General features: G+C 67.7%; 112 protein-coding genes and 2 riboswitches (1 of these 114 running past the window's edge). Of the genes, 57 read left to right on the top strand and 55 right to left on the bottom strand.

Annotation, left to right across the window (positions count from 1 at the left end):
• Nucleotides 1-276 precede the first annotated feature (276 nt).
• Complete coding sequence (locus AC3ANX_RS09590; protein WP_488336770.1) at nucleotides 277-3,393, top strand: TRCF domain-containing protein; 3,117 nt, start codon at nucleotides 277-279, stop codon at nucleotides 3,391-3,393.
• Between the two features lie 45 nt (nucleotides 3,394-3,438).
• Here AC3ANX_RS09590 and AC3ANX_RS09585 read toward each other — a convergent pair whose 3' ends face one another.
• Nucleotides 3,439-3,705 carry a hypothetical protein gene (locus AC3ANX_RS09585; RefSeq protein WP_488336769.1) on the bottom strand — a complete coding sequence of 89 codons (267 nt, stop codon included), beginning with the start codon at nucleotides 3,703-3,705 and terminating at the stop codon, nucleotides 3,439-3,441.
• Nucleotides 3,706-3,839: 134 nt separating this feature from the next.
• Here AC3ANX_RS09585 and AC3ANX_RS09580 point away from each other — a divergent pair, with 134 nt between their 5' ends.
• The 5 genes from AC3ANX_RS09580 (at nucleotide 3,840) to AC3ANX_RS09560 (ending at nucleotide 9,288) form a co-directional block, all read left to right on the top strand.
• Complete coding sequence (locus AC3ANX_RS09580; protein WP_488336768.1) at nucleotides 3,840-4,253, top strand: hypothetical protein; 414 nt, start codon at nucleotides 3,840-3,842, stop codon at nucleotides 4,251-4,253.
• Between the two features lie 14 nt (nucleotides 4,254-4,267).
• Nucleotides 4,268-5,302 carry an extracellular catalytic domain type 1 short-chain-length polyhydroxyalkanoate depolymerase gene (locus AC3ANX_RS09575; protein WP_488336767.1) on the top strand — a complete coding sequence of 345 codons (1,035 nt, stop codon included), beginning with the start codon at nucleotides 4,268-4,270 and terminating at the stop codon, nucleotides 5,300-5,302.
• Between the two features lie 74 nt (nucleotides 5,303-5,376).
• Nucleotides 5,377-6,414: an ATP-dependent DNA ligase gene (locus AC3ANX_RS09570; protein ID WP_488336766.1), complete on the top strand. Its 1,038-nt coding sequence runs from the start codon at nucleotides 5,377-5,379 to the stop codon at nucleotides 6,412-6,414.
• Nucleotides 6,415-6,504: 90 nt separating this feature from the next.
• The gene (locus AC3ANX_RS09565) at nucleotides 6,505-7,398 is read left to right on the top strand and encodes an SDR family oxidoreductase (protein ID WP_488336765.1); all 894 of its coding nucleotides are present in this window, start codon (nucleotides 6,505-6,507) and stop codon (nucleotides 7,396-7,398) included.
• A gap of 99 nt (nucleotides 7,399-7,497) precedes the next feature.
• A complete protein-coding gene (locus AC3ANX_RS09560; RefSeq protein WP_488336764.1) occupies nucleotides 7,498-9,288 on the top strand; it encodes a glycoside hydrolase family 15 protein in 1,791 nt (596 codons plus the stop codon).
• On the opposite strand, the gene AC3ANX_RS09555 is transcribed toward AC3ANX_RS09560, so the two are convergent.
• On the bottom strand, nucleotides 9,285-9,746 hold the full coding sequence (locus tag AC3ANX_RS09555; RefSeq protein WP_488336763.1) for a DUF1465 family protein: 462 nt from the start codon (nucleotides 9,744-9,746) through the stop codon (nucleotides 9,285-9,287). The genes AC3ANX_RS09560 and AC3ANX_RS09555 overlap by 4 nt on opposite strands.
• 91 nt (nucleotides 9,747-9,837) lie before the next feature.
• Nucleotides 9,838-10,035, bottom strand: a complete 198-nt coding sequence (locus tag AC3ANX_RS09550; protein WP_488336762.1) for a YdcH family protein — start codon at nucleotides 10,033-10,035, stop codon at nucleotides 9,838-9,840.
• 177 nt (nucleotides 10,036-10,212) lie between these two features.
• Here AC3ANX_RS09550 and AC3ANX_RS09545 point away from each other — a divergent pair, with 177 nt between their 5' ends.
• On the top strand, nucleotides 10,213-10,368 hold the full coding sequence (locus AC3ANX_RS09545; protein ID WP_488336761.1) for a YdcH family protein: 156 nt from the start codon (nucleotides 10,213-10,215) through the stop codon (nucleotides 10,366-10,368).
• A gap of 49 nt (nucleotides 10,369-10,417) precedes the next feature.
• On the opposite strand, the gene AC3ANX_RS09540 is transcribed toward AC3ANX_RS09545, so the two are convergent.
• The 4 genes from AC3ANX_RS09540 to AC3ANX_RS09525 form a co-directional block, all read right to left on the bottom strand.
• Nucleotides 10,418-10,792 carry a PilZ domain-containing protein gene (locus tag AC3ANX_RS09540; RefSeq protein ID WP_488336760.1) on the bottom strand — a complete coding sequence of 125 codons (375 nt, stop codon included), beginning with the start codon at nucleotides 10,790-10,792 and terminating at the stop codon, nucleotides 10,418-10,420.
• A gap of 80 nt (nucleotides 10,793-10,872) precedes the next feature.
• Nucleotides 10,873-11,238 (bottom strand): RNA polymerase-binding protein DksA, encoded by a 366-nt coding sequence (gene dksA / locus AC3ANX_RS09535; RefSeq protein WP_488336759.1) that lies wholly within the window; start codon nucleotides 11,236-11,238, stop codon nucleotides 10,873-10,875.
• 638 nt (nucleotides 11,239-11,876) lie between these two features.
• Nucleotides 11,877-12,440, bottom strand: coding sequence for a hypothetical protein (locus tag AC3ANX_RS09530; protein WP_488336758.1), 564 nt, complete (start codon nucleotides 12,438-12,440; stop codon nucleotides 11,877-11,879).
• A 333-nt stretch (nucleotides 12,441-12,773) separates the two neighbouring features.
• Nucleotides 12,774-13,214 carry a host attachment family protein gene (locus AC3ANX_RS09525; RefSeq protein WP_488336757.1) on the bottom strand — a complete coding sequence of 147 codons (441 nt, stop codon included), beginning with the start codon at nucleotides 13,212-13,214 and terminating at the stop codon, nucleotides 12,774-12,776.
• 89 nt (nucleotides 13,215-13,303) lie between these two features.
• Between AC3ANX_RS09525 and serS the strand changes: the two genes are divergently transcribed.
• From serS to AC3ANX_RS09510, 3 genes are read left to right on the top strand one after another with little or no spacing between them, the layout of a single operon-like run.
• On the top strand, nucleotides 13,304-14,575 hold the full coding sequence (gene serS, locus AC3ANX_RS09520; protein ID WP_488336756.1) for a serine--tRNA ligase: 1,272 nt from the start codon (nucleotides 13,304-13,306) through the stop codon (nucleotides 14,573-14,575).
• Nucleotides 14,576-14,600: 25 nt separating this feature from the next.
• On the top strand, nucleotides 14,601-15,365 hold the full coding sequence (surE, locus tag AC3ANX_RS09515; RefSeq protein ID WP_488336755.1) for a 5'/3'-nucleotidase SurE: 765 nt from the start codon (nucleotides 14,601-14,603) through the stop codon (nucleotides 15,363-15,365).
• 9 nt (nucleotides 15,366-15,374) lie between these two features.
• The gene (locus AC3ANX_RS09510; RefSeq protein ID WP_488336754.1) at nucleotides 15,375-16,517 is read left to right on the top strand and encodes a peptidoglycan DD-metalloendopeptidase family protein; all 1,143 of its coding nucleotides are present in this window, start codon (nucleotides 15,375-15,377) and stop codon (nucleotides 16,515-16,517) included.
• 8 nt (nucleotides 16,518-16,525) lie between these two features.
• Here AC3ANX_RS09510 and AC3ANX_RS09505 read toward each other — a convergent pair whose 3' ends face one another.
• Nucleotides 16,526-17,017, bottom strand: a complete 492-nt coding sequence (locus tag AC3ANX_RS09505; protein WP_488336753.1) for a flavin reductase family protein — start codon at nucleotides 17,015-17,017, stop codon at nucleotides 16,526-16,528.
• Between the two features lie 136 nt (nucleotides 17,018-17,153).
• Between AC3ANX_RS09505 and AC3ANX_RS09500 the strand changes: the two genes are divergently transcribed.
• The 11 genes from AC3ANX_RS09500 (at nucleotide 17,154) to AC3ANX_RS09450 (ending at nucleotide 25,638) form a co-directional block, all read left to right on the top strand.
• On the top strand, nucleotides 17,154-17,849 hold the full coding sequence (locus AC3ANX_RS09500; RefSeq protein ID WP_488336752.1) for an endonuclease/exonuclease/phosphatase family protein: 696 nt from the start codon (nucleotides 17,154-17,156) through the stop codon (nucleotides 17,847-17,849).
• Nucleotides 17,850-17,897: 48 nt separating this feature from the next.
• A complete protein-coding gene (locus tag AC3ANX_RS09495) occupies nucleotides 17,898-18,239 on the top strand; it encodes a lipopolysaccharide assembly protein LapA domain-containing protein (RefSeq protein WP_488336751.1) in 342 nt (113 codons plus the stop codon).
• The gene (pyrF, locus tag AC3ANX_RS09490) at nucleotides 18,236-18,910 is read left to right on the top strand and encodes an orotidine-5'-phosphate decarboxylase (protein WP_488336750.1); all 675 of its coding nucleotides are present in this window, start codon (nucleotides 18,236-18,238) and stop codon (nucleotides 18,908-18,910) included. Before AC3ANX_RS09495 ends, pyrF begins: the two co-directional genes overlap by 4 nt.
• 177 nt (nucleotides 18,911-19,087) lie before the next feature.
• Nucleotides 19,088-19,582, top strand: coding sequence for a GNAT family N-acetyltransferase (locus AC3ANX_RS09485; protein WP_488336749.1), 495 nt, complete (start codon nucleotides 19,088-19,090; stop codon nucleotides 19,580-19,582).
• A gap of 50 nt (nucleotides 19,583-19,632) precedes the next feature.
• On the top strand, nucleotides 19,633-20,271 hold the full coding sequence (locus AC3ANX_RS09480; RefSeq protein ID WP_488336919.1) for a phosphoribosylanthranilate isomerase: 639 nt from the start codon (nucleotides 19,633-19,635) through the stop codon (nucleotides 20,269-20,271).
• A gap of 131 nt (nucleotides 20,272-20,402) precedes the next feature.
• Nucleotides 20,403-21,632, top strand: coding sequence for a tryptophan synthase subunit beta (gene trpB / locus AC3ANX_RS09475; RefSeq protein WP_488336918.1), 1,230 nt, complete (start codon nucleotides 20,403-20,405; stop codon nucleotides 21,630-21,632).
• A 132-nt stretch (nucleotides 21,633-21,764) separates the two neighbouring features.
• A complete protein-coding gene (locus AC3ANX_RS09470) occupies nucleotides 21,765-21,956 on the top strand; it encodes a hypothetical protein (RefSeq protein ID WP_488336748.1) in 192 nt (63 codons plus the stop codon).
• 175 nt (nucleotides 21,957-22,131) lie between these two features.
• Complete coding sequence (trpA, locus tag AC3ANX_RS09465) at nucleotides 22,132-22,947, top strand: tryptophan synthase subunit alpha (RefSeq protein ID WP_488336747.1); 816 nt, start codon at nucleotides 22,132-22,134, stop codon at nucleotides 22,945-22,947.
• Nucleotides 22,944-23,801, top strand: coding sequence for an acetyl-CoA carboxylase, carboxyltransferase subunit beta (accD, locus tag AC3ANX_RS09460; protein ID WP_488336746.1), 858 nt, complete (start codon nucleotides 22,944-22,946; stop codon nucleotides 23,799-23,801). Before trpA ends, accD begins: the two co-directional genes overlap by 4 nt.
• A 13-nt stretch (nucleotides 23,802-23,814) precedes the next feature.
• On the top strand, nucleotides 23,815-25,149 hold the full coding sequence (locus AC3ANX_RS09455) for a bifunctional folylpolyglutamate synthase/dihydrofolate synthase (RefSeq protein WP_488336745.1): 1,335 nt from the start codon (nucleotides 23,815-23,817) through the stop codon (nucleotides 25,147-25,149).
• Between the two features lie 60 nt (nucleotides 25,150-25,209).
• On the top strand, nucleotides 25,210-25,638 hold the full coding sequence (locus AC3ANX_RS09450) for a DUF6628 family protein (protein WP_488336744.1): 429 nt from the start codon (nucleotides 25,210-25,212) through the stop codon (nucleotides 25,636-25,638).
• A 7-nt stretch (nucleotides 25,639-25,645) separates the two neighbouring features.
• Here AC3ANX_RS09450 and AC3ANX_RS09445 read toward each other — a convergent pair whose 3' ends face one another.
• The 3 genes from AC3ANX_RS09445 to AC3ANX_RS09435 form a co-directional block, all read right to left on the bottom strand.
• On the bottom strand, nucleotides 25,646-25,825 hold the full coding sequence (locus AC3ANX_RS09445; RefSeq protein WP_488336743.1) for a hypothetical protein: 180 nt from the start codon (nucleotides 25,823-25,825) through the stop codon (nucleotides 25,646-25,648).
• Nucleotides 25,822-27,504 (bottom strand): AmpG family muropeptide MFS transporter, encoded by a 1,683-nt coding sequence (locus AC3ANX_RS09440; RefSeq protein ID WP_488336742.1) that lies wholly within the window; start codon nucleotides 27,502-27,504, stop codon nucleotides 25,822-25,824. Before AC3ANX_RS09440 ends, AC3ANX_RS09445 begins: the two co-directional genes overlap by 4 nt.
• A gap of 81 nt (nucleotides 27,505-27,585) precedes the next feature.
• Entirely contained in the window at nucleotides 27,586-28,017 is a 432-nt protein-coding gene (locus AC3ANX_RS09435) for a response regulator (protein WP_488336741.1), read from the bottom strand.
• 140 nt (nucleotides 28,018-28,157) lie between these two features.
• Here AC3ANX_RS09435 and AC3ANX_RS09430 point away from each other — a divergent pair, with 140 nt between their 5' ends.
• From AC3ANX_RS09430 to AC3ANX_RS09420, 3 genes are read left to right on the top strand one after another with little or no spacing between them, the layout of a single operon-like run.
• A complete protein-coding gene (locus AC3ANX_RS09430; RefSeq protein WP_488336740.1) occupies nucleotides 28,158-29,438 on the top strand; it encodes a pseudouridine synthase in 1,281 nt (426 codons plus the stop codon).
• Entirely contained in the window at nucleotides 29,438-29,974 is a 537-nt protein-coding gene (gene rsmD, locus AC3ANX_RS09425; protein WP_488336739.1) for a 16S rRNA (guanine(966)-N(2))-methyltransferase RsmD, read from the top strand. The genes AC3ANX_RS09430 and rsmD overlap by 1 nt, the downstream gene beginning before the upstream one ends.
• A 16-nt stretch (nucleotides 29,975-29,990) precedes the next feature.
• Nucleotides 29,991-30,392, top strand: a complete 402-nt coding sequence (locus tag AC3ANX_RS09420) for a hypothetical protein (RefSeq protein ID WP_488336738.1) — start codon at nucleotides 29,991-29,993, stop codon at nucleotides 30,390-30,392.
• Here AC3ANX_RS09420 and AC3ANX_RS09415 read toward each other — a convergent pair.
• Complete coding sequence (locus AC3ANX_RS09415) at nucleotides 30,389-31,651, bottom strand: MFS transporter (protein WP_488336737.1); 1,263 nt, start codon at nucleotides 31,649-31,651, stop codon at nucleotides 30,389-30,391. The genes AC3ANX_RS09420 and AC3ANX_RS09415 overlap by 4 nt on opposite strands.
• 138 nt (nucleotides 31,652-31,789) lie before the next feature.
• Here AC3ANX_RS09415 and AC3ANX_RS09410 point away from each other — a divergent pair, with 138 nt between their 5' ends.
• The 4 genes from AC3ANX_RS09410 (at nucleotide 31,790) to trmFO (ending at nucleotide 35,081) form a co-directional block, all read left to right on the top strand.
• Nucleotides 31,790-32,329 carry a GbsR/MarR family transcriptional regulator gene (locus tag AC3ANX_RS09410; protein WP_488336736.1) on the top strand — a complete coding sequence of 180 codons (540 nt, stop codon included), beginning with the start codon at nucleotides 31,790-31,792 and terminating at the stop codon, nucleotides 32,327-32,329.
• A gap of 138 nt (nucleotides 32,330-32,467) precedes the next feature.
• Nucleotides 32,468-33,238, top strand: a complete 771-nt coding sequence (locus tag AC3ANX_RS09405; RefSeq protein WP_488336735.1) for a fatty acid desaturase — start codon at nucleotides 32,468-32,470, stop codon at nucleotides 33,236-33,238.
• Nucleotides 33,239-33,309: 71 nt separating this feature from the next.
• Complete coding sequence (locus AC3ANX_RS09400; protein ID WP_488336734.1) at nucleotides 33,310-33,768, top strand: hypothetical protein; 459 nt, start codon at nucleotides 33,310-33,312, stop codon at nucleotides 33,766-33,768.
• Nucleotides 33,765-35,081, top strand: coding sequence for a methylenetetrahydrofolate--tRNA-(uracil(54)-C(5))-methyltransferase (FADH(2)-oxidizing) TrmFO (gene trmFO / locus AC3ANX_RS09395; protein ID WP_488336733.1), 1,317 nt, complete (start codon nucleotides 33,765-33,767; stop codon nucleotides 35,079-35,081). Before AC3ANX_RS09400 ends, trmFO begins: the two co-directional genes overlap by 4 nt.
• A 5-nt stretch (nucleotides 35,082-35,086) precedes the next feature.
• On the opposite strand, the gene AC3ANX_RS09390 is transcribed toward trmFO, so the two are convergent.
• The 3 genes from AC3ANX_RS09390 to AC3ANX_RS09380 all read right to left on the bottom strand — a co-directional run bounded on the left by AC3ANX_RS09390 (nucleotide 35,087) and on the right by AC3ANX_RS09380 (nucleotide 36,741).
• Complete coding sequence (locus tag AC3ANX_RS09390) at nucleotides 35,087-35,473, bottom strand: hypothetical protein (protein ID WP_488336732.1); 387 nt, start codon at nucleotides 35,471-35,473, stop codon at nucleotides 35,087-35,089.
• Between the two features lie 68 nt (nucleotides 35,474-35,541).
• Nucleotides 35,542-36,024, bottom strand: a complete 483-nt coding sequence (locus AC3ANX_RS09385) for an EF-hand domain-containing protein (protein WP_488336731.1) — start codon at nucleotides 36,022-36,024, stop codon at nucleotides 35,542-35,544.
• Nucleotides 36,025-36,078: 54 nt separating this feature from the next.
• Entirely contained in the window at nucleotides 36,079-36,741 is a 663-nt protein-coding gene (locus AC3ANX_RS09380; protein ID WP_488336730.1) for a squalene/phytoene synthase family protein, read from the bottom strand.
• A 128-nt stretch (nucleotides 36,742-36,869) separates the two neighbouring features.
• On the opposite strand from AC3ANX_RS09380, the gene AC3ANX_RS09375 reads away from it, so the two are divergent.
• The 3 genes from AC3ANX_RS09375 (at nucleotide 36,870) to AC3ANX_RS09365 (ending at nucleotide 40,185) form a co-directional block, all read left to right on the top strand.
• A complete protein-coding gene (locus AC3ANX_RS09375; RefSeq protein WP_488336729.1) occupies nucleotides 36,870-38,837 on the top strand; it encodes a TadE/TadG family type IV pilus assembly protein in 1,968 nt (655 codons plus the stop codon).
• Nucleotides 38,837-39,457, top strand: coding sequence for a TadE/TadG family type IV pilus assembly protein (locus tag AC3ANX_RS09370; protein WP_488336728.1), 621 nt, complete (start codon nucleotides 38,837-38,839; stop codon nucleotides 39,455-39,457). Before AC3ANX_RS09375 ends, AC3ANX_RS09370 begins: the two co-directional genes overlap by 1 nt.
• A gap of 71 nt (nucleotides 39,458-39,528) precedes the next feature.
• Nucleotides 39,529-40,185 (top strand): TadE/TadG family type IV pilus assembly protein, encoded by a 657-nt coding sequence (locus AC3ANX_RS09365; RefSeq protein ID WP_488336727.1) that lies wholly within the window; start codon nucleotides 39,529-39,531, stop codon nucleotides 40,183-40,185.
• Nucleotides 40,186-40,234: 49 nt separating this feature from the next.
• On the opposite strand, the gene AC3ANX_RS09360 is transcribed toward AC3ANX_RS09365, so the two are convergent.
• Both AC3ANX_RS09360 and pdhA read right to left on the bottom strand, forming a co-directional pair.
• Complete coding sequence (locus tag AC3ANX_RS09360; protein WP_488336726.1) at nucleotides 40,235-41,659, bottom strand: pyruvate dehydrogenase complex E1 component subunit beta; 1,425 nt, start codon at nucleotides 41,657-41,659, stop codon at nucleotides 40,235-40,237.
• Between the two features lies 1 nt (nucleotide 41,660).
• Nucleotides 41,661-42,707: a pyruvate dehydrogenase (acetyl-transferring) E1 component subunit alpha gene (pdhA, locus tag AC3ANX_RS09355; RefSeq protein ID WP_488336725.1), complete on the bottom strand. Its 1,047-nt coding sequence runs from the start codon at nucleotides 42,705-42,707 to the stop codon at nucleotides 41,661-41,663.
• 225 nt (nucleotides 42,708-42,932) lie between these two features.
• On the opposite strand from pdhA, the gene AC3ANX_RS09350 reads away from it, so the two are divergent.
• The 3 genes from AC3ANX_RS09350 (at nucleotide 42,933) to AC3ANX_RS09340 (ending at nucleotide 46,625) form a co-directional block, all read left to right on the top strand.
• Nucleotides 42,933-44,234, top strand: a complete 1,302-nt coding sequence (locus tag AC3ANX_RS09350; protein WP_488336724.1) for an MFS transporter — start codon at nucleotides 42,933-42,935, stop codon at nucleotides 44,232-44,234.
• Complete coding sequence (gene cysK, locus AC3ANX_RS09345; protein WP_488336723.1) at nucleotides 44,231-45,151, top strand: cysteine synthase A; 921 nt, start codon at nucleotides 44,231-44,233, stop codon at nucleotides 45,149-45,151. Before AC3ANX_RS09350 ends, cysK begins: the two co-directional genes overlap by 4 nt.
• A 166-nt stretch (nucleotides 45,152-45,317) precedes the next feature.
• On the top strand, nucleotides 45,318-46,625 hold the full coding sequence (locus tag AC3ANX_RS09340; protein WP_488336722.1) for a cell wall hydrolase: 1,308 nt from the start codon (nucleotides 45,318-45,320) through the stop codon (nucleotides 46,623-46,625).
• Nucleotides 46,626-46,635: 10 nt separating this feature from the next.
• On the opposite strand, the gene AC3ANX_RS09335 is transcribed toward AC3ANX_RS09340, so the two are convergent.
• Both AC3ANX_RS09335 and hisI read right to left on the bottom strand, forming a co-directional pair.
• Nucleotides 46,636-47,139, bottom strand: a complete 504-nt coding sequence (locus AC3ANX_RS09335) for a hypothetical protein (protein ID WP_488336721.1) — start codon at nucleotides 47,137-47,139, stop codon at nucleotides 46,636-46,638.
• On the bottom strand, nucleotides 47,136-47,498 hold the full coding sequence (gene hisI, locus AC3ANX_RS09330; RefSeq protein WP_488336720.1) for a phosphoribosyl-AMP cyclohydrolase: 363 nt from the start codon (nucleotides 47,496-47,498) through the stop codon (nucleotides 47,136-47,138). The genes AC3ANX_RS09335 and hisI overlap by 4 nt, the downstream gene beginning before the upstream one ends.
• A 243-nt stretch (nucleotides 47,499-47,741) precedes the next feature.
• Here hisI and purF point away from each other — a divergent pair, with 243 nt between their 5' ends.
• Both purF and AC3ANX_RS09320 read left to right on the top strand, forming a co-directional pair.
• A complete protein-coding gene (purF, locus tag AC3ANX_RS09325; RefSeq protein WP_488336719.1) occupies nucleotides 47,742-49,208 on the top strand; it encodes an amidophosphoribosyltransferase in 1,467 nt (488 codons plus the stop codon).
• 58 nt (nucleotides 49,209-49,266) lie between these two features.
• The gene (locus AC3ANX_RS09320; protein WP_488336718.1) at nucleotides 49,267-49,980 is read left to right on the top strand and encodes an SDR family NAD(P)-dependent oxidoreductase; all 714 of its coding nucleotides are present in this window, start codon (nucleotides 49,267-49,269) and stop codon (nucleotides 49,978-49,980) included.
• 103 nt (nucleotides 49,981-50,083) lie between these two features.
• Here the strand turns inward: AC3ANX_RS09320 and AC3ANX_RS09315 are convergent, their stop codons facing one another.
• The 9 genes from AC3ANX_RS09315 to AC3ANX_RS09275 form a co-directional block, all read right to left on the bottom strand.
• The gene (locus AC3ANX_RS09315) at nucleotides 50,084-51,358 is read right to left on the bottom strand and encodes a class I SAM-dependent methyltransferase (RefSeq protein WP_488336717.1); all 1,275 of its coding nucleotides are present in this window, start codon (nucleotides 51,356-51,358) and stop codon (nucleotides 50,084-50,086) included.
• A gap of 42 nt (nucleotides 51,359-51,400) precedes the next feature.
• The gene (locus tag AC3ANX_RS09310; RefSeq protein WP_488336716.1) at nucleotides 51,401-52,771 is read right to left on the bottom strand and encodes a cryptochrome/photolyase family protein; all 1,371 of its coding nucleotides are present in this window, start codon (nucleotides 52,769-52,771) and stop codon (nucleotides 51,401-51,403) included.
• Nucleotides 52,772-52,778: 7 nt separating this feature from the next.
• Nucleotides 52,779-53,462, bottom strand: coding sequence for a tetratricopeptide repeat protein (locus AC3ANX_RS09305; protein ID WP_488336715.1), 684 nt, complete (start codon nucleotides 53,460-53,462; stop codon nucleotides 52,779-52,781).
• Complete coding sequence (locus AC3ANX_RS09300; RefSeq protein ID WP_488336714.1) at nucleotides 53,423-53,827, bottom strand: cytochrome c-type biogenesis protein; 405 nt, start codon at nucleotides 53,825-53,827, stop codon at nucleotides 53,423-53,425. The genes AC3ANX_RS09305 and AC3ANX_RS09300 overlap by 40 nt, the downstream gene beginning before the upstream one ends.
• Nucleotides 53,824-54,348, bottom strand: a complete 525-nt coding sequence (locus tag AC3ANX_RS09295) for a redoxin family protein (RefSeq protein WP_488336713.1) — start codon at nucleotides 54,346-54,348, stop codon at nucleotides 53,824-53,826. Before AC3ANX_RS09295 ends, AC3ANX_RS09300 begins: the two co-directional genes overlap by 4 nt.
• Nucleotides 54,339-56,300, bottom strand: coding sequence for a heme lyase CcmF/NrfE family subunit (locus AC3ANX_RS09290; protein ID WP_488336712.1), 1,962 nt, complete (start codon nucleotides 56,298-56,300; stop codon nucleotides 54,339-54,341). Before AC3ANX_RS09290 ends, AC3ANX_RS09295 begins: the two co-directional genes overlap by 10 nt.
• A 43-nt stretch (nucleotides 56,301-56,343) precedes the next feature.
• Entirely contained in the window at nucleotides 56,344-56,778 is a 435-nt protein-coding gene (gene ccmE / locus AC3ANX_RS09285) for a cytochrome c maturation protein CcmE (RefSeq protein ID WP_488336711.1), read from the bottom strand.
• A 114-nt stretch (nucleotides 56,779-56,892) separates the two neighbouring features.
• A complete protein-coding gene (gene ccmC / locus AC3ANX_RS09280) occupies nucleotides 56,893-57,615 on the bottom strand; it encodes a heme ABC transporter permease CcmC (protein WP_488336710.1) in 723 nt (240 codons plus the stop codon).
• Nucleotides 57,616-57,662: 47 nt separating this feature from the next.
• On the bottom strand, nucleotides 57,663-58,013 hold the full coding sequence (locus AC3ANX_RS09275) for a VOC family protein (RefSeq protein ID WP_488336709.1): 351 nt from the start codon (nucleotides 58,011-58,013) through the stop codon (nucleotides 57,663-57,665).
• A 51-nt stretch (nucleotides 58,014-58,064) separates the two neighbouring features.
• Here AC3ANX_RS09275 and AC3ANX_RS09270 point away from each other — a divergent pair, with 51 nt between their 5' ends.
• On the top strand, nucleotides 58,065-59,135 hold the full coding sequence (locus tag AC3ANX_RS09270; RefSeq protein ID WP_488336708.1) for a PA0069 family radical SAM protein: 1,071 nt from the start codon (nucleotides 58,065-58,067) through the stop codon (nucleotides 59,133-59,135).
• A gap of 47 nt (nucleotides 59,136-59,182) precedes the next feature.
• On the opposite strand, the gene dnaE is transcribed toward AC3ANX_RS09270, so the two are convergent.
• From dnaE to AC3ANX_RS09240, 6 genes are all read right to left on the bottom strand, one after another.
• Nucleotides 59,183-62,677, bottom strand: a complete 3,495-nt coding sequence (gene dnaE / locus AC3ANX_RS09265; RefSeq protein WP_488336707.1) for a DNA polymerase III subunit alpha — start codon at nucleotides 62,675-62,677, stop codon at nucleotides 59,183-59,185.
• A 217-nt stretch (nucleotides 62,678-62,894) separates the two neighbouring features.
• A complete protein-coding gene (locus AC3ANX_RS09260; protein ID WP_488336706.1) occupies nucleotides 62,895-63,374 on the bottom strand; it encodes a glutathione peroxidase in 480 nt (159 codons plus the stop codon).
• The gene (locus tag AC3ANX_RS09255) at nucleotides 63,371-63,976 is read right to left on the bottom strand and encodes a GNAT family N-acetyltransferase (RefSeq protein WP_488336705.1); all 606 of its coding nucleotides are present in this window, start codon (nucleotides 63,974-63,976) and stop codon (nucleotides 63,371-63,373) included. Before AC3ANX_RS09255 ends, AC3ANX_RS09260 begins: the two co-directional genes overlap by 4 nt.
• Complete coding sequence (locus tag AC3ANX_RS09250; protein ID WP_488336704.1) at nucleotides 63,973-64,647, bottom strand: ABC transporter ATP-binding protein; 675 nt, start codon at nucleotides 64,645-64,647, stop codon at nucleotides 63,973-63,975. Before AC3ANX_RS09250 ends, AC3ANX_RS09255 begins: the two co-directional genes overlap by 4 nt.
• Complete coding sequence (locus AC3ANX_RS09245; protein WP_488336703.1) at nucleotides 64,640-65,890, bottom strand: lipoprotein-releasing ABC transporter permease subunit; 1,251 nt, start codon at nucleotides 65,888-65,890, stop codon at nucleotides 64,640-64,642. The genes AC3ANX_RS09250 and AC3ANX_RS09245 overlap by 8 nt, the downstream gene beginning before the upstream one ends.
• A 544-nt stretch (nucleotides 65,891-66,434) precedes the next feature.
• Complete coding sequence (locus tag AC3ANX_RS09240) at nucleotides 66,435-68,888, bottom strand: TonB-dependent receptor (protein ID WP_488336702.1); 2,454 nt, start codon at nucleotides 68,886-68,888, stop codon at nucleotides 66,435-66,437.
• Nucleotides 68,889-69,149: 261 nt separating this feature from the next.
• Between AC3ANX_RS09240 and AC3ANX_RS09235 the strand changes: the two genes are divergently transcribed.
• Together AC3ANX_RS09235 and AC3ANX_RS09230 are read left to right on the top strand one after the other, a co-directional pair.
• Nucleotides 69,150-69,626 (top strand): Hsp20 family protein, encoded by a 477-nt coding sequence (locus tag AC3ANX_RS09235; protein ID WP_488336701.1) that lies wholly within the window; start codon nucleotides 69,150-69,152, stop codon nucleotides 69,624-69,626.
• A gap of 132 nt (nucleotides 69,627-69,758) precedes the next feature.
• The gene (locus AC3ANX_RS09230) at nucleotides 69,759-71,144 is read left to right on the top strand and encodes an RNB domain-containing ribonuclease (RefSeq protein ID WP_488336700.1); all 1,386 of its coding nucleotides are present in this window, start codon (nucleotides 69,759-69,761) and stop codon (nucleotides 71,142-71,144) included.
• A 3-nt stretch (nucleotides 71,145-71,147) separates the two neighbouring features.
• On the opposite strand, the gene AC3ANX_RS09225 is transcribed toward AC3ANX_RS09230, so the two are convergent.
• Nucleotides 71,148-71,609 carry an SRPBCC family protein gene (locus AC3ANX_RS09225; protein WP_488336699.1) on the bottom strand — a complete coding sequence of 154 codons (462 nt, stop codon included), beginning with the start codon at nucleotides 71,607-71,609 and terminating at the stop codon, nucleotides 71,148-71,150.
• 78 nt (nucleotides 71,610-71,687) lie between these two features.
• On the opposite strand from AC3ANX_RS09225, the gene AC3ANX_RS09220 reads away from it, so the two are divergent.
• Entirely contained in the window at nucleotides 71,688-72,155 is a 468-nt protein-coding gene (locus tag AC3ANX_RS09220; protein WP_488336698.1) for a DUF3429 family protein, read from the top strand.
• Nucleotides 72,156-72,161: 6 nt separating this feature from the next.
• A complete protein-coding gene (locus AC3ANX_RS09215) occupies nucleotides 72,162-72,644 on the top strand; it encodes a metallophosphoesterase family protein (RefSeq protein WP_488336697.1) in 483 nt (160 codons plus the stop codon).
• Between the two features lie 9 nt (nucleotides 72,645-72,653).
• On the opposite strand, the gene AC3ANX_RS09210 is transcribed toward AC3ANX_RS09215, so the two are convergent.
• Complete coding sequence (locus AC3ANX_RS09210; RefSeq protein WP_488336696.1) at nucleotides 72,654-72,959, bottom strand: hypothetical protein; 306 nt, start codon at nucleotides 72,957-72,959, stop codon at nucleotides 72,654-72,656.
• Between the two features lie 65 nt (nucleotides 72,960-73,024).
• The gene (locus AC3ANX_RS09205; protein ID WP_488336695.1) at nucleotides 73,025-73,615 is read right to left on the bottom strand and encodes a DUF4142 domain-containing protein; all 591 of its coding nucleotides are present in this window, start codon (nucleotides 73,613-73,615) and stop codon (nucleotides 73,025-73,027) included.
• Between the two features lie 168 nt (nucleotides 73,616-73,783).
• Between AC3ANX_RS09205 and AC3ANX_RS09200 the strand changes: the two genes are divergently transcribed.
• Both AC3ANX_RS09200 and AC3ANX_RS09195 read left to right on the top strand, forming a co-directional pair.
• On the top strand, nucleotides 73,784-74,200 hold the full coding sequence (locus AC3ANX_RS09200) for a DUF3597 family protein (protein WP_488336694.1): 417 nt from the start codon (nucleotides 73,784-73,786) through the stop codon (nucleotides 74,198-74,200).
• Between the two features lie 82 nt (nucleotides 74,201-74,282).
• Nucleotides 74,283-75,095 carry an N-formylglutamate amidohydrolase gene (locus tag AC3ANX_RS09195; RefSeq protein ID WP_488336693.1) on the top strand — a complete coding sequence of 271 codons (813 nt, stop codon included), beginning with the start codon at nucleotides 74,283-74,285 and terminating at the stop codon, nucleotides 75,093-75,095.
• Between the two features lie 5 nt (nucleotides 75,096-75,100).
• Here the strand turns inward: AC3ANX_RS09195 and uvsE are convergent, their stop codons facing one another.
• A complete protein-coding gene (gene uvsE, locus AC3ANX_RS09190; protein WP_488336692.1) occupies nucleotides 75,101-76,240 on the bottom strand; it encodes a UV DNA damage repair endonuclease UvsE in 1,140 nt (379 codons plus the stop codon).
• Nucleotides 76,237-76,848 carry a YbhB/YbcL family Raf kinase inhibitor-like protein gene (locus AC3ANX_RS09185; RefSeq protein WP_488336691.1) on the bottom strand — a complete coding sequence of 204 codons (612 nt, stop codon included), beginning with the start codon at nucleotides 76,846-76,848 and terminating at the stop codon, nucleotides 76,237-76,239. The genes uvsE and AC3ANX_RS09185 overlap by 4 nt, the downstream gene beginning before the upstream one ends.
• An 87-nt stretch (nucleotides 76,849-76,935) precedes the next feature.
• On the opposite strand from AC3ANX_RS09185, the gene tcuC reads away from it, so the two are divergent.
• The 4 genes from tcuC (at nucleotide 76,936) to AC3ANX_RS09165 (ending at nucleotide 80,363) form a co-directional block, all read left to right on the top strand.
• Nucleotides 76,936-78,210, top strand: a complete 1,275-nt coding sequence (gene tcuC / locus AC3ANX_RS09180) for a tricarballylate/proton symporter TcuC (RefSeq protein WP_488336690.1) — start codon at nucleotides 76,936-76,938, stop codon at nucleotides 78,208-78,210.
• A gap of 98 nt (nucleotides 78,211-78,308) precedes the next feature.
• A complete protein-coding gene (locus AC3ANX_RS09175; protein WP_488336689.1) occupies nucleotides 78,309-79,157 on the top strand; it encodes a hypothetical protein in 849 nt (282 codons plus the stop codon).
• Entirely contained in the window at nucleotides 79,154-79,483 is a 330-nt protein-coding gene (locus AC3ANX_RS09170) for a hypothetical protein (RefSeq protein WP_488336688.1), read from the top strand. Before AC3ANX_RS09175 ends, AC3ANX_RS09170 begins: the two co-directional genes overlap by 4 nt.
• Before the next feature lie 91 nt (nucleotides 79,484-79,574).
• Nucleotides 79,575-80,363, top strand: a complete 789-nt coding sequence (locus AC3ANX_RS09165) for a FadR/GntR family transcriptional regulator (protein ID WP_488336687.1) — start codon at nucleotides 79,575-79,577, stop codon at nucleotides 80,361-80,363.
• Nucleotides 80,364-80,367: 4 nt separating this feature from the next.
• Here AC3ANX_RS09165 and cobU read toward each other — a convergent pair whose 3' ends face one another.
• The 10 genes from cobU to AC3ANX_RS09115 all read right to left on the bottom strand — a co-directional run bounded on the left by cobU (nucleotide 80,368) and on the right by AC3ANX_RS09115 (nucleotide 89,035).
• Nucleotides 80,368-80,874, bottom strand: a complete 507-nt coding sequence (gene cobU / locus AC3ANX_RS09160; protein WP_488336686.1) for a bifunctional adenosylcobinamide kinase/adenosylcobinamide-phosphate guanylyltransferase — start codon at nucleotides 80,872-80,874, stop codon at nucleotides 80,368-80,370.
• Nucleotides 80,871-82,334, bottom strand: a complete 1,464-nt coding sequence (locus tag AC3ANX_RS09155) for a cobyric acid synthase (RefSeq protein WP_488336685.1) — start codon at nucleotides 82,332-82,334, stop codon at nucleotides 80,871-80,873. The genes cobU and AC3ANX_RS09155 overlap by 4 nt, the downstream gene beginning before the upstream one ends.
• Entirely contained in the window at nucleotides 82,322-83,260 is a 939-nt protein-coding gene (cbiB, locus tag AC3ANX_RS09150) for an adenosylcobinamide-phosphate synthase CbiB (RefSeq protein WP_488336684.1), read from the bottom strand. Before cbiB ends, AC3ANX_RS09155 begins: the two co-directional genes overlap by 13 nt.
• Entirely contained in the window at nucleotides 83,253-84,230 is a 978-nt protein-coding gene (cobD, locus tag AC3ANX_RS09145) for a threonine-phosphate decarboxylase CobD (protein ID WP_488336683.1), read from the bottom strand. The genes cbiB and cobD overlap by 8 nt, the downstream gene beginning before the upstream one ends.
• Complete coding sequence (locus AC3ANX_RS09140; RefSeq protein WP_488336682.1) at nucleotides 84,227-84,928, bottom strand: adenosylcobinamide-GDP ribazoletransferase; 702 nt, start codon at nucleotides 84,926-84,928, stop codon at nucleotides 84,227-84,229. The genes cobD and AC3ANX_RS09140 overlap by 4 nt, the downstream gene beginning before the upstream one ends.
• A complete protein-coding gene (locus tag AC3ANX_RS09135; protein ID WP_488336681.1) occupies nucleotides 84,925-85,494 on the bottom strand; it encodes a histidine phosphatase family protein in 570 nt (189 codons plus the stop codon). Before AC3ANX_RS09135 ends, AC3ANX_RS09140 begins: the two co-directional genes overlap by 4 nt.
• Complete coding sequence (gene cobT / locus AC3ANX_RS09130; RefSeq protein ID WP_488336680.1) at nucleotides 85,495-86,505, bottom strand: nicotinate-nucleotide--dimethylbenzimidazole phosphoribosyltransferase; 1,011 nt, start codon at nucleotides 86,503-86,505, stop codon at nucleotides 85,495-85,497.
• Nucleotides 86,502-86,906 carry a DUF1636 domain-containing protein gene (locus tag AC3ANX_RS09125; RefSeq protein ID WP_488336679.1) on the bottom strand — a complete coding sequence of 135 codons (405 nt, stop codon included), beginning with the start codon at nucleotides 86,904-86,906 and terminating at the stop codon, nucleotides 86,502-86,504. The genes cobT and AC3ANX_RS09125 overlap by 4 nt, the downstream gene beginning before the upstream one ends.
• Before the next feature lie 156 nt (nucleotides 86,907-87,062).
• Nucleotides 87,063-87,252: riboswitch (cobalamin riboswitch) on the bottom strand.
• A gap of 20 nt (nucleotides 87,253-87,272) precedes the next feature.
• Nucleotides 87,273-88,049 carry an ABC transporter ATP-binding protein gene (locus AC3ANX_RS09120; RefSeq protein ID WP_488336678.1) on the bottom strand — a complete coding sequence of 259 codons (777 nt, stop codon included), beginning with the start codon at nucleotides 88,047-88,049 and terminating at the stop codon, nucleotides 87,273-87,275.
• Nucleotides 88,043-89,035, bottom strand: a complete 993-nt coding sequence (locus AC3ANX_RS09115) for a FecCD family ABC transporter permease (RefSeq protein ID WP_488336677.1) — start codon at nucleotides 89,033-89,035, stop codon at nucleotides 88,043-88,045. Before AC3ANX_RS09115 ends, AC3ANX_RS09120 begins: the two co-directional genes overlap by 7 nt.
• Nucleotides 89,036-89,091: 56 nt before the next feature.
• On the opposite strand from AC3ANX_RS09115, the gene AC3ANX_RS09110 reads away from it, so the two are divergent.
• Nucleotides 89,092-89,916, top strand: a complete 825-nt coding sequence (locus AC3ANX_RS09110) for an ABC transporter substrate-binding protein (protein ID WP_488336676.1) — start codon at nucleotides 89,092-89,094, stop codon at nucleotides 89,914-89,916.
• Nucleotides 89,917-89,948: 32 nt separating this feature from the next.
• Here AC3ANX_RS09110 and cobO read toward each other — a convergent pair whose 3' ends face one another.
• From cobO to AC3ANX_RS09095, 3 genes are all read right to left on the bottom strand, one after another.
• Nucleotides 89,949-90,563 (bottom strand): cob(I)yrinic acid a,c-diamide adenosyltransferase, encoded by a 615-nt coding sequence (gene cobO, locus AC3ANX_RS09105; protein ID WP_488336675.1) that lies wholly within the window; start codon nucleotides 90,561-90,563, stop codon nucleotides 89,949-89,951.
• Entirely contained in the window at nucleotides 90,563-92,452 is a 1,890-nt protein-coding gene (locus AC3ANX_RS09100; RefSeq protein ID WP_488336917.1) for a TonB-dependent receptor plug domain-containing protein, read from the bottom strand. Before AC3ANX_RS09100 ends, cobO begins: the two co-directional genes overlap by 1 nt.
• Nucleotides 92,453-92,642: 190 nt before the next feature.
• A riboswitch (cobalamin riboswitch) is annotated at nucleotides 92,643-92,854 on the bottom strand.
• 72 nt (nucleotides 92,855-92,926) lie between these two features.
• The gene (locus AC3ANX_RS09095) at nucleotides 92,927-94,447 is read right to left on the bottom strand and encodes a DUF4403 family protein (protein WP_488336674.1); all 1,521 of its coding nucleotides are present in this window, start codon (nucleotides 94,445-94,447) and stop codon (nucleotides 92,927-92,929) included.
• 115 nt (nucleotides 94,448-94,562) lie between these two features.
• Here AC3ANX_RS09095 and AC3ANX_RS09090 point away from each other — a divergent pair, with 115 nt between their 5' ends.
• Genes AC3ANX_RS09090 through AC3ANX_RS09075 form a run of 4 tightly spaced genes read left to right on the top strand, consistent with a single transcriptional unit; the run spans nucleotide 94,563 to nucleotide 98,187 of the window.
• Nucleotides 94,563-94,985, top strand: coding sequence for a hypothetical protein (locus AC3ANX_RS09090; RefSeq protein WP_488336673.1), 423 nt, complete (start codon nucleotides 94,563-94,565; stop codon nucleotides 94,983-94,985).
• Nucleotides 94,982-96,433, top strand: coding sequence for a PepSY-associated TM helix domain-containing protein (locus AC3ANX_RS09085; RefSeq protein ID WP_488336672.1), 1,452 nt, complete (start codon nucleotides 94,982-94,984; stop codon nucleotides 96,431-96,433). Before AC3ANX_RS09090 ends, AC3ANX_RS09085 begins: the two co-directional genes overlap by 4 nt.
• Entirely contained in the window at nucleotides 96,412-96,759 is a 348-nt protein-coding gene (locus tag AC3ANX_RS09080; protein WP_488336671.1) for a DUF3325 family protein, read from the top strand. The genes AC3ANX_RS09085 and AC3ANX_RS09080 overlap by 22 nt, the downstream gene beginning before the upstream one ends.
• A 60-nt stretch (nucleotides 96,760-96,819) precedes the next feature.
• Nucleotides 96,820-98,187, top strand: a complete 1,368-nt coding sequence (locus tag AC3ANX_RS09075) for an L-serine ammonia-lyase (protein WP_488336670.1) — start codon at nucleotides 96,820-96,822, stop codon at nucleotides 98,185-98,187.
• Between the two features lie 370 nt (nucleotides 98,188-98,557).
• Here AC3ANX_RS09075 and AC3ANX_RS09070 read toward each other — a convergent pair whose 3' ends face one another.
• Together AC3ANX_RS09070 and AC3ANX_RS09065 are read right to left on the bottom strand one after the other, a co-directional pair.
• A complete protein-coding gene (locus AC3ANX_RS09070; RefSeq protein WP_488336669.1) occupies nucleotides 98,558-101,599 on the bottom strand; it encodes a glycoside hydrolase family 2 protein in 3,042 nt (1,013 codons plus the stop codon).
• Between the two features lie 26 nt (nucleotides 101,600-101,625).
• Complete coding sequence (locus AC3ANX_RS09065) at nucleotides 101,626-104,793, bottom strand: TonB-dependent receptor (protein WP_488336668.1); 3,168 nt, start codon at nucleotides 104,791-104,793, stop codon at nucleotides 101,626-101,628.
• A gap of 412 nt (nucleotides 104,794-105,205) precedes the next feature.
• On the opposite strand from AC3ANX_RS09065, the gene AC3ANX_RS09060 reads away from it, so the two are divergent.
• Entirely contained in the window at nucleotides 105,206-105,388 is a 183-nt protein-coding gene (locus AC3ANX_RS09060) for a CsbD family protein (RefSeq protein WP_488336667.1), read from the top strand.
• A gap of 107 nt (nucleotides 105,389-105,495) precedes the next feature.
• Here AC3ANX_RS09060 and AC3ANX_RS09055 read toward each other — a convergent pair whose 3' ends face one another.
• Nucleotides 105,496-107,394 (bottom strand): YhjD/YihY/BrkB family envelope integrity protein, encoded by a 1,899-nt coding sequence (locus tag AC3ANX_RS09055; RefSeq protein ID WP_488336666.1) that lies wholly within the window; start codon nucleotides 107,392-107,394, stop codon nucleotides 105,496-105,498.
• A gap of 152 nt (nucleotides 107,395-107,546) precedes the next feature.
• Between AC3ANX_RS09055 and AC3ANX_RS09050 the strand changes: the two genes are divergently transcribed.
• The 4 genes from AC3ANX_RS09050 to AC3ANX_RS09035 form a co-directional block, all read left to right on the top strand.
• The gene (locus AC3ANX_RS09050) at nucleotides 107,547-108,128 is read left to right on the top strand and encodes an ANTAR domain-containing response regulator (protein WP_488336665.1); all 582 of its coding nucleotides are present in this window, start codon (nucleotides 107,547-107,549) and stop codon (nucleotides 108,126-108,128) included.
• Nucleotides 108,125-109,330: a CmpA/NrtA family ABC transporter substrate-binding protein gene (locus tag AC3ANX_RS09045; protein ID WP_488336664.1), complete on the top strand. Its 1,206-nt coding sequence runs from the start codon at nucleotides 108,125-108,127 to the stop codon at nucleotides 109,328-109,330. Before AC3ANX_RS09050 ends, AC3ANX_RS09045 begins: the two co-directional genes overlap by 4 nt.
• 212 nt (nucleotides 109,331-109,542) lie before the next feature.
• A complete protein-coding gene (locus tag AC3ANX_RS09040; protein ID WP_488336663.1) occupies nucleotides 109,543-110,787 on the top strand; it encodes a nitrate/nitrite transporter in 1,245 nt (414 codons plus the stop codon).
• A 27-nt stretch (nucleotides 110,788-110,814) separates the two neighbouring features.
• Nucleotides 110,815-111,007, top strand: the start of a protein-coding gene (locus AC3ANX_RS09035; protein WP_488336662.1) for an alginate export family protein. The gene runs 1,016 nt beyond the window's last position; the window shows 193 of its 1,209 coding nt (coding positions 1-193); it begins with the start codon at nucleotides 110,815-110,817; its stop codon lies beyond the right edge, outside the window.

The raw sequence follows: 111,007 nt of genomic DNA, 5'->3' as shown, positions 1-111,007 counted from the left end.
ACCGGAGGACTGCGGCCCGCAGAGTGTTTCCCCTCCTCAGCCCGAACGTCGATCCTATCGGCGGAACGAGGCCGGTCAACTACGCCGAATCCCGGAGGACGGCGCGTCGTGCCGTTCGGAGCGATGGCGCAAAATCGCGGTGCGGTGCGTTGAGGCTTGCCGGCGCGCATACCCGCGCTTCGCACCCGTGAAAGGACGCACCCTGATCTACCACGCCGACCCGATCGCCTCGCCAGCGAAGCGCCCGATCACCGCCGTCTCCGTGCGGGTGCCAGCATGAACCTCGCTCATGTCGCGCTGCACGTCGCGCGTGACCTTGCCGAACAGGATGTCGTCGTGCTTGCCGATGACGAGCAGCAAGCCGAAGCGCTTGCCGCCGCGCTGGACGCGCTGCTGCCGGCCGGCCGCGTCATTTTCCTGCCCTCGAGCGACGCGTTGCCCGGTGACGTCGCGCCGCCCTCGCCCGCCAACACCGGGCGGCGTGTCGCCGCGTTGCGTGGCCTGCGCGCCGCACAGCAGAACGCCAAGCGGAACCATCTTGCGCTGGTGCTGAGCGGCGAAGCGGCGGCGCGGCGCTATCCGACGCCCGAGGCGTTCGACGGCGCCCCGCCCAGCCTGCATCCCGGCGATCCGATCGACATTGGCGCTTTCGCGCAGCAGCTCGAGGCGCTCGGCTATGTTGCCGACGATCGCGCCAACGAGCCCGGAGAAATCGCGATTCGCGGCGAGGTGATCGACATCTACCCTGCCGACGCCGGCCGACCTGCGCGCATCGAGATCGCCGAGGGCGCGATTGTCGCGATCCGCTCGTTCGACACCGCTACGCAGCGCAGCGTCGATGATCTCGATCATCTCGAAATCGGCCGCGCCGCCGAGCCGGCGATCGGTACGGCGGTGCCGATCCTCGCGCATCTTGCGCCCGGCATTCTCCTGCTGTCCGGACAGGCCGATCCGCGCCGACGCCGCTTTCTCCAACTCGCCGCCGACGGCGCGGGCCGCACCGGCGGCGTGCTCGACGCGACCGACGACGAAAGCTGGAGCGCCGCCACCGAGGAGTGGCGGGTGGAGCCGATCGCCGACACGTTCGAACCGGTGCCGCGTTTCGCCGAACACCGCGCGCCGCTCGCTGCGCTGGCCCGTTTCGTCAAGCCGTTGCTTGACGACGGACGCACGCTGATCCTCGCCGGCAGCCGCCGCGATCTGCGCTTTCTGCGCGCGAAGGTGGCACGGCGCCTCAAGATCGAGATTGGCGAGGCGGACGGTTACGCTGAGCTGGAAACGCTTAACGGCACGGCGGCGGCGATCGAGATGCCGGTCGATACCGGCTTCGTGGAGGACGCGCGCGTGCTCATCGCGGCTGGGGATCTGCTCGGCAGCCGCGCGGCGATCGGTGACGCACCCGCCGCCGCCGCGCCGGCATGGGCGGGTGGTGGTGCCGACGTCCGCGTCGGCGATGTGGTCGTGCATGAGGATCACGGCATGGCGCGCGTCGCAGGGCTCGAACCCGTACCGGAGGCGGAGGGCGCCGACGGCGAACGAATCGCGCTCGAATATGCCGGCGGCGCGCGGCGGCTGGTCGCGACCGACGATGCCGACCGGATCTGGCGCTACGGCGCGGATGCCGATGCGGTTACGCTCGACAAACTGGACGGCACGTCCTGGACCAAGCGCCGCGCTGCGATCGATGCCGCCATCGCGGAGAGCGCACGCGGGCTGACCGCGCTGGCGGAAGCGCGCGCCAAGCTCTCCGCCCCCGTCATCGAACCCGATGCCGCTGCCTACGAACGCTTCGTCAGCGGCTTCCCGTTCAACGAGACCGCCGATCAGGCGCGGGCGATCGGCGCGGTGCGAAGCGACCTTGCCAGCGGCAAACCGATGGACCGGCTCGTCGTCGGCGACGTCGGTTACGGCAAGACCGAGGTCGCGCTCCGCGCCGCCGCGCTTGCCGCGCTTGCTGGCTATCAGGTGGTCGTGGCCGCGCCGACTACGGTCCTGGTGCGCCAGCATCTCGAGAGCTTCCGCCGCCGCTTCGAGGCATCGGGCATTACGGTGGAAGGCCTGTCGCGCCTGTCGAGCGCGGCGGAGAAGAAGGCGGTAAAAGCGGGGCTCGCCGACGGATCGGTGGACATCGTGATCGGCACCGGCGCGGTGATGGCGAAGGGCGTCAAGTACGCGAAGCTCGGCCTTGTCGTGATCGACGAGGAACAGCGGTTCGGTGCCGCCGACAAGGCGCGGCTGCGCGGGTCGGGCGAAACGCACCTGCTCACGCTGAGCGCGACGCCGATCCCGCGCACCTTGCAGGCGGCACTGGTCGGGCTACAGCAGATGTCCACGATCACGACGCCGCCCGCACGCCGCCAGCCGATCCGCACCAGCCTTGACCAGTATGACGACGGCCGCATCCGCACCGCCTTGCTGCGCGAGAAGGGGCGTGGCGGGCAGAGCTTCGTGGTCGTGCCGCGCATCGAGGACATGGCGGAGGTGGCGGAGAAGCTGCGCCGCATCGCTCCCGACTTGGCGCTGGTCGAAGCGCACGGCAAGATGCCTGCGGCCGAGATCGACGAGGTGATGGTCGGCTTCGCGGAAGGGCGGGGCGACATCCTGCTCGCCACCAACATCATCGAGGCCGGGCTCGACGTGCCGCGCGCCAATACGATGATCGTGTGGCGCGCCGATCGGTTCGGGCTGGCGCAGCTTCACCAGTTGCGCGGCCGCGTCGGGCGCGGCAACCGGCGCGGACAGGTGATCCTGCTCACCAGCGCGGAGGAGGAGATCGGCGCGCGCACGCTGAAGCGGCTGCGCACGCTCGCCACGTTCGACCGGCTCGGCGCGGGATTCGAGATCAGCGCGCAGGATCTCGACATGCGCGGCGCGGGCGATCTGCTCGGCGACGATCAGGCGGGGCACATGAAGCTGATCGGCACCGATCTGTATCAGTATCTCGTCGGTGCCGCGCTGCGCGCTGCGCGGGGTGAGACGGTAGAGCGCTGGTCGCCCGAGTTGCATCTCGGGTCTGGCGGCGCGCTGCCGGAAGACTGGATCCCGGAAGCGGACGTGCGGCTGTCGCTCTATATGCGGCTGGCGCGGATCGAGGACGAGACTGCGCTGGACGCATTCGAGGAGGAGTTGCTCGATCGCTTCGGCCCGCTGCCCGACCCTGCCGAGCGGCTGATCGAACATGCCCGCATCCGCATGGCCGCGCACCGGCTGAACATCGCGCGGATCGACGCGGGTGCGGCCGCGATCGCGCTGACGCCGCGTCGCGACTTCACCGCCGATGCCGCCGCGCGGGGGCTGGAGGAAAAGAACGGCCGGTTGCTGCTGCACGAAGCAACCGACGAGGCCACACGCAGTCAGGTCGTGCAGGCGCTGCTCGACGATCTCGCCGGCTGATGTGTTGGCGGCTGGCGATGCCCGTGTGGGATCGCCAGCCGGATCTCACTTGGCCTTGGCGTGCATGCCGCGCTTCTTCTCGCGCCTCGGCTTGGCGGGTGCGGGACTGCGGCGTGCGAACAGCAGGGCGGCGAACGTCGCGCCGATGCCAAGCGCCACCGCAGCGCCGAGGCGGAGGATCGTGGCACCGCCCGTTGCTGCCGGCGCAGTCTGCTTGGCGATGGCGGGCAGTTGCGGCTTGGCGACGTGCGGCGGTTCCACGATCGGATAAGGCGAACGATTGGCGGCGGGAACAGGCGGCTCGTGTGACATCGTAACTCCTTGGGTTTGCGAAAGCCGATAACGCTGGCCGGGCGGGATCGCTCCTCAGGCAGATCGGCCGACCGCGCTTGTAAACGCGGGAGCGGCATCCATATACCATCCATGTGGATGGTAAGGAAGTTGTGGTGACGGAAGATCGGGACCTGAAACCGAAGGGCGATAGCGAGAAAATCACGATCAACCTCGGCTATGTCGATCTCGGCCATGTCGATCTGCTCGTGCGCGACGGCTTCTATTCGAACCGCACCGACTTCATCCGCACCGCGATCCGCAACCAGCTCGAGCGACATCGTGATGCGACCGCCAAATCGGTCGTGCGCAAACAGCTCGATCTCGGCATCAGCCATTTCTCGCGCCAGCAGCTCGAAGCGGTGCGCGACGCGGACGAAGCGCTCGACATTCGCGTTCTCGGGCTGGCGACGATCGCGCCAGACGTCACGCCAGACCTCGCCCGCGCCGCGATCGCCTCGCTCACCGTGCTCGGCACGCTCCACGCCGGCGCGGCGGTGAAGGCCGCGCTCGCCGATCGTATTCGATGATGAAGGATAGCAAGATGACACCACAGGCGACGATGGCGGAGGCGCTGCGACTCACCCGCTCAGGCAAGGTGCTTGAGGCGACGGCGATGCTGCGCGGCGGGTTCGGCGCGGGCGCCACAATGCCCGATGCGGCGGCGCGGCCGGTAATCGATCTCAGCCCGCAAAGCGTCTCGTTCGGCGCTGGTCAGCCGGCCCCATCCGCCCCCTCACCCCGGTTCCAGGAGCACAGCTACCGCGGCGGCACGGGCACGATGCGCTACCGGCTGTATCGCCCGGAGCAGGCACGCGCGGGCATGCCGCTGGTGGTAATGCTGCACGGCTGCACGCAGTCGCCCGAGGATTTCGCGCGCGGCACCGGTATGAACCGGCTCGCCGACGAACTTGGCTTCCTCGTCGTTTATCCGCAGCAGAGCCAGCAGGCCAACCCGCAGAAATGCTGGAACTGGTTCAACCCCGGCGACCAGCGTCGCGACGCAGGCGAGCCCGCGATGATCGCCGGAATCACCCGTCACGTCATCGCCGAACATGCGATCGACCCGGCGCGCGTGTTCGTCGCCGGGCTTTCCGCCGGGGGAGCGGCGGCGGCGATCATGGCGGCGGCTTACCCTGAGCTGTATGCGGCAGTCGGCATCCACTCGGGGCTGGCGTGCGGGGCCGCGCGCGACCTGCCGAGCGCGCTCGCGGCGATGAAGCGCGGTGGCGGCGCTGGGAATGGGACGGCCACGTTCGTGCCGGTCATCACCTTCCACGGCGATCGCGACGCCACCGTCAACGCGGTCAACAGCCGCGACATCGTCGCATCCGCGTCCAGGGCGGCGGGCGTGCCGCTGGAGGTGCGGGCCGAAACCGGGCGGAGCAGGTCGGGACGCGCCTTCACTCGCCAGCTCAGCGTCGCGCCGAACGGTGCGGTGCTGATCGAACAATGGACGATCCAGGGCTTCGGCCACGCCTGGTCGGGCGGCGACCCGGCCGGTTCCTATGCCGATCCGAGCGGTCCCGAAGCGTCACGCGAGATGATGCGGTTCTTCCTCGCCGAACGCGCGGTCTAGCCGCGATCGGTGGAACGCGGGCGGCGTGTGCCGGGTTGTCGATGGATGACCGATCATAGGCAGGCCACGCGCAGATGACCGCATCGCATCCCCTCGCCGCGACGCGGCCGATGGAGGCGAAGCTGGTCGCATCTCTGCCGGACGAACCCGGCTGGCAGTTCGAGCCCAAGTGGGACGGCTTTCGCGCGATCGCATCTCGCCATGGCGACGCGATCGACATCCTGTCGAAGTCGGGCAAGTCGCTCGCCCGCTATTTCCCTGAGATCGTGGCGTTGCTCGCCGGCATCGCCGCGGAGCGCTTCGTGCTCGACGGCGAACTGATCCTGCCGGTGGAGGACACGCTCTCTTTCGATGCGTTGCAGGCGCGGCTGCATCCGGCGGAGAGCCGCATCCGTAAACTCTCTACCGAGACGCCCGCGCAACTCATGCTGTTCGACTGCCTCGCCCTCGATGGCGATGCGCTGATCGACCGGCCCCTCGCCGAACGCCGCCGCGCGCTGGCGCAATTTCATGCCGAGCACGGCTCCCCGGCGTTGTTGCTCAGCCCCGTGACCACCTCGCGCATGGCTGCGCAAGCGTGGCTGGAACAGACCGGCGGCGCGCTTGACGGTGTGATCGCCAAGCGGCTGGACGAGCCGTACCGCCCGGACGAGCGCGCCATGCTCAAGGTCAAGCAGCACCGCACGGCGGATTGCGTGGTCGGTGGCTTCCGTCGCGATAGCACGGGCGAACGGGTCGCGTCGCTGCTGCTCGGCCTGTATGACGATGCCGGCAAGCTCAACCACGTCGGCTTCACCTCCGCGCTCGCCGACGAAGACCGGCTCGCGCTCACCGAACGGCTCGAGGCGCTGATCGCCCCGCCCGGCTTCACCGGCAAGGCACCGGGCGGGCCGAGCCGCTGGACGCGCGGCAAGGAAAGCCCATGGTTTCCGCTTCGCCCCCAACTGGTGGTCGAAGTCCGCTTCGATCAGGTCAGCGGCGCACGCTTCCGCCACGGCACCGCGCTGCTGCGCTGGCGGCCCGACAAGGCTCCCGAGCAATGCCGGATGGAGCAACTCGACTTCGCGCTGCGCCCGTCGGAGCTCGCCGATCTTGCCCCGAGCGGACGGTAGGATTCCCGCGCGGCGCGTCGTCAAACGCGCGCGGCGCGGGAACCGCAGCCGCGCTCAACCGCTGAGGCCGTGTCTCATCAAGGAGTTACCATGAGCGACCGTCTGACCATGCAGGACCCCCGCCAGCAATATCCGCAGCCGCCCTTCCCGCGCCAGCCGCAGCCGGTGCCCGGCCTCGCCAGCAAGATGGAGCCGACGCCCGACCATGGCGAGACGAGCTACACCGGCTCGGGCAGGCTGAAAGGGCGCAAGGCGCTCGTCACCGGCGGCGACAGCGGCATCGGCCGCGCGGTCGCGATCGCCTATGCGCGCGAGGGCGCAGACGTGGCGATCGCCTATCTGCCCTCCGAACAGCCCGATGCGGACGAGGTCGTCAAGCTGATCGAGGCGGAGGGCCGCACCGCCGTCGCTCTGCCCGGCGACGTCACCGACGAGGCGTGGTGCCGCGATCTCGTCGCGCAGGCGGTCGACAAGCTCGGCGGGCTCGACATTCTCGTCATCAACGCCGGCCACCAGCAGAACCGGGAGGATATCTCCAAGGTCACGTCGAAGGACTTCGACACGACCATGAAGACCAACCTCTATGCGATGCACTGGATCGCGCAAGCCGCGGTGCCGCATCTGCCGGCGGGCGCGGCGGTCGTCACCACCGCGTCGATCCAGGCGTATGAGCCCTCGGCGATCCTCCTCGACTATGCCACCACCAAGGCCGGCATCGTCGCCTACACCAAGGCGCTCGCCAAGCAGTTGCTGGAAAAGGGCATCCGCGCCAACGTCGTCGCGCCGGGGCCGTTCTGGACCGCGCTGCAATCGTCGGGCGGGCAGCCGCCTGAGGCGGTCGAGAAGTTCGGTTCCGAAAGCCAGTATGGCCGCCCCGGCCAGCCGGTCGAGATCGCGCCGGTGTATGTGCTGCTCGCCAGCCAGGAAGGCAGCTTCATCAACGGCGAGGTCTATGGCGTGACCGGCGGCGCCGGCATCGCCTGATTCCCTTGCGACGGCGCGCACCCCGCGCGCCGTCGTCCCCTCTCCCGCCCGCTGACAGGACGATTTTTGACTTCATCTCCGCGGCAGCGATGCAGCGCCTTGCGTGATACCGACGGTTATCTCCCGCTCGAAGAATATGGCGCGCTCGGCGATGGGCGCGCGGTCGCGCTGAGCGGCGCGGATGGTTCGATCGACTGGTGGTGCGTGCCGAACATGGATACGGCGCCGTTGTTCGATCGCATCCTCTCCGCCGAGGATGGCGGCCGCTTCATCGTCGCGCCAGTCCTTCCCTTCACGGTCGAGCGGCAATACCGGCAGGACAGCAACGTGCTGGAGACGGTGTTCACGGTCGCCGGCGGCCGCGCGCGGCTGACCGAATCACTCAACAGCAGCGCCGCCGGTCGGTTGCCCTGGGCGGAACTGGCGCGGCGGATCGAGGGGCTGGAGGGTGAGGTCGCGTTCCGCATCGAGCTTCGGCTCGGCCGGCGCGCGGATACGGCGAGCCCCTATCTGATGCAGCTTGGGCCGCATGACGTGTTTCGCGTCGGCGGCGTGATGGGGTTGCTGCTGCATTCCGACACCGTGAAGATCGAGCAGGCCGGTGACGAGGCGATCCTCGCCACCGTGACGCTGCGCGCGGGCGAGCGCGCCACGGTTGCGATCGTCGCGGGCGAGGACGAGCCGCTGGTGGTTCCGGCAATCGCCGATATCGACCGGCGGATCGACACCTCCGACGCGGCGTGGCGCGACTGGGCGTCGCTGCTCACGCTCGACGACGCTGGCCGCGACACCGTGGTGCGCAGCGCGCTCGCGCTCAAGCTGCTGCTCTATTCGCCGACCGGCGCGATCGCGGCGGCGGCCACCAGCAGCCTGCCCGAACGGATCGGCGGCATCAAGAACTGGGATTATCGCTACGCCTGGATCCGCGATGCAGGGTATTCGATCAAGGCGTTCCTGCGCATCGGCGCGTTTCCTGAGGCAAAGGCCGGGTTGACGTGGCTGCTCCACCGGCTCGGCAGCGGCGTGCCGCGCGTGTGCTACACGCTGGACGGTGAGCCGGTGCCCGCGCCCGAGCGGGTCGACCTGCCCGGTTATCGCGGCTCGGCCCCGGTGGTGATCGGCAATCTGGCGGGCGCGCAACACCAGCACGGCATTTATGGCGACATTTTCGAGACGGCGGGCTGCTTCGTCGCTGCGGGCCATCTGCTCGATCCGGTCAGCGCGGAAACGCTGTCGCACCTTGCCGACGAATGCGCCGATCGCTGGCGGTTGCGCGACGCCGGCATCTGGGAACTGCCCGATCCGCAGCATTATACCATGTCCAAGATCAGTTGCTGGCAGGCGTTGCAGCGCGCGGTGGAACTGGTCGATGCGGGGCAATTACCCACCACCTGCCGCGAACGCTGGCTGCGCGAGCGCGACCGGATCGCCGCATGGATCGGCGAACATGGCTGGTGCGAGGCACGCGGCGCGTACCTGCTCCACCCGGGCAGCGATCGGCTCGACGCGAGCATCGCGCTCGCCGCACGCTTCCGCTTCGACGGCGCCGACCGGCTGCTGCGGACGCTCGACGCGATCGACGCGGAGCTTGGCCATGGCGCATTCCACTACCGTTTTTCGGGCGCAGCCGAACAGGAGGGCTGTTTCCTCGCCTGCACCTTCTGGATGGCGGAGGCGCGCGCGACGCTGGGCCAGCACGACCGGGCAGCGGAAATGCTCGCACGCGCGCTGACCGCGCTCGACGCCAACGGCTGCGGCACCTATCCCGAGATGATCGACGCGGACAGCGGCGCGTACCTCGGCAACCTGCCGCAAGGGCTGACCCACCTCGCGATCATCGACGCGATCGCAACGCTCAACGACGAGACCGCGCGTGCTGCTGAGCTTTAGAAGGCCATCGCCAGCCGTTCGAGCATCGACCGCGCCGGGCTTTGCGCCACCGGTCCGCCTGCTTGCGCCTCGTCGAGCAAACCGACGCGGCGGTACAGTTCGGCGCTCGACGCGATCAGCGTCTGTGCGCGCAGCGGCAGATCGGCCACGGCCGTGGCCTCGCTGATCGGTGCTGGCCCGAGCCGTCGTGAGGGATCGAGCGCATCGCGCGGCGCCATCTCGCCCGCCCCGACCGCACGCTGGGTGAGCAGCCAAGCGATGACATGCATGAGCCGCGTCGTCACTTTCAGCGATTCGCAACTGAACGCCACCCGCGCGAGCGGCGGCAGCGACTCGCGGTCGGCGCGGCCGCCTTCGTCGAAATAGCTGCGCGCCTCGTCCGCCAACACCATCGCATCGACGTACAGAACGTCGATCAGGCGGCGGTGAATCCGCGATTCGGTCGGCATTCCCCTCATGGCAATATCATGACACACGCCGCCGCCAGCGAGAATCGGATTCGCCCCGCCCGCCCGCGCGCAACCGTCCCAAAGCGGATCGCTTTGCCGCTCATGCGATGATATCGGGGATCAGTTGATCCTCGAGCATCGCGATCTCGTCACGCAGCCGCAGTTTGCGTTTCTTGAGGCGCGCGAGCTGCATCTGATCGGGCGTGCCCGCACTGACGAGCGCGAAGATCGCGGCGTCGAGATCGCGATGCTCGATCTTCAGCATTTCCAGCCGCTTGGCGATCTGCGCTCCGTCCATCCGTCCCCCGCTAATCCGCTTGGTCTAGCAAATTGCGGGGACGACGCGAGCGGCAAAACACCGGTCGTCGCGAATTATCGCTCAACGCGTCGAATCAGGTACGGCTGGGTGCAGACTTTTTCATGGCGTCGTGCTTTGTTGGCTTCCCCGCCACAAATGGGAAAGGAAACATTCTCAATGCAGCACGCGCACTACACGGCCCTTGAGGCCAAGCACGCCGTCCTCGAAGAGAAGATCAACGCCGAGTCGCATCGGCCCGCGCCTGATAGCGCATTGTTGGCCGCGCTCAAGAAGCAAAAGCTTCGCGTTAAGGAAGAGATGACGATTCTTTAGCGTTTGGCGCGCCCGGGCAGCATCCGCTGTCCGGGCGATTGTCCTTGGGCTAACCGCGCGGCGTGTATTTGGCCGGCGTCACGACTTTCGGTTTCGCACCGGTTCCGACCGGCTTGCGCGCGAGCAGCGGATCGATCTGGCGGTCGAAGGCGATGCCGACCCGCCCCGCCGCCGACCAGGCGACGCGACCCTGCACGATCCCGACACCCCGCAGATCGCATTCGACCGCGGTATCTTCCTCCAGTCCCTGCCGATACTCCGCCATCATGCCACCCGCCGACAGATTGCGCACGCGCACCGTCGTCACGGTCGTACCGACGCGCAGTTCGGACATGAGGAAAAGGCTGTCGCGCGCAGTCTCGCGATCGGACGCATCGCTGTCGTCCGCTGCGCTGCGTAGGGGATCGTTGGAGAACTGGTCCATCGCTGTCGCCGAAAAGGAATGCCCGGCGCTCGCGATAGCGGCGTAATGGTATCGAACTGCTTAATTGCTTAAGCCGATCTTCAATCCTCGCGCGACACTTTCTCGTGGCGCTCGTGGCGTTCCTGCGCCTCGACCGTCATGGTCGCGATCGGCCGAGCCTCGAGCCGGCCGAGCGAGATCGGTTCGCCCGACACTTCGCAATAGCCATATTCGCCTTCCTCGATCCGGCGCAGGGCCGCATCGATCTTGGAGATCAGCTTGCGCTGCCGGTCGCGCGTGCGCAGCTCGATCGACCAGTCGGTCTCGCTCGATGCACGGTCGGTCAGATCCGCCTCGCGCAGCGAATCGATCTGAAGCTGCGAGAGCGTGCCCGCCGATTCGCGCAGGATCGCCTCCTTCCACGCCAGCAGCTTGTCCCGGAAATAGGCCTGCTGGCGAGGGTTCATGAAGGGCTCGTCGGCGCTCGGCCGATAGCCGTCACCGTCACCAACGCTCGCTGGAGGAGCTTCGAACTTCGCGGTTTCATCTACTCGATTCAAGACCAGTCGCCATCCAATCGCTGCCAGTCGTGCGGCGCGTCTAGCGCTCTCGTTTACGCCCGGCCTATCCCGTGATGGCGGGCCTATAGCCATGCCTTCCGCACACCACAAGCAACCCCAGGCGTGCCGTGCATGCGACGGTGCGAGAAATACACCGGCCTCCGCCGTTAACTCAACCGGCGCGCAACCGGTCAATTTACCATCAAGCTGTACCGTCCCGATACGTTAACCATATTTCGCGGCCCCGAACGCTGTGGAATCTGCCGTTATGCCGCAGTAACTGGGTTAACGCGCTTGAACTTAACTGTTTGTTCGGCACTTTGAGCAAAGAGCGGCTGACCCGCGGTATTGTACAGATCCGGCAGCTGAACCTGTCGGCAACGAAAGAGCTAGATCATGTCGGTGCGGATGGCCTTGGCTAAACTGTGTGCCTGCGCATGTGGCGGCGCGATCGTCGGCGGAGGTGCCGTTCACGTCGCCGAAGCATCGAAGACGCGGCACGCTTATGTTCAGAAGACGAAGCGCGTCGTCCGTCGGACAGTGACTCATCCCGCCGGCCGGGTTCGCCGCATCGTGACGCAGACCCGTGCCGTCTGCCCGCCGGCCGTCGTCACCATGACGAGCCAGGGCGCACCGATCCCGCTGCCTCCGGCCGACGTGCCGGCGATGGGCGGCGGCGGTGGCAGCGGCGGACTGGCCGTGATCGGCGGCGGCTTCGGCGGCTTTGGCGGCGGCTTTTCGGGCGGCGGTTTCTTCGGCGGCGGTGGCGGCAGCTCGGGCGGCGCGATCGTGATCTCCTCGACGTCGAGCGGCGGGTCGACCTCGACCAGTGGCGGCTCGACCTCCACGGGCGGATCTTCGACCGGCGGCTCGTCCACGGGCGGCTCGTCGACCTCGACCGGCGGATCTTCGACGGGTGGATCTTCCACATCGACCGGCGGTTCCTCGACGTCGACCGGTGGTTCCTCCACCTCGACGGGCGGTTCGTCCACGTCGACCGGCGGCTCGTCCACATCGACCAGCACGGGCGGCTCCTCGACCTCGACCAGCACCGGCGGATCGTCGTCGTCGACCTCGGGCTCCACGTCGACCTCGACCTCGGGTTCCACCTCGACATCCGGGTCGACCTCGACATCGAGTGCTTCGAGCGGGTCGAGCAGCTATGCGTCCAGCAGCCACGGCTTCCCATCGAGCAACGGCGGGCATGGCGGCTGGGGCGGTCACGGTGGTGGCGGCTGGCACGGCGGTGGCGGCGATCACGGCGGTCACCCTGCCCCGGTGCCCGCCCCGCCGATGGTGCTGCTGTTCGGCGCGGCGGCGGCGGCGCTGGTCGCGCGCAAGCGCTTCGCCAAGAAGCCTGCCACCGAAGCCTGATCCGGTACAAACAATCGAAAAAGCCCGCCGCGATCGGCATCGCGGCGGGCGTTTCCGTCGTCGTAGGTTCAGGCGGCCTTGATCGCCGCCTCGATGTCCGGGATCGGGTGGCCGGTCAGATCCTTGCCGATCTCACCCTTCAGCCGCGACGTCACTTCCGCATGATAGTGCGGCCGCAACGCGCCGAGCGTGCGCGGCGGCGCGACGATGATGAGCGATTCGAAGTCGTTGGAGAGCGCCTTGTCACGCAGCATCAACGCAGCGTCGGCGGCGAAGCGTTCCTCCGCCTGCTTGTGAAAATCGGGCTCGTCCATTGTGGCCTGCCCGGCCATCGGGCCGCTCGGCGCCTTGCCGGCGGGGCCGGTCTTCTGATCCTGATCGCTTGCATCCGCCTGTTCGCGCGCCTGTTCCACGACGAGATTGGGGTACGCGTCGTCGCCCTCGTTGCGCAGCCACAGCAGCTTGCGCCCGTCGAGCACGAGTACCGCGGCATCATGGGGGATATGCATGGTCGCTCTCCGTCTGGTTAGGGATGGTCAACGCATGCGGCGCGCGGTGGGTTGCGCGCGGATCAGCGGCTCGCCATAGCCTGCCGCTTATGCACGACATTCGCCTGATCCGCGACGATCCCGCCGCCTTCGACGCCGCCCTCGCCCGCCGCGGCCTGCCGCCGGCATCGGCCGACCTGCTCGCGCTCGACGAGAAGCGCCGCGCGCTCATCACCGAAGCGCAAACGGTGCAGGCGCGCCGCAACGAAGCGTCCAAGGCGATCGGCGCGGCGAAAGCGCGGCGCGACGACCCGACTGATCTGCTCGCCGAGGTTGCCGCGCTGAAGGAGCGGATGCCGGCGATCGCGGCTGAGGAGAAAACCGCGAACGAAGTGCTCACCGCCACACTTGCCGCAATTCCCAACCTGCCGCTCGCCGACGTGCCGTTCGGCCGCGACGAGGACGACAATGCGCTGGTCGCGACGCACGGCGTCCAGCCGGAGTTCGCGTTCACGCCCAAGGAGCATGACGCGATCGGCCCCGCGCTGGGGCTGGATTTCGAAACCGGCGCGGCGATGTCCGGCGCACGCTTCACGCTGGTGCGCGGCGCGGCGGCGCGGCTACATCGCGCGCTCGGCCAGTTCATGCTCGACACGCTGGCGGGCGAGCATGGCTATGAGGAAGTCGCGCCACCGCTGATGGTGCGCGACGAAGCGCTGTTCGGCACGGGCCAGTTGCCGAAGTTCGCCGAGGATCTGTTCAGGACCACCGACGGCCGCTGGCTGATCCCGACCGCCGAGGTGAGCCTCACCAACATCGTCGCCAATAAGATCCTCGCCGAAGCCGAGTTGCCGTTGCGCTTCACCGCGCTGACCGCGTGCTTCCGCTCCGAGGCGGGTGCGGCCGGTCGCGACACGCGTGGTTTCATCCGCCAGCACCAGTTCGAGAAGGTCGAGATGGTCTCGATCGTCGCGCCGGAGAAATCCGAAGACGAGCATGAGCGGATGACCGCCTGCGCCGAGGGCATTCTCACCGCGCTCGGTCTGTCGTTCCGCCGCATGAAATTGTGCACCGGCGACATGGGCTTCACCGCCGCGCGGACGTTCGACCTTGAAGTGTGGTTGCCGGGGCAATCGCGCTACCGCGAGATCTCAAGCTGCTCGACCTGCGCCGATTTCCAGGCACGTCGCATGAACGCGCGCTATCGGCCCGCCGACGAGAAGGGCACGCGTTTCGTGCACACGCTCAACGGCTCCGGGCTGGCGGTCGGCCGCACGCTGGTCGCGGTGCTGGAGAATTATCAGCAGGAGGACGGTTCGGTCGCGGTGCCGGAGGTTCTGAAGCCGTATCTCAAGGGCCTCGACCGGCTGGAGCCGAAGTGACCTCGCCCGGTACGGCGAGGGCCTGATGCGCATTCTCCTTTCCAACGATGACGGCATTCACGCGCCCGGCCTCGCAGTGCTCGAGACACTCGCGCGAACGCTGTCCGACGATGTCACGGTCGTCGCGCCGATCACCGAGCAATCGGGCAAGGGCCGCTCGCTCACGCTGACCGAGCCGGTGCGGCTCCGCCAGTTTGGGGAGAAGCGCTGGGCCGTCACCGGCACGCCGACCGACGCGGTGATGATCGCACTCGCCGAGGTGATGAAGGACGCAAAGCCCGACCTCATCCTCTCCGGCGTCAATCGCGGCGCGAACCTCGGCGAGGACGTCAGCTATTCGGGCACGGTCGCCGCCGCGATGGAAGGTGCGCACGCCGGCATCCGCTCGATCGCGCTCAGCCAGCGCTATGCCGGGCGCGGCATGGGTGACGCGGTGACGTTCGAGGCGGCCGAGGCGTGGGGCGAGCGCGTGCTGCGCACGTTGATCGACACGCCTGCGGTGCCGGGCATGCTCATCAACGTCAATTTTCCGCCGGTTGCCGCCGACGCGGTGCAGGGCGTGCGCGTCGTCTCGCAGGGTTTGCGCGATTATGGGCGGCTGCAACTCGACCGGCGCACCGATCCGCGCGGCTACGACTATTATTGGCTGCTGCTCGGACAGGTGCCGCACACCCCGGCGGCGGCGACCGATCTCGAGGCGATCGAGCAGGGCTACATCACCGTCACGCCGCTGCATCTCGACCTGACACATCGCCCGTCGCTCGTTATGCTTAGCGAAAAGTTCCTATAAGGGTGGGTAATGGGGGTTTTTCGAGGTCTTGCCGCGCGCAACATGGTGCCACTGGTCGTTCTGGTGCCGGCGCTGGCCGCATGCATTCCGCAAGTCGGCGGGCCTGATCCCGACACCTCACGCTACCGCCCCCGCCAGCAGGCACCGAGCCGCCGCGACGCACCGCCGCCGCCCTATCCCGCGCGCGACGAACCACGCTACGAGCCGCACCGCATCGACGAGGGCGTCGCCGCCCTCCCCGCGCCGCCGCCGGCGTGGCAGGCGCGCCCTGTCGCCGCCGATGGGCGGCGGATCGACGCGACCAGCTACGTCGTGCGGCCGGGAGATACGCTGCGCGCGGTAGGTGATAAGACCGGCGCGGGTTCGGAGGCGATCGCACGCGCCAACGGGCTGACCGCGCCGTTCGTGATCCGCGCCGGGCAGCGGCTGAGCATCCCCGCCGGCCGCTATCATCTGGTCCGCTCGGGCGAGACGGGCATCGCCATCGCGCGCGCCTACGGCGTCGACTGGTCGCGCATCGTCACCGCCAACGGTTTGAGCGAACCCTATACGCTGCGCGTCGGCATGCGTGTGCTGATCCCGGATGCAGCGCCGGGCGTGAGCAGCGCGGCCGAACGTGCCGCCGCCTTCCGCCTCGACGTCGACGATATCGTCACCGGCAGCGAGCCGGCGCTCGCGAGCAACCAGCGCCCCGCGCGCCCGTCCAGCTCGCCGCGCCGTGTGCTCGGTTCGACCGAGGCGGTCGCCTCCCCCGGACGGTTGCGCGGTGCGTTCGGCTGGCCCGTGCAGATGCACGGCCGCATCGTCGCCCGCTTCGGCCCGAGCGGCGCCAGCGGCGAGCGGTTCAACGGCATCAAGATCGCGGTGCCGACCGGCACGCCCGTCCTCGCCGCTGCGGACGGTGTGGTCGCTTATGCGGGCAGCGAGGTGCCGACGCTGGGCGGGCTCGTCATCATCAAGCATGGCGACGGCTGGACGACGGTCTATGGTCATGCCAGCCAGTTGCTCGTCCAGCGTGGCCAGTCCGTCAAACGCGGGCAGACGATCGCGCTCTCGGGCGACTCGGGCCTTGCCGATCGGCCCGAGCTGCACTTCGAGATGCGCAAGGGCCGCGCGCCGGTCGATCCGATGGCGCAACTCCCGCCATTATAATCGAAGGGTCAGCCCAGCAGCGAGAACGCGCCGTAATTGCCCTGGAAGAACAGGAGCGGCGCGCCGGGCTCCTCCACCTCCAGCGCCACGACGCGGCCAAGCACGATGAAGTGATCGCCCGCCTCGTGCACGGCGTCGAGGTTGCAGTCGATCCACGCGACCACGCCGTCGAGGATCGGCGAGCCGTTTGCCGAATGGCGGTGCGACACGCCGGCGAATTTGTCGGCGCCGCGTTTGGCGAACTGGCGGCACAGCGCCTCCTGATCGGCCGCCAGCACGTTGACGCAGAATTTCCCGACGGCGGCGATGCGCGGCCAGCTCGACGAGCCGCGATCGGGAAAGAACGCGACCAAAGGCGGTTCGAGCGACACCGACGTGAACGAGCCTACCACCATCCCGGTCGGCGCCCCGTCCGCCTCGACTGCGGTCACGACGCAGACGCCGGTCGGATAGTGACCGAGCACCCGGCGGAAGGTGGCGTTATCGAAACTCGTGCTCACCGCGTCGACTCCCTGGCTGCGTGCGGTCCCGCATGCGCATGCTGCTTGCGCCGATCAATCCCTTTCGCAGAGCCGGGGCGGATATCGTTGCGATCACGGCACCAATTCGCATCGCGGAGCGTTGGCGCCAGCGAACATGATTAAAGTCGCCAGCTACAACATGCACAAGGGCGTCGGGCTCGACCGGCAGCGCGACCCGCGCCGTATCCTCGACGTGCTGTGTGAGATCGATGCGGACATCATCGCGCTTCAGGAGTGCGATCGCCGCTACGGCACGAAGACGCGCGTCATCCCGCAACATCTGCTCGAGGAGCATGGCGGCTGGCAGGCGGTGCCGTTCGGTCGCAACACCGCGAGCATGGGCTGGCATGGCAATGCGATCCTCGTCCGCAAGACCGCGCAGGTGCTGGATCACGAAACGATCCACCTCCCCGCGCTGGAACCGCGCGGCGCGGTCTCGGCCGATCTGCGCGTCGGCGATCAGGCGATCCGCGTGGTGGGCATGCATCTGGACCTGTCGGGGCTGTGGCGCAGGCGGCAGGCGCACACCATCATCGCGCACGTCGAATCGAGCACGCGCAAGATGCCGGCAGTGCTGATGGGCGATCTCAACGAATGGACGCCGAACGGCGGTTGCCTGCGCGATTTCTGCGCGCGCTATCCCAGTGCGCCGACCGGCCCCAGCTTCCACGCGCGCCGCCCGATCGGGCGGCTGGACCGGATCATGGCATCGCGCGATCTGCATGTGGTGGAATGCGGCGTGCATTGCAGCGCGACCGCGCGGCGCGCCTCGGACCATCTGCCGATCTGGGCGGTGCTGGAGCCGGCCTGACCGCACGCCACTGGCAATGGCCGGCAAAGCGGTCTAATCGTTACGGCCATGCAGTTCCTCAAGACCTTGTTCTGGTGCCTCCTCGCGTTCGTCGCGGCGATGTTCACGCGCAACAACTGGACGACGGTGCCGGTCAACCTGTGGGGGGGGCTGATCGCGGAGATCAACCTGCCGCTGCTGCTGCTCATCACCTTCCTGTGCGGGCTGCTGCCGATGTTCGCCTTCCACCATGCCGCGCGCTGGCGGCTACGCAGCCGGCTCGCCACGTCCGAGCGCACGATCGCGACGCTGCGCGAGGTGATCGCCCCTGCGCCGGTGATCGCGACGCCGGTGCTTACCGAGAGCGTGCCGGTCGCGATCCACGCCGAAGCGCCGGAGACGCGCCCGTGACCAACCGCATTTTCGTCGCGCTCGACACCCCCGACATGGCGCGCGCCAAGGGCATCGCGCAGCGCGTGCGCCACCATGTCGGCGGCATCAAGCTCGGGCTTGAGTTCTTCATGGCGAACGGCCGCCACGGCGTGATGGAGATGCACGATCTCGGCCTGCCGATCTTCCTCGATCTCAAGCTGCACGACATTCCCAACACTGTCGCCAAGGCGATCCAGGCGCTGCGCGGGCTCGATCCGGCGATCCTGACCGTGCATGCGGCGGGCGGTCGCGCGATGCTGGAGGATGCCAAGGCGGCCGCCCCGCTCGGCACCAAGGTCGTCGCGGTGACGACGCTGACCAGCCTCGACGCGGGCGATCTGCGCTCGATCGGCTGCCCGGATGCCCCCGCCAAGCAGGTGCTGCGGCTGACCGAACTGGCGTGCGAGGCAGGCGTGGACGGCGTGGTCTGCTCGGGCGAGGAGGTCGCGGCGGCGCACAAGCTGTGGCCGAAGGGTTTCTTCGTCGTTCCCGGCGTGCGCCCAGCCAACGGCGAGGTCGGCGACCAGAAGCGCGTCGTCACCCCGCGCGCCGCGCTCGATGCGGGCGCGTCGATCCTGGTGATCGGCCGACCGATCACCGCGGCGAGCGACCCCGATGCGGCGGCCCGGGCGATCGGCGCAACACTCTGACGCGCCGGCCAAGATGCAGCAAAGCTGCATCGCGGCTCAAGGCGCGTCCGGCCGGCGCCGCCACAGCGGCGACCGACGGCGCGGGCTTTGCCCGCGACGCGCGCCGGCACACAGATCACCCGGGCGCTCCCGGTCGAACACCCACACGTTCAATAAACCAACAACAGGCCGCACCGCATGATCCGCCCCGCCACCTCCGCCGATCTGCCCGGCCTGCATCCGGTGATCGAACGCGCCTATCGCGGCAATGAAGCGCGCGCCGGCTGGACGCATGAGGCCGACCTGCTCGACGGGACGCGGACCGATCTCGACGCGCTCGCCGCGATCCTCGCCGATCCGACGACGCGACTGCTCGTCGCGCTGGATGGCGATGTGCCGATCGGCTGCGTTCAGGTCAGCGATCACGGCGGCGGCACTGCTTATCTCGGCCTGTTGTGCATCGAGCCGCGCTTGCAGGCGGCCGGGCTTGGCCGGCGCCTGATCGCCGCTGCGGAGGACTATGCGCGCGACACATATGCCGCGCACACGATCGAGATGACGGTGATCGAGAAGCGCGCCGAACTGATCGCCTATTACGAGCGGCGCGGCTATGTCCGCACCGGCGAACGGCGCGACTTCCCGATTGCGGTCGAGCCGCCGCTGTTCATGACGGTGCTGGCGAAGGCGCTCTGAACGCGCGCGCCGGGATGGACAGCGCCGCCCAACTCGGCGAAGGGCAGGCGATGCGCACCACCGCCAAGATCTGCGGCCTCTCCACGCCCGACACGCTCGACGCCGCGATCAAAGGTGGTGCGAGCCATGTCGGTTTCGTGTTCTTCGCGCCCTCGCCCCGCAACCTGACGCGCGATCTCGCCGCTCAGCTCGCCGCGCGCGTGCCGGCGCAGGTGTCGCGCGTCGGTGTGTTCGTCGATCCAGACGACGCGCTGCTCGATGCGGTGATCGACGCGGGGCGGCTCGACGTGCTGCAACTCCACAAAACCGCGCCCGCGCGCGCCGCCGCGATCCGCGCGCGGACCGGTCGCGAGATCTGGGCCGCCGTCGCGGTGCGCACCCGCGCCGATCTCGCCGCCGCCGCCGGCTATGCGGGCGCGGCCGATCGCATCCTGTATGACGCCAAGACGCCGCCGGGTGCGGCGCTGCCGGGGGGCATGGGGCTGCGCTTCGACTGGGGGCTGCTCGACGGCTTTGCGCATCCCTTGCCGTGGGCGCTGTCGGGCGGGCTCGATCCCGCCAACGTGCGCGAGGCGATCACGCGGACGGGCGCGCCGTTGGTCGACGTGTCGTCAGGCGTGGAGAGCGCACCGGGCGTGAAGGACGCGGGCAAGATCGCCGCGTTTCTCGAAGCTGTCCGAGCCGCATGACCGTCGCCCCGGCGCAGGCCGGGGCCGCCGCGTTTTCGGGCAACCGGCTGGCCAAGACGTGCAGCGGCCCCGGCCTGCGCCGGGGTGACGGGGGCGTGACAGCGCGCACCGGCCGCTTTAAGGCCGTTCGCATGAACGCGCCCAACTCCTTCCGCACCCAGCCCGACGACCACGGCCACTTCGGTGCTTTCGGCGGCCGCTACGTCGCCGAGACGCTGATGCCGCTGATCCTCGAACTCGACACCGCCTATCGCGCCGCGAAGGCCGATCCGGCGTTTCAGGCGCAGTTCGACGATCTGCTCGAACATTATGTCGGCCGCCCCTCACCACTCTATTTCGCCGAGCGGCTGACCGAGGCGCTGCGTGAAAGCGCGCCCGAGGGGAACGGCGCGCAAGTCTGGTTCAAGCGCGACGAACTCAACCACACCGGCGCGCACAAGATCAACAATTGCATCGGCCAGATCCTGCTGGCGATGCGAATGGGCAAGACGCGCATCATCGCCGAGACGGGCGCGGGCCAGCACGGCGTCGCCACCGCGACGGTGTGCGCGCGCTTCGGGCTGCCGTGCGTGATCTACATGGGCGCGAAGGATATCGAGCGGCAGGCGCCCAACGTGTTCCGCATGAAACTGCTCGGCGCGGAGGTGCGTGCGGTGACGAGCGGCTCGGCCTCGCTGAAGGATGCGATGAACGAGGGGCTGCGCGACTGGGTCGCGAATGTCCACGACACCTTCTATATCATCGGCACTGCCGCCGGCCCGCATCCCTATCCCGAACTGGTCCGCGATTTTCAAAGCGTGATCGGCAAGGAAGCGCGCGCGCAGATGCTGTCGCGTATCGACCGCCTGCCCGACCTGCTGGTGGCGGCGATCGGCGGCGGATCGAACGCGATCGGGCTGTTCCACCCGTTCCTCGACGATGGCGATGTGATGATGCTCGGCGTGGAAGCGGCCGGGCGCGGGCTGGACAAGGAACACGCGGCCTCGCTGGCCGGCGGTGCGCCCGGCATCCTCCACGGCAACAAGACCTATCTGTTGCAGGACGAGGACGGCCAGATCACCGAGGCGCATTCGATCTCGGCCGGGCTGGACTATCCCGGCATCGGGCCGGAACATAGCTGGCTCCATTCGATCGGCCGCGTCGAATATACCGCGATCACCGATACCGAGGCGCTCGACGCGTTCCAGCTTCTGTGCCGGACCGAGGGCATCATCCCCGCGCTCGAACCGAGCCACGCGATCGCGGCGGTGGCGAAGCGCGCGCGCGAGATGCCGCGCGACAGCATCATCCTCGCCAATCTGTGCGGGCGCGGCGACAAGGACATCTTCACCGTGGCCGACGCGCTCGGCGTGGCGATCTGAGCCGAACGCGCGCCGAACCGTGCCGAAAGGTTAACCCGGTCGCAGGATAACCAGCTATAATGCATGACGAAGCCGTTGGTTCCCGTGCGGGACCGATAGGCGACATCAGCAGGATCGAGCGTGGGTGGCGGCATGAAATATCTGGGTTGGGTGGTGGTCGCGTGCTTCGCGCTGACGGCGGCTGCGGCGGTGACGCTGGTGGCGCGCAGGTTCGGCGCGCCCGATCAGCTGTGTTCGTTCCTCGTCGCGCTGATCGGTGCGGTTGCGACCTGCTACGGCCCGCGCCTGCTCGAAACGCTGACGACGCAGGCCGAGGCGCGCTAACCTCTCCACCCGTCACCCAGCGCAAGCTGGGGTCTCTATGGGGCGGGTGTCACGCTTGCAAACAGCGAGACTCCAGCTTGCGCTGGGGTGACGGTGAAGCAGCGGATCAACGCGCGCCATCAAACTGCGCGTCGCCAGCTTGCACTCGCGCAAGGTTCGTGGTGAAGCGCGCGGCATGATTCCGCGTATCACTCCGCTTGCCGGTGCCTTTGCGAAGGGCCGCCCCGCGCTTGTCGCGTTCGTCACCGCCGGCGATCCGTCGCCCGCCGCCACGCCTGCTATTCTCGACGCGATTGTCGCAGGCGGCGCGGACGTGATCGAACTTGGCATGCCGTTCACCGATCCGATGGCGGATGGCCCTGCGATCCAGGCCGCCAATCTCCGCAGCTTCGCCGCTGGCACGAAAACGGCGGACGTGCTCGCTATCGCCCGCAGCTTCCGCGCGCGCCATCCGGACGTGCCGCTGGTGCTGATGGGCTATGCCAATCCGATGACGGTGCGTGGGCCCGACTGGTTCGCGCAAGCCGCCGCCGATGCAGGCGTGAGCGGCGTGATCTGCGTCGACATCCCGCCCGAGGAAGATGCCGAACTCGGCCCCGCCCTGCGCGCGGCGGGTATCGACCTGATCCGCCTCGCCACTCCCACCACCGATGCCGCACGGCTGCCGCAGGTGCTCGATGGCGCGAGCGGGTTCCTCTACTACGTCTCGGTCGCCGGCATCACCGGCAAGCAGCAGGCCGCGCAGGGCTCGATCGAAGACGCCGTCGCGCGGTTGAAGGCGTCGACCGATCTGCCGGTCGCGGTCGGTTTCGGCATCCGCACCCCCGAACAGGCCGCCGCCGTGGCGCGCGTCGCCGATGGCGTGGTGGTCGGCTCGGCGATCGTCGAACTGGTCGGGCAGTATGGCGCCGATGCACCTGGGCCGGTCCGCACCTATATCGCCTCCCTCGCCGCCGCCGTCGCGTCGGCCCGTCAGGAAATCGCCGCATGAGCTGGCTCAGCAACGTCCGTAACGCCCTCTCGCTCGTCGTTCCGAAGAAGGAGGACACGAGCACCGACAACCTGTGGCACAAGTGCAAGGGCTGCGGGCAGATGGTGTTCGTCAAGGAGCTGGAGGAGAACCTCCACGTCTGCCCGCATTGCGATTTCCACGAGCGGATCGGGCCGGCGCTGCGCTTCGAATATACGCTCGATCCGGGCTATACGATGCTGCCGATGCCCAAGGTGCCGGAAGACCCGCTCAAGTTCCGCGACACCAAACGCTATAGCGATCGCATCAAGGCGGCGCGCGCCGCGACCGAGGAAACCGATGCGCTCGCCACCGCCAAGGGCAAGATCGAGGGGCTGAAGGTCGTGGTCGGCGTGCAGGATTTCGCCTTCATGGGCGGGTCGATGGGGCTCGCGGTTGGCGAGGCGTTCATCCGCGGCGTCGAGGCGGCGATCGCGGAGAAGTGCCCGTACATCATCTTCACCGCGGCCGGCGGCGCGCGCATGCAGGAGGGCATTCTCAGCCTGATGCAGATGCCGCGTTCGACCGTGGCGATCCAGATGCTGCATGACGCCGGCCTGCCCTATATCGCGGTGCTGACGGATCCGACCACCGGCGGCGTGACGGCGAGCTATGCGATGCTGGGCGACGTGCAGATCGCCGAGCCGGGTGCGCTGATCGGCTTCGCGGGCCAGCGCGTGATCGAACAGACCATCCGCGAGAAGCTGCCCGAGGGGTTCCAGCGCGCGGAATATCTGCTCGAACACGGCATGCTCGACATGGTCAAACATCGCAAGGACATGCGCGCCGCGCTGGCGAGCGTGGTCGATTTCCTCGGTGCCAGGGCTGCGGCGTAACCCGGACGAGGTCATGTCGGATAGCGCCACCTCCTCCGCACCCGCCGTGCAGGCGCAGCTCGACCGGCTCTGGGCGTTGTCACCGGGTGCGGATATCCTCGGGCTGGAGAGGATCACGACGCTGCTCGCGCGGCTCGGCGATCCGCACCTGCGCCTGCCGCCGGTCTTCCACGTCGCCGGCACCAACGGCAAGGGTTCGACCTGCGCCTTCCTACGTGCGGCGATCGAGGCGGCTGGCTTTACCGCGCACGTCTATACCAGCCCGCATCTGGTGCGCTTCAACGAACGGATTCGCGTCGCCGGCACGCTGATCGCGGACGAGGCGCTTGCTGGGTTGCTGGAGGAAGTGCTCGATCAGGCCGAGGGCATCGGCGCGAGCTTTTTCGAAATCACCACCGCCGCCGCCTTCCTCGCCTTTTCGCGCACGCCTGCCGATGCCTGCATCATTGAGGTGGGTCTGGGCGGTCGTCTCGACGCGACCAACGTAATCCCTGCGCCCGCCGTCACCGGCATCGCCCAACTCGGCATCGATCATCAGGCGTTCCTCGGTGATACGGCCGAGGACATTGCGGCCGAAAAGGCCGGGATCGCCAAGCCCGAGGTGCCGCTGGTGACGATGGCCTACACGCCGGACGTGAGCGACCGGGTCGGAGCGGTCGCGACGCGCGCCGGTGCGTCGATCTTCGCGCTAGGCCGCGACTGGCGCTTCAGCGTCGGCGAGCAGCTGAGCTATCAGGATTCCGATGGCGTGCTGACCCTCCCGCTGCCACGCATGGCGGGACCGCACCAGCCCGGCAACCTCGCGCTCGCCACCGCGATGCTGCGGCACCAGAACGTGCTGCCGGTGCCGGTCGAAGCGCTCCATGCCGCCGCCGAGCGCACCGTCTGGCCGGCGCGGATGCAGCGACTCGCGGGCGGCCCACTGGTCGAGCTGCTGCCGCCGGGGAGCCAGCTTTGGCTCGACGGCGGGCACAACCCCGCTGCCGCCGGCGCGATCGCAGCGACTCTCGAACACATCGCGCATCCCGGCACAGGGCGGGCGGAAGTGCATCTGATCCTGGGCATGCTGTCGAACAAAGACCCGGCCGGTCTGCTCGCGCCCTTCGCGGGGCTCGCCAATACCATGTACGCTGTGCCGGTGCCCGACCACGAGCATCACGCGCCGGCCACACTCGCCAGTGTCGCGCGTACGCTCGGCATCGCCGCACACCGCGCGGATGACGTCGCCGAAGCGCTCGCCGATATCGCCCAGATCGCCGATCCGGCCGAGCCACCGATCGTGCTGGTGCTCGGCTCGCTGTATCTCGCCGGAGAGGTGCTGCGCGCCAACGATCAGCCGCCCGACTAATTGCGATTGACTTGCAATAGCGGAATTGTCAGTCTGCTCCTTGTTGCAGGAGAGCAGTTGATGACGATCGCCCCGACCACCAGCACATTGACGCACGAAATGCCCACGTGCGACCATGCGCGCCTGTTCCTGTTCGCCTTCCGGCGCATGGGCGCGCACGGCCTGAACGACGCCGCCACCGCCCACGCGATGCTGCGCGCGTTCGGCAAGGGCTACCGCCGGCCCCTGGTGCTGATGCGTGCGCTGATGGCCGACGTCGCGACGCAGACGAGCGTCAGCATCGCCATCGCGCCGTGCTGCTTCACGCGCATCACGCATGCGGAAGTCGCGATGCTGACGATCCTCACTCGCGCCGAGCGAGAACCCGCGATGGCGGGGCTGCTGCTCGCGGATTTGCTTGGCGTGCGGCAGGTCGACGGCGTGCTGGCCAGCGCGACGGCGGTGGCGGCGGCGTTCGCCGATGCGGGTCGGCCGATCGGGCGGGGATGATCCGCCGTTATTCGCCGCGATAATCGCCCAGCGGCGGCCTTGGCGGCAGGTCGTCTGCTCGCGAGCGATCACGCACTACAGGCAATTGCGATTGCTGCGGCTTGAGCCAACGGCCAAGCACCGTGAACAGCAGCCGCAGTCCAATTCCCGCGCTTGCTAGATACAGGAACGGAGTCCAGCCGCTCAAGCCGTCTCCCCCGTCCCGCCCGGCTCCGCCACACGGGCAACGCGCGTGGCACGCCACCATTCGAGCAACACGAACACGATCGCCAGCAGCCCGACTGCCGCGACGTAGCGGAACACCGTCGCATAGCCGAGCGTGTCAAACAGTTCGCCCGCCACACCGCGCCCGAGCGACCCGATCAGGAAGGTGAGCGACGACAACACCGCATATTGCACGGCGGCGAACTGCTTGCTGACGATGCTGGACAGGTAAGCGACGAACGCCGCCAGCGCGAGACCGGTCGAGATGTTCTCGTAGCAGATCGTCAGCAGCAGCCGCGCCATGCGTTCATCGCTGCCAAGCACGAGGGCGAGCTGGTCGAGGCGGAGCGTGCCGAGCACCAGATCGATATACGGCGCGCCATCGGCGAGATCGGCGTAGAGGAAGTTGCCGAAGATGGGCAAAATCGCGCCGATCAGCACGGTCGGGAAGCGCCCGATCTTGACGAACAGATAGCCGCCGAGGCTGACGCCGATGATCGACATCACGATGCCGAACACCTTGGACGCGAACGCCACCTCGTCCTTGGTGTAGTGCAGGAAGTCCAGGTAGAACGGGTACGCGAACGACGCCCAAACGTTGTAGCACAAGGCGTAGGTAAGGATCAGCCCGATCACGATCAGCACGCCCCAGCCGAGCCGCTGCGCGAGATCGGCGAGCGGCGCGATCAACGCGCCGTACAGGTGGTTCGCCGCCGTCCGCGCTGACGAAACGGTCGCGTCCGCGACCGCCTGCACACCGCGTCCACGCGCCTTCAGCCAGTTCACCCAGCCCGCGACGGCAAGCGGCACCAGCACGGTCGCGACGACGATCAGCGGCCCGTACAGTTTGAGGAAATCGCCCGGCGAAGGTTTGGGCGCACCCGGCGGCGTCTCGGCCAGCATCGAGATCATGAACGAAACCAGTGTCACGATCGCCCACGCCCAGCTTCCGCCGACGATCAGCAGCGCGATCGCGCGCAGGCCCGGCCGCACCTCGCCCGGCGCGGCGAGCGCGCTTACCGCGGCATCACGCGGGCGCTGCGTGTCGGGCGCGGTAAGCGCGAGCACCAGCATCAGCGCCATGATACCGGCCATGACGAGATAGACGGTCGGCCACGACATGCGCGAGGCCATGTAGAGCGCGACAGCCCCGCCGATGATGCTCGCGACGCGATAACCGAGCTGGTTGATCGCGGAGAGCAGCTCGACCGGCGTGTCCGCATCGGCGACGTCGATCCGCCACCCGTCGATCGCGATGTCCTGCGTCGCGAAGCTGACCGCCCCCAGGAACGCGAAGGCGGCGAAGCGGGCGATGTGAACGGTCGGGTCGGTCGCCACCAGACCGAGCAGCGCGACGATAATGAACGCCTGGCACAACACGATCCAGCCCTTGCGCCGCCCGAGCCTGCCGAGCAGCGGCAGTCGCACCCGATCGACCAGCGGCGACCAGAGGAACTTGAACGCGGTGGCGAGCCCGATCCACGACAGCACGCCGATCGTCGCAAGCTTGATACCGACTTCGCCCAGCCACGCGTTGAGCGTCCCGATCAGCAGCGCGAACGGCAGCCCCGACGAGAAGCCCAGCGCCAGCATCGACGCCGATTTCCGTGTCCTGAGCGCCGCGACGAACAGCCGCCAGCCCTTTGGTCGTTCAACCGCCAACCTTTACCCCCGCACACCTGCGCACCCTGCGTCGTTCGGGTCTAAGCGGCGTAGGCGATCAGGGCAACGGGGCGTGAACGATCATCCGATCGTCGCGAACAGCGTAAAACCCGGCGGCAACCGCTTGGGCTGCTTGCCTTCGATCACCGCCTCGATCGCGCCGATCGCGAGCAGCAGGTCGCGCTGCGCATATGGCTTGGCGAGGCAGCCGGCCGCGACCTCACGCCCGCCGTTGGGGCATTCGCCCGTCACGAACATGGCCGGCACGCCCGCGGCATGCGCCGCGCGTGCCACGTCGATGCCGTTGCCGTCGGACAGGCGCACATCGACCAGTACGAGATCGACATCCTCCGGCCGGCGCAGCACCGTCAGCGCATCCGCGACGCGATCGACCGTGCCGACGATCTCGAACTCGGCCTCGCGCAGGAAATGTTCGGTGTCGAACGCGACCAGCGGCTCATCCTCGACGATGAGCAACCGACTGATCCGCCGCTTCTTTCGTCCGAACAGCATCGTCGGTCATCCACCTTCCTGGCCGCATCGCCGCCGCCGACGCGCGTCCTCGTTACGCATCCGTGTCTTAACGCGCGTAGCTCGAAACCGTCGCAACAATTTTTGCGCGCGCACAAGCGGAAATTCGCTATAGGATCGCGGTGCAACGTCCTACCCCATCTTCCGCCGCCGCCGCGCCGCAGCGTATCGCCAAGCTGCTCGCCCGTGCCGGCATCGCCTCGCGCCGTGAAATCGAACGCATGATCGCAGATGGGCGCGTCGCGCTCGACGGCACGATCATCGATACACCCGCAACCGTGCTCGCCTCGCTCGACGGCGTGACCGTAGATGGCGCTCCGGTCGAGGCGGCGGCACCCGCGCGGCTGTTCCTGTATCACAAGCCGCCCGGCCTGCTTGTGACGGAGCGTGATCCCGCCGGCCGCCTGACGATCTACGACCGGCTGCCCAAGGGTCTGCCGCGCGTGATGCCGGTCGGGCGGCTCGATCTCGCCACCGAAGGGCTGTTGCTTCTCACCACCGACGGCGAATTGAAGCGCCAGCTCGAACTGCCCGCGACCGGGGTACAACGCGCCTATCGTGCGCGTGCCTATGGCCCGATCACGCAGGAGCAACTCGAAGAGCTGATCCACGGCGTCGAGATCGAAGGGGTGCGCTACGGCTCGATCGACGCCAATCTCGAACGCCGCACGGGCGCGAACGTGTGGATCGAGATGATCCTCACCGAGGGCAAGAACCGCGAAGTGCGCCGCGTGCTCGATTATCTCGGGCTTCGCGTCTCGCGGCTGATCCGCACGCGCTATGGCCCGTTCCTGCTCGGCGATCTCAAGCCGGGTGAGGTCGGCGAGGTGCGCGGGCACGACGTCGCCTCCTTCCGCAAGAACCCGACCCGGCTCGATCTGCCGCAGCCGGCGCGGGTGCGCTCGCCCGAGCCGATGCGATTGGAGAGCGAGGACGGCCGCCGCACCCGCGACGAAGCACGTCCGGCCCCGGCTCGCGACCGCGCACCCGCGCGCCCGCGCATCACCCGCGAGACCGCCGCCAAGGCCGATCGCGCCGCCTTCGCCGACGTGCGCCCTTCGCGCAAACCCGCTGCCCCGCGAGAGGCGATTGGCGAGCAACGCAAGCCTACGGTGCGCCGGACCGGCGCGAACGGACCGGCGCGTGAATCGACATGGTCGCCACGCGACAGCCGTCCTGCCGAGGATCGCGCCGCAGCGCCCGCGCCGGTCAAGCCCAAGCGCTTCTACGACGCCAAACCCAAGGCCGGCGCGACCACCCCGGCGCGAGGCGAAGGCACGTCTCGCGCACGCCGCACCGCGACCGACCCGCGCCCGAAGCGCGATGGCACACCCACCGATCGCACCGCGCCCCCACGCGGCGCACGCCCCACCAAACCCCGCCCGCCACGGACCCGTAAATAATGCGCATCATCGCTGGAGACTGGCGCGGCCGCGCGCTCATCGCGCCGAAGGGCGAAGCCACCCGCCCCACCGCCGACCGGGTGCGCGAGGCGTTGTTCTCGATGTTGACGAGCCGGCTCGGCAGTTTCGAAAGGCTCGCCGTCGCCGATCTGTTCGCCGGATCGGGCGCACTCGGGCTGGAAGCGCTGTCGCGTGGTGCTGCCTCATGCCTGTTCGTCGAGCAGGACAAACCAGCGCTCGATGCGCTGCGTACCAACATCGCCAAGCTCGGTGCGAAAGCCGACGTGCGCGCGCAATCGGTGATGGCGCTCGGGCCGGCCCCTGCCCCGCTCGACGTGATCCTGATGGACCCGCCCTATGACAGCGGCGCCGGCGCGGTCGCGCTCGACAAGCTCGCCCGGCTTGGCTGGGTGAGCGACGCGACGTTGGTGAGCATCGAAACCGCCAAGCGCGAGCCGCTGGCGGTTGACGGGTTCGCGGTGGATGCCGAGCGGGTCTATGGCAAGGGCCGGATCACGCTGCTGCGGCGCGGTTAGGCTCAGTCTTCGGCCGATGTCATCTGGCACGCTCGATCTGAGTGGCGCGTGGAAGGGTATCTTCCACTATCCGCGTCTGATGCCGCCCGGCCATTTCGACGCCGAACTGCGCGATCATCTTGGCACGATCGTCGGGGAGACGTCCGAACTTGGCGACACGCGCCATGACAGAGGCACCCCGCTTCACGCCTTCATCGAAGGCCAGCGGCACGGGCACGCGGTAAGCTTCGTCAAACGCTATGACGCGATCAGGCGCGTCGATACGCCGGTGTTCTACTCCGGAACCGTCGACAGCGACGGCAGCGAAATTTCCGGCACCTGGGATCTCCCCGGTCACTGGTCGGGCACGTTCCTGATGATCCGCGCCCGGGCGGCAGCGGTAGAGATCGAGCGGAAGATCGCCGAGCCGGTGCGCTAGGCTGGACGCCGCGCCATCGCCAGCCCCGCGAGGCTCAACGCGCCCGCGACCACCAGCAGCATCCCGACCGCCCACAGCCCATCCGCCTTGGCGAGCGCCGCCGCGCCCATCGGCGTCAGCGCGCCGCCGATGATGCCACCCGCGCTGAACGCGAGGCTCACTGCGGTGTAGCGCACCCCGGCCGGGAACAGGGTCGGCAGGAAACCGCCGAGCGGCCCGTAGGTGAAGCCCATCGCGAACAAGGAACCGGCCAGCCACAGCCACACCACGAACAGCGAGTGTGCGCCGAGCAGCGGCGCCATCGCCAGTCCCGACACGACGCAGCCGGCAAAGCCGATCGCCATCACCCGCCGCACGCCGTGGAGATCGGCCAGCACGGTCGAGACGATCACCCCCAGCGCGAGGAACAGCACCGCCGCCATCTCGATCGCGAGATACGCCTGGCGGCCATAGCCCTGCACGGTGGTGCCGTAGCCGAGCGCGAAAGCGGTCGCGAGGTAGAACATCGCGAAACACGCGGTCGCGCAGAAGGTCGCGGCGAACACGCCGCGCAAATGATCGCGCAGCAGTTCCGCAAACGGCACCGACAGGATTGCGTGTCTGGCCTCCGCCTCCAGGAAGGCGGGCGTTTCGGTCAGCTTGAGCCGCACCCAGAGGCCGAGCAGCACCAGCACCGCGCTCGTCAGGAACGGCAGCCGCCAGCCCCAGTCGAGAAACTGCTGGTCGGTGAGCGTCGCGCCCATGATCAGGAAAAAGCCGTTCGCCGCGACGAACCCGACCGGCGCGCCGAGCGGCGGGAACATGCCGTAGCGCATCTCCCACCCCTTTGGCGCGTTCTCGACCGCGAGCAGGGACGCCCCGCCCCATTCACCGCCGAGCCCGAGCCCCTGCCCGAAGCGCAGCACGCACAGGATCGCAGGCGCGACCCAGCCGATCTGCGCATAGGTCGGCAGGAAGGCGATCGCGACGGTCGATCCACCCATCAGCATCAGGCTTGCCACGAGCGTCGATTTGCGCCCGATCCGGTCGCCGAAATGCCCGAACAGCGCCGCGCCGACCGGCCGCGCGATGAACGCCACGCCGAACACCGCATAGGAGGAGAGCAGTTGCACCGCCTTGTCGGCGCTGGGGAAGAACAGCGGCCCGAAGACCAGCGAGGCGGCGGTCGCGTAGATGTAGAAATCGTAGAACTCGACCGTGGTGCCGGTCAGGCTGGCGAGCAGCACGCGCGTGTGCTTGGTCATCGAGTGGCGAGGCATGCGCGTTTGCATCGCGCGCCGCGCCGAGCGGAGTCAAGCCGTTGCGCTCGACCATCCTTCTCCACGACGACCCCCGAACCAGCTTGACTCGCCCGTCTGTTCCGGTATTTCTGCTTTTACAGAAATAAAGAGCGAGCCATGATAACCGATCATCCTGATGCCAAGGCGTTCATCCTCCATTGGGGCGAGATGGGGACGCAATGGGGCGTCAGCCGCTCGGTCGCGCAGGTGCATGCGCTGCTGTATCTTTCCGACCGACCGCTCGATGCCGAGACGATTGTCGACGCGCTTGGCCTCGCTCGCTCCAACGTGTCGACTGCGCTTAAGGAATTGCAGGGTTATGCGATCGTCCGTCGCGTCCATGTCGAGGGCGACCGGCGCGACCATTTCCTCGCCGAGACCGACCTGTGGGAGATGCTGATGCGCATCGTGCAGGAGCGCAAGAAACGCGAGATCGACCCGACCATCGCGCTGCTCGGCGAATTGGCCGAGCGGCTGAAGAACGACACTGGCGCGCCCAAGCAGGTCCGCGAGCGCGTGGTGCGGATGCACGAGTTCATCGGCACGCTCGGCACGTGGTACGAACAGGTGCGCGTGCTGCCCAAGCCGACGCTCGTCACGCTGATGAAGCTGGGCGGCAAGGTCGCCCGGTTCATTCCGAAGGCGAGGAGCGACTGAGACGCCGCGCGCGACGGCGTCCGCACGACCATAGCTTTCTGATTTTCCTGAAACTACTGCAATTGGAAGGGGCAGACAATGGATCAGATGTCCGGCAGAGCAGTCCGAGCGTGCGTGCCTTGGCGCGACCTTTCACCGATGCGGCGGCGGGACGGCCTGATCGAATGTACGCATCCGCTGCCATGGCTGGCGGGAAGCTGGGCTGCGGCGGCGGCCGGGCTGTGGCCGGGGGCAGTCCTGTGCTCCTTCATGCTGTTCCTCACCGCGCTTCGGCTCAACCATGAGGCGATCCACGGCAATCTCGGGTTTCGCACGCGCGGCAATCGCCTGGTTCTGCATGCGCTGAGCGCGATGATGCTCGGCTCCAACAGCGCGGTCGCCTTCAACCATCTGCGCCACCACCGCCACCTGGGCACCCCGCAGGATATCGAAGGCGCCTGCGGGCAGATGACGATGCTCGGCGTGATCCTCCACGGACCGATGTTCCCGATCCGCATGCATCACGCTGCCTGGCGTGACGGCGGTCCGGGCTTGCGGCGACGCATGACGGTCGACCTGACGCTCAATGGCGGGGTGATCGCCGCCGCCGTGCTGAGTGCGGCACCCGTCCTGCTGTACCACATCGCGGCGATGGGTGCCGCGCAATGCCTCACCGCCTTCTTCGCGGTGTGGGTCACGCACCATGATTGTCCTGCCGATGAGGCACGCACGCAGCGTTCGATCCTGCTCAACCGGATCAGCTACAATATGTTCTTGCACCGCGAGCATCACCTGTTTCCCGGCGTCCCGGTGCGGCGGCTCGGTATCCTCGCGCAGCGCATCGCTACGAACGCACCCGACTTCGCCGAGCGCGCGGTGCTGGTGATCCCCGAACGAGCGCGGATCGCGGTCTCCGCGAGGCCACTATGAGCAGGCTCGTCGCCGAGCGGAGGGCGACGCCGAAGTGCCCGGATTCTTCGCCGCGTATCCGGGGGATACCGTTGCAGATCGGGCTCGCCGCCGCGATTGCTTCCGCCGCCGCGGGACACGTCTTCATGATCTGCTTCTCGGCGGGCCGGATCGCGGCCACCCTTCTGTCCGGGCAACTGCCAAATGTTCTCGACGTGGGAGGGCTGCTCGGCGCACTGATCCTCGGCTGGATCACCATTCCCGTCGGCTTCTGCTTCGCGTTCATCCCCAATCTGGTCGGGACGATCGCGATGACCTTGCTGAGCCACTATGTCCCGCTAGCGCGGAGGGCGATCGTCTGGGGCGTCGTCGGCGGCTTGATGATCCTGATCCCGGGCGGCAGCGAGCTTGCCGATCCGAAGAACGGCCCGATGGTGGCCGAACTCGCCGGCGCCGGGGTGATGTGTGCGCTGATCTCACATGCGGTGATGCGACGCCACATCGCGGTCTTTGCCCTTCGCGCCGCCGCCCGCTATCAGGCCGGCCTATGACACACGACATCCACATCATCGGCGGCGGGCTGGCCGGATCCGAGGCCGCGTGGCAGCTCGCCGAAGCGGGCTTCCGCGTGAAGCTTTCCGAAATGCGCGGTTCGGGCGAGGCAACGCCCGCGCACCATACCGACGGGCTCGCCGAGCTGGTGTGCTCGAACAGCTTCCGCTCGGACGATGCGACGAGTAACGCGGTCGGGCTGATCCATCAGGAGATGCGCACGCTCGGCTCGCTGATCCTGCGTGAGGCGGACATCCATAAGGTGCCGGCCGGTTCGGCGCTCGCGGTCGATCGCGACGGCTTTTCCGGTGGCGTGACGGCGGCGATCGCGGCGCATCCCAATGTGACGATCGTGCGCGAACGCGTCGACGCGCTGCCCGACGGGCCGACGATCGTCGCGACCGGCCCGCTCACCGCGAGCGGTCTTGCCGCGAGCATCGCCGGCGCGACCGGGGCCGATGCGCTCGCCTTTTTCGATGCGATCGCGCCGATCGTGCATTTCGACAGCATCGACATGGAGACCGCCTGGTTCCAGTCGCGCTGGAACAAGGGCGAGGGCAAGGATTACATCAACTGCGCAATGAACCGCGAGCAATACGAGGCATTTCACGCCGGGCTGATCGGCGGCGAGAAGACCGAGTTCAAGGAGTGGGAGCGCGACACCCCCTATTTCGAAGGCTGCATGCCGATTGAGGTGATGGCGGAGCGCGGTCTCGACACGCTGCGGTTCGGGCCGATGAAGCCGGTCGGGCTCGACGATCCGCGCACCGGGCGCTGGCCGCATGCGGTCGTGCAGCTTCGGCAGGATAATGCGCAGGGCACGCTCTGGAACATCGTCGGCTTTCAGACCAAGCTGAAGCATGCCGAGCAGGTTCGGCTGTTCCGCACCATCCCGGGCCTCGAAAAGGCCGAGTTCGCGCGGCTGGGCGGGCTGCATCGCAACACGTTCCTGCGCTCGCCCGAGCTGCTCGACCCGACGCTGCGGCTGAAGAACCGGCCCAACATCCGCTTCGCCGGGCAGATCACCGGCTGCGAGGGCTATGTCGAAAGCGCCGCGATCGGGCTGATGGCCGGACGGTTCGCGATCGCGGAACTGCGCGGCGAGACGCTGACGCCGCCGCCGGTCGAGACCGCGCTTGGTGCGTTGCTCCACCACATCACCGGCGCGGCGGTGGCGGAGACCTACCAGCCGATGAACGTCAATTTCGGGCTGATGCCGCCGATCCCCGGCCGCACCAAGAAGGCCGACCGCAAGAAGATGTACACCGATCGCGCGCGGACGGCGATGCAGGGCTGGCTCGCGCAGGGCTGACCGGTTCAGCCACGTGCCAAGGCCAGCATGATCCGCGTCGAGCAGATCGCGCAGTCGAGCACGGAGGCGGCCTGCGCATCGCACTCAACACAGGCGCGCGGCGTGCGGCTGCCGTCGAGCATCGCCAGCACGAGTTGCTCGTCGGTCGAAGGCGCGCTCGCGGTGCCGGTCTCGATCCGCCGGCCGAGCGCCGCCTCGCACGCCACCAGCAGCGCGTCGAACACCGGCGCGAGCACGCCAGACTCGACCTGCGCAAGCACGGCGTAAAGCCGCCGCTGCACCGGCGCACCCGCATCGCGCGCGCCGCGCCAGCATCGCATCGCCAGCCGGATCAGATCGGCACGCGACAGCGGAGGCGAGGCCATCATGGGCTGGGCAACCGCGCCGACCATCACCGTCTCCTCTCGTTGTCCGTCGCGCCGCTTCTATAGTAGTTGCGAACGATTCTCAACAACAAAGGTCAGCTATCATCGTCCTTCGCGGGCGCGGTCTGCTGGTTCTCGGGGCAGCGCGCGCGCACCTTCGCCTTGCGCTTGGGCGCGGTGGTGGCGAACTCGGCGGCGTTCATCGCGCCGGATTTGTCGGCGTCGGCGGTGGCGAACTTCGCTTCGGTCTTCGCCGCCCATTCGTCGAACGAAAGCTGGCCGTCGTGGTTGAGGTCGAGCTTGGCGAACGCCTTGCGGCGCGGCGCGAGATATTCCTCGCGGGTCACGCTGCCGTCATGATCCTTGTCGTAGCGGGCAAGCCGCTTCTGCTCGCGCGTCTTCTCGCTAGCCTCGGGAACGCTGTCGGGCAGCGGCGCATCGGTTTGCGCTGCGGGCGGAGCCGCCTGCGCCGCGGTGAGTGGCAGTACCGGAACCGCGCCGCCCCGCCCCGTCACATAGATGAACCCCGCCGCCAGCAGCAGCAATGCCGCCAGCCCCCCTGCCAGATACCGCCACATGTTCGAATCCCCCTCGCCGCCTACGCTACCGGGTGAGGCGGCCGGGCGAAAGTCTCAGCGGCCGGTCATACGGTGGAAAAGCATGCGCGCGACACGACGCGGCGCGCCCGCCGGGATCGGCGCATCGGTGGGGATCGCCAGGTTCATCCGCGCGCGGTGCGCCAGCGCGCCGAGCGGACGCAGCGCCACCGGCCAGCGCCCCGCCAGTCCCTCGTCCAGCGCGGTCGCAGCAAGTCCGTTCGCCACCCGCGCCGCATCTGCCGACCGCAGGTGTCGCGACAGATCCGCGAGCGCCCAGCCACGCCCCGCCGCCGCCACGCGCGGATCGGCGCCGCCGAGCAGCACGGCTGCGGCGGTGAACAGCCCCGCACCGCGCGCATCGGCGTGCGCCGCCATCGTCGCGGCATCGACCGTCTCCGCCTCGATCAGCGCCTCCCAACCGACGACGAGTTCGGCGAGCGTCCGGCCCGATACGCCGCGCGGCAGCACTGCGTCGGCGAGTGCCTGCAACACCGGTTGTGCAGGCGGGGCAGCCGTATCGAGCCGCTGCAAGGCATCATGCCACCATGCCAGCCGCATCTGGCCGATGATCGGCTCCGTAGTGGTGCGCGGCACCTGCGCGAGCGTATCGTCGAGCGCGAACAGCGCGTGCAGCGCCGCACGGGCGCCGGCGGGGGCATAATCGAGCGCGAGCGCGCGCTCCGGATCGGCTTGCATGGCAACGTCCTACCCCCGCCCGGTCCGCGCAGTCCAGAGGTTAACGCGGCATTCACCATATCGCTTGAGCCGGGCTTATCGGGTCTGCCGCTACACGCCGCGATCGGGATTGTATCGGGGCGTGAAGCGTGGGTCGAATCATGGTGAAGTCGTGCGACAATCGGGGCGTGCAACGCGGGGGTTTCCTCACCCGCCTCGCACACGACACGCGTGGCAACACGATCGCGATGATGGCGGCGTTCCTGGTGCCGCTCTGCGCGCTCGCCGGCTCCGCGATCGACGTCGGGCGGCTGTATATCGTCAAGGTACGGCTGCAACAGGCGTGCGACGCAGGCGCGCTCGCCGGGCGCAAGTTCATGACGGATACTGACGCCAGCACGCCGCTGGACGACAATGCGATCGCGCAGGCCAAGGCGTTCTTCGCCAACAATTTCAAGAGCGGCTGGATGGGCACGCCCGCCTTCACCGCGACGACGACGCCCTACCCCTTCACGCCGACGAAAACGAGCGACAGTCAGGTCGCCGGCACCGCCTCGATAAGCGTGCCGATGACGATCATGAAGATGTTCGGCTTCACCAGCAGCACCATCGCCGTCACATGTCAGGCGCGCTACGATGTCGCCGATACCGACGTGATGTTCGTGCTCGATACGACCGGTTCGATGGCGTGCCTGCCCTCCGACAGCGACTCCGCCTGTTCGAGCTACGTCAACGCTGCGGGCAACAGCAGCTATACGCGCCCGAGCGGCAGTGGCGGCGTGTCGGGGTATGCTGGCGGGACGGCCTATTCCGTACCGGAGCGATCGGGGTCGCGGATCGAGGCTTTGCGGCAGGGTGTGCTGAGCTTCTTCGATACCTTCGCGGCGAATGCTGATCCGTCGACGCACGTGCGTTACGGCTTCGTGACGTACACCTCGTCGGTCAACGCAGGACAGGCGATCCTCGACAAATCGTCGAGCTATCTGGTCGGCTCGAACGGATCGTCGGACTACGCCACATATCAGAGCCGCCACGTCATTGACGATTATGTGGCGTCCACGTCTGACAGCACGCCCAACAACCGATCCCAAACGGCGTGCACAGGCACGGCGGTGCGGAGTCCGTCCACGCCGTTGACCTACACGTCCTCAGGTACTGCCACGAATACGTATTATTATTGGAAGACGGTGAACGGCTCCAGCTATTGCGTTTTGAGAGTGGATACACTCGGGCCGAAGTGGGAGTATCCAAAAACCGGCTGGACTTTCGATGTCAGCCAACTCATCGCCGGAAATACGGTAACTGATCCGAGCAAGGTCAACGGCTCGACGATGAAGTGGCTCGGCTGCGTGGAGACGACGGTCGACAACCCCGGCCAGACCAGCTTCACGACTTCCAATCTGCCATCCGAACTCGACCCCGATCTGAAGCCTACCGGCGACAAACGCTGGCGGCCGCAGATGGCCGAACTCGAATACATGCGGAACAACAACAGCACGTCGAACGATGCGACCGATACCAGCAAAGGTGACGACGGCACCAACATCAACTACGCCGATCCAAGCCGGATGAAGTCGGGCTATATCGCTTGCGGCAAGCCGGTGAAGCGGCTCGGCACGATGGCGCGAAGCGACGTGTACAATTATCTGTACGCGACCGACTTCGTGCCGATCGGCGGCACCTATCACGATACCGGCATGATCTGGGGCAGCCGCCTGATCTCGCCGAGCGGCGCCTGGGCGGACGATACCGCGACCTGGCCCGGGCGCAATGCGCCCAACCGCGTGATCGTGTTCATGACCGACGGTGACATGGCGCCGAACGCCGGTTCGTACAGCATGTACGGCGTGGAGGCATACGATCACCGCGTCCTCGGCACCGCCGGTCAGTCCAACCTGACCAACTATCACAACTACCGGTTCCTCGCCGCATGTGCCGCCGCCAAGGCGCGGAACATCGACATCTGGACGGTGTCGATCGACTCGAGCGCATCCACGCCGATGCAGACCTGCGCGACGACGAGCAATCAGGCGCTCTATACGACGAGCGGTAGCGGCCTGTCCGCGGCGTTCACCTCGATCGCACAGCACCTCGCGATGCTGCGGATCACCAAGTGATGCGGCGGCTGATCACCCGCCTGGCGAGCGATCGACGTGGTGCGGCACTGCTCGAGTTCGCCTTGGTCGCCCCGGTCATGCTGCTGCTGATGATGGGGCTCGGCGACCTGTTGTACCAGGGGTACACCCAGTTGATGCTGAGCGGTGCGGTGCAGAAGGCCGCGCGCGATTCAGGCATTGAGGGCGGCGCCGCGACGACAGACACTATCGACGGCAAGGTCGTGACGCTGATGGTGCCACTCATCAAGAACCTCGCCAACAACTGCGCTCCAACCGGAGTCGCGGCGACGTGGTGTTCGACCCGCAAGAGCTACGATACGTTCAGCGAAGTCGGAACGCCCGAGCCGTTCACCGATAGCAACAAGAACGGCGTGCGCGATCCGGGTGAGTGCTTCACCGACGAGAACGGCAACGGCACCTGGGATACCGACCCCGCCACGGTCGGCCAAGGCGGCGCGAGTGCGGTGACGCTCTATACGATGAGCATCACCTATCCCCGCATCTTCCCGGTCGCGGGGCTGTTCAACTGGCCGAAGACCCAGACGATCACCGCAACCACCTTGCTCAAGAACCAGCCTTACGCCGCGCAGACGACCACCAATACAACGGTATGCACATGATCAACGTCGCTCGCCTCCTGCCCCTTCGCACTTTCGCGCGCCGGCTGCGGAACGATCGTCGCGGTTTGGCCATGCTTGAATTCGCGTTCACCGCGCCGATCGTGATCGGCATCGGCTGCTACGGCATCGAACTGGCCAACCTTGCGCTCGTCAACATGAAGGTCAGCCAGATCGCGCTCAACCTCGCCGACAATGCGTCGCGCGTGGGCACCTACAGCAGCTTGTCGACGCAGCAGATGCGTGAAGTCGATGTGAACGATATTCTTCAGGCGGCACGATATCAGGGTCAGGGCATCAACCTGACGACCAACGGGCGCATCATCCTGTCGAGCCTGGAGAACGTCGCGCAAAGCTACGATACCGCCAACAACGGCGCCCCGGTACAGCGCATCCACTGGCAGCGTTGTATCGGCGCGAAAGGTGGCACCGGTTACGATTCGAGCTACGGGACAACGACGACGACGGCTGGCACCACCACCGACTCGGCCAACGCGGGCACCACCGTCGCCAGTGGCATGGGCGACGCCGGTGCCCAGGTGAATGCGCCAAGCGGCGCAGGCGTCATGTTCGTCGAGATAAACTATCTCACCACGCCGCTATTCGGCACGTGGCTGACGCAACCGCAGCGTATCCACTTCACCGCGTCATACGTGGTGCGCGATCGCCGCGATTATACGCAGATCTATCCTGGTACAACGCGCTCGACCTGCAACCTCTATACGAGCTGATCGGCGGCAGGCGTGACGGGTGGCCCTCACCGGACCACCCGCCGCATCCTCAGCGGTACGTCACTTTCTTCACCGCCGCGACGATCTTCGCGGCGTCGACCAGCGCAAGCTTTTCGAGGTTGGCCGCGTAGGGCAGCGGCACGTCCTCGTTGGCGACGCGCAGCACCGGCGCGTCGAGATCGTCGAAGCCTTCCTCCATCGCGATCGCGGCGATTTCCGACGCGATCGAACAGGTCGCCCAGCCTTCTTCGACCACGACCATGCGGTTGGTCTTCTTGAGACTCTTGAGCACGGTCGCCTTGTCGAGCGGGCGCAACGTGCGCAGATCGACCACTTCCGCGTCGATGCCTTCCTTCGCCAGCGTCTCGGCGGCTTCGAGCGCGAGACCGACGCCGATCGAATAGCTGACGATGGTGACGTCCTTGCCCGGCCGCATGATCCGCGCCTTGCCGATCGGCAGCACGTAATCGTCGAGCTTGGGCACTTCGAACGTGCGACCGTAGAGCAGCTCGTTCTCGAGGAACACGACCGGATCCTCGCTGCGGATCGCCGCCTTGAGCAGACCCTTGGCGTCGGCCGCATCGTAGGGCGCGATCACGATCAGGCCCGGCACGCTCGCATACCACGGCCCGTAGTTCTGCGAATGCTGCGCACCGACGCGGCTGGCGGCGCCATTGGGACCACGGAACACGATCGGACAGCGCATCTGGCCGCCCGACATGTAGTTGGTCTTGGCGGCCGAGTTGATGATGTGGTCGATCGCCTGCATCGCGAAGTTGAACGTCATGAACTCGACGATCGGCTTCAACCCGCCCATCGCCGCGCCCGTGCCGATGCCGGCAAAGCCGTATTCGGTAATCGGCGTGTCGATCACGCGGCGCTCGCCGAACTCGTCGAGCAACCCTTGCGTCACCTTGTACGCGCCCTGATACTGCGCGACTTCCTCGCCCATCACGAAGACACGGTCGTCGGAGCGCATTTCCTCGGCCATCGCGTCGCGCAGCGCTTCGCGCAGCGTGATGCGGACCATCTCGGTGCCCTCGGGCAGCGCGGGGTCGGCGACCTGCGAATCGTTCTTCGCAGCCTCGAACAACTGGCGCGCGCCGGTCTCGACCTTGTCTTGCGCCGGGCTCGGGCCGGTTTCGGTCTCGCCCTTCGGCGCGGCCGGCGGTGCGCTCTCGGCAGCCTGCTCGTTCGCGGCGGCGGGCGCGGGTTCCGCACCGGCCTCCTCGCCCTCGCCCAGCAACTGCGCGATAACGGTGCCGACCTTCACGCCCTCGGTGCCTTCGGCGACGAGGATGCGGCCCACGGTGCCTTCATCGACCGCTTCGAACTCCATGGTCGCCTTGTCGGTCTCGATTTCGGCCATGATGTCGCCGGACTTGACGGTGTCGCCTTCCTTGATGAGCCACTTGGCGAGCGTGCCTTCCTCCATCGTCGGGGAAAGCGCGGGCATCTTGATCTCGATCGGCATCTCAGTAGCGCTCCACCAGCACGTCGGTGTACAATTCGGCCGGATCCGGCTCGGGCGTCTGCTCGGCGAAGTCGGCGGCTTCGTTCACCGTCTTGCGGATCGCCTGCTCGATCGTCTTCAGCTCGTCCTCGACCACGCCCTGCTCCTCGAGCAGCTTCTTCACGTGCTCGATCGGGTCGGAATTGTCGCGCACTGCCTGCACTTCGTCGCGGCTGCGGTATTTGGCCGGATCGGACATCGAGTGGCCACGGTAACGATAGGTCTTCATCTCAAGGATGATCGGCCCCTTGCCGCTGCGCACCCATGCCAGCGCTTCCTCGGCGGCGCCACGGCACGCCAGCACGTCCATACCGTCGACCTGGATGCCGGGGATGCGGAAACTTTCACCACGCTTGTAGAACTGGTCCTCCGACGACGCGCGATTGACGCTGGTGCCCATCGCATACTGGTTGTTCTCGATCACGAAGATGATCGGGAGCTTCCACAGCTCGGCCATGTTGAACGACTCATAGACCTGGCCCTGGTTGGCCGCGCCGTCGCCGAAATAGGCCATCGCGACGCCACCGTCGCCGCTATACTTGTGCTTGAACGCGAGGCCGGCGCCGAGCGACACCTGCGCGCCGACGATGCCGTGGCCGCCGTAGAACTTCTTCTCGGTCGAGAACATGTGCATCGACCCGCCCTTGCCCTTCGAGATGCCGGCGGCGCGGCCGGTCAACTCGGCCATGATGACCTTGGGATCGATGCCGTAGGCGAGCATGTGGCCATGATCGCGATACCCGGTGATGACCGAGTCCTTCTCGCCGTCGAGCGCCGACTGAAGGCCGACCGCGACCGCTTCCTGGCCGATATACAGGTGGCAGAAGCCGCCGATGAAGCCGAGCCCGTAGAGCTGTCCGGCCTTTTCTTCGAAGCGGCGGATCAGGAGCATCTGCTTGTAGAAGTCGAGCAGCTCGTCCTTCGAGGCCGCATAGGGCGTCGGCTCGTTGGGACGCTCGCGATTGGTCGCGGGCGGCTCGGCTGTTCTGGTCGCTGGGGCTTTTGCCACGTGATCGAAACCTCATCTGTCCTTGGGGGAGGAGGAGGTCGCTATAGGCGGGTTGCGGTGAAAACATCAATCGCCCGAAACCGCTACCGTGCGACAATCGCCACCTCGTAACATCTGCGACCGGATCGGCGGCGGCCGAATGCCGAGCGGTTTGGAGGAATATTTCTTGGGCGACGGCAATCGTCGATTGCCCGGAACGGGTCGCTCGGCCTATTGCCGCAGACAATGGCCCCCTCGCCCGACCCGCTTCGCCCCGTTCACCCGCTGCGCATCGCCAATTTCCGCGCTTACTGGGCGGCGCGCTTCTGCATGACGCTGGCGCAGAACGGGATGATCGTGGTGATCGGCTGGCAGACCTACACGATCGCGAGGGCGACAATGACGCCGAGCGCGTCGGCCGCGCAGCTCGGGCTGATCGGCCTTTTGCAGTTCCTGCCGCTGTTCATCTCGACCCCGATCACCGGCCTCGTCGCCGACCGGTTCGACCGACGGATGATCACGCGCGTCACGCTGACGCTCCAGGTGCTGTGCGCGGCGATCCTCGCGGTCTCGACGATCGAGGGCTGGATCTCGCTGCCGGTGATCTTCGCGGTGGCGGTTTTGCTCGGCATCGGCCGCGCGTTCGCCGGGCCGGCGTTCGGCGCGCTCGCCCCCAATCTGGTTCCGCACGAGTCGCTGCCCACCGCGATCGCGCTCAGCTCGACCTCGTGGCAGGTCGGCGCGATCATCGGCCCGGCGATCGGCGGCTTCGCCTATTCGGTCGCCCCTTACGGCGCCTATGTGCTGTCGACCGCGCTGTTCGGTCTTGCGCTGGTCTGCATGCTGCTGATCGGCAAGGTGCCGCGTACGGTCGCGATCAGCAAGGATCACCCGATCAAGCAGATCATCGAGGGGCTCGCCTATGTCGGGCAGAACAAGCTGGTGCTCGGCGCGATCACGCTCGATCTGTTCGCGGTGTTCCTCGCCGGGACCAGCGCGGTGATGCCGATCTACGCGCACGATATCCTGAAGATCGGGCCGCAGGGGCTGAGCATGCTGGTCGGCGCGCCCGCGATCGGGGCGATGATCGTTGCGGTTTTCTTCTCGTTCCGTCCGATCAAAACCAATGTCGGCGTCAAGATGCTGGGCGCAGTACTGGTCTATGGCACGGCGACGGTGATCTTCGGCGTATCGACATGGATACCGCTCAGCGTTGGCGCGCTTGCGCTGGCGGGCGCGGCCGACATGTTCTCGGTCTATATCCGCTCCTCGCTGATCCAGCTCTACACGCCCGACGACAAGCGCGGGCGCGTCGGCGCGGTGTCGCAGCTTACCATCTCCGCCTCGAACGAGTTGGGCGAGGCCGAATCGGGGTTCCTTGCCGCGATGCTCGGGCCGGTAGGCGCGGTGCTGATCGGCGGCGGCGGTGCGATTGTGGTGACGATCCTGTGGTCCTATCTGTTCCCGAGCATCAGGAACGCGAAGACGTTCGAACCGCCCAAGTCGCTCCGCGACGCCGCAGACCTTGAGATGGAGGCCAAGTCATGAAAGCCAGCACGATCCTCGAGACGATCGGCAACACGCCGCACATCCGCCTGCAACGGCTGTTCCCGGATCAGGAGGTGTGGATCAAGTCCGAACGGTCGAACCCGGGCGGATCGATCAAGGACCGCATCGCGCTCGCCATGGTCGAGGCGGCCGAGCGTGATGGTCTGCTTGCCCCAGGCGGCACGATCGTCGAACCGACCAGCGGCAACACCGGCGTCGGCCTCGCGATGGTGGCGGCGGTGAAGGGCTATAAGCTGATCCTCGTCATGCCCGAGAGCATGTCGATCGAGCGGCGCCGGCTGATGCTGGCTTACGGCGCAAGCTTCGATCTGACCCCGCGCGAGAAGGGCATGAAGGGCGCGATCGAACGCGCGCTCCAGATCGTGTCGGAAACGCCCGGCGCATGGATGCCGCAGCAGTTCGAGAACCCCGCCAACATCGACGTCCACGTCCGCACCACCGCGCAGGAGATCCTCAACGATTTCGCCGATTCGCCGATCGACGTCATCATCACCGGCGTCGGCACCGGCGGGCACATCACCGGCGTGGCCGAGACGCTCAAGAAAAGCTGGCCCAACCTCAAAGTGTTCGCGGTCGAGCCCGATGCGTCGCCGGTCATATCGGGCGGCCAGCCGGGCCCGCACCCGATCCAGGGCATCGGCGCAGGTTTCGTGCCGGCGAACCTCCACACCCAGGCGATCGACGGCGCGATCAAGGTCGATGCCGCCGTCGCCAAGGACATGGCACGCCGCTCGGCAACCGAGGAGGGCATCCTGGTCGGCATCTCGTCTGGCGCCACGCTCGCGGCGATCCTCCAGAAGCTGCCCGATCTGCCCGATGGCGTGCGCGTGCTCGGCTTCAACTACGACACTGGCGAGCGCTATCTGTCGGTGCCCGAGTTCCTGCCCGAATCCTGATCGGGCCGGTTCGCTCCCGCTTCGGGACAGCCGACAAAGGTTGACCGGGCGGGGCGGTTCGGCGCATCGGGCGCCATGCGTTTCCCCGACCGTGTGATGATCGTCCGTGCCCTCTAGTCGACTCGTGCGCCGGACACGGCGGTTTCTGCGCAAGACGATCTCGAACGTGCGCCGCCCGGACGATCTCGCGTTACGGCTGATCCTGCTTGCGATCGCGCTCGTCGCGATCGTGACGCCTGCGCTGATCGTCCATTATGGTCCGCGCGTGGTGTTCGTGCGCGGCCACGCCATCAAGGTGCCGCACCGCCACGTCATCCCCAAGGCCGAGTTGCCGCCGGTCGAGCCGGTCGCCTTCCAGGATCTCGCCCCCGCCGACGCGCGCGCGTTCAACGCAACCGTGCCCTTCTCGACCGATCCGAACCCGGCGGCCCGCCCGTTCCACCTCGCCGGCACGCCCGACCAGCAGGCGCGCGCGACCGATTGCATGGCCGCCGCGATGCTCTACGAGGCGGGTGACGACAACGAGGGCCAGCGCGCCGTCGGGCAGGTCATCATCAACCGCGTGCGTCACCCCGCCTTCCCCAAGACGATCTGCGGCGTGGTGTTCCAGGGTTCGGAGCGCACCACCGGCTGCCAGTTCACGTTCACCTGCGACGGCGCGCTGATCCGCCACGGCTGGCGACCCGAGCAATGGGCGCGCGCCCGCACGCAGGCTGCCGCGTCGCTCGGCGGACAGGTGTTCGCCGCGGTCGGCTATTCGACGCATTACCACACCGACTGGGTGGTGCCCTACTGGCAGTCGAGCCTCGACAAGGTCGCGGCGGTGCATACCCATTTGTTCTTCCGCTGGAGCGGCTGGTGGGGCACCCCCCCCGCGTTCAACCGCACCGTCTCTTCGGACGAGCCGTTCATCAGGGCGCTGGCGCTCTATTCGGACGCGCACAAGAGCGGTGTGGCGCTGGTCGAGGCGCAGGCGACAGTCGCCGAAATGGCGGTGGCGGCGCTCACGCCCGAGGCGATGCCGACGCCGCTACCCAACGACTCGGAGACGTTCCTCATCACCATCGACCCGCACCTGCCGCCCGAGTCGTTTGCGCTGCTCGCCACGCGGGTTTGCGGCGAACGACCGCGCTGCAAGCTGATGGCATGGACGGACAAGGCACGCACCCCGACCGCAATGCCGCTCGACGCCGGGCAGATCGACACGATGGCGTTCAGCTACATGCGCGACCGGACCTATCATTACGACAAGGCGCTGTGGAACTGCGCGACCTTCAAACAGGCCGATCCCGCCCAGTGCATGAAAACGCAGGTGCTGTTGCCGAAGGATACCACCAAGGTTCCGTCCACAAGCGCGGCGCCGACGGCGGACGGCTTGGTCGGCGTGCGCCGCAAGCCGGGTTCGGGAGCGACCCCAAGCGCACCGGCGACACCGGCAAAGCCCGATTCGCCGCTTACCGCGCAGAGCCTCTAAGCGGCGCGGATCACCCGCTCGGGCACAGCAGCCGCCCGCCCGCATCGCGCAGGGTCGCGGCTTCGGAGGCGGAGTTGCTTAGCTGATCGACGATCAACCCGGCGATCGAGGCGCGCTGCGAACATAGTTTGCGGCACGCGTCGGGCACGGTGCCGGGGAACACGATCCGGTCGCCTTCGAAGCGCGCCTCGAACGCGCATCCTTGCGCATCGCTGAAGTCGAGGTGCAACGTCTCGCCGACGCGGGTGACGGTGCCGAGCCCGCTGCAATGCTGCTGGTCGCCGTAATCGACGTACACGCCGAGCTGATAGGCCGTCGCGCTCGGCACGATGCACACGCGATCGGTCTCGCGAGTGTAGAGCCCGGTGATGTCGGCGTTCTTGGGGTCGGGGATCACCCCAGCCTCGATCGCCGCCGCTTCCAGCCCGGTCGGTGCGGCGACGTTGCTCGCGGCGGGCGGCGCGGCGCGCGAGCAGCCCGTCACCAGCAGCACGGCCGCCAGCGCGAACCTCATTCGGCGGGGATCAGCCGGTCGCCGTCGATGCGGCGGTAGAAACAGCTCGGCGCGCCGGTGTGGCAGGCAGGCCCTGCGGGATCGACGATCAGCCATACCGCATCCTGATCGCAGTCGATGCGGATATCGTGGACGGTGAGGACGTGGCCGGAGGTCTCGCCCTTCTTCCACAGCTTCGCGCGGCTGCGCGACCAGAAATGCGCCTCTCCGCTCGCGATCGTGGCGGCGAGCGCCTCGGCATTCATATGCGCGACCATCAGCAGCGTGCCCGATGCGCGATCGGTGGCGACTGCGGTGACGAGGCCGTTGGCGTCGTATTTGGGATCGAGGACGAGCGTGGTGTCGCGGGGGTCGGCCATGCGGCTCCATAGCCGTCTGCCGGGCCGAGCGGAAGCGCTGGCGAATCACTGTGGCGCGAGGAACACAATCCGGGGACGCCCGCTCGGTTTTGGCGAACGGATCAGCGTGAAAAACGCACGCGGAAACGCTGGTTTTCCGCCGATGCGACCAACGTCCACGGTTTCGATGTGACAAAAGCGCGACAAAGCTTTGACCTGTCCCTATATGGGCGGCGTTACGCACACCCCCTTGCGAAGGGCGCCATGCTCACAACCAATCCGTTCGATGTCGCCGATGGCGACAAGCTCCGCGAGGAGTGTGGAATCTTCGGCGTTGCCGGGGCGCCCGATGGGGCGCGGCTCGTCGCGCTCGGCCTGCATGCGCTACAGCATCGCGGGCAGGAGGCGGCCGGCATCACCAGCTTCGACGGCGTAGATTTCCACACGCATCGCGCCATGGGCCACGTCGCCGGCAATTTCGACCGCGAGGACGTGATGGTCCCGCTGCGCGGTCACGTCGCGTGCGGGCACGTCCGCTACTCGACTACCGGCGAAACCGCGCTGCGCAACGTCCAGCCGCTCTATGCCGATCTCGCTTCGGGCGGGTTCGCGATCGCGCATAATGGCAATATCTCGAACGCGATGCGGCTGCGGCGCGATCTCGTCCGCAACGGTTCGATCTTCCAGTCGACCTCGGACACCGAGACAATCATCCACCTCGTCGCCATGTCCAAGTACCGGACATTCCTCGACAAGTTCATCGACGCGCTCAAGCAGGTCGAGGGTGCCTATTCGCTGATCGTGATGACGCCCGAAGGCATGATCGCGTGCCGCGATCCGCTCGGCATTCGCCCGCTGGTGATGGGCAAGGTCGGTGAGGCGATCATCTTCGCCTCCGAAACCGTGGCGCTCGACGTGGTCGGCGCGACCTATGTGCGCGACATCGAGCCCGGCGAGCTGGTGATCGTGAAGGGCGGAGAGATCAGCTCGCATCGTCCGTTCGCGCCCGTGTCGCCGCGCCCGTGCATCTTCGAGCACGTCTATTTCTCGCGCCCCGACTCGATCTCGGCCGGCCAGAGCATCTATTCGGTGCGCAAGGCGATCGGCGCGCAATTGGCGATCGAGAGCCCGGTCGACGCCGATCTCGTCATCCCGGTTCCCGATTCGGGCGTACCCGCCGCGATCGGCTATGCCCAGCAATCGGGCCTGCCGTTCGAACTCGGCATCATCCGCTCGCATTATGTCGGCCGTACCTTCATCCAGCCGACCAACGAAGTCCGTCACCTCGGCGTCAAGCTCAAGCACAACGCCAACCGCGCGCTGATCGAGGGCAAGCGCATCATCCTGATCGACGATTCAATCGTGCGCGGCACCACTTCGCTGAAGATCGTGCAGATGATGCGCGATGCCGGCGCGGCCGAGGTGCACATGCGCATCGCCAGCCCGCCGACGCGGCATAGCTGCTATTACGGCGTCGACACGCCCGAGCGCGCCAAGCTGCTCGCGCACAGCAAGAACGTGGCGGAAATGAACGCGTACATCCACGCCGACAGCCTCGCGTTCGTCTCGATCGACGGGCTCTACAAGGCGCTTGGCGAGCCGTGCCGCGCCGATATCCGGCCGAGCCACTGCGACGCGTGCTTTACCGGCGATTACCCGACCACGCTGACCGATCAGGACGAGGTCGCCTCGGTCGATCAGTTCGCGCTGCTGGCGGAACGCGTGGTCTGAGGCTTGTCCCGGCTGGGCCGGTGGTGCATTCGCTGCGGCAACGATCCGGAGGGAATGCATGACCGACAAGCCGCTCGCCAACCAGCTCGCCCTCGTCACCGGCGCGAGCCGCGGCATCGGCGCGGCGACCGCCCGCGCGCTGGCGGCGGCGGGTGCGCATGTCGTGCTGACCGCGCGCACCGGCACGGCACTGGAAAAGGTCGAGGACGAGATTTTTGCGGCGGGCGGATCGGCGACGATCGCACCGCTCGACCTGACCGAGACCGACAGCGTTGCCCGCCTCGGGGCGGCGATTGGCGAGCGGTGGCAGGCGCTCGACGTGCTGGTGCTCAATGCAGCGATGCTCGGCACGCTCGGTGCGGTGCCGGCGATCGACCCGCGCGAGCTTGCCAAGGTGCTCACGCTCAACGTCAGCGCGCAGGCCGCGCTGATCGGCGCGTTCGACCCGATGCTGCGCCGCTCGAAGCGCGCGCGCGTGATCGCCGTGACTTCAAGCGTCGCACGCAATCCGCGGGCCTATTGGGGCGTGTACGGCGCGTCGAAGGCGGCTTTCGAAACCTTGGTTGCGTCTTATGGCGACGAGATGGAGCAGATCAGCTCCGTTCGCACCGCGATCCTCGATCCCGGCGCGACCCGCACCGCGATGCGCGCGCGTGCCTATCCCGGTGAGGCCCCTGAGTCGGTCAAGGCACCCGAGGTGGTCGGCGCACGCATCGCCGCACTGGTGACGGAGGACTTCGCGACCGGGCATTTCGAGCGCTTCGAAGCCTAGGGCGAAGGTCGCAGACAATCTACGAAGCGGCGGCCGGTTGGCGCCGCGCGCGGACAATCGCGTTTGCGACTGCCTTCGCCCGTCGCCTCGAACCACCGCACGTTCAAGCCGTCTTGACCAACGTCACATGCGCGACGTCAATGCCGCCGCCCCGAAACCCGCCTTCGCAATACATCAGATAATAGCGCCACAAGCCGATGAAATCGCGATCAAATCGCGCGGGCAAAAGCCCTTCTGCCACCACCGCATCGAACGCCACGCGCCACCGCCGCAGCGTTTCGGCATAGTGCAGCCCGAACCCGCGCCGCTCCTGCCACGCCAACCCGTGTTCGGCAGCGATCGCGCGGAACCGGCTTTCGGACAGAAGCATACCGCCCGGAAACACATAGCGCTGGATGAAGTCGACGTTGCGCGCATACGCTTCGAAGATCGCGTCATCGATCGCGATATATTGCAGCGCGGCCCGCCCGCCCGGCTTCAGCGCGCGCGTGATCGCGGCGAGATAATCGGGCCAATATTCTTCGCCGACCGCCTCGACCATCTCGATACTGGCGACCGCATCATAGGTGCCGGTCACATCGCGATAGTCGGTCAGCGACGTGGTGACATGGTCGAGCCCGAGCCGTGCGGCACGTGTTTCCACCGCACGCTTCTGCTCGGGCGAAAGCGTGATGCCATGCACCTTGCGCCCGGCGCGCGCCGCCACCTCCACGAACGAGCCCCAGCCGCAGCCGATCTCCAGGATGGTATCGCCCGGCACCGTCGCGGTACGCTCGAGGATCGCGGCGAGCTTGCGGTGTTGCGCCTCGGCAAGCGGCTCGGCGGAAGATGGTGGCTCCGCGAACAGAGCGCTTGAATAGCTCATGCTAGGATCGAGCCATAAGCCGTAGAAATCATTGCCAAGATCGTAGTGAAATTCGATGTTCCGCCGCGCTCGCCTGCGGCTGTTGGCGTGCAGCCGATGCCAGACCCGCTGCACGCGCTTGGTCAGCCCCGATGCGCGGCCGGCATTCCCGAGCGTGGTACGATTGAGCACGAACAGCTCAAACAACAGCACCGGATCGGGGCTCGACCATTCGCCAAGCGACCACGCCACATACCAGCCAACCGACCCGCGCGTCGCCAGTCGCAGCAACGACCGCCAGCTCGCCAGCGTGACGATCGCCTGCGGCCCCGCCGCGCGACCGCCGAGCAGCCGCACACGCCCGTCGGGCAAAGTGGTTTCGATCGATCCCGCTGCCAGACCGGCATCGATCCGATCGAGGATCTTGTGAAAAAGCGCGCCAAACTGGCCGAGCAGCGGATCAAGACGTGCGCTGCGACGAGGATCGGGAGCGCCGTGCTGGCGCCCGCGGGGCGGCGGCGCGGATGCATTCATGGCGTCAGCTCATGCACCGCACGACAGAGCCGCGACAAGCCCTCATTTCGTCTGCCGATACGCCGCCAGCGCACGCTCGCGCGCTTCGCGATGGCCGATGAGCTTCGCCGAATAAGCCGCTGGACGACAACCGGATTCTTCCGGATCATGGATCGCTGCATCGCCGATCCCGGCAAGTTCCGGCACCCAACGGCGGATATAGTCGCCCGCCGCGAATTTCTTCGATTGGGTCAGCGGCGCCATGATGCGCGGGAACATGTTCGAATCCACCCCGCTGCCTGCGGTCCACTGCCAGTTGACCGAGTTGTTGCCGTAGTCGGCATCGACCAGACAGTCCCAGAACCAGCGCTCACCCTCGCGCCAGTCGATCAGCAGGTGCTTGATGAGGAAAGAGGCGGTGATCATCCGCACGCGATTGTGCATCCAGCCCATAGTCCAGAGCTGACGCATGCCCGCATCGACAATCGGATAGCCGGTGCGGCCCTGCTGCCACGCGCGCAGGTCCGCGCGAGCCGCTTTGCCGTCGCGCCACGGCAGTGTGTCGAAGGCGCTGCGGGCATTCTTCGTGGCATAGTCGGGGAATTGCAGGATCACCGTCTGTGCGAAATCACGCCAGCCGATCTCGCTGAGGTACACATCGGCCGAGCCGCCCGCATCGGCAACCGCATGCCAGATCTGCGCGGGCGAGATCTCGCCGAAATGGAGATAGGGGGAGAGTTGCGACGTGCCGTCGTCCGAGGGCAGGTTGCGCGTCTCGCCATAGTCCGCGACATCGTCCACGAACGCCTTGAGCCGCCGGTGCCCGGCCGCCTCGCCCGGCGTCCAGACGTCGAAGCCGGTCGACCAGTCGGGTTTGGTCGGCAGCAATCGCCAGTCGCCGAGCGCGTCGCTGCCCGGCCAGCGCGTCGGCACGGGGATATGGTGCGGCGCAGGGTGCGGCGCGGGCGGCGGCATCTGCTGCTGGAGCGCGCGCCAGAACGGCGTATAGATCTTGTACAACGCACCGCCGCCGGTGGTGACCGAGCCCGGCGGCGCGAGATAGTTGCCGTCGTGGCAGACGAGGTCGAGCCGCTTCGCCACCGCCGCCTCGGCGGCGCGCCACCACGGCTCGTAGTGATGCAGGCAATGCACGCGCGTCGCCCCGGTCTCCTCCGCGAGGTCCGCCAGCACCGCATCGGAGCGGCCGCGCCGCAGGATCAGCCGCGAGCCCGCTTTGCGAAGCGCCTCGTCCAACGCGGCGAGGCTATGGTGCAGCCACCAGCGTGAAGCGCCGCCCATCGCGTCGCGCTTCGGGGTTTCATCGTCGAGGATATAGACCGGGATCACCGGCCCTTCGTGCGCGGCGGCGGCAAGCGCGGCCTGATCGGAGAGGCGTAGGTCGCGCCGCAGCCAGAGGATCGTGGGTGTGGTCATGCGGGTGCTAACGCCGGCGGACCGCTCTGGGCTTCGTCGCGGCAAGATATTTGTCGAGGATCGCGAGCCGATCGGCGATTGCGGGGCGATAGGGCGCGCCCTTCGGCGTCAAAGCCAGCGCGCGTGCCCAATATGGCCGCGCCGCAGCGAAGTCACCGCTCTGGATCAGCGCGACGCCGAGGAAGAACGGCGGTCCGGGGTAGCGCGGGGCAAGCCGCATCGCCTGGTCGAACGCAAGCCGCGCAGCGGGCGACACTGCCCCGCCATCATGCTGCGCATAGGCCATGCCGAGCCACGTCCAAAGCACGTAGCTTTTGGGCGCGTAAGCAACCCCGCCGAGCAGGACCCGTACCGCCGCCTGCGGATCGCCCGCGCGGGTCAGCCCGTCGGCAAGCGTCAGATACGCGGCCTCGCCGGTGAAGCGGCCAAGCATGTCGCCGCGCAGTTCGATCAATCCTTGGTCCAGCGCGATCGGTCGGGCGAACGCGCGGACCGAATGCCCCGGCAGGTCCGGCCGCCCCTGCACCGCATAACCGGTCGCGCCGAGCATCAGACCGGCACCGATGAAGCTCCACAGCCGCGGCGCGACGCCGAGCAGCCACAGCGCCGCCACCACGAGCAGGCCGATAAGCGCAAGCGCGATCCACCCCATCAGCCGCGCCGCCTGCGGAAGCTGACGCGCGCGATCCACACGCCGATCGCGATGAGCAGCAACGGCGCGGCCCACAACGGCGCGGTCAGCAGGCTGAACGGCGGATCATAGGTCACGTAATCGCCGTATCGCGCGATCAGCCAGTCGCGGATCTGCGCGGGTTGCTCGCCCGCGGCGATGCGCTGCCGCACCATCGCGCGCATGTCGCCCGCCATCTCAGCGTCGCTGTCAGCGATCGACTGGCCCTGACAGACGAGGCAGCGGATCGTCGCCATCAGCGCACGCGCTTTCGTCTCGAGCGCCGGATCGCGCAGTTGCGTGTTGGCAAGCGGCGCTGGCGGAAGATTGCTGTCGGCGAAAGCGGGCGCGGCGATCAGCAGCGCGAGGACCGCGAGCCGCCTCATTTCGCCGCCTCCAGCTTGGCGAGGATCGCGGGCACCTCGTCGGCGCGAATGTCGCCGACGTGCTGGAGCAGGATCGTGCCGTGGCCATCGATCAGGAAGCTCTCGGGCACCCCCGACGAGCCGAGCGCCAACTGCACCGCGCTCGTCTTGTCGTCGCCGATTGCCGCATAGGGATCGCCGCCGCGCGCGAGGAAGTCGCGCATCGCGGCAGCCGTGTCGCGGATTGCGACGCCCTCCACCGTCACGCCCGCCGCCTTCAACGCCATCAATTGCGGCGCTTCGGCCGCGCACGGCACGCACCAGCTTGCGAAAAAATTGAGCAGCTTGGGCTTGCCGTCGGCGAAGACCGCGCTGGCAAGGCCTGGCTTTCCCGCCAACAAGGGCGGGGTATCGAACGCAGGCAGCGGCTTGCCCACCATCGCCGAATAGACCGTGCGATCGGCCGGCCGATACAACGCAGTCGCGACGACCGCGAGGACCGCGACGAACAGGACGAGCGGCAGCCACAGCTTCATGCCCATGCCGCCTCGTCGCCGCGCCGCCGCGCGCGGCTTTCCCGCCGCCACCGCCCGGCGAGCGACAGCGCGCCGCCGATCGCGACCAGCGCACCGCCCAGCCAGATCAGCGTGACGAAAGGTTTCCACCACAGGCGCAACTGCACGCGCCCCTGACCATCGGTCTGCCCGAGCACGGTGTAGAGCTGCCCGTCGAGCACCGTCGCGATCGCCGATTCGCTCGTCACGGTGACGGGATTGGTGAAGAAGCGCGATTGCGGCCGCAGCCGGATCGGCGCCCCGCTGCCACGCCGCGCCGACAGTTGCGCTTCGAGCGCCGACCAGTTCGGGCCGATCACCGGCGCGATCCCGTCAAGCGTCACCGTATAGGGCCCCACCCGCTGCGGCTCGCCGACGCGCGCCGCGACGAGCGTCGCCTGCGTGAAGGCGCTGTCCGAAGCCATGCCGGCGAGGCTCACCGCGATGCCGAGATGGGCGATCACCATGCCCCAGGTGAACAGCGGCGTCCGGCGGAGGTTACGGCCCCACAGCGGCGCGACACTCGCCACCGCCAGCCCTGCCGCCAGCGCGAGACCCAGCAGCGGCAGCACCGCGACCCCGCCGCCGAACAGCAGCACCGCCACCAGCGCCAGCGCGAACGCAGCGCCCGGCACGGCCAGCCGCATCGCCACCGCGCGCGCGCCGTCACGCCGCCAGCGCAGCAGCGGCCCCGCCGCCATCACCACCACCAGCAACAGCGCGACCGGCCCCGCCGCCTTGTCGAAGAACGGCGGCCCGACCGAAAGTTGCACCCCGAAACCCGCCGCGACGATCGGATACAATGTCCCGATCAGCACCACGCCAAGGATCACCGACAGCAACAGGTTGTTGGCGACCAGCGCGCCCTCGCGGCTGACCGGATCGAAGGTGGTGCCCGCGCGCACCGTCCCGATCCGCGCGGCGAACAACGCCAGCGCGCCACCGATATACAGCACCAGCAGCGCCAGAATGAAGGTGCCGCGCGACGGATCGACCGCAAAGGCATGCACGCTGGTGAGGATGCCCGAGCGCACCAGAAACGTGCCGATCATCGACATCGAGAAGGCGACGACCGCCAGCATCACCGTCCAGGCGCGCAAGCCATCGCGGGTCGCCAGCACCGTCACCGAGTGGAGCAAAGCGGTCGCCGCCAGCCACGGCATCAGCGAGGCGTTCTCGACCGGATCCCAGAACCACCAGCCGCCCCAGCCGAGTTCATAATAGGCCCAGTAGCTGCCGGCGGTGATACCGAGCGTGAGAAAGATCCACGCTGCCAGCACCCACGGTCGCATCGCCCGCGCGAACGCCGGGCCGACGTCGCGCGTCACCAGCGCGCCGACCGCGAAGGAGAAGGCGATCGAAATGCCGACATAGCCGACGTAGAGCGTCGGCGGGTGGAAGGCGAGCCCGGGGTCCTGCAACAACGGGTTGAGCCCCTGCCCGTCCGCCGGCGCCGGATCGATCCGTGCGAACGGGTTGGAGGCGAACAGCAGGAAGGCATAGAAACCGAGCGCGATCATCGCCTGCGCGCCGAGAGTCGCGATCAGCGTCGCGCGCGGCAGCGTCCGCTCGAAGATCGCCACCGCCCCGCCGGCGAGGCCAAGGATCGTCACCCACAGCAGCATCGAGCCTTCATGGTTCCCCCATGCGCCCGCGAATTTGTAGAGCAGCGGCTTTTCGGAATGGCTGTTCTCCGCGACGAGCAGCACCGACATGTCGCTGCGGACGAACACCGCGATTAGCAGCGCCATCGCCAGCGCGGCCAGCGCGCCCTGCACGATCGCGACCGGCCGCACCGCACCGAGGATCTCGGTCGTCAGCCCGGTCTCGACGCCGAGCGCGGCAAGAACGCGGCGCACGCCGATGGCGGCGAGCGCAAGCTGCATCGCCGCCAGCGCGGCGGCCAGCCACAGTGCGGCGAGACCCGCCTCGGCGATCACGCGCGCACCGCCCGCAGGCGCGCGAAAGGAGGACGCGGCGACATCATTCCTTCAGCGTCTGCGTTTCGTGCATCTTGCCCGCCATCTGCGGTGGCATATACTTCTCGTCATGCTTGGCGAGCAGATTGCTGGCGGTGAAGCTGCCGTCGGGGTTGAACTGGCCTTCCGCGACCACGCCAGAGCGCTCGCGGAACAGGTCGGGCGGGAGCCCACGAAAGCTGACCGGCACGCTCGCCACGCCATCGCCGACGACGAAGCGGATCGTCACGCCATCCGCCTGCCGCCGGATTGAACCGCCCTCGACCATTCCGCCAAGCCGCACCGCGCGGCCGAGCGGCAGCCCTGTGCGCTTCACGTCGCCCGGCGCATAGAAGAACGATGCCTGATCCTTCAGCGCGGACAAGGCGAGCAGCGCCGCCGCGACCACCGCGCCAGCCCCGAGCACCGCCAGCATCAAACGCTGCTGCTTCGCCTTCATCGCCGCTCGCTACGCCGCATTGCATGGTAACTCCACGCCGCAAGCGCAGCCGCGCCCGCGCCGGTGATCGCATAAGCGGCGATGACGAACGGCCACGGATTCACGCCGTCTGCCTCATCGCGCCATCCGCCGCATCCGCGCCTCCGCCTTGGTGACGGCGAGGATCGTGCGCATCCGCATCAGCACCACGCCCGCGAAGAATAGCGAGAAGCCGCCAAGCGTGAACCACAAAGGCCACAGCATCGATGCGTCGATGCTCGACCGGGTGAGGCCGATGCTCTCGCCCTGATGCAGCGTGTTCCACCACACCACCGAATAGCGGATGATCGGCAGCAGCACCGATCCGGCCACGCCGTACAACGCCGGGATGCGGCCATCGCCGCCGCGATCGGCATCGGCGCGCAGCAGCGCCATGAAGCCGAGATAGACGAAGAACAACAGCAGCATCGAGGTCAGCCGCCCGTCCCACTCCCACCACGTTCCCCAGGTCGGCCGCCCCCAGATCGACCCGGTGACGAGGCACATAGCAGCGAACACCGCGCCCGGCACCGCGATCGCGCGCGCGGCGATCATCGCCAGCGGGTGCCGCCAGACGAGATAAGTGATCGAACACAGCGCGATCCCGCTCCACCCACCCATGCCGAGCCAGGCGGCGGGCACGTGGATGTAGAGAATCCGCACCGTCTCGCCCTGGAGATAATCGGCGGGCGTCTGCGTCAGCCCCGCCCACGCGCCGATCGCAATCAGCGCCACGCCGAGCCAGAACAGCACCGGCGTGAGCGGCCGGGCCAGCTTGAGGAAGCGCGCAGGGTTGGCGAGGGCATGAAGGGAAGCCACGATGTCCGGCGTCTAGGCGGTTGCGCGGCGACACTCAACCGCCCGCATCACGCCGATGCATGACCGGCGGTCTGCGTCACCGCGAGTTCGTGCCCGTCGGGATCGCGGAAGTGGAACCGCTGCCCGCCGGGGAAACCGAAGATCGGCGCGGTGATCTCGCCACCCGCGGCCTTCACCGCGGCGAGCGCGAGCGCGATATTCTCCACGTCGATCACCGGCAGCGCGGCCTTGGTCTGCTCCGCCGGATCGGCCTGGAAACCGATATCGGTGTCGCCGGAGGTCGTCGCGGCATAGCTCGGCCCGAAGTCACTGAAGTTCCAGCCGAAGGCCGATCCGTAGAACGCCTTCGCGCGTCCGGCATCCGCCACTGGCAGTTCGAGGTAGTTGATTCGCGCCATACGATCCTCCTTGTTCTTGCTATGTTCTACATGCCCGCATAGGATCGCGCAATGGCAACGAATCGCCCCGCGCGCGGCGCCACCGTCAACCGGGAGAGCGGCCGTTTCAACCTGCCCGCGCGGGAGGCGGATGGCGATTGGCTCGATGATCGCGAGACGGTCGACGATGCGCCGCCGCCGCTGCGCACCACCGTCACCGTGGAGCGACCACGCACGATCATCACGCGCAACAGCTCGCCCGACGTGGCGTTCGACCGTTCGGTCAACCCCTATCGCGGCTGTGAACATGGCTGCATCTACTGCTTCGCGCGCCCCACGCATGCTTTCCACGATCTCTCGCCCGGGCTCGATTTCGAGAGCCGGCTGTTCGCCAAGCCGGATGCGCCCGCGCTGCTCCGCGTCGAACTCGGCAAGCGCGGCTATGTGGTGCAGCCGATCGCGTTCGGCACCAACACCGATCCCTATCAGCCGATCGAGACCGAATGGCGGATCATGCGCGGCTGTCTGGAAGTGCTCGCCGAAACCGGGCATCCGCTGTCGATCACCACCAAGTCCGACCGGGTGCTGCGCGACCTCGACCTGATCGCGCCGATGGCGAAGCGCGGGCTGGTCGCGGTGATGATCTCGGTCACGTCGCTCGACCGCCGGATCGCGATGACGGTCGAGCCGCGTGCGCCCGCCCCAGAACGCAGGCTCGCGGCGGTGAAGACGCTGAGCGAGGCGGGCGTCCCGACCTATGTGTCGATCTCACCCGTCATCCCGGCGATTACGGATCACGAGATCGAGCATCTGGTCGAACGCGCCGCGCAGGCGGGCGCGCGCAACGTGAACTTCATACCCGTCCGACTGCCGCACGAGGTCGCACCGCTGTTCCGCGCGTGGCTCGACGCGCATTTCCCCGAGCGTGCGGGCAAGGTGATGGCGACGATCCAATCGCTGCGCGGCGGGCGCGACAACGATCCCGCGTTCGGCACGCGGATGCGCGGGCAAGGACCGTGGGCGGACCTGTTGCGCACTCGTGTGCAGATCGCCTGTCGCAAGCACGGGTTGATGCGCGAGCGCCTGGTGCTGCGGACCGATCTGTTCCGCGCGCCGGCCGGTCCGCAGGGCGAGCTGTTCTAGGCCGGGCCGTCGAATTACCCGCGCAGCCTCTCAGCGCAGCGCGGCTATCACCCGACCAGCGCGAGCCGCGTCTCGGACGATTTCAGCGCGACGCCGCTGATCCCCGCCACTCCCTCGATCCGCGTGGCAAGTTCCTGATCGAGCAGGAAATCACGCCCCAGCAGCACGCGCGCATAAACACCTTCGGGCATCGCCGCTTTCGCCCAGATCTCACCGCGCGCACCGCGATAGTCGTTCAGCATCGCGGCAAGCGCCGCCATCGCCGCAGGCGTCTCGACCGTCAGTTCCAGCACGAAGCGTGCGGCGGTGGCGAGCGAATCGAACCGCTGCACCCGCTTGATCGAGACGCGCGGCGTCTCCTCGCCCGGCCGGCGATCGAGCTCCACCGTCAGCAGCGCACACGCCCCGTCGCGCGCCGCGCCCTCCAGATCGGCGGCGACCGCATCGTCGAAACAGGTGGCGATGAACTGGCCCGACGGATCGGACAAGGTGGCCATCAAATAGCGCCGCCCGCGCGCGGAGATGCGCCAGCGCGCGTCCTCAATCAACGCCGCCATCATCGCCCCCGCGCGCGACTTGCCATCGTCCGGCACGTCGAGTTCGCCCAAGCGCGCATAGGTGCGCGCGCCGTGCATCTTGACGAGATGATCGTGCCGGTCGACCGGGTGCGAGGAGAAATAGAAGCCGAACGCTTCCTTCTCGACCTCCATGCCCTCCGCGCGCGTCCAGTGCGCGTTGGGCAGGCGGATCGGCGGTTCGGCGGCATCCTCGCCCCCGAACAGCCCGCCCTGCCCGCTCGCCCGCATCGACTGCACGCGCGATGCGGTGGCGAGGATCACGTCCGCGGCACCATGTACGGCGGCGCGATTGGGGGTGAACGCATCAAACGCGCCCGCCCCCGCCAGCGTTTCGAGCTGCCGCTTGTTAAGCAGGCGCGGATCGACGCGCTGAGCGAGATCGTCGATCGAGGTGAAGCGGCCGTTCGCCTCGCGTTCGAGCACGAGCTTCTCCATCGCCGCCTCGCCCACGCTTTTCAAAGCACCGAGCGCGTAGCGCACCGCCAGCCCATGGCTTTCCTCGACGCCGGTATCCTCGACGGAGAACTCCGCCTCGCTGCGGTTGATGTCGGGCGGCAGGATCGCGACGCCCAAGCGACGCATATCATCCACGAACACGCCGAGCTTGTCGGTCAGCGCCATGTCGTAGCACATCGATGCGGCGAAGAACTCGTGCGGATGATGCGCCTTCAGCCACGCAGTCTGATAGGCGAGCAAGGCGTAAGCGGCGGCGTGCGACTTGTTGAAGCCGTAGCCGGCGAACTTGTCGATCAAGTCGAACAGCTCGTTGGCCTTTGCCTTGGGGATCTGGTTGTGCGTGGCGCAGCCCTCGACGAAGATGGCGCGCTGGGCGTCCATCTCCGCCTTGATCTTCTTGCCCATCGCGCGGCGCAGCAGATCGGCCCCGCCCAGCGAATAGCCGGCGAGGATCTGCGTCGCCTGCATCACCTGTTCCTGATAGACGAAGATGCCGTAGGTCTCCGCCAAGATCGGCTCGAGCAGGGCGTGCGGATATTCGATCGGCTCCTGCCCGTTCTTGCGGCGGCCGAAGCTCGGGATATTGTCCATCGGACCCGGCCGGTACAGCGACACGAGCGCGATGATGTCGCCGAAATTGGACGGCTTCACCGCCGCGAGCGTACGCCGCATGCCCTCCGATTCGAGCTGGAACACGCCGACCGTGTCGCCCTTCTGGAGCAACTTATAAACGCCCTCGTCATCCCATTCGAGCACCGACAGGTCGATCGATACGCCACGGGCAGCCAGCATCTGCACCGCCTTTTGCAGCACCGACAAAGTCTTGAGGCCGAGAAAGTCGAACTTCACCAGCCCCGCCCCTTCGACATATTTCATGTCGAACTGGGTGACGGGCATGTCCGAACGCGGATCGCGGTACAGCGGCACCAGCTCGGCGAGCGGGCGGTCGCCGATCACCACGCCGGCGGCGTGGGTGGAGGAGTGGCGCGGCAGGCCCTCCAGCTTCATCGCGAGATCGAGCAGATGCTTGACCCCGGCATCGCCCTTATATTCGGCGACCAGTTCGGACACGCCGTTCATCGCGCGATCGAGCGTCCAGGGGTCGGCGGGGAAGTTGGGCACCAGCTTGGCGAGCCGGTCGACCTGACCGTAGCTCATCTGGAGCACGCGGCCGGTATCCTTGAGCACCGCGCGCGCCTTCAGCTTTCCGAAGGTGATGATCTGCGCGACCTGATCGCGGCCGTATTTCTCCTGCACGTAGCGGATCACTTCGCCGCGCCGGGTTTCGCAGAAGTCGATGTCGAAGTCGGGCATCGACACGCGTTCGGGGTTAAGGAAGCGTTCGAACAGCAGCCCGAGCTTGATCGGATCGAGATCGGTGATGGTAAGCGCCCACGCCACCACCGAGCCTGCGCCCGAACCACGACCCGGACCGACCGGAATGTCGTGATCCTTGGCCCATTTGATGAAATCGCCGACAATCAGGAAGTAGCCGGGAAAGCCCATCGAGATGATGACGTCGAGTTCGAACTCGAGCCGCTTGGCGTAGGCGTCGCGCAACGCGGGGTCGGTGATCGCCGCCTTGGCGAGCCGCGCTTCCAGCCCCTGCCGCGAGGTGACGCGCAGCGCCTCCGCCTCGCCCTCGCGATCGCCGGCGAGGCTGGGAAGGATCGGCTTGCGATACGGCGCGGCGACCGCGCAGCGTTGTGCGACGACCAGCGTGTTGGCGATCGCCTCGGGCAGATCGGCGAACAGGCGGCGCATCTCGTCGGCAGGCTTCAGCCACGCATCGGGCGAGCTGCGCGGGCGATCCTCGCTGGCGATGTACGACGAATTGGCGATGCACAGCATCGCGTCGTGCGCTTCGAGGAAGTCGGCCTCGGCGAAGCAGCACGGATTGGTCGCGACCAGCGGCAGATCGTTGGCATAGGCGAGATCGAGCAAGGCGGCCTCCGCCCTGGTCTCGATCGGGTCGTCGCGGCGGGTCAGCTCGATATACAGCCGGTCGGGGAACAGATGCTGGAGCCGGTCGGCATAAGCGAGCGCACGCGCCGGCTGATCCTCGGCGAACAGCCGCGCGAGCCCGCCCTCGCGCCCGGCGGTGAGCGCGAGCAGCCCGTCGGTGTGTTTGGCGAGCGTTTCGAACGGGACATGCGCCATATGTTCGAGCGGCCGGTCGAGATGCGCCTGCGACACCAGCTCGCACAGGTTGCGATAGCCGGTCTCGTCCTGCGCATAGAGCGCGAGCCAGTCGAACACCGGCTCGACCCCGTCGGGCATGTCCGGCCGCGCAACCCCGAGCATCGTGCCGATCACCGGCTGCACGCCCGCCTTCTTGGCGGCATCCGAATAGGCCATTGCTGCGTAGAGGCCGTTGCGGTCGGTCAGCGCGGCGGCGGGGAAGCCACGTTCCTGCGCGTGCTTGGCAATCGCCTTGGGCTCGATCGCGCCGTCGAGCATGGTGAAGCAGGAGAAGATACGCAGCGGAACGAACGCGGAATGGGGCATGCCGACGCTATGCGCCTACCGCGTGATTCGTGAAACCGTCATGTTTGGAGGGGTCACCGGATTTGCCCCCCCCCCGATCGTCATGCCAGCGCAAGCTGGCATCTCGTTCTGAAGCACGAGACATCGACCACTCGGGCAGGACGCGCCGCAAAAGCCGGGAGAGACCCCAGCTTGCGCTGGGGTGACGCGCGGTTGCGGGCGCCCGGTGCCCGCGTGGTTATAACAGCCGCTCGATATCCGCCGCCAGCGCCTCGGGCACGGTACGCGGGCCGTAGCGTTTGACCGGCTTGCCGGTGCGATCGACGAGGAATTTGGTGAAGTTCCACTTGATGCCGCGCGTGCCGAGCAGCCCCGGCGCCGCCGCCTTGAGCGCGACGAACAACGGGTCGGCCGCCGCGCCGTTGACGTCGACCTTGCCGAGTACCGGGAACGTCACGTCATAGGTCAGCGAGCAGAAATTGGCGATCTCGGCGGCGTCGCCGGGTTCCTGCGCGCCGAACTGGTTGCACGGAAAAGCGAGCACTTCGAAGCCGCGATCGGCATAGCTTCGGTGCAGCGCCTCCAGCCCCTCATATTGCGGGGTGAAGCCGCATTTGGAGGCGGTGTTGACGATCAGCAGCACCTGGCCCGCATAGACCGACAGATCCGCGCGCGCGCCGTTCGATGCGGCGACGACGAAATCGGTGATCGGTTTCACGCAGCGCCTCCCTCGCGTCTGGCGAGCAGATAGGTGAGGTTCTGCCGCACGCCCGGCCATTCGCGATCGACGATCGAATAGACCACCGAATCGCGCAGCCGCCCGCCCGCCACCATCTGATGCCCGCGCAACACGCCGTCGCGTGTCGCGCCGAGCCGCTCGATCGCCACCTGGCTGCGCTTGTTGAGCGAATCGGTGCGGATCTGTACGCATTGGCAGCCGAGCACGTCGAAGGCATGCCCGAGCAGCAGCAGCTTCGCCTCGGTGTTGACGCCGGTGCGCTGTACCGCCGTCGCGTAGAAAGTGCCGCCGATCTCGAGCCGGCGGTGCTTCTCCGCCATGCGCATGTAGCGCGTCGTGCCGACCACCTGCCCCGCCGTGTTAAGTACCGCGAACGGCAGCGCGCGGCCATAATCCTGCTCGGCAAAGGTCTCGTCCATGAAGGCCTCGACGTTCTTCAGCTTGGCGACGCTGGCGTAGAACAGATCCCACAGATTGTCGGTGCGGGCGATCTCGACCAGCGCGGGGCCATCGTCGCGCGTCAGCGGGCGCAGCGTGACATGGCGACCTTTCAGCGTCGGCACCGAGCGCCACAGGCTCATCCCAGCGTTCCGTCGTGGAGGCGCACGACCCGGTCCATCTTCATCGCCAACCGTTCGTTGTGCGTCGCGACCAGCGCAGCAGAGCCTTCGCCGCGCACCAGCCGCAGGAACTCGGCGAGCACCACATCGGCGGTCGCCTCGTCGAGATTGCCGGTGGGCTCGTCCGCCAGCACCAAGGTCGGCCGATTGGCGAGCGCGCGCGCTACCGCGACGCGCTGCTGCTCGCCGCCGGAAAGCTGGCTCGGCCGATGCGTGAGGCGCTGGCCCAGTCCGAGCGCGACCAGCAGCGCCTCGGCCCGCGCATCGGCGACGTTGCGCATCTCGCCACGGATTATCTGCGGCAGCACCACATTCTCGGCCGCGCTGAAATCGGGCAGCAGATGGTGGAACTGATAGACGAAGCCGAGCGAATCGCGCCGCACCCGCGTGCGCCCGTCTGCATCGAGATCGGCCGCTTCCGCGCCGGCGATGCGGATCGAACCGTCGAAACCGCCCTCGAGCAGCCCGACCGCCTGAAGCAAGGTCGACTTGCCCGATCCCGACGGCCCGAGCAGCGCAACGATCTCGCCCTGCCCGACCGTCAGGTCGACGCCGCGCAACACGTCGATGCGCACCCCGCCCTGTTCGAAACTGCGCGCGAGGCCGCTTACGGCCAGAACCGGCTCATTCATAGCGCAACACCTGCACGGGGTCGGTACTCGCCGCCTTGAACGCGGGGTACAAGGTGGCGAGGAAGCTGAACACCAGCGCCATCACCGCGATCACCGTCACCTCGACCGGATCGGTCTTCGAGGGCAATTGGGTTAGGAAACGCACCGATGGATCCCACAGGTTCTGCCCCGTCACGAGTTGGATGAAATCCACGACATTCTGGCGGAAGATCAGGAACACGAAGCCGAGCACCATCCCAGCCACCACGCCGAGCCCGCCAATCGTCGTCCCCACCACCATGAAGATCTTCATCAGCCCGATCCGGGTCGCCCCCATCGTGCGCAGGATGGCGATGTCGCGTGTCTTGGCACGCACCAGCATGATGAGCGAGGACAGGATGTTGAACACCGCGACAAGGATGATGATCGACAGCACGGTGAACATCGCCACCCGCTCGACCGCGAGCGCCTGGAACAGTTGCGCGTTCATCTGCTGCCAGTTGGTGACGACCGCGCGGCCGGCGACCTGATCCTCCACCGGCTTGAGGATCGCATCGACCCGATCGGCATTGACCGTGTTCACCTCAATCATGCCGATCGAATCACCGGTCAGCAGCAGGGTCTGCGCATCCTCGATCGGCATGATGATGTACTGCTTGTCGTAGTCATACACGCCGACTTCGAAGATCGCGCCGACTGTGTAGCTGATGACGCGCGGCACCGTACCGAACGGAGTCGATTGCCCCTGCGGGTTGAATAGCGAGATCTGGCTACCGACCTGCGCGCCGAGCGCCTCGGCCAGCCGCGAGCCGATCGCGACGCGGCCGCTGCCCGCGTTGATGCTGTCGAGCGAGCCCATCACCACCTTGCTGCCGATCGTCGCGTTCGAGCGGATGTCCGCCACGCGCATGCCGCGCACCAGCACGCCTTCCGCGCGACCGCCATAGGTGACGGCGAGCGGCTGTTCAATCAGCGGGATCGCGCTGGTCACGCCCGGCGTCGCACGGGTGATGCGGACGATGTTGCGCCAGTCCGGCAAGTCCCCGCCCGCGCCCTGGATGACGGCATGGCCGTTCAGCCCGACGATCTTGTCGAACAGTTCGGCGCGAAAGCCGTTCATCACGCTCATCACGATGATGAGCGCGGCGACGCCGAGCATCACCGCGACCAGGCTGATGCCGGCGACGAGGAAGATGAACGCCTCGCCCCGCCCCGGCAGCAAGTAGCGCTTGGCGATCATGCGTTCGTAACGAGAAAGGATCATAACACGGTGTCTGCCCGGCCCCCGGGGTGAAGTAACGGATGCTCTAGGTGGAGCATGCGTCGCTGGCAACCGCATACCCCTGTTGCGCATACGCCACAGCATCGCCGCAATCGCCGCACCGAAGTCACATTCCCGGTGACAAAACACCGGCTTGGACTTAGCAACACAATCACTGAGACACAGGCAACGGCCGTGGTTCGGGGAGCGTTTCCAGTCCCGTCAAAAGGCGTGCGGACGGAAACACATTTGGGGGCTGACGAGCGATCGTCACGCAGGCGCCCGGGTCGGTAACGGCCCGGGCGTTTGCGTTGTGGCGAAGGCGCAGGTCTGCGCCGATGCAAGCGCAGCAAGCATCACCCCAACCGGCCGGCGGGTCGCGCCAGCGAACCCGTCCGGCGGCGGCTTTGCCGCCGGCGTTCCGAGCCACTTAGGCCGACGGCGTTGCCGCCGCCGGCCGTGGCGACCCTGCCACCACCCCCTAAGAAGCAGGCGGATGTTTCCGCGAAATTTCCAGCGGCGGAGCATCACCCCGCCGCCCGCGTCCTCAGAACGACTTGGAGATGGTCGCGCCGATCGTGCGCGGATCGCCCGGCTGGCCGACGATCAGCCCGGTCGAACCCGATTGCGCCGAGAGCAGCTCGTAATAGTTCTGGTTGAAGGCGTTGCGCACCCAGCCGAACACGTTGAAGCTATCCTGCCGATAGCCGAGCCGGAAGTTCGACAGCGAATAGCCTTCGATGAACATGTAGGCCGACACCGATGGGTTGGACGAGAATCGTGTGCGGTAGCTGCCGTCATAGCCGGCATAGACTTGTCCCTTGCCGACCGGCACGTTCACCTCGGTGCCGAACGAGAACGACCATTTGGAGATACCCGGCAGCACCGTGCCCGAGATGTCGCAAGTCAGCGGGCTGAGCGCGCCCGCCACGCCGGCCGCCCCCGGCGTCGCGCCGTTCAAGGCCGGATTGCCGCCGGCCAGTTCGGGGGCGCACGGCGCGTTGGTGAAGCGCAGGTACTTCGCATCGGTATAGGCGCCATTGGCGTAGAAGTTGACGCGCTCGCTCGGCCGGTACGAGCTGTCGAACTCGGCGCCGCGCACCCGCACCAGCCCGGCATTGGCGAGGTAGCCGCGGATCACGGTGGTCTGGCCGTTGTTCACCGTCGCCTGATAATCATGCACGTCGGTCCAGAAGCCGGCGAGGTTCAGCGTCAGCTTGCGTTCGAGGAACTGGGTCTTCAGGCCGACCTCGAAATGGTCCTCGCTCTCGGGCTTCACCGTCTGCTTGGTGAGATCGACCACGGTGTTGGTGGAGTCCAGCGGAAGCCCCGACAGGTTGATGCCGCCCGATTTGAAGCTGCGCGCATAGGTCGCGTAAGCATGGACGTCGGGCGAGATGTCGTAGGACGCGGTGAAGTCGCCCGACACGTTCCACTGGCTGAAGCGCGGGCTGTAGCGCTGCGGCGCGAGCGTGTTGATCTGGTTGGCGAAGGTGGTGCGCGCCGCGCCGGTCTTGGAGGCGAGCAGCGCCGCGACATTGTCGGCGGTGGCGACGAAATCATACTGGCTGTTGTGGATGCTCACCACCGAATCATAGAAGCCGGTCTTCTTGTCATAGTTGACGCGAAGACCGGGTGCGAAGTGCAGCCCGGCAACCGGCTGCCAGTTCAGTTTGCCGAACACCGCGAAACTGTCGTTGTTGAAGTGGATGTCGTTGGTGCTGGTCAACCCGTTCAGCACGTTGGGGTTGTTGGCATCGGTGCCCGACAGCAGCCAGCGGCTCGCGGCGGCACCCTGTACCTGCGACCCTTGCGTGTCGATCTTCTGGTGGAAGTAGAACACGCCGGCGGTGTAATCGAGCGTGTTCTTGCCGTTGGAGGCGATGCGCAGTTCCTGCGACCATTGCTTCTGCTGCGACGGGTTCTGCGAAACGGTGGTGATCGGCAGGCCGACGTAATCGCGGTCGTTGGCAGGCTGCCAGTCCCAATAGCGCCACGCGGAGACCGAGGTGATCGTCGCCGGGCCGATATCCCAATTGCCGACCAGCGACGCGCCGCCCATCTCCTGCCGCGAGTTGATGTCGGCATCGAGATCGGTGACGCGATCGAACGCGTTGGTGCTCGGCGGCGTGTAGCCGAGCGCAGCGGCCAGCGCGGTGTACTGGCGGTTGGCGGCACGCTGGGTGGGGGCGAGACGCGCGTAATATTGCACGCAGCACAACGGGTTCTGGACGTTGAAATCGCCGGTCAGGCGGAAATCGAGATCGGCGCGCGGCTTCCACAGCAACTGGCCACGGATGCTGAAATTGTCGAGCTTCTGGAGATACCGGTCGCTGGTCACGTCCTCGATCGTGCCGCCACGCCGCGTGAACGAGGCCGACAGCCGCGCCGCCAGCGTATCGCTGACGATCGGGCCGGACACGGACCCCTTCAACTGAACATAGCCATAGTCGCCGCCGCTCGCCTCGAACTTGGCCTCGGGATGGAAGCTCGGCGCGCGGGTGGTGATGTTGACCGCGCCCGCCGTGGTGTTCTTGCCGTAGAGCGTACCCTGCGGCCCGCGCAGCACCTCGACCCGGTCGACATCGACGAAATCGAACGTCGATGCACCGACCCGGCCGACATAGACACCGTCGAGGTAGAAGCCGACACCCTGCTCGATGCCATCGTTGGTGAGGCCGAAGGGCGTGCCGAGCCCACGGATGTTGATGGAGGAGTTGCGTGGGTTGCTCGAATAGAATTGCAACGCGGGCTGCTGCTGCTGGAGCCGGTTGACGTTGAACGCACCGGTCTTGTCGATCTGCTCGCTGCCGATCACCGACATCGCGATCGGCACGTCCTGCGCACGCTCCTCGCGGCGGCGCGCCGTCACCACCACGTCCCCGGTAGCGGCTGGTTCGGCGGCGGCAGGCTGCGCATCCGGCGCTTGCACGGGATCGGCGGCGGCGACCGGAACGGCCGCGGCAGAAGCGAGCAGAAGCGACGTCAGATGAACGAGCATGATTTCCCCCGGGAAGCGTTCTTATGCGATTCGCTTCGTAATACCTACTCGGTTGCTGGGGTTTGAGCCGTTCCTTCTTCGCACGCCTAAAGTTTGGCTACGCGGGCGCGAAAAAATCCGGTCGCCACACCTCTTGAAGCCGCCCGAGAACGCACCAGATTTGCGGGGCGCGGCGCCGTCAGGGTCGCGCGGAACCGGGCGTCGCGCCGCTGTGCGGACGCCGATTTGACACTTTGATTCGCTCATCTGGAGGATTTAAAAATGCGTCAGTTCGATCTCACCCCCTTCCGCCGTTCCGCAATCGGTTTCGACCGGCTGTTCGACATGCTCGAAGCCAGCGCGCGCCAGCAGGCGGCGGACAATTACCCCCCCTTCAACCTCGAGCGCGTCGCCGAGGATCGCTACCGCATCACCCTCGCGATCGCCGGGTTCAGCCGTGACGAGATCGAGATCGTCGCGCAGCAGAACCTGTTGCAGGTGAAGGGCAAGAAGGACGAGAAGGAAGGTCAGAACACCTTCCTGCACCTCGGCATCGCCAACCGCAGCTTCGAGCGTCGCTTCGAACTGGCAGACTTCGTGCGCGTCGATGATGCGCGGCTGAACGACGGTCTGCTGGTGGTCGACCTCGTGCGCGAGGTGCCCGAGGCGATGAAGCCGAAGACCATCGCGATCAAGACGGGCGCGCCGCTCGCCGCGATCGACGGTGGCGTCGGCAATGACGAGGCACAGGCCGCGTAAGCGCGGCCGGGCGCTCTTTCCCCCTCACCCCGAAAAAGAGCGCCGCAGGAGGGCGCCCGGAGCGATCCGGGCGCCCTTTCTGCATCCGGTGCGCTTTGCCAATCATCGTCGGCGGGTGTAGCGCGGATGGCGATGAAGACGCTTGTCGACCCGTCGCACGCGCTGGCCCAGGGGCTTGCCGCCATTCGCCAGCAATATCAGGTGCCGCAGGACTTCCCGCCTGCCGTCATCGCCGCTGCCGAGGTGGCGGCGGGGCGGGCCCCTGACGCGCATGTCGATCGCACCGCCGTACCGTTCGTCACGCTCGATCCCGCCGCTTCGACAGACCTCGATCAAGCGTTCGCGATCGAAAGCGCGGGCGGTGATCTGCTGTTGCACTATGCGATCGCCGACGTGGCGTGGTTCGTTGCGGACGGCGATCCGCTCGACATGGAAGCGTGGCGCCGCGGCGAGACGCTGTATCTACCCGATGGCAAGGCGCCGCTCTACCCGCCGGTGCTGAGCCAGGGCGCGGCGAGCCTGCTGCCCGATGGTACGCGGCCCGCAGTGGTGTTCACGGTGCGCGTCGCGGGCGACGGCGCGGTCAAGCTCGACGGCGCCGAACGCGCGCTGATCCGCAGCCGCGCCAAGCTCGCCTACGAAACCGTCACGGACGCCGATCTCCCCACTGGTTTCGGCGAACTCGCGCGCCGGATCACCGCAGCCGAGGATGCGCGCGGCGCGGCGCGCGTCGACCCGCCCGAGCAGGAGGTGAGCGCGCTCTCGCCGAACGCGTATCAACTGGCCTTCCGCCCGCGTGTCGCGGCCGAAAGCCAGAATGCCGCGCTGTCGCTCGCGACCAACATGGCGGTCGCCGATGCCCTCGTGGCGCACCACACCGGGCTGTTCCGGGTGATGGCCGCGCCCGACGACGGCGCGATCGCTCGGCTACGCAACACCGCGCGTGCATATCGGCTCGACTGGCCGGACGACATGACGCTCGATCACTATGCGCGCACACTCGACGCCGGCGATCCGCATCAGGCCGCCTTCATGCTCGCGATCCGCCGCGCAGACCGGGGCGCGAGCTATGCGCCGTACCGCGCCGGGGTGAGGCCGTGGCACGCGGCGATGGCGGCGACCTATGTCCATGCCACGGCGCCGTTGCGCCGCCTTGCCGATCGTTACGTCGTTCAGGCCGCGCTCGCCGTCGCCAACGCCGCCCCGGTGCCTCAACCGGTGTCGGCGGCGTTCGAGACGCTCCCGAAAGTGATGGCGAAGGCCGATGCGCTCGCCGGGCAGATCGACCGCGCGGTGATCGATCTGGCCGAGGCGGTGATGCTTGCGCATGACGTCGGCCAGACCTTCGACGCGGTCGTCACCGACGCGGACGATCGCGGCGCGCGCATCCAGCTTGTCGAGGCGCCAGTGGTCGCCCGCGTCGCCGCGCCCGATCTCACGCCGGGCGATACCGTGCGGGTACGGCTCACCGCCGTCGACGTGGCGGCACGCAGCGTGACGTTCGATCCGGTCGCATAGCCGTTAGGCGCGTTCGGCGCGATTCTTCAGCGCGACGTTCATGTGACGTAGCCCGGCCCTGATACGCGCGCCGGACCACATCGCGACGAGCGGTCCGAGCAGTCCGCCCAGCACCTCGCCGTTGATGAAGGTGCAGCGATCCGGCCCGGCGGTTTCGATGATGAAATAGCGGCGCGAAACGACGAGCCCGCGCAGCGACGCCACCCGGTAGCGCAGCTCACGGCCGGGCGCGACAGCGGTGACGTGCGGGCGCAAAGTCCGCAGCCGCCTGCCCCGTGACGCGACCGTCACTTCAATCGGCCGGCCGACGATCCACCGCCCCGAAGCCTCGGGGTGGAGTGGGTTCCAGTCGCGCCAGTCCTCCAGCGTCGCGAACATCCGCCAGACGCGATTGCCCGAGGCTGCGATCTGTATGCGCTCCTCCAGCCGAACGCCGCGTGGCGGCTCCTCTGCAATGCCCTGCATCATCCCCCTCCCTATGGCTCATGATGTTTCGCCGCTTGCCGGTGCGCAACAACCGATCGCGATGCTCGTTATCGGACGATGACCTCTCGCGACACGACAATTCCGACCGACAGCATCATCTTCGGGTTCGGCCCGATGCTCCCGCTGGCCGCCGCCGCGCTTGGCGCCTGGGTGCTGCCTGCGCCGTGGCCGGGCATCGCCACCGAACTTGCGATCGTGTGGGGCGCGCTGATCCTGTCGTTCGTAGCGGGAGTGCGACGTGGCTTCGGCTTCGGCGTGCCGTCCGCTTCGACCGCGAGCGAACTGGTCTCCGCGCTGGCCTATTTCGTGCCGGCCGGGCTTGCGCTGGTGTCGTCGTGGGCGGAGCGGCCGACGATCGCGCTGGCGCTGCTCGCGCTCGGCTATGCACTGGTGATCCTGCTCGATGTTCGTGGTGCACGCGCCGGGAACGCGCCGGCGCATTTCGCCCGGTTGCGCCCGCCGCAAATGGCGATCGCGGTGCTGGCGCTGATCGCCCTGCTCGCGCGGCTGTTGGCTGCCGGCTGACGCTGGATGCGCACGTTCTTCACCGCCGACACGCATTTCGGCGACCATCGCACGCTCAACATCCACAAACGGCCGTTCGCGTCGGTTTCCGAGATGGACGACCTGCTGATCGCGCGTTGGAACGAGACCGTCGGTGCTGAGGATATCGTGTGGCATCTTGGCGATGTCGCGCGTTCGGCGGCGCAGCTTGCGATCGTGGCGCGGCTGAACGGAACCAAGCATCTCATACGCGGCAACAACGATCCCGACGCCGTGGTCGCATCGCCGTTGTGGGCGAGCGTGCGAGATTATGCTGAGATCGAGATCGACGAGCGGCGCCTGATCTTGTGCCACTATCCGTTCCGATCGTGGAACGGACAACATCGGGGCGCGGTGAACCTACACGGCCACAGCCACGGCCGGCTCAAGCCGATGCCGCGCCAGTTCGACGTCGGCGTCGATGCGCGCGATTACGCGCCCGTCACGCTGGCCGCGTTGCTGGGAACGTAGCCCACGCGATCAGTCGTCACGCGCGCCGGCATTCGGTTGATCGCCAACCTTCTGGTCGCCAAGTTGCCCACTGCCGTGATAGGCCTGCTTGCTCTGCCCGCCGTGGCCCATCAGATCGCCCGGCGCATTGTCGCTGTCGGCCTTTCCGGTGTTGGGGTTCGGGTAAGCGCCGCCACCGGACTCGCCCGCACCTTCCGCCTTGCTTTCCGGGATCAGGTCACCGGCTTGCGTATGACCATGCGGGGCGCGGCCATGGCCGCTCGCCTGAACCGGCTGCTTGCCGAGCGTCTCGCTATCGTCCGATGTGTTCGCCATGATCTGCTCTCCGGTTGCTCGCGGAACAATGGCCGGCACCCGTTCGGATACCGGCCATCGCGGCCTTACGCTTTGAGGCTTTTGGCCATGTTGAGATGCGCGGTCACGGTCGGCACCATGTCCGACGCGAAGGTCTTTAGCGCGGGGACGTCGCCGCTCGCCGCATAGACCTTGAGCGCGTCGAGCGTCTGCTGATGGCCGGCGGTCTGCGCGTCGATATACGCCTTGTCGAAGTCCGGGCCGGTCAGCTTCTTCATCGCGTCGAGCTTCTGCTGCTGCTCGGTGGTGAGCGTGGGATCAGGCGTGATCGCCGGGCTCAGCCCCGATGCGATACCCTTCAGCTTGGCAGTGGACTGAGTGTGCGCGTCGATCATCTTGGTCGCGAACTTCTTGACCGAAGCCGATTTCGACATGTCGAGCGCCGCCTTGGAGGTCGCGATCTCGAAAGCATCGCTCGCGGCTGCCGTGTTGGCGAACGCCTGCCCACCGCTGACCGGCGCGGCCGCGGTGTCGTTGCCCATGGCCATGTCGTTGCCGGTTTCGCTCTGCGTCACCGTGGTCGTGTTGGTCGAAACGTCGGTCGTGTCGGTCTTGTGTCCGCATGCCGCCAGCGCCAGCGTGGCCGCCGAAAGCAGCGCGATGTTCTTGATTTGCATGAACTTCCCTCCTGTTGGGTATCGTATTCGTGCCCCAACAACGATCCGCCGCGCGTGGCGTTCCGCAGGTCGCCCCGTGTCCCTTCCACGCGGACCTTTGCGCGCGACCTTTCGTTGAGAGCCCCGCGCGCCGCAATGGCGTCGGGTTTTCCAAAGGAGCGATACGCGATGAGCATTTTCGGCAACATCATGGGCAAGATCTTCGGCCACAAGAGCGCTACTCCGGCCGCCACCAACGCCGCACCCGCCCCTGCCCCCACCCCCGCCGCAGCGCCTGCGGCAACGCCCACCCCCGCCGCAGCGGCACCGGCCGCACCCTCGCAGCCCGTGGATGTCGGCGCCGTGCTGTCGGAGATGGCGTCGATGAAGGACGGCGGCGGCGGCAACTATCAGACGTCGATCGTCGATCTGCTCAAGCTGCTCGACCTCGATTCGAGCCTTAGCGCCCGCAAGGAGCTGGCCGACGAACTCAACGTCCATGTCGGTGCGGACGGCAGCGCCGAGGAAAATATCGCGCTCCACAAGGCGGTGATGGCCAAGCTTGCCGAAAACGGCGGCGTCGTGCCCGACAGCCTGCGCGGCTGAACCCGCTTGCGGCGTCGCTCCACCCGAGCGGCGCCGCCTGCGCGCGAAACATCTGCCGTTTCGTGGTCCTTCGCGATAAAGAGTGGCGTCGGACAATCGCAGGAAGGGCAGCGCGCGTCATCATATGGTCAGCCAGCCGAGCCACTTGCTGAGGGCGGACGAACCCGCCCCCGTTCGCGTCACCAATCCAGGCGGTGCGTCATCCTTCCTGCTGATCGGCGATCATGCCGGTCGCCGCGTGCCCGCCGCGCTCGCCCCATTCGGGGTCGCCGAGGAGGACATGGCGCGCCACATCGCCTGGGACATCGGCATCGCCGCACTCGGCGATCGGCTTGCGGAGGAGATCGACGCGACCTTCATCAGCCAGCGCTATTCACGGCTGGTGATCGACTGCAATCGTGATCCCGTCGCACCCGATGCGATGCCCGAGGTGAGCGACGGCACGTCTCTGCCCGCCAACGTCGCGCTCGCGGCCGAGGCGCGCGCGGCGCGGGTCGCGGCGATCCATAAGCCCTATCACGCTGCGATTGCCGAGGAACTTGCGCGGCGCGATGCGATTGGCGTGGAAACAGTGCTGGTCGCGCTGCACAGCTTCACCCCGCGCATGCGCGGCTTCGACCGGCCTTGGCAGATCGGCATCCTTCACGGCGGCGGCAACGACGTGTTCGCCCCGGCCGTCCTGCGCGCTCTGGAGGCGCGGGGCGATCTCGTCGTAGGGGACAACGAGCCGTATGCGATGGACAAGATCGACTATACGATCCCGCGCCACGCCTTTGCGGCCGGACGGCGTTACGTCGAAACCGAAATCCGGCAGGATCTGCTGGTCACCGACGAACAGATCGCCGGCTGGGCCGACATCCTCCAAGACGTGCTGACCACCGCGCGCGACGCCTAGCCGGCTTACTCCGCAGCGATCGCCAGCCCTTCGTCCACGTCGGGCTGCTCCTCGGCGTCGACGCCCTGGTCGAGCCGCGCCTCGTCGGCGGCGAGCGTGGCGGCATCGGCCTCGGTGATGCCGAAGCGCGCCGCCACGTCGGGTGCGTAGCGCAGCAGATCGGGGCGCAGCCGCATCAGGCTCAAATCCTTCGATTTGCCTTCGAGCATCACGTCGAACACCAGCCCCTCGGCCATGCGCATGAAGGTGGCGAACTCGAACGGGTTGGTGAAGTCGGCATGTCCGGTCCACACCGGCGGACGCAGCACCGTCTTGATGCGTGCCTTGGGCTTGATCGGTGCCTTCAGCACCTCGCCCTTCTTCGCCTTCGCCGCGCCGGGCTTGATCTTCTGCTTGATCTCGCGAAGCTCGGTACGCGGCGAGGAGAAGTGGATTTTCGGCCGCACGCCCTCCGGCCAGGTCGCGAGGAACCGTTCGAGCGTATCGCGCATGTCGAGCCGCTCCGGGTTGAGACACCAGAAATGCTGATAGTCGAAGATCAACCGTACCCCGGTACGCTCGTGGATCCACAAGGCGTCGGCGGCGGAGAAGCGGATGTCGTCATTCTCCAGTACCAGCCGGCGGCGGACGTGTTCGGGGCATTGCTCCCATCCCGCGATCCAGCGCGCCCGGCTCGCCTCGTGGTCGCCATAGACGCCGCCGACATGGGTTATCATCACCGCTTCGTCGTCCAGCTCCATCCGGTCGAGCATCTCGGCCTGGCTCGACAGATCCCAGATGCTTTTGCGGGTCAGCTCCGGGTCGGGCGCGTTGAGCAGGACATATTGCGACGGGTGGAACGACAGGCGAATGTCATAGGCGCGCGCCTTCGCACCGAACGCGCGCAGTTCCGCGTCGCTTTCCGCGACCATGTTGTGGAACTGCGGCATGTCCGGGTGCGTCGCGTAAGGCGCGATGTCGGAAGACAGCCGGTACATGTCGAGCTTCTTCGACTTCAGATAGTCGAGCACCGGGTCGAGCAGCTCCAGCGAGCATTTCAGATGCGGATTATTCTGCCAGCGCCGCGTGTCCTGCGACTTGAGCCCGGGCTGGCCCATCACCTTGACCGGGAAGCCCAGCCGCAGCGGGCGTGTCGGTGCCGTCATGCCGTCGCGCTCCCTTCCGCCGCACCGGCGGCGACCGGAGCCGCTCCCCCCCGCGAATAGGTGCCGATCAGCAGACCCGTCGCCAGCACGCGCCCGGCGATCGCCTCGACGAACGCGCTGCGGCCGGGGCTCGCACCAAGGTCCGGCGTGGCGGCGAGTGCGAACAACTGGAACACATAATCATGGTCGCCATGCCCGGTCGGTGGATCGGGCGGCAGCCAGCCGTTTTGCAAAAAGCTGTTGCGACCAGTCTCGCCCCCGCCTTCCGCGCCGATCGCGCCCTCGGCGAGGCGGCCGGTCTCGGGCGGCAGGTTCCAGATCAGCGCGTGAACGAGCGGCGCGGTGGCGGGCGCGTCGGGATCCTCCACGATCAGCGCGAGGCTCGCGGCGCCCTCCGGCACGCCCGACCATACGAGCGGCGGCGACACACCCTCGCCATCTGCGGTGAAGCGCACCGGCAGGCGCGCGCCGTTCGCGAAGGCCGGGCTCATCAAGTCGATGGCAGGCGCGCCGATGCCGAGCGCGGGATCGGCCGCGACCAGCTTTTCATGACCGGCGCGGCGACCGCGCAACAGGGTGCCGAGCCAGGCGGGAACATGTTCGAGCATCGCATTCTCCTGCCTATCCAAGCGCACGAGCCGCCGGATCGTTCAATCCGCCTCGACACCGTTGCCAGCAACGCCCATGAAAGCGCGATGGCAGCCAAAACCCCGCAGGGTCGGCCGGCGAGCGCCGGCGACGTGTTCCGCATCGCCAGCGGCAACTTCCTCGAAATGTACGATTTCATGGTGTTCGGCTATTTCGCCGCCGCCATCGGACAGGCGTATTTCCCGGCGGGTGATGCGGCCAGCGGGTTGCTCAAATCGCTCGCCACATTCGGCGCGGGCTTCCTGATGCGACCGCTCGGCGCGCTGGTGCTGGGCGCGTTCACCGATCGGCACGGGCGGCGGGCCGGGCTGCTGCTGACGCTCGCGCTGATGAGCGTCGGCATCGTCACGCTCACCGTCACGCCCGGCTATGCGACGATCGGTGTGCTCGCGCCGATCCTGGTGCTGGCCGGCCGACTGATTCAGGGTTTCTCGGCCGGTGCGGAGCTTGGCAACGTGTCGGTCTATCTCGCGGAGATCGCACCGCCGGGACGCACCGGCTTCTACGTATCGTGGCAGTCCGCCTCGCAGCAGGTCGCGGTCGTGGTGGCGGCGCTGGTCGGCGTGGCGCTGTCGTTCGTGCTGGGGCCGGACCAGCTAAGCGCGTGGGGCTGGCGGCTGCCGCTCGCGCTCGGCTGTCTGCTCGTGCCGCTGCTGTTCGTACTGCGGCGTCACCTGCGCGAGAGTGACGCGTTCGAACGCCGCGCTGCCCCCGAGAACCTCGGCACGATCGCGCGGCATCTGTGGGCCGCGCGCGGGATCGTGCTGGCCGGGCTTGGGCTGGTGCTGATGACGACGGTCAGCTTCTACATGATCACCGCCTACACGCCGACCTTCGGGAAGCTGCTCCACCTGCCCGAACAGGCCAATCTGCTCGTCACCGCCGGCGTGGGCGCGTCGAACCTGTTGTGGCTGCCGATCATGGGCGCGCTGTCCGACCGGGTCGGGCGCAAGCCGATCCTGATCGCCTGCACGGTGCTGATGCTGCTCACCGCTTATCCGGCGATGGCGTGGCTGACCGGAAGCCCGAGCGTGCCGCGCCTGATCGTGGTCGAGCTGTGGCTGTCCGCGCTCTACGCCAGCTACAATTCGGCGATGGTGGTCTATCTGACCGAGATCGTGCCGGCGGAGGTGCGCGCATCGGGGTTCAGCCTCGCCTACAGCCTCGCGACGGCGGTCGGCGGGTTCACGCCGTTCCTCGTCACCTGGCTGATTGGCGAGACGGGCAATCGCGCGGTGCCGGGTCTGTGGCTGGCGGCTGCGGCGGCGATCAGCCTGGTGTCGGTTCTCGCCACGGGACGGTCGCGCCCGCACGCCGGCTGACGCCGCCCGCGAACGGGCTTATGCGGTGAGCCGAGGAACGCCCCCCGCGCCGTCACGTTCGGCCAGGCGAAGAGTTGATAGGGAAAGACGTGTTTTCAGTGCCTGTGTTCCGGTGGATGTTCGCCACCGCCGTGTCGTGTTGCCTCGTGCCGACCACCGCTGTTGCGGGTCCGGTCTGCCCGGCGGCCTCCGCCTTCGACTATATGGGCACGCCGGTCTCCGTCACCGCCGATCGCAGCGCCTATTATTTCGCCAGCGACGACAAACTGATCGACGCCGATGGTGCGCCCAACGCCTACCACCCCGACGATGCGCCTGACAGTTGCCCGGATCAGGGCCGCGGCATCGACTGCCTTGCGGCGGCAGGGTATCCCAACGGGTCATGGTGGCAGACCGTGCTGGCCGCAAACCCCGCCGACCCGGCCCAGCCCGCGATCCAGCAGGATGGGCCGTACAAAGGCTATTTCGTCTCGATGACATCGCTGCGCAACACCGCGCACGCCGGGCCAGCCGATCCCACCAGCTATGTCGATGCCGCGCGCATTCCCTACGTCGTGCTGCCCGCCCCGATCTACCGTACCGACGGCATGGGCGAGATGGGCGATATCGGCTGGGCGATGAATCTCGACACCGGCCGCGCGACCCCGTTCGTGATCGCCGACGAGGGCCCGGTCGAACCGTTCGGCGAGGCGTCGGTCGCGTTCTGGCGTGCACTCGGCGCGGACGATCCCAATCCGCGCAATGGCGACGGGCTGCCCGACGGGCGCATCGCCTATGTGGTGTTTCCGGGCAGCGCGCACAGCGCCGCGATCGGCTGGCCGATCGACGGCGCGGCGCTCACCCGCGCGGCGCAGGCGCGGCTCGCGGCGATCGGCGGGGCGGCGATGCTACGCGCCTGCGCCGGCGCGCCATCCACCGGCGGCACGCTGCCGCCGACCGCACAGTGAAACGGATCGCGGTCCTGCTCGCGATCGTGCCGCCGGTGGCCGCGCCCGCTGCCGCACGCGACTGGACGCCGCACAGCGCCGCTGCCCTGCTCGATGCGAGTTTCCCGACCGCCACCGCATGCCAGAGCGCGCTCGACGATGCCCGCCGCCGCGAAAGCCATGCGCGACCGGTGAGGGGGCTCAGCTATACGCGGCTGTTCGAACAGGCGATGTGCCGCAGCTTCCGGCATGACGGCGTGATCGCCTGGCGCATCCGCATGGAGTGGAAACAGCACGGCACCACACCTCCCAAAGTTACCGACGGCGTAAGCAAGCCCGCCGCATAGCCGCTTGCACGGGTAATTCCGAACGCTTACTCTACCCGAATTGGTTTGGCCGGTCATGGCATTGGACGCACGGGGTGATTGGATTGGCGCGATGACCGTCATGGGCAAGACGAAGGCCAAGGCATCGGCCGCCAGTTCCGCCGAGGATCGGCTCTATCAACAGCTCGCGCGCAAGCTGTTCGATCAGATCGCGAGCGGCCGCTTCGCGATCGGCGATCGGTTACCCGCCGAACGCGAACTCGCGATCGAACACAACGTCAGTCGCCCAACCGTGCGTGAGGCAATGATCGCGCTCGAGGTGCAGGGGCTGGTCGAGGTCAAGATCGGCTCGGGCGCCTATGTCCGCAGCATTCCGGGGCAGAGCGACGCGCTCGGCTTCAACGTCACCGCGTTCGAGTTGATCGAGGCACGCGCCGCGATCGAGGGCGAAGTGGCGGCGCTGGCGGCGGTGCATATCAGCGATGCCGAACTCGACGCGCTCGATGTTCTGGTCCAGCGCATCGCCGAGGAGGCCGAGCCCGAGGAGTGGCTGGAGGATGCCGACCGCGAGTTCCACTTCCTGATCGCGCGCGCCACCCGCAATGCGGCGCTGGTGCACACCGTCGAACATTTCTGGCAGTTGCGCGCGAGCGAGCCCGATACGGCGCTGCTGCTCGCCAAGGCGCGCATCGCCAAAATCAAGCCGGTGGTGGAGGAGCATCGCGCGGTCGCCGAGGCGCTGCGCCTGCGCGACCCGGCACGCGCGCGCAGCGCGATGCGCGCGCACATGGCCGCGGTGCTCGAACACCTGCTGTTCGCGACCGAGGAAGCTGCGGTCGAGCAGGCGCGCAGCGCGGTGCGCAATACCCGTCAGCGCTTCAGCGCCACGCAATCGGTCTGACCAATCACTTCAGGCGCAGCGGCAATCCGGCCGTTACCAGCACCACCTCGTCGGCCGCTGCCGCGATCTGCTGGTTGAGCCGCCCCGCCGCATCGCGGAAGCACCGTGCGAGGGCGTTGTCGGGTACGATCCCAAGGCCGACCTCATTGGCGACGAGGATCACCGGCCCCGATGCGCTCCGGATCGCGTGGAGCAGGCCATCGTTCGCCGCGTCCATATCGTGTTCGCCGAGCAGCAGGTTGGACGTCCACAAGGTGAGGCAATCGACCAGCACCGTACACCCTGCACGGCTCTGTTTCGCGACCGCTTCGGCCAGCGCGAGCGGCGCTTCGACCGTCGACCAGCGTGCACCGCGATCGGCGCGGTGGCGGGCGATGCGTTCGGTCATCTCCGCGTCATAGGCTTGCGCGGTCGCGACGAAGACGAGGTCGCCGCCGGTCGCCTCCGCACGCGCCTGCGCGAAGCGGCTTTTGCCCGAGCGTGCGCCGCCCAGCACGAACAGGCACGTCATCGGCCGCGTGCGCCTTGCGCGATGGCGAGGATCGCGTCGAGGTCGAGATGCCGCTCCAGCTTGGCCGCGATCGCGTCGAGTGCATCGTCAACCGCCGCGTCATAGTCTCGCCCGCCCGCCACCGCGCCAAGCCGGGCGAGCAACGCGGCGCGCTGCGCGGGGTCGGCGAGCAGGCCGTGGACATAGCTGCCCATGACCCGTCCGTCCGCGCTGATCGCACCGTCCGCCGCACCATCCTCGAACCGCGCGAACGGGCGCGCCGCGTCCGGCCCGCGTGTCTCGCCCATATGCATCTCATACCCCTCGAACGGCGCATCGAGCGCACGGCCGCGCACCGGGCGCAGCGCCTTCACCGGGGTCAGCATCGTCTCGACGTCGAGCAGCCCGAGACCCGCCGCCTCGCCGGGCGGCCCTTCGATACCGCCCATGTCGATCACGCGCCGACCGAGCATCTGATAGCCGCCGCACAGCCCGAGGATCGCGCCGCCGCGCCGGTGATGGGCAAGCACGTCGATGTCCCAGCCCTCACGCCGCATCGCGGTCAGATCGGCGATCGTCGCCTTCGATCCCGGCAGCACGATCAGCGCCGCCTCCGCCGGGATTACGCGGCCCGGCGGCACCATCACGAGATCGATCGCCGGTTCGAGTCTCAGCGGATCGAGATCGTCGAAGTTCGAGATGCGCGGCAGGATCGGGCATGCGACCAGCAGCCGCCCGTCACCGCCCGCCTGCGCGCGCTCCAATACCACGGCATCCTCGCTCGGCAGATGCGCCGCAGCGGCGAGCCACGGCACCACGCCGAAACCGCGCCACCCCGACAGCTCCGCGATCTGGCGGTAGCCGTCCTCGAACAGCGCCGGATCGCCGCGAAACTTGTTGATGACGAAGCCCTGGATCATCGCCGCGTCGGCGGGGTCGATCACCGCGCGCGTGCCGACGATCGCCGCGATCACGCCGCCGCGATCGATATCGCCGATCAGTACCACCGGCACGTCGGCGGCGCGTGCGAACCCCATGTTGGCGATGTCGCCGCTGCGCAGGTTGATCTCGGCGGGCGAGCCTGCACCTTCGACCACCACGACATCGCAGGCGGTCTCGAGCCGGTGGAAACTCGCCATCACCTCGCCGAGCAGCGCGACCCGTGCGGTGCGGAAATTGCCCGCACTCAGCGTGCCGCGCACCCGGCCGTTGACGATCAGTTGCGAAGTGCGATCGGCCTGCGGCTTGAGCAGCACCGGGTTCATGTCCGTGTGCGGTGCCACGCGGCAGGCGAGTGCCTGCAACGCCTGCGCGCGGCCGATCTCGCCGCCGTCGCTGGTGACGGCGGCGTTGTTCGACATGTTCTGCGGCTTGAACGGTCTGACCGAGAGCCCGCGATTGGCGAGCGCCCGGCAGACGCCCGCGACCAGCACCGACTTGCCGACGTCCGACCCCGTGCCCTGAAACATCACCGCAGCCACGCGATACCTCCCGCGATCAGCCATAATGCGAGACACGCGCGTGCATAAAGCGCGAGCGCCCGCGCGATATCGTGTGCGCCGGCCTCTCGCCGACCCGCACCGATCCACGGCTTGTCCGCGATCATGCCGTCGTAGCGGATCGGTCCGGCAAGGCCGAGCCCAAGCGCACCCGCCATCGCCGCCTCGGTCCACCCGGCGTTGGGCGAGGCGTGCTTGCCCGCATCGCGCCACATCGTTCGCCAGCCGCCGCCTCCCGCCGCACACAGCAGCACCCCGCCCAGCCGTGCAGGCAGCAGGTTAAGCACATCGTCGGTACGCGCCGCCGCCCAGCCGAATGCGCGCCAGCGCGGTTCGCGGTGGCCGATCAGGCTGTCGGCGGTGTTGATCGCCTTGTAGATCCACAAGCCCGGCAAGCCGCCCAGCAGCAGCCAGAACAGCGGCGCGGCGACGCCATCGCAGAAGCTTTCCGCCAGGCTCTCGATCGCGGCGCGCGCCACGCCCGCCGCGTCGAGCGCGGCGACGTCGCGCCCAACGATCCGCGCGACCGCCACCCGCGCACCGGGCAAGTCGCCCGCGTCCAGTGCCACCCGCACAGCGCGGACATGATCGTACAGGCTGCGCTGCGCCAGCCCCGGCGCGGCGAGCAACGCGCACGCGATCCAGCCCGCATGGCCGGGCAATACGGTTGCAAGCCGTTGCAAGCCAAGCGTGATGCCGCCAACCACCACGACCAGCACCGCTACGACGGCAATGCCCGCAAGGCGGCGGCGCGCGAACGAACGCTGGGGCTGGTTCCACCGCGTTTCGCATGCGGTGACGACCGCGGCGAACAGCCCGACCGGATGTCCGATCCGGCGGTACAGCGCATCGGGCCAGCCGACCGCCGCCTCCACCACCAGCGCCGCCAACGCGACCGGCTCAGCCATGCGCCAGCGCCCGCTCGAGCCTCGCCAGCGCCGCGGCATCGCCGGGCAGGCCAAGCCGAAGCCGGTGCGGATCGTCGTCGAACGGCCGGGTGAGGATGGCCTGCCGGGCGAGGTGGGCGAAGGTCGCGGCGGCATCCGGCACATCGACCATGCGGAACAGCGGACATGCTCCGACCGGCTTCAGCCCGCAGCGGATCAGCGCCGCGTCCAGGTCCGCCGCATCGGCGGCAAGAAGCGCCCGCATCGCGACGATCCACGCAGCATCGCGGTAGGCGGCGGTGCCGATCGCGATCGCCGCCGCCGAAACCGGCCAACTGCCGAGCAGCGCCCGCACCCGCGCGACGATTTGCCGGGGCGCAACGACGAAGCCGAGCCGCACCCCAGCCAGCCCGAAGAACTTGCCGAACGATCGCAGGATGACGAGCCGCGCCTCGTCATGCATCTGCGCGACGATGCTGGTCACGGGATCGGCATCGGCAAAGGCTTCGTCGACGACCAGCCAGCCGTCGCCCTCACGCAGCCGCTCATGCAGCGCGAGCAGATCGTGCGCCGCGATCACCCGCCCGTCGGGGTTGTTGGGATTGGCGAGGATCACGACACCACGTGCCGCACTCGTGGCCGCGTCGGCGCGCAAGGCGATGCTCTCGGCGAACATCTCAGCATGCGTGCGGTAGGTCGGACGGATGTAGCGCGCCGGCCCCGGCAGCAGCGTGCCGAGCAGGCGCAGTCCGATCTCCGAGCCCGGCACCGCCGCGACATGAGCGCGATCGACCCCGAAGTAATCGGCGGCGGCGATTTCCAGCGCGTCGAGGTCGCGTTCACCCGGCAGGCGGTGCCAGTCGATCGTGATGTCGCCCGCCGGCCAGCCATGCGGATTGATCCCGGTCGACAGGTCGAGCCACGGCGCGGCACCGTCGCCGAACGCGGCCCGTGCCTCCGCGAGGCGTCCGCCGTGATGCGTCCAGCTCACGCGACTGCCGCGACGAGCAGCAACGTCTCGACCAGTTCGATGCCAGCGCCATGCCCGTCGCCCGAAATCCCGCCGATCGTGCGACCGACATAAACCGCCCAGACGGCGAGCAGCACCGGCGTGACGAGGATCGCCGGCCAGAGGAACGCGGCGGCAACCAGCGCGAGCGTCCACCCGGCGAGATCGACCACACGCACCGCATCACGGAACCGCGCCGCAAGACCGGCATGGAGCGGCGGCAGCCAGCGGGTCCACACCAGCGGCCCCATCCGCGCCGCAAACGGGGTGAGGATCAGCGGCAGCCACGCGCCTGCCACCACCAGCGCGTGCAGCAACACCAGCTTGGCGATCAGTTGCAGCGCGATCGCCACCACGCCGAAGCTGCCGACATGCGGGTCGGCCAGCACCGCGAGCAGCCGGTCGCGATCCTTGTGCGCCGCGCCCGATGCGTCCGCGAGATCGCCGAGACCGTCGAGGTGCAGCGCGCCCGTCACGCCCACCCACACCACCAGCGCCGCCAGTGCGCCGAGCCACGCGTCACCCCGCGCAAGCCACCCCGCGCCCGCCACCAGCGCGCCGATCAGCAGACCGACCAGCGGGAACCAGCGCATCGACGCCGCGAAATCCGCGTCCGTCGCGGTAACGCGCGGGGCCGGCAAGCGGGTGAGGAACTGTACCGCGAGGATAAGGCCGGTCATGGCCACAGCGCCACGATCTGCGCCGAACGCGGCTCGCCAGGCCAGACCTTAAGGCTCAGCAGCCCGGCATAGGGCAGCTCAAACGCCCAGATCTGACGCTGGCCCAAGCCGCACAGATGCGCGAGCGCAGCGCGCATCGCACCGCCGTGCGTCACCACCAGCGTCGGACGCGGCGCAAGATCCGCAACCGCCGCCGCCACGCGCGCGACCAGCGTCGACCAGGTCTCGCCCTCAGGCGGCGCATGCGCGTCGGGATCGTCCCAGAACGCGCCGAGCGCGGCCGCGTCGATCTCGCTCGCGGGCAGCCCGTCCCACACGCCGAAATCGAGTTCGCGCCACCGCGCATCGATCGCGACCGGCAGCGAGAGATCGCCGCCGATCGCCTCCGCCGCAAGGCGTGCGCGGGCGAGATCGGAGCCGATCACCACCTCCACGCCGATCGCGCGCGCCTGTTCGACGCAGGCGGCGATCCCGGCGGCCGTCGGCGCATCATCGGTGCGGCCGATCATGCGTCCGGGCGTCTCCGGCGCGCCGTGGCGCAGCAGGTGGAGCAGGAACGGCGCCATCTACCCGCCCGACACGCCCGCTTCGGCAAAGGTCGCCATGCCGTCGTGCGCCGCCAGCGCCGAGCGCAGGATGTTGGCCGCGACTGCCGCGCCGCTCCCCTCGCCCAGCCGCATGTCGAGCCGCAGCAGCGGATCGAGCCCGAGCGCGGCCAGCAGGCGGGCGTGGCCGGGCTCGGCCGAGCAATGGCCGGCAATACAGTGGGCGAGCACGCCCGGCACCGCCGCTGCGAGCGGCGCGACCGCCGCGCAGGTAATGAACCCGTCGAGCAGCACCGGCACGCGCAGGTCGCGCGCGCGCAGCACCGCGCCGGCAATGGCGGCGATCTCGCGCCCGCCGACGCGCCGCAGCGTCTCGAACGCGGAGGCAGGAGCATCGGCATGACGGGCGAGCGCACGGTCGACCACCGCGATCTTGCGCGCGACCCCGCCGCTGTCCACGCCGGTTCCCGGCCCGACCCAATCCGCACCCGTGCCACCGAAGCTGCGCGCCGCGAGCGCAGCGGCGGCCGTGGTGTTGCCGATCCCCATCTCACCGACGACGAGCAGGTCGAGCCCTGCCGCCACGCTCGCCGCCCCCGCCGACAGCGCGGCGAGGCACTCCGTCTCGGTCAGCGCGGGCGCGAGGGTGAAGTCGGCAGTCGGCCGGTCGAGTTCGAGCGGAACCACCTTCAATTCCAGCCCGGCCGCCGCCGCGAGCGCGTTGATCGCCGCGCCGCCGTTCGAAAAATTTGCGACCATCTGCGCGGTGACGGCCGCCGGGAACGCGCTGACGCCCTGCGCGACGATGCCGTGGTTGCCTGCGAACACCACCACCCGCCCGCGCTCGATCTTCGGCCGTACCCGCCCCTGCCAGCCCGCGAAGAACGCCGCGATCTCCTCAAGCCGGCCGATCGATCCTGCGGGCTTGGTCAGTTGCGCTTGCCGCGCCCGCGCCGCTGCGATAGCCGCTTCGTCAGGCGCGGTGAGCGTCGCCAGCGCAGCATCGAAGTCGGCGACGGTCGCGAAGCTCATTCCGCGATGAACCCGGGCGGCGGCGTGCGCGTGATGAAATGCCCCTTTACCCCCTGCGGCCATTCCTTGAACGGCACGCGGCCATGCTCGCTCGCGGCATAGTGCACCGCATAATCGAGGATCGCGCGCGCCGCCTCGGCATCGGGGGTGAAGCGGCCGAGCACGTAGCCCACCTTGTCGGGCGCGCGCAGGTAGACGGTGCAATGCTCCGCGCAGGCGAACAGGCACGGCATCTCCTGCACCGCGACCTCGACATAGCGCGGATCGGATGCCTGCACATCGCGCAACGCCGCGACCAGCGTCGCCCCGCCGCGCACTCCCTCGACCTCGCGCTCCTCCGCCGAATGGCGGCAGGTGTTGCAGGCGACCACCGCCGGCCCATCCTCTACACGGCGCAGCATCAGACCGCCGCCGTAATATGCGCACAAGGCTTCACCACGAGCACCCCGACAAGGGCCACGCACGAACGGCATGCCTCCAGGCATGCCGCGCCCACGCAGTCCGACCTGTCGCCACTCGGGTTCACACCCCGCCCGCCCGGAACACCCTGTCCGCACGATGGACGACCGCGACGGGCAGGTCTCCTGGCTTGCGGGTCGACACCGGCCGGGCCGCCTTCTCAGGACCGTGAAGATCCCAATGGCATTTGGCCCGGTGGCTCGCCGCTCACAGTTGCAGGGGCAGCCGGGGTTTCGAACCCCGTTCCCTTTTCATCCCCACCGGGGAACCTGTCGCAACCGGCGCGATACTGCCGACCTCGCGATGCGTCAATTCGCGACGCGCGCGGTCGGCACGATGGTGAGCGTGTCCCCGTCGCGCGCGACGGTGGCGGCAATGCCGTACACCGCGCGCAGCCGCGCCGGGGTCAGCACCGCGAGCGGCGTGTCGTCGGCGACAAGGCCGCCATCGTCGATCAGCAGCAACCGATCGCAATAGCGCGCCGCCATCGTCAGATCGTGCAGCACGGTGACGACGAGCGCGCCGCCCCGCGCTTCGGCGCGCAGCAGTTCCATGACGTCGATCTGGTGGCCGGGATCGAGCGCGGCGAGCGGCTCGTCCACCAGCAGCGCGGGCGCGCCGACCGCGAGCGCCCGCGCGAGCAACACGCGCGCCCGCTCACCACCGGAGAGTTCGGTGGCGATGCGGTCGCGCAGACCGGCGACATCGGCGCGCGCCATCGCGGTCTCGACCGCCTGCATATCCGCGCCGCTCAGCCGCTGCATGGGCGCGAGATGCGGCAATCGGCCCAACGCGACGAGACGCTCGACCGTCAGCGGCCAGTGCAATGTCTGCCCCTGCGGCAGGTAGGCGAGTTTCTGCGCCACCCGGCCCCGCGCCATCGTGGCGAGGGGTTCTCCGTCGATGCCGATACTGCCGGTGAAAGGCACCAGCCCGAGCATCGCGCGCAGCAGCGTGGACTTTCCCGCCCCGTTCGGGCCAATGATACCGATCAGCCGCCCCGGCTCCAGCACCGCACCGACCCCGCGCACCGCCGGCTTGCCGCCGAGCATGACGCCCACGTCTTCGAGTGTGATCGTCACCATATCCGCCGCTCGCGCAGCAGATAGGCTAGGAACAGCGGCACGCCGAGGAACGCCGTCACCACGCCGAGCTTCAGCTCGCTGGTGGAGGGGATCAGCCGCACGCCGATATCGGCGAGCGTCAGCAGCACCGCGCCGGCGAGCGCGGAGGGGACGAGGATCGCCGACGGGCTGCGGTCGGTGAGCGGGCGGACCAGATGCGGCACGATCAGCCCGACGAAACCGATCGCCCCCGACACCGCCACCGCGCCGCCCACCCCGATCGCGACACCGAGCAGCAACCGCAACCGGACGCCCCGCAACTCGACGCCGAGCGCCCGCGCCCCGTCCTCGCCGAGCGTCAAGGCATCGAGCGCGCGGCCGTCGTACAGCAGCAGCGCCGTGCCGACCGCAATGCACGGCAGCGCGATCCAGACGTGGGCGAACGCGCGGTTCTCGATCGAGCCGAGCAGCCACGTCATGATCTCCATCGCCGCGAACGGATTGGGCGACAGGTTGAGCGCAAGGCTGATCGCCGCCCCCGCCAGCGTCGAGACGGCAATGCCGGCGAGGATGAGCGTGAGCGGGCTTTCCGATCGCCCCGCCAGCGCGAACAGCAACCCCAAAGCGACGAGCGCACCAAGGATGGCGAGCGCGGGCAGCACCACCGGATGCAACTCTCCCAGCCCAAAATAGATCGCACACACCGCGCCGAGCGCGGCAGCGTTGGACGCGCCCAGCACCGACGGTTCGGCAAGCGGATTGCGCAGGTAACCCTGCAACGCCGCCCCCGCGAGCCCGAGCATCGCCCCCACCGCCAGCCCGAGGATGGTGCGGGGCAAGCGCAGTTCGAGCACGATCGACGCGGCGACCGCATCGCCATGCCCGGCGAGCGCCGCGACCACCCGCGCCGGCGCAAGCGACACCGCGCCCAGCGCCAGCGACGCGAGCGCTGAGAGCAGGATGAGCGCCGCCAGCCCGGCGATCAGCACGGTGCGCGGCAGCGTCATGCCCTGCCCACGCCCGCGCGCTTGTGTCCCCGCGCCGCTCGGCTATGGACCCGGCCATGTCGCGCCGTCGCTTCCTTCCGCTCTTGCTGGCGCTCGCCCTCGGTACGACCGCCGCCGCGCCGGTCGACGTGCCGCAGCGCATCGTGTCGCTCAACCTGTGTGCGGACCAGCTCGTGGTCGATCTCGCCGATCGGTCGCAGATCGCCGGGCTGACGCGCTTCGCCACCGATCGCGAGATGTCGGCAATCGCGCCGCGCACGCCCGGCCTCCACATCCTCGGCCAGTCCGCCGAGGAGATCCTCGCGATCGACCCGGATCTGATCGTCGGCACCCCGCCGCGTACCGGCGGCATGCTCGCCGCACTCGCGCCGCATCACTACCGTGTGATCGATCTCGCGCCGGCCGATCGCTATGCCGACATCGTGGCGCAAATCCGCCAGGTCGCCGCCGCGGTCGGCCACCCGGAGCGCGGCGCGGCGCTGATCGCGCGGATGGATCGTGCGCTGGCCGCCTTGCCGCGCGTGCCCGGCCACCGCGTCGCCGCCTATTACCAGCGGCGCGGCTATCTGACCGGCACCGGCACGCTGGTGGATGAGCTGATGACGCGCGTCGGCCTCGTCAACCTCGCCGCCAAGCTCGGAAAGCCGGCGCTGTCGCAAGTCTCGCTCGAGGAGATGATCGCCGCCCGCCCCGACTATCTGATCGTCGAGAGCGCGACCGACCGCGTGGTCGATCAGGGCACCGAGATGCTCCACCACCCCGCGCTCGACCGCATCCCGCGCCTGCGCCTGCCCGAGGCGTGGACGGTGTGCGGCAGCCCGACCTATGTGCAGGCGGCGCAAAGCCTCGCGCGTCAGGCCAGGGCGATCGGGACACGGTAACGCCGATCCCGGCAGACGCGCGTGCGCTGCCACTAGAACTCCACCCCTGCCTGCGCCTTCACGCCCTGTTCGCGGTACGGATGCTTCACGAGCGTCATCTCCGTCACCAGATCGGCCGCTTCGATCAGCGCCGCCGGGGCGTTGCGCCCGGTGACGACGACATGCGTCATCGCCGGCTTGTCCGCCAGCGCCGCCAGCACCTCGTCGAGCGGCAGATAGTCGTAGCGCAGCACGATGTTGAGTTCATCGGCGATCACCATGCCATAGGACGGATCGGCGATCATCCGCTTGACCTCATCCCACGCCCCGCGCGCGACCGCGATATCGCGCGCGCGGTCCTGCGTATCCCAGGTGAAGCCCTCGCCCATCGGCCTGAACGCCACCAGATCACCGAGCCGGTCGAACACCGCCTTCTCGCCCGTCGTCATCGCACCCTTGACGAACTGGACGACGCCGACCGTCATGCCGTGGCCGATCGCGCGCACCGCCATTCCGAGCGCGGCGGTGGTCTTGCCCTTGCCTGCGCCGGTGTGGACGATCACCAGCCCCTTTTCGATCGTCTTGCTGGCGACGGTGCGTTCCTGCACGGCCTGACGCTTGCGCATCTTCTCGGCATGCTCGGCCTCGGTGCGGGTGCCGCTGACCATCAGATCCGCGCCTTGATGCCGCCGTAGCCCGCGCGGCCCGGAGTGCGGAAGCCGACGTTCTCGCGGTAGTCGGTGTCGAGCAGATTCTCGACCCGCCCGAACACAGAGATGCCGCGCGCCACCGCGACATCCGCGCCGAAGTTCACCAGCGTATAGGCCTTCAGCGTCTCGGTCGCGAAGGTCGCGAAATTGGTGTCGAGTGCGTCGCCGTTGTAGCGCACCGTCACGTTCGCGCCGAAGCGATCGTCCTTCGATCGCCACGCGAGGTTGGCGCTGCCGATATGCTTGGGCCGGCGGATCAGCGTCACGTCGGCTTCGTCGTGCGCGTCGAGAAAGGTGTAGCTGCCGTCGAAGCGGAAGCCGGCGGGCAGATCCGTGTTCAGCGCCACCTCCACGCCCTGATGCGGCGACGATCCGGTCGCGTTGACGACGGTATAGACCGGATCCAACGTGCTGACGATCTTGTGGCGCAGCACCGCGTTGAAATAGGTCACGTCGATGCGGGCGTGCCCGGCGAGGAAGCTCTGCTCCACGCCCGCCTGCCAGCCGGTCGACTCCTCGGGCTTGAGATTGGGATTGCCGACGAAGCCGCTGTCGGGCGCATAGCCGAACAGTTCGGAGAAGATCGGCGCCTTCACGCCCGTTCCGCCCGCCGCGTGGATGCGCGTGCCGGTTTCGAAGCGGTAGCTCGCCTGGAGGTGCCACGTCGTCGTATCGCGGAACCGTTCGTTGATGTCGTGCCGCACCGCCGCGCCGAGGCCGAGCCGGTCGTTGACGGTGAGCTGATACTGGCCGACCAGCCCCCAATTGTCGGTATCGTGGAACGGGTTGCTGCCGGTGATGAACGCCGAGGCGCCCTGATACGATTCGTGCTCGTAATCGACCGCGCCGGTGATGAGATGGCTGACCCGATCATTGCCAAGCTTGAGCGCCGACACGAACGACACCTTCTTGCGGCGGCCGGTGTCGCCGATCGTCTCCGCGCCGGTGTCGTCGTGATACTGGCGTTGTGAATCCTGCAACTGCGCGCTGAGATCGTTGCTCCAGCGGCCCTCCAGCGCGTCGTAATGCGCGCCGACCAAAGCATAGACCGCATCGTTCAGATAGCTGCCGCCACTGTCGATCGCGTTGCCCGTGGCGACATAATCCTGATCGTTGAGATCGGCGTCGATGTGCGTGTAGCGCACCACCCCCCGCAGCGCGAAGTCGCCCGATTGATAACCGAACTTACCGTTGACCGTGCCGATCTTCGAACCGATCCGCCGGTCGCCCGCCGGTGCGACGACATAGCCGCCGATCCCGGAGTACGACCCGCCGACCGCATAGTCGAAATCGCCGACCGTGCCCGCGCCGCGCACCGCGCCGTCGATCGTGTTGAACGATCCCGCCTCGATCCGCCCGGCGAACCCCGGCATCTCGCGCCCGGTCGGCGTGATGTAGTTGATGACGCCGCCGATCGCGTCCGATCCGTACAGCGCGCTCTGCTCGCCGCGCAGCACCTCGACGCGCGCGCCGGGGTCCGCGGTCAGCGAAGCGAAGTCGTATTCGCCGTAATAGGGATCGGCCGCCTCGATGCCGTCGATCAGGACGAGCGTATGGTTGCTCTCCGCGCCGCGGATGCGCACCTGCGTCATCCCGCCGACCGCGCCGGTGCGGTTGACCGAGACGCCCGGAACGTCGCGCAGCACGTCCGAGACGATCACGGTCTGGCGATCGGCGAGATCCTGCGCGGTCAGCACCGTCGCCGACGAGCCGAGCGTCGCGGTCGAGATGCCGCCCGGCGCGCGCGCGGCGGTGACGACGACGGTGTCGGTCACGGTGGCATCGTCCGTAGCGGCGCTCTGCGCCAGCGCCGGTGTGGCCGCGGTCAGCGCGATCAGTGAAATCATGGTCTTCAAATGTCTTCCCCCCGGCGTCTTGCGACACATCGGCAGGGGCAAGCCATCTTTCGCAGACGACCGATCGCGCACGTCGGGCGGACGCCAATCGGCCCCGGCCTGCACGACCCTTGCGGCCCCCACCGCTCAGTCTGTCGCTCAGACGGAGAACCGTGCCTTGGCCTGTTCCTGGACCACGGCAAGAGCGACGATACGCCGGCAGGTCTCCTGGCTCACGGGTCAGCGCCTGATGCACGCCTTCCCGAACCCCAAGGGCTTCAGTGGCCGCCCTTACGGGCCGGTGCATCACGCTCGCCGCTTACAGTTGCAGGGACAGCTGCGGATTTGGGCATGAGACCCGCACCGCATTCCCGTTTAAGCCCCTCGCGGGGCACCGACGCGATCGTGGACGAAGCGGTTGCCCGCTCAAGCGTCCGGCGCGGCCCTTACGCCACAACGCGGCAGCGGCCAACCGCTATTCGCGTGCTATCGCCTGAGCGGCGCATAGGTGATCGTCGCCTGCCCCACCGCGCGCACCGGCAGGAACAGACCCTTGCCCGTCACCGCCAGCCTGCCGTTCTCCACCCGCGTCACATCGGCGGAGAGCAGGAAGTCACCCTCACGCCGCTGGCCGATCGCTTTCCGCGCGGAGCGCAGCACCTTTGCGTAATCGGGCGCGAAGTCGTGGGCCAGCCCTTGCGCGATCGTGTCGCGGATCGACGTGTCCTTGAACAGCGAAACGAGCAGGTTGACCGTCTCGCTGTCCGTATCGGTGCTGATCGCGACGTCGCGCGCGCGGATCAGCTGCGAATTGGAGACATTATAGGGCACCGCCGTCAGCCACACCTCGCCCTTGGTGGCGAGCAGCGAACTGCTGCGTGCCTTCGCCTTCGCCTTTACCCCAATCGCGAGCCGCCCGCCGGTGGTGGCATAAACCGTCACCTTGCCAAACTCGACGTCGACAGGACCGATCCCGGCGAGCGAGATGCCCTTGTTGGCGCGCTTCACCAGCACACGCTGCACAACGGGTTCGAGCTGCGCATAATCCGCCAGCACCGGAATGAAGAAGTTGAGCCCCTGCTTGCCGACCGATGGTGCGGGCGGCGGCAGCGGCGTGGTCACGGGATCGGCGGGACGCGCGCCGACGAACGTCTCGGTCAGGGCGTCCGCCGCCAGCGTCAGCACGAGCGTTCGCCCGGTGATCGCATAGCCGCCGAAGCCGAGCCGCTTCGGGGTGATCCGCATCCATGCCGGCGGTTTGTCGCGGTTGAGCATGATCGAGGTGAAGCCCTGCGCCCAGGCGGAGGCGAGTTTGGCGCGTAGATCGAGCTTGTTCAGTTCGCGCGGCAGGCTGCGTTCCAGCCCCGCCAGCACCGGCTTCAATCGCGCGTCGGCCTTGCTGGCGAACTCGATGCGGCGACCGAGGAAGTCGATGCCGGGCGGGGTCGTCCAGTCATAAGCGATCCGCACCTTCGCGGTCGGCGACCAGTCACCCGCGATCGACAGTTGCGCGACGGCATGCACCACCGCATCGCCCGTCGCGGTCTTGGAGACCACGCCGCCGACCTTCTGCGCGGCGATGGCGGCGTGGACGGGGATGTCGATCGTCAGCCGGTTGCCGTGACCGCCGAGCTTCAGCCGCCCGCGTGTCACCTCGCCCGTCACCCGACAACCGAGGTTGGGCAGCACGCGGACATGCGCGATGCCGATGTTGACGCGCTTGGCCGGGACACAGGCGTCGAGCTGCTTGTCGATTCCCCACAGCCGCCTCGGCACCTGCGCCTCAAGCGCGCGGGCGAGATCATCGAGCGATCCCGAGATCGGCACCACGATCGAGGAGGTTTCGATCGGGAAATCGGGCGCGTCTGCGATTCGCGGCGGGGCGGGCGAATGGACCTTGTGACTGCACCCGCCGACCAGCAGCGCGGCCGCGACGACCGGGCCGACGATCTCATTAGGCGGCCGTCGGCGGCGACCGGGCTGTGCGTAGACGGCGATCTTCATCATATGACAACGCGGGCGGGCCGATGTGGAGCCATGACGAGCCGAATTCCTTCGCGAGCTGTCTTCACGATGTGATAATGCGATTGACTCGCAAAAGACCTGTTCGTAGTTGTTCGTCATGAACCGGCATTTCAGCCCCGCATTCGCAGGCAACGCCATCATCCCGCGCCGCAGCGCCGCCCCCGCTGTCGAGCGCCGCAGCGCCGCCGCCGACCTGCGCCCGCGCGCAAGGCTGGTTGCGCCGATGGTGCGGGACCGGCGATGCGCACGGTATCGCGTCAACGTCGCCGCGCGCACGTTTGCGGGGACCGTCGGCGCTTATGCGGTGGTCGCGACGCTCGGCGCTTTCCTCGCCCGCGCACTGCCGATGGCACGGCCGGAGGCGGTGATGACTGCGGTGCTGGTCGCGCTGCTGCTGTTCCCCCTCGTGACGATCTGGGCCTTCCTCACGCGCAGCCCCGGCCGGGCGTGCTGCGGCGTGATCGCGCTTGCGACGGCGTTCGGCACGCTCGCGCTGATGCTGCCACTCCCCCCGGCATGAACCGCCTCCACGACGGAGCGCGCCAGACGATGGCGTGGCTCCACGGCTGGACCGGGCTGCTGCTCGGCCATGTCCTGTACCTGATGGCATTCGCGGGCACGCTCAGCATGTTCAGGCCCGAGATCAGCCGCTGGATGCGCCCGGAAACGCGTGCCGCAGCCGATCCGGTGCAGGCGATCACGGCGGCGACGCGGTGGTTGGCGCGGGACGCCGCCGACGCGCCCACCTGGTATCTCACCGCGCCCGACGCGCGCGCCGGCACCACAGACGCCTATTTCACGCACGGCGGCAAGCTGCTGTTCCGCGCGCTCGATCCGCTGAGCGGTGCGCCGGTGGCGCGCGAAACGATGGGCGGCGAGTTCTTCTACCGGCTGCATTTCGAGCTGGAGTTGCCCTATCCGTGGGGGCGGCTACTCGCCGCGTTGGCCGCCGCGACCATGCTGATCGCGTTGATCTCGGGCGTGGTCGCGCACCGCCGTTTCTTCCGCGATTTCTTCACGTTCCGCGCGGGCAAGGGCCAGCGCTCGTGGCTTGACGCACACAATGCGCTCGGCGTGCTGTCGCTGCCGTTCCACATCATGATTACAGCGACCGGGCTGCTGACCTTGATGTCGCTCAGCATGCCCTGGCCGGGTATCGCCGGATACGGCGCGGACACGGCGGCGATGTACCGCGAGCTTGCGCCCGGCGGTGTCGATCGACCGGCGGCGAAGCACCCGGCCCCGCTCGGCACCATCGCCGCGATGATGCGCGATGCACAACGCCGCTGCGGCGGCGCGGTAGGGCGTGTGACGATCGTCAACCCCGGCGATGCGGCGGCGGTGGCGAGCTTCACCTGCGCCGACAGCGCGCAGATCGCCACCAATCGCGGCGTGGCGAGCTATGATGCGGTGAACGGCCGCCTGCTGGGCGGCTGGATCGAACATCGCCCGGCGATCACCGCCTATAGCTGGCTGTACGGGCTGCACATCGCCCGCTTCGCGCCGCTCCCCTTGCGGTGGCTGTATTTCCTCGGCGGGGCGATGCTGACGATGGCAATCGCGACCGGGCTGATCCTGTGGACGGTCAAGCGCTGCGAACGCGTCGCCGATCGCGCCAATCGCCTGCTCGCGCGCGTCAATGCCGGCGTGATCCTCGGTGTGCCGGCGGGGGCGATCGCCTTCCTCTGGGCCAATCGCCTGCTGCCGCTTGGCGCGGAGAGTCGCGCGGGCGCGGAGGTCACGGTCGCGCTGCTGACGGCTGGCTTCGCCGCGGTGATCGTCGCGGCGCTGCCACGACGGCTGCGCTGGCCGCTGCCCTTCGCCGGGCTTGCGCTGGGGCTATTCGTCGCGCCGTGGCTGGGCGGCTGGATCGCCGCGCCCGACGCGGTGCTGGTCGGGGGCAATCTCGCGCTCTGCGGCTTCGGGCTGTTGTGCGGGTGGCTCGCGTGGCGGAGCGCGCGGTGCTGATCGCCTCGGTCGCGTTGCTGTACCTCGCGCTGTTCGCGCTCGCGGTCGCGCAGCCGCAGCACGGCGACGCGCTTACCGGCCGACGGCTTGCGGTCGCGCGGCGTCAGCAGGCGCGCTTCTTCGGCTGGCTTTTACTCGCCGCATCGCTGGCGTTCGCGCTCGCGGCCCGGCTGCCGGTGGTCGGCGCGATGGTGTGGATCGGCGCGGCGCCGGCGGTCGGGCTGCCGCTCGTTCTGGCGCGGACCTATCGCCCTGCGCTGGCGCGCGTCGGCGTCGTGCTGGCGCTGGCGGCGGCCGGCGGAGGATTGCTCGCGGCAATGGTCTAGCACGGAGGTGTTCTCCCGGGCGAAAAGGCGTATGCACGCGCTCCACCCGAAAGGCCGTCCGTGCTCGACAAGAATGCAGCCCCGTTAAGCGTCGTCGATCTCTTCACGATCGGCATCGGCCCGTCGAGTTCGCACACCGTCGGCCCGATGCGCGCGGCGCACGCCTTCGCACGCATGCTGGTCGAGGAACGGGCGAACCCGGTACGGGTGACGTGCGACCTTTACGGCTCGCTCGCGCTGACCGGACGCGGGCACGGCACCGACGGCGCGGTGCTGCTCGGCCTTGCCGGCTACACGCCCGAAGGGGTGGACCCCGATCGTGTCGCTGCGATCCTCGCCGAGATCCGCGCGAACGCCAGTCTGCCGCTCGGCGGGGCGGAGCCGATCGCGTTCGACGAGCCCGCCGACCTGATCTTCCACGCGAGCTTCCTGCCCGGCCACCCCAACGGCATGGCCTTCACCGCCACCCTGCCCGACGGCAGCGCGATCGTTCGGCGCTATTATTCGATCGGCGGCGGCGCGATCCGGATGGAGGGCGAGGTGCCCCCGCGCGTCAACGCCCTGCCGCCGCACCCCTTCTCCTCCGCCGACGAACTGCTCGCGATCGGCGAGGCTACCGGCATGAGCATCGCCGATATCGTGCGCATCAACGAGGCGGCATGGCGCGACGCGAGCGAGACCGACGCCTTCCTAGCCTCGGTGCGCGCGGCGATGTTCGCCTCGATCGAACGCGGCTGTCGCGGCGAAGGCGTGCTGCCCGGTGGCCTCAAGGTCTCGCGCCGTGCGCGGGCGATGCGCGAAAAGCTGATCGAGCGTGGGCCCCGCGCCGACCCGAGCCTCGTGTTCGAATGGGTCAGCCTGTGGGCGCTCGCGGTGAACGAGGAGAATGCGGCGGGCGGCCGCGTCGTCACCGCGCCGACCAATGGCGCTGCCGGGGTGATCCCGGCGGTGCTCAAATATTACGAGACGTTCGTCCACGGCTCGACGGCCGAAGGCTCGCGGCGATTGCTCTACACCGCATCGGCGATCGGTTTCCTGTACAAGCAGCGCGCGTCGATCTCGGCGGCGGAGATGGGCTGTCAGGGCGAGGTCGGCGTGGCGTGTTCGATGGCGGCGGGCGGCCTCGCGGCGGCGCTGGGCGCGAGCAACGCGCAGATCGAGAACGCCGCCGAGATCGGTATGGAGCACAACCTCGGCCTCACCTGCGATCCGATCGGCGGGCTGGTGCAGATCCCCTGTATCGAGCGCAACACGATGGGCGCGATCAAGGCCGTCAACGCCGCCTATCTCGCGCTGCACGGCGACGGGCGGCACATCGTCAGCCTCGATCAGGTGATCGAGACGATGCGTCAGACCGGCGAGGACATGAAGTCGAAGTATAAGGAGACGAGCCTTGGGGGGCTGGCGGTGAACGTGGTGGAGTGTTGAGCGGCGAGGCGTTTCGGCCTCCGCACGTTAGCCGTGCTCCCGCGAAGGCGGAAGCCCAGTGCCACGAGCGCCGCGCCTGCGGCTCTGGGCTCCCGCCTGCGCGGGAGCACGAGGAGGGCGCGGTACGGCACGGAGTAGCACACCGTTCGTCCCGAGTAGCTGCCGAGTAGCCCGCAGGGCGTAACGAGGCGGCGTATGGATGGACAAGGCCCCACGCGACACATGCCTCGATACGCGCTCTCGCTACGGCTTCGCCTAGTCGATCGCTACTCGGCACGAACGGCGGGGATAATCAACACCCCATCACTTCACCGCCCCATCCCCGTTCGCCCTGAGCGAAGTCGAAGGTCGTGGGATGGCCGGTCGTCGACTACTTTGCCGCCGCCAGAATATCCGCCTCGACGATGCTCAGCTTCCACCCCGGCGTTACCGTGTCCGCGCCCGTTCCCGCCGCAGCCTTGGTGTCCTTCACCTCGACGATATTGCCGAACGCGTCGCGGTCGCTGGTCGCACCCGTCAGCGTGATGCGCAGCTTGCTGCCCGTCGCAGGTGTCAGCGGAAGGTCGACATAGCCGAGCGACTTGGGCGTCGGCCCCTCCCACACCGTCTTGCCGTCGAGCGTCACGCGGATCGGGTAGCTGCGCAACCGCCAGCCGGTGAGCCGCAGCGACAGCCGCGCAGGGCTCTCGGCCTTTGCGAAACGATATTCGATCCAAGCATTGCCGGGCGTGCCGTCGCTCGTCCATGTCGACGCCTCGTTATCGTCGTGGCTATTCGCGGCATCGGGTTGCGCGGAGCCGGCGGTGATGCCCGCGACCGCGATCGTGCGCCAGCGCGGCACCACCGACGAGCCCGCCGGGGTCGGCCCGCGCGACAAATCGGAGCGTTGCGCGTCTTCGGCAAAGTCGGTCGAGAGACCGTCCGTTACGGACGCGGTAATCGTCCGCGTGTCGAGCGTGGCGGATTTGAGTCCCGGCGCGGTCGCAACGAGGTGGACCGCCCCCGCCGTCGTGCCCGAACGGATCAGCACGCGGTTGACGCCGAGTTCGACCGGTAGCCGCTTTGACAGGATGTAATTGTCCTCATCCCGCGCGACGCCCTTAAAGCTGGTCGTACCAGGCGTGTTGGCCGACATTGTGGCCACGGTCGCGCGCGGCTTGCCCGAGGAATCGCCCTGCGCGATGCCGCCGCGCCATTCGGCCGCGCCGGTCAGCGCGAAATCGACCTTGTTGAACGCGGTCGGCACGCGCTGGCCCTTCGCATCGACCACCTCGACGTCGACCAGCATCAGGTCCGCTCCGTCGGCAACGAAGCCGCGCGGGCCGGTGTGCGGGGTCAGCCGGATCGCGGCCGGCGCGCCGGCGGTGGTGAGCACCTGCTCGGCCGTCTTGCCGTCCGCGAAATGCGCGACCGCCCGCAATTCGCCCGGCTGGAACGCCACATCCTTGAAGGTGAACAGGAAATTGCTCTCGCGCACGCCCTGTCCGAGCGACTTGCCGTTGCGGAACAGCTCGACCGAAGTGCCGTTCGACACGACGTAGATCGGCTTCACCGTGCCGGCCGGATAGGTCCAATGGCCGATGACGTGGACGTGATGCCCGCCGCTCTCGACCCAGCCGTCCCACATCGCCTGATGCACAAACCATGGGTCTTTCGGCAGCCGCACGGCATCGAGCACGCCCGAGGCACGGTAATTGTTGTCGCCACGGAAGTGCGAGTTGGCATCGGTGAAGCCGATCTTCACTCCGCCCGCGCTCACCCGCTCGCCGCCGCCGGGGCGCTGCTGGTAGTAATCGTTCCAGCGGCGCACGTCCTCGACCGCCATACTCTCGACATTGCGGTTGTAGTCGGGCGAGTCCTTGTGGAACGGCGGGGTGAACTCGTCCTGATTGGCGCGCGCCGCTTCATCGCGCGAATATTCCATCGCCCACAGTGGCTTGCCCGCGCTCTTGTTGATGTAGAGCATCTCGCCGCCGTATTGCGCCGTGCTGCTCCCCAGCATCTCGCGCGAGCCGATCGCGCGGCCGCCGTTCGGATCGAACTGCGTCTTCACCGCGAGCATCTCCGCCATATGCGCCTCGCTGATGCCGTGGTTGCCGCTCTCGTAGAACAGGATCGACGGATCGTTGCGGTTGTAGATGATCGCGTCGCGCATCACCTTCACGCGCTGGCCCCAGCGGGTCGCGTCGCTCGGATCGCCTTCGCTGTCGCCGGCCGGCATCGCCTCGATCAGCCCGAGCCGGTCGGCGGACTCGATCTCGCGCTTGCCCGGCGTGACGTGCATCCAGCGCACGAGGTTTCCGTTGCTGCCGGTGACGAGCCGGTTGGAGAAGTCGTTCACCCAAGGCGGCACCGACAGGCCGACGCCCGGCCACTCGTCGGTCGAGCGTTGCGCATAGCCTTTGAGTTGCAGCACGCGCCCGTTGAGCGTGAGCACGCCGTGATCGAAGCTGGTCTGGCGAAAGCCGGTGCGCGTATCGACCGCGTCGATCACCCGGCCGCTCGCATCCTTGAGCGTGCCGGTGACGGTGTAGAGATAGCCGTAGCCCCAGCTCCAGAAATGCAGCCCGGTCAGGCGCTTGGCGGCCTTGAGCGTCGCGCTTGCGCCCGGCGCGATGGTCTGGCGGCCGCCCGCGAACGTCGCCACGGTCTTGCCATCGAGATCGCGCACCGTGACGTCGTAGCCGACCGTCATGGCGGAGGCGCCGTCGTTGCGTACCTCGCTTTCGGCGTGAACCGTTGCCGCCGCGCCGGGCATGTCGAACGCGTCCGCCCAGATGTACGGCCCCTCGGTGCCGAGGCTGCTGTAAAGCGGCAAGGTCTGATAGACCGGGCCGGTCAGGTGCAGCCGCACCGGCTTGTTGATGCCGCCGAAGTTCGAATAGAAGTTCTTGTCTTCCCACTGGAACTTGGTGCCGGTGGCACGTTCCTTGTAATCCCAGTGATTGTCAACGCGCACCGCCACGATGTTGTCGCCGGGCTTGAGCGCGCGCGTGATGTCGAAGCCGAACGCCATGACGCCGTTCTCGCTCGATCCGACCTTCTGGCCATTCACCCACACGTCGGCCGCCTGGCGAACGCCCTCAAACTCGAGGAACGCGCGACCTTGCGGCGCGTCCTTGGGCAGCCGGAAATGCTTACGATACCAGACGATCGCTTCGGGCTGATCGTGGATGTCGATCTTGAACGCCAGCGTCTCGTCAAAGGCGTGCGGCAGCGTCACCGCATCCCATCCGGCCTCGCTGGCGGCCGTGTCGGAGAAGGCGCCGTCGCCGACATGCACCAGCCACCCGCGATCGAAATCGTAGCTTTGGCGTGGAGACGGCGTCACCGCCGAGGCGCGCTGCGCCTCGGCGGTGACGGGATAGAGCATGGTCGCGGCAAGGAGCAGGGTCGCGAGTGTCGTCTTCATTGCTGCTCCTTGATCGCTGTAACAGATCAGAACTTCGCTTGAATACCCGTGAAGAAACGACGGCCCGGATAGTAAAGATCGACCGGTCCGAGGTTCTTAATGTAGGTCTGCGAATATTCTTTGTTGATGTTCTGCATCTCGACGAACACGCTGAAATAATATTTCGGCACGCGGATGGTGATCTTGCCGTCGAGATACCCTTCCGCCTTGCGGTAGATCGGGTTGTTGCCGTTGGCCGAGTCAGCCGAGGTCTGCATCCAGTCGGACCGGTAGTTATAACTCAGGCGCGCGTTCAGGAAGCCTTTGTCGTAGAACACGCTCGCATTCCAGGTGTATTTGGACAGGCCCGGGTAGTCATTTAGCGGTTGGTTCGTCGCCAGGTTGGTCAGGTTCGTCCGCAGCGCGCGCGCATAGGTGAAGTTGCCACTTGCGCCCAGACCATCGAACGGACGCGGCAGGAAGGTGAACGCTGTCTGCGCGCTCGCCTCGAAACCGTCGAGCAACGCGCCGAAGCCGTTGATCGGCTGCTTCACCGTATAGAGGATACCATCGTTGAACAGATCGACGTCGTTGCGCGTCACGCCGCCGATGATGAAGCTCGATTCGTACTTCTTGTAATAGCCGAGGCTCACCAGCGTATCGCGATTGGGATACCAGGCGAGGTTGCCCTCCCACTGAACCGCGCGGTACGGCTTGAGGTTCGGGTTGCCGGCCGTGCAGGCATCCTGCCCGAGTACGCCGGTGGTTTGATCATCGAGGCAGTTGATGTTCGGGACCAGATCGAGCGGCTTGGGTCGGGCAAGGTTCTTCGCCCAGTTGCCGCGCAGCACCAGATCCGGCGTGATCTCGAGCGCGAGGTTGAAGGCAGGCAGAACGTCCGTGTAGTTGTTCCTGATGCTGATCTGCTGCGCTGCGGTAACGGTCGTGACTGCCGTACCGGCCGCGTTCAGCGCGGTAACACGGGCGATGTTGGTGCCCGTACCCGAATCGCGCGTGTTGATGATGCGCACGCCGCCGTTCCCGGTGAGGTGCATGCCGAACACGCGCGTATCGAGATTGCCCTTGAGGTAGCCGGCGATGACGGTCTCGTCGATCTGCGCACTCGGAATCTGCGGAAGGCCATCGGCCGACCGCTCCTGACTCTGATTGAACTTCGACAGATCGTAATACTGACTCAGCACGCTGGTATCAAAGATCGGTACTGCGAATTGGCTCGGGATGTTGCCCGGCGCATTCTGAAGACCGGAGAACAGCCCTGCGCCACCCGGGACCAGACCGTTGGCAGCCTGGAGAATGCCGATGTATTCGGCCGGTGTGAGCTGATACGTGGTGGTATTGTTGCCGTTGCCGATCCCGGTCACGGTCGAGCGTGCCGTCACCGTCTTCACGATGTTGGTCGTGTAGCTGTAATAGGACGCGGTCTGATACTGGCCGGTCGCGGCATTCAGCAGTTGCGAGCCGCCGCCGAGATACTGATAGTAGCTCTGCCAGCGCGCCTGCGAGCCGAACTGGATGCTCTTGAGCAGCGGCAGATCGGTATCGTAGGTCGCGTCGATCTTGCCCTGATTTTCGGTGTTGCCGTAATCGTTAGGACGCCACTGGATCGTCGGCCCGGCCTGATATGGGTCGGTCGCGGCATTGGCGGTGTAGATCGTGTAATCGGCCGGATTGACCGTGCTCGGGAAGATGAAGGCAGGAATGCCGAGCGAGTTGCGCCGGTCGACCGTCACGCCCGGAACCGAAGTGCTGATCGAGATCAGCGCATTGTTGCCGATATCGCGCGCCAGCGAGTGCGAGCCGAGGCCCTTGACGTGCAACCGGCCCACATCCCAGGTGAAGCCGCCCTGATAGTAATAGGAATATTGCTCGTCGGTGTAATCGCGGCGTTGTATGCCGAGGATGTTGGCATCGCCGCTAGTCACGGTGCTGCTCACCACGCTTGGGTTGAGCGCGGTGGTGTAGCTGGTGACGACGTGATTGGCGTCGACCGTAGCGCTGCCGGCTTTGATTTGTGGCTGCGAGGTGCCGCCGTTCAGCCCGACCGGCAGCGTGGGATCGAGCTGATATCGCTGATAACGGCCCATATCGAGCGAGTAGTTCGCGTCCTGAAGGGTCTGGTCGCGGTGGTTGATCGTCGCCTCGACATAGGCGCGGAAGTTGGGCGCGACCTGATATTGCAGTTGCGCGTCACCCGAGATCCGCTTGTCGTGACGGACCCAGTTGCGATAGCGCGGCACGGTCGGCGCCCAATCGAAGAACTGCGTCTCACACGCCTTGCGCCGCGTGGTTGCGTTGGCCGCGTTGGCGCCGCCGACGTTCGCGCAGCTCGCATAGGTTGTGTAAGCCGCGTAGTTCGGATCGGCGACGGTCTTCTGGTCCGAATGATCGAAATCGGCGAGACGCGACCAGTTGGTGTTACTGATGTAATCCTGCCGGGTCGTCACGTTGTCGTAGGTCACGTTGAACAGCGCGCCGAGACCATCGAGGAACAGCTTGGGCGTGCCGGCCAGCACGGTGATACGCGGCTTCCAGTCCTGCGTGGTGTCGAGCTGCTGCTCGGAGAAGACGACGGTGCCGAGCGCCTTCTTGAGCTCGAGCGGGCGGCGCGTCTCGATGCTGACCGTGCCGCCGAGGCCGCCTTCGGTCAGATCGACCGAATAGCCCTTGTACACGTCGATCGACTTGACGAGTTCGGTGGCGAGTTCGCGGAAATCGCCCGAGCGCGTGCCCTGCGTGGATGCCTGGCTGACGCCGTTGATCTCGACACGGTTGAGGTCCGGCTCCACGCCGCGGATCGACACAGCCACACCCTCGCCAAAATCGCGGCTGAGCTGCACGCCTGTGATGCGCGCGAGCGAGTCGCCGACGTTCTTGTCGGGGAAGCTGGCGATATCATCGGCGACGATTGAGTCGACGATGGTGCCGGCGTTGCGCTTGCGGGCGATGCTCGATTGCAGCGATGCGCGCGTACCGACGACGATCACGTCCTGCGCGGCGGCGTCCGCCTTGCTTGGGACGTCGTTTGTACCAGCGGTGTCATTTTGCGGCTGAGCTGGCGCATCGGGCGTGGGATTAGCGCTCGCGCTGCTCGTGCTCTGCGCGAGAACCGGCGACGCGGACAGCAGGAGCCCGGTCGCGAGCGCGAGCGAAGACACCGCAACCATGGCGGACGGGTGACGACGTACCTTCAACATTCCCCTCTCCCTGTTCGACCCCTTTTTGCGGTCGGGTCCGACGTCGATCGCCTGTGCCGGGAGGATGCACCCCCTGCCAGCCGACGGATCGCGTCGTCACGCATCACATCGCATAAGCCCTGCTGGTTTGACAATATGCGCATCTTAAAAACATTATGTGGGACGATAAACGTAATCTTGTTCGCAACAGTTGAAGTAGCGCTGGCACGTCGCTGAACTGCGCTCCGCAAGCTCTCGCGGGCAAGACACGGTTATCGTTTTGAAATAGCCCGAGCCGAGCCGAACGGGCCGCGACGCGTCGCCGGCGGCGGCCGCGAATCGTTTCGGAACCGTTGGTGCCGGACGGCGGTTGTGTGTCCGTGCGAGAGAGCCGGGGCGATAATCGTCTCCGGAAAATCGCTGGAGACAATCCATGAGCGAACTGACCGACAAGCTGGACGCCGCCGGCAACAAGATCGCGGGCAAGGTCAAGGAAGTGATCGGCTCCGCCACCGGTAACGAAAGGCTCGAAGCCGAAGGCGATGCGCAGCAACTGAAGGGCTCGGCGCAGGACGTTAAGGGCAGCGTCAAGGGTGCGCTCGGCGACAAGCTGTAAGAGTGTCGTAGCGGCGGGGCCGGCGGTGATCGTCGGCCCGGCCGCAACACGAGAGAGTAGCTAACAGGCGGCGTAATGGCCGCCTTATGTTTAGGGGCGAGCCGAGATCAGGCGCCCAGTGGCGACGCCGAATAGTGCGCGAGCAGATCCGCCGCATCGTCGTACAGCGCCACCGCCCCGGCCTTCAGCAGCACCGCATCATCGAACCCGCCCGAGCGCAGCGCAACCGTACGGATGCCGCAGCGGGCCGCTGCCTCCACGTCATACGGCGTGTCACCCACCACGATAACCTCCTCCGGCGTGAGCGGCTTCACCTTCTTCAACGCGGAGGCGAAGATGTCTCCGGCCGGCTTTGATGTCCGCACATCGTCGATGCTGGTCGTCTCGTCGACGGCATGGCGCACCCCGAGCAGACCGATATAGTGCTTCACCTCCCTGGCATCCGCCGAGGACGCCAGCACGACGCGCTGACCGCAGCCATGAACGTGCTTGAGGAGCGCGGTCGCGCCGTCGAACGGCTCGACGCGATCGAGGTAGCGCTGCTTGAAGATTGCGCCGTGCCGATCGCTGAGCGTCTCGTGCATGTCGTCCGAAACGCCCGGCAACAGCGCCGGCACCAGCAGATCGCCGCCCTTGCCGATCTGCCCGCGAATGGCGTCACGCTCGACGGTGAAGCCATGTTCGCGGAAGGCTTCGTCCCAGGCGGTGACGTGCAGGTCGTTGCTGTCGACCAGCGTGCCGTCGACATCGAAGAACACCGCCTTCACCGTGCGATCCGCCGCGCGATCGCGTGCGAGCCACATCGCCGCCGCCGTCCCGCCGAGCACCGCCGCACCCTGTACCCCGCGCCCGCGCCGCATCAGCGCAAGGCCGAGCGTCGCCGCCGCAGACGGCCCCCAGCCGATCCGCGGCAGCCCAGCGACGCCGCCGACACGGCTCGCGATTCGACTGGTCGCAAAATCCGCCGCCACGCCGGTTGTACGGCTGGCAGCGGGCTTGGCAGATGCACTCGATGGCGGCGTAACCGTTTCGGGGGCACCAACGGGCTCCGCATCGGCACCGTCGCCGGCGACATGATCCGCCACCCACGCGCCGCGCTTGCCGAGCGGCTTGCCCGCCGTGGTCGTGTCCTTCTCGGTCTGGTGTTCCAGCTCCGCGTTCAACTCCGCGCCGAACAACAGGATGTAGCTCGACAGGTACAGCCACGTCAGCGTCACCACCACCGCGCCGAGCGAGCCATAGGTTGCATTGTAATTGCCGAAATTGGCGACATAGATGCCGAAGCCCGAGGTCAGCGCCAGCCACATCAGCGCCGAGAACAGAGATCCCGGCGTCAGCCAGACCCATTTCGCCTGTCGGCGCGATGGACCGTAGCGGTAGAGCGTCGCCGCCGCAGCAGCGCCGACCAGCGTGAACAGCACATATGTGACGATCTTACCCAGCACGACGACAGCGCCGGGCGCATAGGGGATCAGGCTTTCAAGATGGCCGAGCGCCGCAACCGCCACCAGCGCGACCATCGCCACCACGACGCCCGCGGCAGTGATGGCGAGCGCGAGCAGGTTGACGCGGATGAAGCTGCGCGTCTCCGATTCCTCATAGGCGATGTTGAGCGCGGTGACGATCGCACCCGCGCCGCTGCGCGCGCCGAACAGCGCGAGGCCGAGCGCCAGCAGGAGGCCGAGCCCCTTCTTGCCGTCCGACGTCTTGACGACGTTCATCAACTGCTCACCGATCAGCTTGGCGATATCCTTGGGCATGATCGCGGCGAGCTGCGTCATGTCCTGAATCACCGTCTTAGGGCTGGCAGCGATACCGTACACCAGCACCACCGCGCCGAGCAGCGGGACGAGCGCAAGGAAGCCGTAGAACGCCACGCCGGCGGCGATCAGGCCGATGTTGTCGTCGGTCGTCTCCGCATACGTGCGCTTGAGGATTGAAATCCACGCGGCGCGCGGCATTTGCCACGGCGTCGCGGCGTTGCGTCCCTGTTCGTCCAAGATCATCCCCGTCCCTGCGCCGCGTCGTGCGGTGGTTCGTGCAGCGTTCGTTCAGGTCCAACCGCCGAGCGCGCCTCCGCGTTCCGCCGCCGATTTGTCACAGCGTCCGCCTTGGGATAGGAACCGTGTGCGGTGCAGCATGAACGCGGGGGATCGGGTTGCGAATCGTCATCGTTGATGACAGTGGATTGCGCGCCACCGTGCTTGAGGATGGCCTGCGCGAGGCCGGCTACGACGATATCCACCTCGTCCCCCCGCGCGGCGCGTTCGTCGCGCGGATCGAGCGGATGGCGCCCGACGTGGTGCTGATGGACCTCGGCAACCCGAGCCGCGACACGCTGGAGGAGATGCTGATGGTCAGCCGCGCGCTCGCCAAGCCGATCGCGATGTTCGTCGATCAGTCGGACGAGAGCATGATCGGCGCGGCGATCGACGCGGGCGTATCCGCCTATGTCGTCGATGGATTGCGCAAGGAGCGGGTGAAGCCGATCATCGACCTTGCCGTGCGCCGCTTCAACGCCTTCGCGCGGATGCAGAGCGAGTTGAACGAGGCGCGCACCGAGCTCGCCGATCGCAAGACGATCGACCGCGCCAAGGCGATCCTGATGGCGAGCCGCGCCCTGTCCGAGCCCGAAGCCTATACCTTGTTGAGAAGCACCGCGATGAATCAGGGCAAGAAGATTGTCGATGTCGCCGCCGCGCTCATCACCGCGAGCGACCTGCTTGGAGGTGCGTTGTGATCCCGTTGTCGATCGCATTTCTCGCGCTCACCGACGCTGCGCCGCTGATCGTCGCGCGCGAGCTGGGCTTTGCCGAGGCGGAGGGGATCGCGCTCGATCTGCTGCCGACGACGAGCTGGGCGACGCTGCGCGACCGGCTCGTCTATGGGCAGGTTCAGGCGGCGCACATGCTCGCCCCGCTCGCCATCGCGGTGACGCTCGGGCTGAGCCAGCAGCCGGCCGCGCTCGCCGCGCCGTTCAAGCTCAGCGCCAACGGCAACATGGTGGTGGTGTCACCCGACTTCGCCGCCGCGCTCGAACCCGATATCGTCGCGCGTCTCGACGATCCGCTCGGCACGGCGCACGATTTCGCGGCCGCGATCGGGCTGCACCGCCGCAAGCCGATCATCGGCGTGGTGCATCGTTTTTCCAGCCACGCGCTGATGTTGCGCTACTGGCTGGCGAGCGCGGGCGTCGACCCCGACCGCGATCTGGTGCTGCGCGTGTTGCCGCCCTCGCTGATGGCGGAGGCGATGCGCGCGGGCGAGATCGACGGCTTCATCGCGGGCGAACCGTGGGGCAGCGTAGCGGTAGTGGCCGGTCTGGCCGAGATCGCGGCGATCGGCGAGCGCATCTGGCAGCGCGGTGTTGAGAAGGTGCTCGCCTTCCGTGCCGACTGGCTGGACGGCAATCCCGATACGGTCGACCGGCTGCTGCGCGCCACCAAGCGCGCGGCGGCATGGTGCGACCTGCCCGCCAACCGCCCGGCCTTGGTCGATCTGCTCGCGCGCACCGGCTTGCCCGATCTGCCGCCCGAGGCGATCGAACCCGCGCTTGCCGGCGCGATTCTGCCGGCGAGCGGCGCGGCGCCGATTGCGGTGCCCGACTTCATCCTGTTCGATCGCGAGGCGACGAGCTTCCCCTGGGTGAGCCAGGCGTTGTGGATCTATTCGCAGTTCGTGCGCTGGCGGATGGTCGAGCCGACGCCCGAAACGCAAGCCGCGGCGGCGGCGGTGTTCCGGCCCGACATCTACCGCCGCGCGCTGGCCGGCGAGCCGATGCCGGGCGCGAGCATGAAGGTGGAGGGCGCGGTTTCCGGACCCTTGCCGGTCGGCGCGCACCGCGGCGTGCTGACGCTCGGGCCGGACCGGTTCTTCGACGCGCGCACCTTCGATCCCGACCGGATCGCCGATTACCTCGCGGGGTTCGCCGCCTCGCGCTGAGGCGCCCAAATTTTCGTCTTGCACGCGAAAGCGATTCGCGAGATGATTGCTGCACCGCGCAACGAAGCGCGCCACCGGATGTGCGCCCCAGGGCCGGGGCAGCCATCCTCCCAGATCTAAAGCAGCAAAGCCGCTGACCGGACTCGCGCCACGCGATCGTCCGGCGAGCGGCTTTTTTCGTGTCCATTTTCTTCGGCATGGGGAACGTCATCATGGCAACGGCATATCTGGACGGCGCGGGTGAAAGCGCGGCCCGATCCGACAAGAGCGGCTTCTGGCAGTCAGGGCATACGCCCACGCTGATCGCCGCCTTTCTGTATTTCGATCTCGCCTTCATGGTGTGGGTGCTGCTCGGCCCGCTCGCGCCCGAGATCGCGCGCACGCTCGCGCTGACCCCTGCCGAAAAGGGGCTGATGGTGGCGACGCCGACGCTCGCTGGCGCGGTGCTGCGCGTCGTCAACGGGCTGCTGGTCGACCGGATCGGGCCGAAACGCTCGGGTGCGATCAGCCAGATGATCGTGATCGGCGGGCTGCTGTCGGCGTGGCTGCTCGGCGTGAACAGCTTTGCCGGCACACTCGCGCTCGGCGTGATCCTCGGCTTTGCGGGCGCGAGCTTCGCGATCGCGCTGCCGCTCGCCAGCCGCTGGTATCCGGCGGAGCATCAGGGCAAGGCGATGGGGGTCGCCGGCATGGGCAATTCGGGCACGGTGTTCGCCGCGCTGTTCGCGCCGATGCTCGCCAAGGCGTTCGGCTGGAACGCGGTGCTCGGCCTCGCCTGCCTGCCGCTCGCGCTGGTGTTCGTGGCCTATATGGCGCTCGCCAAGGATGCTCCCAACCCGCCCGCGCCGAAGCGGCTTGTCGATTATTTCGAGCCGCTCAAGCAGGGCGACGCCTGGTGGCTGATGGCGTTCTACGCGGTGACGTTCGGCGGGTTCGTCGGGCTAGCGGCATCGCTGCCGATCTACTTCACCGACGCATTCGGGCTGAGCCCGATCGTCGCGGGCTATTGCACTGCGGCGTGCGTGTTCGCCGGATCGCTGGTGCGGCCGATGGGCGGCGCGCTCGCCGATGCGATCGGCGGGATCAAGGCGCTGACGATCGTCTATATCGTCGCCGCGATCGCGCTGGCGCTGGTCGGCTATGCCGGCACGCTTCCCGCGGCGCTCGCCTGCTTCGTCACCGCCATGCTCGCACTCGGCGTCGGCAACGGCGCGGTGTTTCAGCTCGTGCCCCAGCGCTTCAAGGCGGAGATCGGCGTGATGACCGGGCTGGTCGGCATGGCGGGCGGCATTGGCGGCTTCTACCTCGCCTCCTCGCTCGGCATCGCGCGGCAGATGACCGGCAGTTTCGCGCCCGGCTTCCTGATCTTCGCCGGGCTTGCGGTGCTGGCGCTCTGCGGACTGCTGATGGTGCAGGGCAACTGGCGCAGGACGTGGACCAGCGGCGCGCGGATCTGACGCCGCGCGATCGTTAAGGGGGACATCATGAAGACGATCATCGCCACGGCGGCCGCACTGGCCGCCGCCGGCCCGGCCTGCGCGCAGGACATCGCAGTCAAGCCCGTCGCCGAGGCGCGGTTGCGGTACGAGCATGTCGATCAGGCCGACCTGCCCGACACCACGGCCGACGCCGTCACGATCCGCGCCCGCGCCGGCGTGCAGGCGAGCGACGGCCCGC

The sequence above is a fragment of the Sphingomonas sp. BRN-1R genome (genome assembly GCF_057748035.1).
This window is presented reverse-complemented; position numbering and strand designations above follow the sequence as displayed.

Bases quoted from the DNA above. Each gene is read 5' to 3' on its own strand.
- AC3ANX_RS09590 (WP_488336770.1), top strand. From the start codon at position 277: ATGAACCTCGCTCATGTCGCGCTGCACGTCGCGCGTGACCTTGCCGAA.
- AC3ANX_RS09585 (WP_488336769.1), bottom strand. From the start codon at position 3,705: ATGTCACACGAGCCGCCTGTTCCCGCCGCCAATCGTTCGCCTTATCCG.
- AC3ANX_RS09575 (WP_488336767.1), top strand. From the start codon at position 4,268: ATGACACCACAGGCGACGATGGCGGAGGCGCTGCGACTCACCCGCTCA.
- AC3ANX_RS09570 (WP_488336766.1), top strand. From the start codon at position 5,377: ATGACCGCATCGCATCCCCTCGCCGCGACGCGGCCGATGGAGGCGAAG.
- AC3ANX_RS09565 (WP_488336765.1), top strand. From the start codon at position 6,505: ATGAGCGACCGTCTGACCATGCAGGACCCCCGCCAGCAATATCCGCAG.
- AC3ANX_RS09555 (WP_488336763.1), bottom strand. From the start codon at position 9,746: ATGAGGGGAATGCCGACCGAATCGCGGATTCACCGCCGCCTGATCGAC.
- AC3ANX_RS09550 (WP_488336762.1), bottom strand. From the start codon at position 10,035: ATGGACGGAGCGCAGATCGCCAAGCGGCTGGAAATGCTGAAGATCGAG.
- AC3ANX_RS09545 (WP_488336761.1), top strand. From the start codon at position 10,213: ATGCAGCACGCGCACTACACGGCCCTTGAGGCCAAGCACGCCGTCCTC.
- AC3ANX_RS09540 (WP_488336760.1), bottom strand. From the start codon at position 10,792: ATGGACCAGTTCTCCAACGATCCCCTACGCAGCGCAGCGGACGACAGC.
- dksA (WP_488336759.1), bottom strand. From the start codon at position 11,238: ATGAACCCTCGCCAGCAGGCCTATTTCCGGGACAAGCTGCTGGCGTGG.
- AC3ANX_RS09525 (WP_488336757.1), bottom strand. From the start codon at position 13,214: ATGCATATCCCCCATGATGCCGCGGTACTCGTGCTCGACGGGCGCAAG.
- serS (WP_488336756.1), top strand. From the start codon at position 13,304: ATGCACGACATTCGCCTGATCCGCGACGATCCCGCCGCCTTCGACGCC.
- surE (WP_488336755.1), top strand. From the start codon at position 14,601: ATGCGCATTCTCCTTTCCAACGATGACGGCATTCACGCGCCCGGCCTC.
- AC3ANX_RS09510 (WP_488336754.1), top strand. From the start codon at position 15,375: ATGGGGGTTTTTCGAGGTCTTGCCGCGCGCAACATGGTGCCACTGGTC.
- AC3ANX_RS09500 (WP_488336752.1), top strand. From the start codon at position 17,154: ATGATTAAAGTCGCCAGCTACAACATGCACAAGGGCGTCGGGCTCGAC.
- AC3ANX_RS09495 (WP_488336751.1), top strand. From the start codon at position 17,898: ATGCAGTTCCTCAAGACCTTGTTCTGGTGCCTCCTCGCGTTCGTCGCG.
- AC3ANX_RS09485 (WP_488336749.1), top strand. From the start codon at position 19,088: ATGATCCGCCCCGCCACCTCCGCCGATCTGCCCGGCCTGCATCCGGTG.
- AC3ANX_RS09480 (WP_488336919.1), top strand. From the start codon at position 19,633: ATGCGCACCACCGCCAAGATCTGCGGCCTCTCCACGCCCGACACGCTC.
- trpB (WP_488336918.1), top strand. From the start codon at position 20,403: ATGAACGCGCCCAACTCCTTCCGCACCCAGCCCGACGACCACGGCCAC.
- AC3ANX_RS09470 (WP_488336748.1), top strand. From the start codon at position 21,765: ATGAAATATCTGGGTTGGGTGGTGGTCGCGTGCTTCGCGCTGACGGCG.
- trpA (WP_488336747.1), top strand. From the start codon at position 22,132: ATGATTCCGCGTATCACTCCGCTTGCCGGTGCCTTTGCGAAGGGCCGC.
- accD (WP_488336746.1), top strand. From the start codon at position 22,944: ATGAGCTGGCTCAGCAACGTCCGTAACGCCCTCTCGCTCGTCGTTCCG.
- AC3ANX_RS09455 (WP_488336745.1), top strand. From the start codon at position 23,815: ATGTCGGATAGCGCCACCTCCTCCGCACCCGCCGTGCAGGCGCAGCTC.
- AC3ANX_RS09450 (WP_488336744.1), top strand. From the start codon at position 25,210: ATGACGATCGCCCCGACCACCAGCACATTGACGCACGAAATGCCCACG.
- AC3ANX_RS09435 (WP_488336741.1), bottom strand. From the start codon at position 28,017: ATGCTGTTCGGACGAAAGAAGCGGCGGATCAGTCGGTTGCTCATCGTC.
- rsmD (WP_488336739.1), top strand. From the start codon at position 29,438: ATGCGCATCATCGCTGGAGACTGGCGCGGCCGCGCGCTCATCGCGCCG.
- AC3ANX_RS09420 (WP_488336738.1), top strand. From the start codon at position 29,991: ATGTCATCTGGCACGCTCGATCTGAGTGGCGCGTGGAAGGGTATCTTC.
- AC3ANX_RS09415 (WP_488336737.1), bottom strand. From the start codon at position 31,651: ATGCCTCGCCACTCGATGACCAAGCACACGCGCGTGCTGCTCGCCAGC.
- AC3ANX_RS09410 (WP_488336736.1), top strand. From the start codon at position 31,790: ATGATAACCGATCATCCTGATGCCAAGGCGTTCATCCTCCATTGGGGC.
- AC3ANX_RS09405 (WP_488336735.1), top strand. From the start codon at position 32,468: ATGCGGCGGCGGGACGGCCTGATCGAATGTACGCATCCGCTGCCATGG.
- trmFO (WP_488336733.1), top strand. From the start codon at position 33,765: ATGACACACGACATCCACATCATCGGCGGCGGGCTGGCCGGATCCGAG.
- AC3ANX_RS09390 (WP_488336732.1), bottom strand. From the start codon at position 35,473: ATGGTCGGCGCGGTTGCCCAGCCCATGATGGCCTCGCCTCCGCTGTCG.
- AC3ANX_RS09385 (WP_488336731.1), bottom strand. From the start codon at position 36,024: ATGTGGCGGTATCTGGCAGGGGGGCTGGCGGCATTGCTGCTGCTGGCG.
- AC3ANX_RS09380 (WP_488336730.1), bottom strand. From the start codon at position 36,741: ATGCAAGCCGATCCGGAGCGCGCGCTCGCGCTCGATTATGCCCCCGCC.
- AC3ANX_RS09370 (WP_488336728.1), top strand. From the start codon at position 38,837: ATGCGGCGGCTGATCACCCGCCTGGCGAGCGATCGACGTGGTGCGGCA.
- AC3ANX_RS09365 (WP_488336727.1), top strand. From the start codon at position 39,529: ATGCTTGAATTCGCGTTCACCGCGCCGATCGTGATCGGCATCGGCTGC.
- AC3ANX_RS09360 (WP_488336726.1), bottom strand. From the start codon at position 41,659: ATGCCGATCGAGATCAAGATGCCCGCGCTTTCCCCGACGATGGAGGAA.
- AC3ANX_RS09350 (WP_488336724.1), top strand. From the start codon at position 42,933: ATGGCCCCCTCGCCCGACCCGCTTCGCCCCGTTCACCCGCTGCGCATC.
- cysK (WP_488336723.1), top strand. From the start codon at position 44,231: ATGAAAGCCAGCACGATCCTCGAGACGATCGGCAACACGCCGCACATC.
- AC3ANX_RS09335 (WP_488336721.1), bottom strand. From the start codon at position 47,139: ATGAGGTTCGCGCTGGCGGCCGTGCTGCTGGTGACGGGCTGCTCGCGC.
- hisI (WP_488336720.1), bottom strand. From the start codon at position 47,498: ATGGCCGACCCCCGCGACACCACGCTCGTCCTCGATCCCAAATACGAC.
- purF (WP_488336719.1), top strand. From the start codon at position 47,742: ATGCTCACAACCAATCCGTTCGATGTCGCCGATGGCGACAAGCTCCGC.
- AC3ANX_RS09320 (WP_488336718.1), top strand. From the start codon at position 49,267: ATGACCGACAAGCCGCTCGCCAACCAGCTCGCCCTCGTCACCGGCGCG.
- AC3ANX_RS09315 (WP_488336717.1), bottom strand. From the start codon at position 51,358: ATGAATGCATCCGCGCCGCCGCCCCGCGGGCGCCAGCACGGCGCTCCC.
- AC3ANX_RS09310 (WP_488336716.1), bottom strand. From the start codon at position 52,771: ATGACCACACCCACGATCCTCTGGCTGCGGCGCGACCTACGCCTCTCC.
- AC3ANX_RS09300 (WP_488336714.1), bottom strand. From the start codon at position 53,827: ATGAGGCGGCTCGCGGTCCTCGCGCTGCTGATCGCCGCGCCCGCTTTC.
- AC3ANX_RS09295 (WP_488336713.1), bottom strand. From the start codon at position 54,348: ATGGGCATGAAGCTGTGGCTGCCGCTCGTCCTGTTCGTCGCGGTCCTC.
- ccmE (WP_488336711.1), bottom strand. From the start codon at position 56,778: ATGAAGGCGAAGCAGCAGCGTTTGATGCTGGCGGTGCTCGGGGCTGGC.
- AC3ANX_RS09275 (WP_488336709.1), bottom strand. From the start codon at position 58,013: ATGGCGCGAATCAACTACCTCGAACTGCCAGTGGCGGATGCCGGACGC.
- AC3ANX_RS09270 (WP_488336708.1), top strand. From the start codon at position 58,065: ATGGCAACGAATCGCCCCGCGCGCGGCGCCACCGTCAACCGGGAGAGC.
- dnaE (WP_488336707.1), bottom strand. From the start codon at position 62,677: ATGCCCCATTCCGCGTTCGTTCCGCTGCGTATCTTCTCCTGCTTCACC.
- AC3ANX_RS09255 (WP_488336705.1), bottom strand. From the start codon at position 63,976: ATGAGCCTGTGGCGCTCGGTGCCGACGCTGAAAGGTCGCCATGTCACG.
- AC3ANX_RS09250 (WP_488336704.1), bottom strand. From the start codon at position 64,647: ATGAATGAGCCGGTTCTGGCCGTAAGCGGCCTCGCGCGCAGTTTCGAA.
- AC3ANX_RS09245 (WP_488336703.1), bottom strand. From the start codon at position 65,890: ATGATCCTTTCTCGTTACGAACGCATGATCGCCAAGCGCTACTTGCTG.
- AC3ANX_RS09240 (WP_488336702.1), bottom strand. From the start codon at position 68,888: ATGCTCGTTCATCTGACGTCGCTTCTGCTCGCTTCTGCCGCGGCCGTT.
- AC3ANX_RS09235 (WP_488336701.1), top strand. From the start codon at position 69,150: ATGCGTCAGTTCGATCTCACCCCCTTCCGCCGTTCCGCAATCGGTTTC.
- AC3ANX_RS09230 (WP_488336700.1), top strand. From the start codon at position 69,759: ATGAAGACGCTTGTCGACCCGTCGCACGCGCTGGCCCAGGGGCTTGCC.
- AC3ANX_RS09225 (WP_488336699.1), bottom strand. From the start codon at position 71,609: ATGCAGGGCATTGCAGAGGAGCCGCCACGCGGCGTTCGGCTGGAGGAG.
- AC3ANX_RS09220 (WP_488336698.1), top strand. From the start codon at position 71,688: ATGACCTCTCGCGACACGACAATTCCGACCGACAGCATCATCTTCGGG.
- AC3ANX_RS09215 (WP_488336697.1), top strand. From the start codon at position 72,162: ATGCGCACGTTCTTCACCGCCGACACGCATTTCGGCGACCATCGCACG.
- AC3ANX_RS09210 (WP_488336696.1), bottom strand. From the start codon at position 72,959: ATGGCGAACACATCGGACGATAGCGAGACGCTCGGCAAGCAGCCGGTT.
- AC3ANX_RS09205 (WP_488336695.1), bottom strand. From the start codon at position 73,615: ATGCAAATCAAGAACATCGCGCTGCTTTCGGCGGCCACGCTGGCGCTG.
- AC3ANX_RS09200 (WP_488336694.1), top strand. From the start codon at position 73,784: ATGAGCATTTTCGGCAACATCATGGGCAAGATCTTCGGCCACAAGAGC.
- uvsE (WP_488336692.1), bottom strand. From the start codon at position 76,240: ATGACGGCACCGACACGCCCGCTGCGGCTGGGCTTCCCGGTCAAGGTG.
- AC3ANX_RS09185 (WP_488336691.1), bottom strand. From the start codon at position 76,848: ATGCTCGAACATGTTCCCGCCTGGCTCGGCACCCTGTTGCGCGGTCGC.
- tcuC (WP_488336690.1), top strand. From the start codon at position 76,936: ATGGCAGCCAAAACCCCGCAGGGTCGGCCGGCGAGCGCCGGCGACGTG.
- AC3ANX_RS09165 (WP_488336687.1), top strand. From the start codon at position 79,575: ATGACCGTCATGGGCAAGACGAAGGCCAAGGCATCGGCCGCCAGTTCC.
- cobU (WP_488336686.1), bottom strand. From the start codon at position 80,874: ATGACGTGCCTGTTCGTGCTGGGCGGCGCACGCTCGGGCAAAAGCCGC.
- cbiB (WP_488336684.1), bottom strand. From the start codon at position 83,260: ATGGCTGAGCCGGTCGCGTTGGCGGCGCTGGTGGTGGAGGCGGCGGTC.
- AC3ANX_RS09140 (WP_488336682.1), bottom strand. From the start codon at position 84,928: ATGACCGGCCTTATCCTCGCGGTACAGTTCCTCACCCGCTTGCCGGCC.
- AC3ANX_RS09135 (WP_488336681.1), bottom strand. From the start codon at position 85,494: ATGGCGCCGTTCCTGCTCCACCTGCTGCGCCACGGCGCGCCGGAGACG.
- cobT (WP_488336680.1), bottom strand. From the start codon at position 86,505: ATGAGCTTCGCGACCGTCGCCGACTTCGATGCTGCGCTGGCGACGCTC.
- AC3ANX_RS09125 (WP_488336679.1), bottom strand. From the start codon at position 86,906: ATGCTGCGCCGTGTAGAGGATGGGCCGGCGGTGGTCGCCTGCAACACC.
- AC3ANX_RS09120 (WP_488336678.1), bottom strand. From the start codon at position 88,049: ATGGTGACGATCACACTCGAAGACGTGGGCGTCATGCTCGGCGGCAAG.
- AC3ANX_RS09115 (WP_488336677.1), bottom strand. From the start codon at position 89,035: ATGACGCTGCCGCGCACCGTGCTGATCGCCGGGCTGGCGGCGCTCATC.
- AC3ANX_RS09110 (WP_488336676.1), top strand. From the start codon at position 89,092: ATGTCGCGCCGTCGCTTCCTTCCGCTCTTGCTGGCGCTCGCCCTCGGT.
- cobO (WP_488336675.1), bottom strand. From the start codon at position 90,563: ATGGTCAGCGGCACCCGCACCGAGGCCGAGCATGCCGAGAAGATGCGC.
- AC3ANX_RS09100 (WP_488336917.1), bottom strand. From the start codon at position 92,452: ATGATTTCACTGATCGCGCTGACCGCGGCCACACCGGCGCTGGCGCAG.
- AC3ANX_RS09095 (WP_488336674.1), bottom strand. From the start codon at position 94,447: ATGATGAAGATCGCCGTCTACGCACAGCCCGGTCGCCGCCGACGGCCG.
- AC3ANX_RS09090 (WP_488336673.1), top strand. From the start codon at position 94,563: ATGAACCGGCATTTCAGCCCCGCATTCGCAGGCAACGCCATCATCCCG.
- AC3ANX_RS09085 (WP_488336672.1), top strand. From the start codon at position 94,982: ATGAACCGCCTCCACGACGGAGCGCGCCAGACGATGGCGTGGCTCCAC.
- AC3ANX_RS09070 (WP_488336669.1), bottom strand. From the start codon at position 101,599: ATGAAGACGACACTCGCGACCCTGCTCCTTGCCGCGACCATGCTCTAT.
- AC3ANX_RS09065 (WP_488336668.1), bottom strand. From the start codon at position 104,793: ATGTTGAAGGTACGTCGTCACCCGTCCGCCATGGTTGCGGTGTCTTCG.
- AC3ANX_RS09060 (WP_488336667.1), top strand. From the start codon at position 105,206: ATGAGCGAACTGACCGACAAGCTGGACGCCGCCGGCAACAAGATCGCG.
- AC3ANX_RS09055 (WP_488336666.1), bottom strand. From the start codon at position 107,394: ATGATCTTGGACGAACAGGGACGCAACGCCGCGACGCCGTGGCAAATG.
- AC3ANX_RS09040 (WP_488336663.1), top strand. From the start codon at position 109,543: ATGGCAACGGCATATCTGGACGGCGCGGGTGAAAGCGCGGCCCGATCC.